The sequence below is a fragment of the Pseudoalteromonas phenolica genome (assembly GCF_005886345.1).
Classification (GTDB): Bacteria; Pseudomonadota; Gammaproteobacteria; order Enterobacterales; family Alteromonadaceae; genus Pseudoalteromonas; species Pseudoalteromonas phenolica_A.
On record NZ_PNEC01000003.1, the window covers coordinates 1 to 115343 of the forward strand.

The following is a 115343-nucleotide window of genomic DNA, read 5'->3' on the forward strand; positions in this document are numbered from 1 at the left end:
TACAGATCTGAGGTTAAGTAAGGTATTAAAATGAGAAAGGGCTGATAATCAGCCCTTTTTTTATAACTAAATCTTGATTAGATGTTTAAATACACCTCGCAGGTTTTGGTAGACCAGCTATTTTGGTCGCTTGTTTAGCTGGACCTTTTGGGAATAGTTTATATAAATACATGCTATTGCCTTTATCTTCACCAAGTGCTTTGGCCATGGCTTTCACGAGCATACGGATTGCAGGGCTGGTATTGTACTCTTCATAAAAGTCCCTGACAAAACGCACAACTTCCCAATGGGCTTCAGATAGCTCGATATTTTCTTCTGCAGCAATGATGGGAGCTAATGCTTCGCACCACTGTGTATGGTCAAGTAAGTAACCTTGTTTATCAGTTTCTATTTGGATGTTATTAAATTCGATCATATTACCAATTTACTGTGTTGTTGGTGGAGATTAGCTCGACCCAAGTTGAGTCGTCAACTAAGTTAACAGCGTCTGAAGTTTCAATATTTCGAAGCTCAACACATGTTTTTAATAAATATATATTCTTCACTTTCAGTGACGTAAACGCGCGCCAATCAAAGCATGCATCACCGGTTAATAAAACCTGGTTAGCGTCATTTTGGATCAACTCAATTGTTGTAGCGCTATAGTTACTGAGTGGCTTTGAGAAAATATGAACAGTACTCATGATAAAACCATCGTATGATCTTGCTTAGTTATTAGTGATTGCTGCTCTTCTAAAGAGAGTGGGGTGATCTCAATACTTAAATCATCAGAAGACAGGGCGTACTTTTTAAGGCTTTCAGCACACACATAGATTTGTTCAACATCATAAATTTCAAGCGTCTTAAGAGTTTTAAAAAAATCTTTTAAACCTGAATTTGAGAGGTTGTAGCCAGATTTTAAAGCTAAAACAGCATCATCTTTAAATAACCAACTGATGTTTTGCTCAATGGCTGCGAAAATTAAGCACGTATCCAATGATTCGCGAATATGCATTTTATCGAAAGGGGCTTTATTGCTGATGACTAAGATATTCTTCATTTGAATTGCACCCATTTATCAGCTTTTGCTGCCAACATTGAAAACTCAGCCAGACCTGCGACTTTAAAGATACCTGTGTTATCAATATCAATGCCACGTTTTTCTGCTGCTGTGACGCACAGTAAAATAGGAATGTTTAAAGCATGTAGCGATTGCCAAGTCTCTACGAGAGGGAACTCGTCACTAGCAAGTTGGATATTTTGGTTGGCGTGATACACACCATCTTGGTACAAGAAAATACAATCAATCTGATGACCCACTTGTAAAGCAGCATCAACAAACCGTTTTAAAAGGAATACATTGTGGTGATCATCAACACCAGAATGCAGTGACAAGACGAAATTGCGCAAATTTTTCTCATAAAAAAAGCCCCAGATGGGGCTTATTTTAACAAAACTTATGGCTTAGTCATCATTTGACATGCCAAGAAGTTGAAGTAGTGATACGAACAGGTTGTAGATGTTTAGGTAAAGACTTACCGTCGCCATTACATAGTTTGTTTCGCCACCGTTAATGATACGGCTAGTATCAAATAAAATCATACCTGACATCAGCAATACAACAGCAGCGTTAATAGCCATAAAAGCAATTGAACTACCAATGAAAAGGTTTACTAGGCTTGAGATTACAACCACGATTAAACCAACTGTTAAAAAACCGCCCATGAATGAGAAGTCTTTTTTAGTTGTTAACGCGTATGCTGAAAGACCGAAGAAAATCAGTGCTGTAGAACCTAGTGCTTGAGTAATAAGTAGGCCGCCATTCGGCATTGCTGCGTAGTGAGCAAGTAGAGGACCTAAACCAAAACCCATAATACCAGTGAAAAGGAACACTAGACCGATTGCTGATGATGAGTTGGCTTTTTTCTGAATTACGAAGATCAAACCAAAACCAATCAACGAGCAAACCAGGCCAGTGAAGCGTGGTAATGCCATTGTCATTGAAATAGCGGCAGTCACTGCACTAAATGCCAGTGTCATAGCCAGTAGGAAATAAGTATTTTTTAAAACCTTGTTCGTTTCAATTGTCGACATTACCGGTTTAGCGGCGCCGTACGAATGATTGAATGCCATGGTTAAACTCCTTAAATAAAACAAATGTTCCGATAAATGAACTACCTAAGAGTATCAAGTCTTATAAATGTGGGCAAATATAGTTAATCAAATACCCGATCGGTTTTTTTTGGGTAAAACACAATAAAAACCTGATTTCGATATGTTGAATGATCATTTTCGCTGAAATAACGAACGTTGTGTCCTTTTTTTGAACGGTTAAACAAAAAGTTGAAAAAAAAGCTTCACAACAGCCTCAGCTTTCCCTATTATTCGCCCCGCTGCGGAGAGATGGCTGAGTGGTTGAAAGCACCGGTCTTGAAAACCGGCATACGTTAATAGCGTATCTAGGGTTCAAATCCCTATCTCTCCGCCACCAATTTTGACTTTTTGAGTAATCAAAAAGTTCCGACTTCGGAGAGATGGCTGAGTGGTTGAAAGCACCGGTCTTGAAAACCGGCATACGTTAATAGCGTATCTAGGGTTCAAATCCCTATCTCTCCGCCACTTATTCTATGAATAAGTAAGCCGCTAGTAATCTAGCGGCTTTTTTTTTGCCTTTCATTCACTCACTTGGCTAGAGCTTCGACTAAAGTCCACTGGTTATTTGTACGTTTTCATACACTCTCTAATTCATACAATAAAAAGAAGGTGAGATTCAATGAAACAACAACTGGCTAAAAGTGTGGCAATGTCACTACTGGCTCCTGTAATTGTAGGGACAATTTTAGGGGTATACTACGCACTGAGTGTAGAAAGCGGTGGAGCAAAAATGTTTTTTTCTTTATTGATGAGTGCCATTGCGAATGCGCATATAGTCGGACTTTCAATGGCTTTACTCGTCATGCCTGGTTATATCCTGATGTATAAATATAATAAAGTTCAATATTCAGGTGTCTTGACTCTAGGGATGCTTGGCGGAGCCTTATTTAGTTTCTTGTTTTCAGCTTCAGCAGGTATGGTATTTTTAGTAAATACAGTGATGGCTGCACTTGCTTCGGGTCTGTTTTTATATGGCTTAAGGCGCTTTAATTAACGCGCAGCCTGAAAACTAACCAATTAATGCTCTGTTTTTCAGTTTATTAACAGTTTTTCTGCTGAAAAGGTTTTAATTCTTAACGCTAAAGAGTACCTTAAGCATTTGAACATTTTATTTTGATGAGTCGAATGCAAAAAACAGACTTCTATCAATCTTTGGCCAAGCAGGCCGAAGGTTTGATCAGCGACGAAAAAAACGCAATCGCAAACATGGCAAACCTCAGTGCTTTGCTTTTTACATCGTTAGATGACGTTAACTGGGCAGGTTTCTACTTAATTGATACGCCTGACGAGTTAGTGTTAGGGCCTTTCCAAGGTAACCCTGCATGCATCCGTATTCCGGTTGGAAAAGGGGTATGTGGTACTGCAGCACACTCGAAAAGTACACAACTTGTTGAAGATGTGCACGCTTTTGCAGGTCATATCGCCTGTGATGCAGCGTCAAACTCTGAAATTGTAGTACCTGTTTTCAAAAACGGTGAAGTATTTGGCGTATTAGATATTGATAGCCCACTGCATGCTCGCTTTGATTTAGATGACCAAGCTGGTCTTGAACAAATAGTGAAGATTTTTGAGGCCACACTTTAGTGAAAGACCTTTTAAATGTACAAGATTATCTTTTTGCCATTCATGATGTTGGTGATTGGGAAGGAGAAGAAGAGCAGGTAGCAGAAACCTTAAATGAATTAATTCATTTTGCATGGGATATGCTACCTGATGATTTAGATTGTGAAACAATCGACAACTTGATTAACGGCATCTGGGAACATCTTCGTGGTGATTTAGCGCTGATTGAGGCTGAATTTGAAGAGTTAGCAGATTGGGTTACTCACTATATTCATTCATCACTAGATGAACAGGTATAACAAATAGGTTAAACATGGAAACCACAAACAAGCTAAAAGACATTAATGAAGTACTGGAGTTCTTATTTAAAGAATTTCCTAACTGCTTCAAGAAAAAAGACGGTATTAAACCGTTAAAAGTTGGTATTTTTAAAGACGTTGCTGAACGTATTGAAGGTTCAGAAGTTGTAAGTAAAACGCAAGTTCGTCAAGCACTTCGCAAGTACACTTCAAATTGGCGTTATTTAGAAGCCGTCACTAAAAATGAATTCCGCGTAGACCTAGATGGTAATGATGCTGAAAAAGTGGAACAAGAGCACATTGAACACGCTCAAAAAGCACTTGAAGAAAGCCGTGCAAAAATGGCCAAGCGTAAAAAACCACAGCGTCCTCGTCAGCAAGACGGTGACACAAAATCTTACAAAAAGAAACCGCATGGTCAGTCACGTTCTAACGACAAAGGCGCTAGAGTTAACAAGAAGCCTGCAGCTCAACAAGTAAAACGTAGCTCAGGAAAAGTTGAACCTTTGCCAGCTTCTGAAGTCAAGGTTAATAACAAAGTAAAAGTTAAACTTGGTCAGGCCCTTGTTAATGCGACCATTACTGAAGTAAACAAAGATGAAGTTCATGTTGAACTAGTAACTGGTATGCAAGTTAAAACAAAAGCTGACAGCTTATTTATCGTTTAAGGAGTAGTGTATGAGTAAAAAGTTTTCGCTCATTCCCGTTGTCGCTGCACTCATCTCTAGTGCTTCTTTTGCTGCAGTTGATGCTGTTACAGCAAAAGATATTCCCGTATTAAAGCAAGAGGCCCAGCATACAACTGCAAGTAAAAGGGTGACTAACTTATTTACTCGTCAGCATTACAAACGATTTAGCTTCAATGACGCGCTGTCAGAGCAGATTTTTGAGAGATATATTGAATCTTTGGATTACAGTAAATCTCTCTTTCTTCAAGCTGATATAGCGCGTTTTGAAGTGAACAAAAAGCAATTCGACGATGCCCTTATGTCTGGCAAACTTGACTTCGCTTATGATTTATTCAACTTAAGCCTACAACGCCGCTTTGAACGTTTCCAATATGCAATCTCGCTTCTAGAAACAGAAATGACGTTTGATAAAGAAGATGCATTTTATTATGACAGAGAAGAAGCTGAATTTGCTAAAACGCAAGAAGAGTTGAATGAATATTGGCGTCAACGTGTTAAATCAGATGCGTTACGTTTAAAACTAACAGGTAAGAAATGGCCTGAAATTAAAGAATTACTGACGAAACGTTACAACAATGCGTTAAAACGTTTGAGTCAAACTGATAGTGAAGATGCCTTCCAAGTTGTAATGAATGCGTTTGCTCGCAGTATTGAAGCCCATACATCATACTTATCGCCGCGAAGAGCTGAACAGTTCAAGATGGATATGGATCTTGAATTAGAAGGTATTGGCGCTGTACTTGGTTACGACGAAGACTATACGGTGATCCGTTCATTAGTTCCTGGTGGCCCAGCTGATAAGTCAGAGAAAATTAAAGCTGATGATAAAATTGTTGGTGTTGCCCAAGAAGGCGAAGAGTTTGTCGATGTTATTGGTTGGCGATTAGATAACGTTGTAGACTTAATTAAAGGCCCTAAAGGAACAAAAGTTCGTCTTCAGTATTTAAAAGGCTCAGATACCCATGGCACGCCTAAGATTGTTGAAATTGTTCGCGATAAAATTAAATTAGAAGATAGAGCCGCAAAATCTGACGTTTTTGAAGCTAAATATTCTGATTTAACTTCAAAAATCGGTGTTATTGAGATCCCAAGCTTCTATAACAATTTATCTAAAGATGTCAAAGTTGAACTAACAAAGCTTAAAGAACAAAATGTTGATGGCATCGTCATTGACCTTCGCCAAAACGGTGGTGGTTCATTATACGAAGCAACTCAATTGACAGGTCTGTTTATAGATCAAGGCCCAGTTGTTCAAATTCATACAGCTTACAACCGAGTTGAAGCACAGAAAGACCGTGATGGCATCACATTCTACGACGGCCCAATTACAGTGTTAGTTGACAGATATAGTGCATCTGCATCAGAAATTTTCGCAGCAGCCATTCAAGATTATGGTCGTGGCGTTGTAATTGGTGAGCAAACTTTTGGCAAAGGTACAGTTCAACAGCATAGACCGTTAGCTAAAAATTATGATTTATTCAGTAACGCTTTAGGTAGTGTTACATACACAATTGCTAAATTTTATCGTATTAACGGCGGCAGCACGCAACATAAAGGCGTTGTGCCCGATATCCTACTTCCATCGGCAATCGAACCTGAAGAATGGGGTGAAAGCCAGGAAGACAATGCATTACCATGGGATAAAATTAAGCAAGCAAAATATAAAAGCTTGGATAACTTGAATCCGCTTGTATCTTATTTAAATGAAAAACACTCTACTCGAGTAGCCAAAGAGCCTGAGTTCAATTATGTGTTAGCTGATATTGCTAGATATAATGAAGAAAAAGACAAAAACTTTATCTCGTTAGTTGAATCTCAGCGTTTAAAAGATAGAGAAGAATCTGAACAGCGTTCATTAGTTCGCACCAATGAAAGGTTGAAACGTTTAGGTTTAGAGCCTGTTAAGGATTTAGACGATGTACCTGATGTGATCTCAGACCTTGACCCATATTTAGAAGAGGCAGCTTTGATTACACAAGATCTGATTCAATACGGGCGTTTGGCTAAAAACAGCATAAAGAAATAAGTCGATTTATATACAACAAAGGCGCTTAGGCGCCTTTTTTATTACTCTTAGCAATATGATTTGTTATTATTGGAATAAGTACGCAATTCTCAATATAGAGAAGTGCAGTAAATTAAATTAGCTTATAGTCAAAGTCTGTGAACTTTTGCTAAAACGCTGATACAAATTCAGTGCTTAAGCAAATTTTTAATAATTGATACGCTATAAAAATAAAAGTGGCATATAGCCAATAAAAAATTAATTAGAGTAAGGTCCACCTTGCCGGGAGAAATCTCTTGAAACAACAAAAGCCCGCATCATTTCTTGATGCATTTATACCAATTATTGTCTTAGTTTGTTTATTAGGGTCTGCAGTTTATCTTTATGGTGATAATTCTTCATCTGGCCCTAACCAAATAGCTTTATTGTTTGCAACATTTACAGCAGCTTTAGTCGGTTTGAAAAACGGTTATACATGGCGTTTGCTAGAAGAGGCAATGATTAAAGGGATCACCTTATCTTTGGGCGCTATTTTAATATTGCTTATGGTGGGGGCTCTAATTGGCACTTGGCTACTATCTGGAACTGTGCCAACTTTAATTTATTATGGTTTACAGATTATCAGCCCACAATGGTTTTATGCAGCTAGTTGTTTAATCTGTGGCATTGTTGCTATGAGTATTGGCTCGTCATGGACAACCGCAGCGACCATAGGTGTAGCGTTACTTGGTGTAGCAACTGGTTTAGGCTTAGATCAGGTTGTAACAGCTGGTGCAGTTATTTCAGGTGCTTACTTTGGCGATAAGCTTAGTCCATTATCTGAAACTACAAACTTGGCCCCGGCAGTTGCAGGCAGCGATTTATTTGACCATATTCAACATATGTTATGGACGACTGTCCCCAGCTTTGTAATTGCAATGATTATCTTTATTTTTATGGGATTCAGTGCAGATGTATCAAGTGATATTGGTCGAATTGATGACATAGTGTTTATTTTAAATGCTAACTTCAATATCAATCCTATGATGCTGGTTCCTTTAATTGTATTACTTATTTTGGCATATAAGAAAATGCCAGCCTTTCCTGCAATTTCTATTGGTGCAGTGATAGGCGCTGTTTGGGCACTTATTTTTCAATCAGATTTACTGGCTGCGCAAGTCGATGTATCTCAAGGTCAATTAGTTGGTTACTTTAAACTTGTTTGGGCGACATTCTATGATGGCTTTGCGATACAAACAGGTGATAGCACCATGGATGATTTATTAAGTGGTGGTGGCATGGCTGGTATGTTAACGACAACTTGGTTAGTAATGACTGCGCTTATGTTTGGCGCGATTATGGAAAAAACTGGTCTTTTAGAAATCTTTGTTCGTAGCATTTTAAAAATTGCACGTAGTACTGGCTCTTTGATAGCTTCAACGATAGCAACTTGTTTTGGTACGAATTTAATTGCCGCTGATCAATACATTGCCATTGTTGTGCCTGGGCGAATGTTTAAAGAAGAATATAAAAAGCGTGGACTTAAGAGTGTTAACTTATCAAGAACACTAGAAGATGGCGGCACGATCACAAGCCCATTGATACCTTGGAACACTTGCGGTGCTTATATGCAAAGTGTGCTTATGATCAACCCACTTGAATACGCGGTGTACGCTTTCTTCAATCTAATTAATCCTTTCTTAGCAATTATTTATGCTTATGTTGGTATTAAAATCTTAAAGATTGAACCTAAACATTTAGAAAAAGAACAAGCATAATTATTAGCCCTTTATAGGGCTAATCTTTTAAGGAACATATATGCAGACTAAGCCACAAGCCAAATACTTAAAGAATTATCAAACACCTTCTCATACTGTTAGTAACTTTGAACTAGATGTTGAGTTACATCCTACAGAGACAAAGGTAAAAGCTAAAGCAACATATCAATGTAATCGCGCAGAAGCGACGTTAAGATTAGATGGTGTTGATTTGCAACTCAATACAGTTAGAGTAAACGGCGAAGACTTTAAAGACTATGTTCAAGAACCTACAAGTTTAACCCTGTCGAATTTACCCGAAAAATTTACGCTAGAAATTGAAAATACTATTTCACCAAGCACCAACACATCTTTAGAGGGGCTGTATTTATCTGAAGGCGCCTATTGCACACAATGCGAAGCGGAAGGTTTTAGAAAAATCACCTATTTTCTTGATCGCCCCGATGTGCTTAGTGATTATTTAGTAACAATCACAGCAGAAAAAAATATTCCTTATTTATTATCTAACGGTAACAAAATCTCAGAGGGTGAACTACCTGATGGACGTCATTATACCAAGTGGCAAGATCCTCATAAAAAACCTAGTTATTTATTTGCACTCGTTGCCGGTGATTTTGATGTATTGAAAGATAAGTTTACGACTCGCAGTGGTCGAGAAGTTGATTTAGAAATTTTTGTGGACAAGGGCAATTTAAGTAAAGCTCCACACGCAATGAGATCATTAATCAATGCAATGAAGTGGGATGAAGCTCGCTTTAACCTTGAGTATGACCTTGATATTTATATGATAGTTGCTGTTGATTTCTTTAATATGGGCGCTATGGAGAATAAAGGCCTTAATGTATTTAATAGTGCCTGTGTCTTAGCAAATCAACAGACAGCAACTGACAGGGATTACCACACGATAGAATCTATTGTTGGTCATGAATACTTCCATAATTGGACTGGAAACCGTGTTACGTGTCGTGATTGGTTCCAGTTATCTTTGAAAGAGGGGTTAACTGTATTTAGAGATCAGGAGTTTAGCAGTGACTTGGGCTCAAGAGCACTGAATCGTATTGATGCAGTTATGGCGATGAGAACGCATCAGTTTGCCGAAGATTCTGGTCCAATGGCGCATCCAATTCGTCCTGAAAAAGTAATTGAGATGAATAACTTCTATACAGTTACGGTGTATAACAAAGGCGCAGAAGTTATTCGTATGATGCACACTCTATTAGGTGAAGAAAACTTCCAAAAGGGTATGCAGCTATATTTCCAGCGTCATGATGGACAAGCAGTAACCTGTGATGACTTTGTTTCAGCAATGAATGATGCAAGCGGTAAGTGTTTAAATCAATTTAAGCTTTGGTATAGCCAATTTGGCACACCGAAAATTAAAGTAAAGACTGAATATAAACAAAATGAACAAAAATTTGTTCTTAAACTAGAGCAAATACATGCAGCTTCTGATCCTGTTACTCAGCCTCTTCATATACCTTTCGCAATTGAACTACTCGATGAAGAGGGGAATAGTTTACCTTTATCTATAAATGGTCACAGTGTAGGTTCTGTTTTGGAGTTAACAGAACATACTGCCAGCTATGAATTTGAAAATATTTATAAGCGACCAATACCTGTACTGTTAGAAAATTTCTCAGCACCATGTATTGTTGAATATGATTATCAGCTTACTGATCTTCTACATATTTTGAAACATGCATCGAGTGACTACTCTCGTTGGGAAGCTGCACAGCGCGCATTTATCCTAGAAATTAAATCAGCTGTTTGTTCATTAGAACAACAAAAACAAGTTAATATCTCAGAAGAGCTATTGAATGTATTAGCCTCAGTTTTAAAAGAAGAAAATACGGATAAGGCTCTTATTTCAGAATTAATACGTTTGCCTAACTTTGATACGGTTAGTGCTGAGTTCGATTGTATTCCTGTTACTGAATTAGTTGCTATTTTTAAACAATTTGAGCAACAAATAGCAACTGAGTTGAATAGTGAACTTAAAGCGGCTTATGTTAATAGTATTGAAAATGGTGAGGTGAGTGCTGCCGCTGTAGCAGCTAGAAGTTTAAAATCTATAACGTTATATTATTTAGCACAAACGCCAGATAGTGATGTTAGCAGTTGGCTAGAATCAAATTGCACGCAAGAAAATATGACATTAAATCTGGCCGCTTTAAAAGCGGCAAAATCTGCGGATCACAGTTGTGCTGAACAATTAATTACCGAATTTGATGCAAATTGGCGACATGATCCTCTAGTTATGGATAAGTGGTTTGCACTACAAGCCTGTACAAATAATGATGGTGCGGTAGAGCTAGTTAAATCTTTATATGATCATCCTTGTTTTGATAAGAGTAATCCAAATCGTGTCAGGGCATTAGTAGGTCAATTTACAAGAAGTAATCCTGCGCAGTTCCACCGCCTTGATGGGAAAGGCTATGAATTATTAGCAGACTTACTCATCGAACTAAACGACATAAACCCTCAAAATGCATCAAGAATGGTAACGCCTTTTATGTCATGGCAACGTTATGATGAGCAACGTCAATCTTTAATTAAAACTCAACTTAAACGGATCGCCGCGATTGAAAACTTAAGCGATGATTTATTTGAGAAAGTTGATAAGGCTTTGAACGCTTAAATGGTGGAGTATTATTTCTATCTCAGTCTTACTTATGATGAATGTATGGCCTATTATAAAGGTGATTTTGAGTTTATTCAGGTAACAGAAGATAGTGGGAAAAGAATACGTTTTCCCGCTGCTCATATTAGACGTTTTGTTAGCTCTATAGGGGTAAGAGGGCGCTTTAAGCTCTCTTTAACTAGCCAAAATAGCTTTGTTTCTCTCGAGAAAATCGCATGAAACTTAAGCTTTAATAACTTCTTAGCTAACTAAACCCCCCAGTATTTACTTCTTGAAAGTAAGAATAAAATATTATTATCTTAATGTTCAAAGCATTAATTTGAGATAATTTTTAAGAATAGGATTTGTTATAAGACAGAATTACGTGTTATAAATTATCTGGTAAGACGTCTTACCATGAGTAAAGTCGTGTCCAGAACAAGAAAATAGTAACTTTCTTTGCAGTGAATTTGAGTTTTTTGATGTTCGCTTCTAATGTTACTTCAATATAAAAACAACAACTTGATTAAAATAACCCGAATAGGGGGAACGCATAATGATTAAAAGAGCGCTCTTTGTTCCAAACAAAATAATGCTCGGCCTTGCTGCCACTGTTGCTGTGACAAGTGCAAATGTTTCAGCTGCCAATTTTCAGGTCGGTGACTTTGATATCACATTTGATTCTACATTTTCATATGGTCAAAGCATCCGAGTTGAAGACAGAGATTTCCAATATATAGGTAAAAGTAACCATCCAAGATTTGATTGGAGTGGTTATAACGCAAGCTTTGGAAACACTAAATACAGTCCTGCCGAGGTTTGGGCGCATTCAGGTGCATATTCTAATAATGGTGATGCAGGTAATCTAAACTTTGATTCTGGTGATACTTTTTCTCAACTTATCAAAGGCACGCACGAGTTAGGTATTAACTCAGATAGTTGGGGTATCTTCTCTCGCTTCATGTACTTTAAAGACTTTGCGATGGAAGATGGAGAATTTGCTTATAGCAATCCTGTTTCAGGTCAGAAGGTTGACCCTTGTGCAGACAAAAGCACAAAAGAGCAAGTGTGTTCAGATTTCCGTTTACTAGATGCTTTCATTTGGGCGGATTTTGATATCAATGATGGCAAAAACCCTCTATCAGTGCGTATAGGCCAACAAGTAGTTAACTGGGGTGAAAGTACACTCATCTCTCACGGTATCAACGTAAACCCTGTTGATATCGACCGTTTAAGAGCGCCCGGTTCAGAGTTAAAAGAAGCGTTTATTCCGGTAGGTATGTTCTGGGCTTCATTAGGAATTACTGAAAATGTGACTTTAGAAGGTTTTTATCAGTATCAATGGCATGAAACTCGACTTCCAGCATCAGGTAGTTATTTCTCTACCAACGATTTTGCCTCTGAAAATGGTTATATGCAAAATGTTCAGCTAGGTTTCACTTCAAACCCTGATATTGATTTGCACTATTTAACAGAGTCTTTAAACAGCCTTTATACTGACGCAGCAGCAGCACTTGTTGCCCAAGGTATTGAGCCAACTGAAGAACTCGTTGCTCAGACTGCTGCTTCTATGTATATGGCATATCCAACCAAAGTTGCTTTAAAAGGTAAAGGTCTCAATGGTAAAAACGAGCCTAGTGATGCGGGGCAATTCGGTATTCGTCTAGGTATGTTCGCGCCAGAATTAAATGATACTGAATTTGCTCTGTATTATATTAATTACCATAGCCGCCGTCCTTTAATTTCAGGTAAAGCTTCAAACTTCCAGGCAGATGCACTTGCACAAGACCTTGCTTATATCAATGCTAATACGATTGATGAAAATAACGTTACAAACCTGAATGCCTTCACTCAAGCAACGATTACATATCCAGAAGATATCAAGTTATACGGTCTGAGTTTTAACACGGCAATTGGTGAGACAGCGTTCTCGGGTGAATTCTCTTATCGTCAAGATGAGCCATTGCAGATTGATGATGTTGAACTTCTTTATGCGGGTATGGCTGAACAGCTAGCTTATTCTGGTATTCGCACAGATTTTAGTAGCCTTTCACAATTAAGTGCAGCCGATGAAGTTAGCTATGTTGGACCAGGTGAAGTTGCACAGGGTTATATCTTAAAAGATTCAATGCAACTTCAATTTACCGCAACGCATTTATTTGGACCATCTCTAGGTGCAGATAGTTGGGCTGTTGTTGGTGAGATTGGCGGTGTAACAATCAAAGATATGCCTAGCTACGACGAACTTCGCTTGAATGTAGCCGGTACTGGTCGAAGTGGCACGATTGAGGGGTATCAACCATTTAAAGACAATGGTGCTGACTATGATTTACTTCATGTCGCTCTATCAAATGGTCCAGAGACTAACCCATTCCCAACAGCGTCATCTTGGGGTTATCGTTTAATTGCCAAGGGGGATTACAATAACCTTTTTGCTGGCGTGAACTTTTCACCTCGTATCGTGTTCTCACATGACGTAAATGGTACGACGCCTGATCCTATGTATCTATTTGTCGAAGACAGAAAGTCTTTAGGTATGACGATGAACTTCACTTATCAGAATGCTTGGTCATTTGACTTTAGCTACAACACATTCTGGGGTGGTGGTGCAACTAATACCTTTGCAGACCGCGACTTTGTCTCTTTCAATATTAAGTATTCAATTTAAGGGCTTGTTATATGTTTAAAAAACCAAGCATGATTGCAGCAACGATAATAACAATGATGGCTGCACCAATCGCATCGGCTAAAATGACAGCTGAGCAAACTGCACGCTTAGGTGCTGACTTAACGCCAATTGGCGCCGAAAAAGCAGGCAATGCAGACGGTTCAATTCCAGCATGGACTGGTGGTATTACTAAACCACCTGCAGGTTTTCAGCCTGGTATGCACCACATCGACCCTTATGCGGACGATAAAGTTATCTTAACTATCGATAAGAGTAATCTTGAAAAGCATAAAAACTTATTGAGTCCGGGCCAAATTGCGTTATTTGAAACGTACCCTGACACGTTTAAAATGAACATTTACCCAACTCGTCGTAGTGCTGCATACCCTCAGTTCGTTTATGATGCTACCAAGAAATATGCACAAACTGCAGAGCTAATTGAAGGTGGCAATGGTATTAAAAATACCGCTATTGGTATTCCATTCCCAGTACCTGCAAATGGTTTAGAAGCAATTTGGAACCATTTACTACGTTACCGTGGTCTATCAATAGCACGTTTTGGTGGGCAAGCAATGCCAACTGCGTCTGGTTCTTATAATATTATCGGTTTTGATGAAAAGCTGCTTGTAAAATATTCTGATCCTGCGGCAACACCTGAAGCACTGCAAGAGTCGAATGTACTATTTAAGTTCAAGCAAAAAGTAACTGAACCAGCAAGACTTGCTGGCACCGCGCTTCTTGTTCATGAAACAATGGACCAAATTTTAACACCTCGACAAGCTTGGACATATAACACAGGTCAACGCCGTGTTCGTCGTGCACCAAATGTTGCGTATGATGCACCTGGAACAGCGTCAGATAGTCTTCGTACAACAGATGACTTCGATATGTTCAATGGTTCACCAAACCGATATGAGTGGACTTTGAAGGGTAAGCAGGAAATGTATATCCCTTACAATAGCTACAAGCTTCACAGCGATAAGTTAAAATATGATGACATCTTACTTGCAGGTCATATCAACCCTGAGCATGTGCGCTATGAGAAGCACAGAGTATGGGTAGTTGAGGCAAACCTCAAAGACGGCACACGTCATATTTATAAGAAGCGCGTTTTCTATATTGACGAAGATAGCTGGCAGATCCATGTAACAGATATTTATGATAACCGTGATCAAATGTACCGCGTTGCAATGGCACATGGTCTGAATTACTACGATGTGCCTACTCATTGGAGTACTTTAGACGTATATCATGATTTAAATTCTCGTCGTTACTTAGCTATTGGTCTTGATAACGAAGAGTCAATGTATGATTTCACACAGTCATTCAATGACAATGAGTTTACGCAAAGTGCACTTCGTCGCGAAGGTAAGCGCTAATATTCTTTAATAAAAAAGTGGCTGTCACCCAGCCACTTTATTCAACATTCAAGACAATTTCCTTTGTCTTCGACAACAGATGTTCGAGTATTCAGCATGAAATTTAATCAGTACGCGTTTTGCTTAATGGCAGCTTTCTCTTCTTTTGAAGTATTATCAGCACCGCCAGTTTCACTTCAAGTTGCAAAACCACATACAACATTATTTGCAGACATTGATAGCACAGATAACCGAGTCATTGCCGTCGGTAAATTTGGCACTATTGTGACTTCAGCAGATGGACATACTTGGCAACAAGCTGAAGTGCCAGTTCAATCTCTTCTAACAGCTGTCACAATAAAGTCTGATAAATCAGCATGGGCTTGTGGCCATGATGCAACCATAGTACATAGCTCAGATAATGGTAAAACTTGGCAATTGCAGCAGTATTTACCTGAAAAAGGTAAACCGTGTTTAGATATTGAATTTATAGATGATAATACTGGGTTTGCTATTGGTGCTTACGGCATGTTTTATAAAACATCTAACGGCGGTCAAACTTGGCAATCTCAATTCATCAGTGATTTTGTGCACCCTGATGACAAAGAATATCTTAAAGAGCTAAAGCAAGATGATCCTGAAGCCTATCAAGATGAAATTAAATTTATTCTCCCGCACTTTAATCGCTTACTGATAAAAGATAATGTTTTTTATCTCGTTGGTGAAATGGGCTTAGTTGCTAAAAGTGAAGACAATGGCATGTCCTGGCAGAAATTCGAAGAGTTTTATTCAGGTTCATTCTTTAGTGTAAACGAAACAGCCGATGGACAGATTATGGTTGCAGGATTAAGAGGGAATGCTTTTATTAAGCCCCCAAATAGTATTGATTTTGCTGAAATTGAAATACCGCAAACGGCTTCAATTAATTCGATTTTACCATCTAATGATTCATCTCTACTTTTTGCAAACTCTGGGTTAATCCACTCTTTCGATGGTAATCAGGTAATTAGTGAGCAACTGCCTTCAGGTCATGCAATTTTGTCAGCGACTATATTTAACAATAAAGTAATTATGGCAACAGAAAAAGGGCTAATTACTTGGGGAGATATCAAGTAATGAAAGCTTTATTAAACAAACTCGAATATGTTGTATTTCGCCACAGGCTATTTATGGTGTTGGCGTTTTTATTCGCCACTGTTTTTCTTGGTTATAAAGCGACACAAATTCAGTTAGACGCAGCGTTTACAAAGAATATACCTCTGCAACATGATTACATGAAAGTGTATCTCAAACATGAAAAGCAATTTGGTGGTGCCAACAGTATCTTAATTTCTGTATGTGATGCCAATGGCAACATTTTTAATGAAACATTTTTTTCAACACTAAAATCTGTTCATGACCAACTTTATTTCATCCCTGGTGTTAATAGACCACTAGTTAATTCTATTTTTTCTCCAAGTGCGCGCTTTGTAGAAGTTGTAGAAGATGGCTTTGCTGGGGGACCTATTATTCCTGCTAATTTTGCACCAACAGAACAAGGTTTAGCAGTCGTAAAGCAAAACATTGAAAAGGCTAATGTAGTGGGGCGCATGATAGCGAGTGACTACAGCTGTGCCATGGTAACCGCGCAATTATTAGAGACTGATCCGCAAACGCAGGAGAAGTTAGACACGTTGGCGTTCGCTAAAAAGTTAGAAGATGAAATTCGCAAGCCGCTAGAGAGTGATAATGTGAGTATTCATATTATAGGCTTCGCTAAAATGGCTGGTGACATTGCAGATGGTGCGAAAGGTGTCCTGCTATTTTTTGTTATTGCAATTGTCTTCACCTTTATCATGGTGTGGTTATTTTGTAAGAGTTTCAAATTAACACTTCTGCCTATTTTATGTTCATTAATCGCTGTTATCTGGCAAATGGGTTTATTGTCTTCACTAGGGTTCGGTTTAGATCCTATGTCAATTCTTGTGCCATTCTTAGTTTTTGCAATTGGTGTGAGTCATGGTGTGCAGATGATAAATGCCATTGGTAAGAAAGTTTCTGAAGGGGTCACGAGTAAAGTTGCAGCGCAAGCCAGCTTCAAAGCACTACTTATTCCTGGTGGTATTGCACTACTATCAGATACGGTTGGCTTCTTAACTTTACTAGCAATTGATATTGGAATTATTCGAGAGCTGGCTATCACTGCAAGTTTAGGTGTTGCTGTTATTATCTTTACTAATCTACTGTTATTACCTGTACTAGCTTCTTATTTTAACTCTTCAAAGATCAAATGTGTTGATGATGGGGATACAGCCTCGCATAAGCTATTCACTGCGATGCGCGAAAGCTTAGTGTCAGCAACAGATCCAAAGAAAGCAAAAATGATTATTTTTGTGTCTCTTTTGTTGTTTGTTTTCGGTTATTGGCAATCAAACAATATGAAGATAGGTGATCTACATGCTGGTGCCCCAGCGCTCCATGAAACAGCAAGATACAACCAAGATACCTTTTTGATAAATGATAGATATACGATTTCATCAGATATCTTAAAGGTACTTGTAGAAGCTTATCCTGCGGCCTGTACTGAGTTTGATACCATGGAACGAGTCAGTCGTTTCCAATGGCGCATCGAGAACTTGGAAGGTGTTCAATCGGCAGTATCCTTAAGCTCTGTTGCGCAATCAGTGAATGCTGGATATAACGAAGGTAATTTAAAGTGGCAAACGCTTCCACGCAATAGTGCTTCTTTAGTTCAGGCTACTTCTCGAGTAGAAACGAGCTCTGGTTTACTAAATGGTGATTGCTCAGTTATGCCAATTGTGATCTTTATGCAAGATCACAAAGCTGAAACCATTGATCATGTAGTTGCTAAAATCAAAGAGTTTGCAGAGATAGAAAATACTGACAAGCTTCAATTCAAGTTAGCTTCGGGTCCAATAGGGGTGATGGCTGCTACCAATGAATCCGTTGCTGAAGCTCAAATCCCAATGATGATCTATGTGTATGGTGCTGTCATTATTCTATGCCTATTAAGCTTTAGAAGTGTTAAAGCGACCATTGCAGTTGTTTTACCTCTTTACATCGTATCAACTTTGGCGCAAGCGCTGATGGTGAAGCTTGAAATTGGTTTAACTGTTTCAACATTACCAGTGATTGCCCTAGGCGTGGGTATTGGTGTTGATTATGGTATTTATATTCTCTCGTCCATGATGTCACAGCTGAAGCAAAATGTGCCTTTATCGATTGCCTATCGTAATGCTCTGGCTGAACGAGGTAGTGCTGTACTATTCACTGGTATTACGCTCGCAATAGGCGTGAGTACTTGGATATTCTCTGCACTTAAGTTCCAAGTTGATATGGGTATTCTATTAACCTTCATGTTTTTAGTGAATATGTTAGGTGCAGTACTATTATTACCTGCAATCGGTACGTTATTATGGCCTGACCAGAAAAAAAATTGTGAATAAATGTGCTGTAAATTGGCAAGGTTTGTCACTTTATATCTATTATTTGTGAATAGATGAGCAAACAGCTGAAAAGCTTAAAATGTTTTCGTCGAAAAGGCTGTTTATTAGCGTCAGAAAGGTTAGAATTTACCTGACTCCACGCTAATAAATGGCTGTACAAATAATCTACCGTTCAAGGTGGTATAGATTAAGGAACACATATGACACAAAATGAAGGTCCAGCATCTGTTATCTTAGATAATGTATGTAAGTTGATCCAAAAGAAAGTTCATGCAGACAATGTGTCACTCGTTGAAACTTTTGCCAAAGCCTTGTACAGCAACATGTCTAAAGAGGATCTGGCAAAACGTAACGACAGTGACCTATACGGTGCAGCACTGAGCCTTTGGAATTCACTTGAAAAAAATACGTCTGATGAAGCCGTAATTAGAGTGTTTAACCCAGAGGTATCAAAAGATGGTTGGCAATCGTCTCATACGATTGTTGAGATCATCGCAAACGACATGCCGTTCTTAGTTGATTCAGTACGTATGGCAATGAATCGCCTGAACATCGTCTCTCATCTACTTCTTCACAGTCCGTTGAAAATCAAACGTGACGAAAACAGCCAAATCTCAGCAATTTCAAATTTAAAAGCCGAGCAAGAATCAAATTCTACTAAAACTGTTTTCTTTATCGAAATTGATCGTCAAACAGATACTCAAGCAATTGAAACTTTGACAAGTGAATTACAGTCAGTTCTAAAAGACATTTCGCTTGCAGTAGCAGACTGGTTGCCAATCAGAGACAAACTTGTTTCTGTGACAAATGAGCTTCCATCTCGTAACTTCGGTTGTTCTGAAGCTGAAGTAAAGGAAGCCGCTGAATTTTTAGAATGGCTAGTAAAAGATAACTTTACGTTTATGGGCTACCGCCAGTATGACTTGAACCCAGTGCAAGGGGACTACGAGTTAAAACCGGTTTCAGGTACTTCTTTGGGTCTTATGAAGAATACGTCTGATGAAAACAGCCGTTTACTTTCTGAGTTACCAGAAGTCGCCCGTAAAGAAGCACGTAGCAATAACTTATTAATTCTTACAAAAACAAATTCGTTATCACGTGTTCACAGACCAGCTTATGTTGACTACGTTGGTATCAAACGTTTTGATGATAAGGGTAATGTAGTTGGTGAAGACCGCTTCATTGGTTTATTCTCTTCAAGCTTTTACAACAACAGCGCAGCAGATGTGCCAATCTTAAAAAGCAAGATTAATCGCATCATGGAAGCATGTGACTTTGCAAAAGGCACGCACGCATACAAAGCGGTATTGAACATCCTTGAAACTTATCCTCGAGATGAATTAGTTCAAGCGCGTGAAGCTGAGCTTTTAGAAGTTGCAACCGGTGTTTTACAGGTTCAAGAGCGCAACATGTGCCGTCTATTCATCCGTAAAGATGTTTATGGCCGTTTCTTCTCTTGTATGGTGTATGTACCTCGAGAGAGATATAACACAGCGCTTCGTCGTGAAACTCAGCAACTCCTTGCCCGTTCATTTAATTCAACGGATAAAGTTGAATTTACCACTTTCTTCTCAGAATCTACGTTAGCGCGTACACATTATATTGTGCGTGTAGCTGACAACAATATTGAATATAACGTGAAAGATATCGAAAATAATTTAGTTGAAGCGGCCCGCACTTGGGAAGATAAGCTTCAAGCAGCGCTTTTAGAAAGCAATGGCGAGTCTCGTGGTAATGAGCTAAACCGTAAATATAGCAATGCGTTCCCATCGGCATATAAAGATCAAGTTTTACCTTCAGCTGCGGTTGTCGATATCGAAAAGCTTGAAACGCTAGATGAAGAGAACAAACTCGAAATGCTGTTCTATCGTCCTCAAGAAGAAGCAAACTCTAACATTGTTCGTTTAAGCTTATTCCACAAAGATGAGCCTATTCACTTGTCAGATGTAATGCCGATGCTTGAAAACTTTGGTTTACGTGTTATTGGTGAAACACCCTATGCAGTGAAAACCAGCGATGGTCAAGTAAACTGGATCATGGATTTCTCTATGCTACTTGATAGCAAAGAAATTTCTGATTTCCATCAAGTTTCAGCGCGTTTCCGTGCAGCACTAACAAATGTTTGGAACAACCGTTTAGAAAATGATGGTTTTAACCGTCTAGTGCTTATGGGTGGCTTAAAAGGTCGCGAAGCGTCAATTCTTCGTGCATACGCTAAGTATATGCGTCAAATCGGTGTGACTTTCTCTCAGTCATATATCGAAAATACTTTTGAGCATTATCCTCAGATCGCAAGCAAGATTGTTGAGCTATTCACCAAAAAGTTCTCTCCTGCAAAACCAGCAGCGCAGAAGACCTTAGACAAGCTAGTTGTAAGTATTCATGAAGACTTAGAACATGTAGCAAACCTGGATGATGACCGAATCATTCGCTTATATGTTGATATGATCAATGCAACGCTTCGTACTAACTTCTTCCAAAAAGAAGCTGATGGTACGAACAAATCATATGTATCATTCAAAGTACAGCCAAGTGCGATTCCAGAAATGCCATTACCGCTGCCAGCGTTTGAAATCTTCGTATACTCGCCTCGCGTAGAAGGTGTCCACTTACGAGGTGGTAAAGTTGCTCGTGGTGGTTTACGTTGGTCTGACCGTCGTGAAGATTTCCGTACCGAAGTACTGGGTCTTGTAAAAGCACAACAAGTTAAGAACACTGTGATTGTGCCTGTTGGTTCAAAAGGTGGCTTCGTTTGTAAGCAGCTTCCAACAGAAAGAGAAGCTTTCTTCAAAGAAGGTCAAGAATGTTACAAACTATTTATCCGTGGTCTATTAGACATCACTGATAACATCATTCATGGTGACATTGTACCACCTGTTGATGTTGTTCGTCACGATGAAGACGACCCTTACCTAGTGGTTGCAGCTGATAAAGGGACGGCAACATTCTCAGATATCGCAAATGGTATTGCCGAGGAATACAACTTCTGGTTAGGTGATGCGTTTGCTTCAGGTGGTTCTATCGGTTATGACCACAAGAAGATGGGTATTACAGCGAAAGGTGCTTGGGAGTCAGTTAAACGTCATTTCAGAGAAATGGGAATCGATTGTCAAACAACTGATTTCACTGCGGTAGCTATTGGTGATATGGCAGGTGACGTATTTGGTAACGGTATGCTTCTATCTAAGCATATTCGTTTACAAGCTGCATTTAACCACATGCACATTTTCATTGACCCGAGCCCTGTTGCGGCAAGCTCCTACCTAGAGCGCGAGAGATTATTTGCACTACCTCGCTCAAGCTGGGAAGACTACGACAAGTCACTAATTTCTGAAGGTGGTGGTATATTCTCTCGTGCTGCTAAGTCAATTACGCTTTCACCAGAAATTAAGAAAATGCTTGGCACTAAAAAAGCGAGCATGACACCAAATGAATTGATCAAAGCATTATTAATGATGCCTTCAGATCTTTTATGGAATGGTGGTATCGGTACTTACATTAAAGCTAAATCTGAGACAGATGCTGATGTAGGCGACCGCGCGAATGATGCACTGCGTATTAATGGTTCTGAGTTAGGTGCAAAAATCTTTGGTGAGGGTGGTAACTTAGGTGCGACCCAACTCGGTCGTATAGAGTTTGCTGCTAAAGGTGGCCGTATCAATACGGACTTCATCGATAACGTAGGTGGTGTTGCGTGTTCAGATAATGAAGTAAATATCAAAATCTTGCTTAATGGTTTAGTGGCAGAAGGTGACTTAACTAAGAAGCAACGTGATGAATTACTTTACGCAATGACAGATGAAGTATCTGAGCTGGTATTGGCTGATTGTTACCGTCAAACTCACACGCTTTCTATCACTAAGTCTAAGGGTCCTGCGACGCTTAAAGAGAAGATCCGCTTCATCCATGCTTTAGAAAAAGATGGCAAGTTAGACAGAGCTATCGAGTTCCTTCCGACAGATGAAGAATTAGCAGAACGCGCAGCTGCAGGTCAAGACTTAACGCGTCCTGAGCTTTCTGTTCTTGTTTCTTACTCTAAGATGGTACTAAAAGAGTCTTTAGTAACAGATGAAGTTTCTGAAAACCCTTATTACCGTCAGTTATTGGTGAATTCTTTCCCTGTACCGCTTCGTGACAAATTCAATGCAGCAATGGATAACCATCCACTGCGCAAAGAAATTATTGCGACTAAACTTGCGAATAATATTGTTAATGACATGGGTCTTAACTTTATGGTTCGTATGCATGAAGAAACAGGTTCGTCAGACAGCGAGATTGCACTGTGTTACTCAATTGCAAGTGCGATTTTTGAAATGACAGGCACTTGGAATGACATTGCTGATTTAGATAACCAAATCTCAGCAGATGTTCAAACTGAAATGCTATATCAACTTCGTCGTACAGTTCGCCGAGCAACACGTTGGTTCTTGCGTCACCGCAACAAGGCTATGACCATTGAACAAACAATTGCGTTCTTTGCTCCGACATTTAAAGATGTAAGTGCAAACCTAAACGGTTACTTAGTTGCTGACGAAGCTGAATCAATTGCTAGAAATGCAGATAAGTTGATTGAACAAGGCGTTCCTTCTGAAATTGCTGCAAGAATTGTTTCTCTATCTAGCTTGTTCTCAGTAATGGACTTAGCTGAAGTTGCAGATAACTCGTCTAAAGCAATTGATATGGTATCTAATACTTACTTCAAGTTAGGTGCGAAAATGGGTCTGCATTGGTTCTTAGACCAAATTACGGCTCAGCCAGTGACAAACCACTGGCAAGCACTAGCACGTGCTTCATATCGTGAAGAGCTAGATTGGCAACAACGTTCATTGTCTGAAGTTGTACTTAACAGCCTAGAGACTGACACAGCAGATGTGAATGAACTTGTAGAGTCTTGGATGGATACTCAATCTGTGTTGCTAACGCGATGGCAGCATATGCTTCAAGAGTTTAAGACGTCACAAAGTCACGACTTTGCGAAGATTTCAGTTGCGCTACGTGAATTAATGTTACTTAGCCACAACTGTGACACTTCCAAATAATTTATAAACCGCTAAAATACCTCAGCTTTGCTGGGGTATTTTTTTGCCCTGATTTTTTAACGTTTACTAAGGAGTTTTCATGTTTTATGAACTAGCGCGTCGCTATATGTTCGGTCGAGATGCCGAGTGGGCCCATGATTTTGCATTGGGTAACCTTCGTCGTTTTGCCAATACACCGCTCAGCATGGCTTGGTCGCAATCTGTCGCAGATAAACCTGTAAACTTTCTTGGTATAGATTTTAAAAACCCAGTCGGTCTCGCTGCCGGACTAGACAAAAATGCTGAATGTATCGATGCGTTTGGTCAAATGGGTTTTGGTTTTATTGAAGTTGGCACGGTAACACCGCGTCCTCAAGCTGGTAACGATAAACCACGAATTTTCAGGCTACCTGAAGCACATGCTGTTATCAACCGCATGGGTTTCAATAACAAAGGTGTTGATAATTTAGTAAACAATGTAAAAGCTTCAAAATACACAGGTGTTTTAGGTATCAACATTGGTAAAAACAAAGACACGCCAAACGAAAAGGGTAAAGATGATTACATTCACTGCATGCGAAAAGTATTTGAGCATGCTTCTTACATCACTGTGAATATTTCATCACCGAACACACCTGGGCTTAGAGATCTACAATATGGTGATGCTCTGGATGACTTACTACAGAGCCTGAAAAATGAGCAAGTCGATTTAATTGCAAAACACAATAAATCGGCACCAATGCTTGTGAAGATCGCACCTGATGTTGATGCGGTTCAAGTTCAACAAATTGCCGAGTCGCTTATGAAGAATCGTATTGACGGTGTAATTGCGACAAACACAACCCTTGAGCGTGAAGCCGTTAAGGGTTTACAGTACGCTGATGAAATGGGTGGATTGTCTGGTCGTCCAGTTCGCGAAAAATCGACCTTTGTTGTCAACGAATTGAAAAGGATCACTGAAGGCAAACTTCCGATCATTGGTGTAGGTGGGATCGACTCAGCAGATTCTGCGAAAGAAAAACTGAATGCGGGTGCAGATTTAGTTCAGGTATATACAGGGTTTATCTACGAAGGGCCGCAATTGGTTAAGCGTATTCTTGACGCTTTATAATGATCAGTTATATAACTAAACGATCCTTTTAAATTTGTTCTTATAAACATTTTTAACATTCGTTATTTTTCGCTATACTCCTGTCACTAACTAGATATGGCTAGTAGGCAGGAGATTTCACAGTGCAAGCTTCTAAAGAATGGCAGTGGTTACGTTGTAATGAACGCAATCGACTTCTCATTGACTTAGGCGATGAGCTTCAACTTTGCACCCCCTACAAGTTACACCAACTTACTGGTGACTCATTATCTAACCCGAATTTTTGCATCGATGATGCAGAATACTACCAAAACGTATACTTTTACCTGCAAAACTTTAAGGTCTGGACTGACGCCCAGTGTTGTCAAATAGCTTTAAACGCGACAGCTGCTAAGTTTCATTTAAAACCCATGCTTGCAAAAAGTTGGTTTTTTTGTGAATACACAGGGAATGCTGACAGAACTGAAGCCATCATTGCACTTACTTCATCTGAGCAAGCCGGTGAATTTTTCATCGTCGAGTGTGACGCTGAGAGTTCATTGTGTATTAGTTTAAACGCTGAGTTCAAACTAGATGAGCACCTTACTCTTGAACCATTTCAAGCAATACGAGTTTTGAATAATCGTATTCACCCTCTGATGTTAGCTGACAAAATTAACAAAACAGCTTAACTCTACAAGGCAAGCAACGAACAACCTGTGATATACTTTCGACCATTAAAGTATATAGGGTTAAAACATTGCAATTTATCGCACTTACTTCCATTGGTATTGAAAATTTATTAGTCGATGAAATCAAAGAGCAAGGCTTAGAAGTTATCAAACAGTCTGTTGGTTCAGTAAAGTTTGAGGCGGATAATAGCCAAGCACAACGATTTTGTTTAGTCACACGTTTTGCAACACGTGTCATGCTGCTTCTAGAAGAAAATGCAGAAATAAACACCAAAGAAGATTTATATAAATTTGCACGTTTTCAGCCTTGGCAAGAATTCTTTGGCCCAAAACAAACATTTGCTATTGAATTCAATGGTACAAATCAGGCTTTAAAAAATACTCAATTCTCAGGCTTGGTGATTAAAGATGCTGTCGTCGATTATTTCAACGACTTGTTTGAACAACGTCCAAACGTAGATAAAGCCGAACCAAATATTCGTATTGTGGCTAAATTAAATAAAAGCCATTGTATGCTTTATCTTGATTACTCAGGCCCACGATTATCAGATAGAGGTTACAGAACTCGTCAGGGTAAAGCGCCTATTCGTGAAAACTTAGCAGCCGCATTAGTTAAACGCAGTGGTTGGTTGAATGATGTAAGCCAGCCTCTATTTGATCCATGTTGTGGCTCGGGTACTTTACTCATTGAAGCAGTTGGAATGGCAAACAAGGTGCCTGCAAATATTAATCGCAAGTTTGCATTCCAAAACTTACCTAGCTTCAGACCGACAAAATTTGATGAAATCAAACAGGCTTTGAAAAGCGAAATAACAGAAAACAACGTATGGATCATGGGGTCAGATTTTGATGAGCGAGTGATCAATGTCGCACAACAAAATGCGCGCAGAGCTGGCGTTGAGAATCTCATCGATTTTAGTGTTAAAGATGCAAATAAATTGTCTCAAGTTGCCAAGCGTTCTGGTGTTGTATTAAGCAACTTACCTTATGGCGAACGTTTAGGTGCGATGGCTGAACTTATAAACCTATACAGAAATATGGGTTTAGGCTTTAAAAAGTACTTTCAAAATTGGCAACTTGCACTATTAGGCACAGATGAAAGCTTATTCAAATTACTTAAATTAGCTAAATCTAAAACCTATAAGTTTAAAAATGGTCCACTTGATGTTGCACTCTATCTTTACGATGTGAACGAAAAGCAGGTAAGTCAGAGTCAAGAGAAGACAGGTTTGAACTTTGAAGGTTCAACGGCTTTTGGCAACCGTTTAAAGAAAAATAAAAACGCACTTAAGTCATGGATTAAAAAAGAGGGAATTAATGCTTATCGTTTATATGATGCTGACATTCCTGAATACAATGTCGCTGTTGATCTTTATAACGATTCAGCGGTTATCTTTGAATATGCAGCCCCGAAAGAAATTGACGATACCGTAGCTCAAAAACGTCTACAAGACGTCATCACCTTAACGTCTGAACAACTTAATATTGCAGCTGAGAATATTGCAGTTAAGGTTCGTAAAAAGCAAAAAGGCGATGCGCAATACAACAGCTTTGACAAGCAAAATCGGGTTGATGTTGTTGAAGAGTTTGGTGCTAAATTTAAAGTAAACTTGTTCGATTATCTAGATACAGGTTTATTCTTAGATCACCGTTTGGCACGACGCTATATTCAGAAAAATGCAAAGGGTCAACGTGTATTGAACTTATTCTCTTACACCGGAAGTGCGTCTGTGCATGCAGCAGTAGGTGGCGCTAAGTCGGTTACAACCGTTGATATGTCAAAAACCTATTTAAAGTGGGCAGAAGAAAACTTTGCACTAAACAATCTCAAGAATCCTCGCTTTAGATTTGAGCAAGCAGATTGTTTAAAGTGGCTCGAACACGCACAAGGTCAATATGATTTGATCTTTTTAGATCCACCCACCTTCTCAAACTCAAAGCGTATGAAAGCAGAGTTTGATGTACAGCGAGATCACATCAAATTGATGGAGTGGGTGAAGAAAATCTTAAGCCCAAAGGGTACCTTATTGTTTTCTAATAACAAACGTGGATTCAAAATGGATGAGGTCGCATTAATGGGCTTAGGATTGAAAGCGGTGAATATCTCTGACAAGACACTCTCACCCGACTTTAAACGCAATAAACAGATCCATAATAGTTGGTTGATCACACATGGATAAGTTTACCCTATATCATACCGAGGGTTGTCATTTATGTGAGCAAGCCTTTGAGTTATTGAATGCTCAGTTACAGTCTGAGCAAATAATTTTAAGAGATATTGTCGAAGAGCCAGAGTTGATAGAAAAATATCAGTTCATCATTCCTGTTGTGGCAAATAAAAACAACCAAGAGCTAGGTTGGCCATTCGACGAGCAAACATTAAAAGAGTTTATAAACTAAGATGGATTTAATCAGAATTGCAAAAGCACAGTTAGCTTTTGGCACACACCCATTATTAGATAATGCTGATGCGGTGATTGAAGCCGGTGAACGCGTTTGTATTGTTGGACGTAACGGCGCAGGTAAATCAACTTTACTCAAAGTACTAGACGGACAAGTTCAACTCGACGATGGTGAAATCAACCAAGTTGGTGATTTAAAGGTATCACGATTAGAGCAAGATCCGCCAAAAGGTGCTGAAGGCTCAGTGTTTGATTATGTAGCGAGTGGCATTCCAGACATCGCAAATTTACTCATTGAGTACCATCATGTCAGCGAGCAAATGCAATCAGACTACTCTGAGTCTGTACTAAATAAATTTGAGAAATTGTCTTCTCGTATTGAAGCACAAGATGGTTGGCGCTTCGAAAGCCGTATTAAGTTGGTTTTAGCACAGTTAGAGCTGACTCCTGATATGCGATTAGAGAAATTATCTGGTGGCTGGTTAAGAAAAGTAGCCCTAGCAAAAGCACTTGTGAGTGAACCTGATTTACTGTTACTTGATGAACCAACAAACCACTTGGATATGAACAGTGTTATTTGGCTTGAACAGTTTTTAAAAGACTTTAAAGGCGGCATTGTATTCATTTCGCACGATAGGGCGTTCATCCGCAGTATTGCAACACGTATTCTAGATTTAGATCGTGGTAAATTAATTTCTTACCCAGGTAACTACGAAAAATACCTTGAGCAAAAAGCGCACGACTTGAAAGTAGAAGAAGCGCAAAATGCCTTGTTTGATAAAAAATTGGCTGAAGAAGAGGCCTGGATCAGACAAGGTATTAAAGCACGTCGTACTCGAAATGAAGGTCGTGTAAGAGCATTAAAAGCACTACGTGTAGAGCGAAAACAGCGAGTAGAGCAAGTTGGTAAAGCTGACTTTAACATCGAAACTGCAGATCGCTCTGGCAAGCTTGTGTTTGAAGCTAAAAATTTAAAGCATGCATTTAAAGACAAGCCTATCGTTAATGATTTCTCGACCCTTGTTATGCGTGGGGATAGGGTAGGACTAATAGGTCCAAACGGTGTTGGTAAGACAACCTTACTTAAATTGTTATTCGGTCAACTTGAAGCCTTATCCGGCAGTGTAAAGCAGGGCGTAAACCTAGAAGTCGCTTATTTTGATCAATACCGAGAGAAGTTAGACGAAGAAGCAACAGTTCAAGATAATGTTGCTGAAGGTAAGCAAGAAGTCATGATGGGTGGTCGCAGCCGACACGTTCTGGGCTATCTACAAGATTTCTTATTTCCGCCAGCTAGAGCAAGAACACCCGTTAAAGCATTGTCAGGTGGTGAGAAAAACCGCTTATTATTGGCCAAGCTTTTCCTGAAACCTTCAAATGTGCTTGTGCTAGATGAACCGACAAATGACTTGGACATTGAAACACTTGAGTTGTTAGAAGATATTATTAATCAGTATCAAGGCACAATACTAATCGTTAGTCACGACCGAGAGTTTATTGATAACACTTGTAATAGTGTCTGGGCGTTTTCAGGTGATGGTGAAGTGATTGATATTGTTGGTGGTTACACAGACTATCAGGTGTATAAAGCTGAGCTCGATGAAAAAAGAAAGCAATTAGAAAAACAGCAAGTTGTGCAAACTGCTAAAGAGATAAAAAAAGATAAGAACAATAACAAAAGTAATAAGCTAAGTTACAAATTAAAACTTGAATTAGAGCAACTGCCAAGTAAAGTAGAAGCCCTTGAACTAACCCTAGAAGAACAACAGGCACTGGTTAATGATCCTGAGTTCTTTAAAAAACCTCAGCAAGAAACGCAAGCAGCATTGAACCAATTGGCTCAAATAGAGTCTGAGCTTGAAACCGCTTTCGCCCGCTGGGAAGAGTTAGAAGAATTACAGAATCAGTAGTAAGGATCAAAATGAAAAAAACAATTTTAGCAGCAAGTATGTTGTCTGTACTAAGTAGTACGGCATTCGCTGCTACTTACCAGTTAACAGAATTACCACGTCATCAAAATAGTAAGAATACTTTTATCTCCGATGTGAACGAAGCTGGTGATGTAATTGGTGCAGCAAGTTATTTGTTTGATATCCCGATTGATGTTAGCTATATCGACTTTGAAGATTCTCTAATTACTTCAAGCTATGATCGCTATGTAGATGGTCTTGATATCATTGGTGAAAAACCCTCTTTCACTTTAGATGATATTAAGAATGGGGCTGCTGATACGAACTCTGATGCAAAAGGGTTTATGGTATCATTTTTGTCAGGCCAAGATGGAAATGCTGAATATCAAAAACTGAGTGACCGTATTGCATTAAACTTAACAGCCACTAGTGCAGATGAATTCATTTTATTTGATACAGTGACAGATTTTTCTGCATCTTATTCTCGCTCAGTAAGTAATTACCCGACTTCAATTACTGAAGATGGAGTTATTGCTGGTTGGGGTTCTGCACCTTATCGAAAAGAAGTATTTATTAAAGAAGGCGAAGACGATACCACTTATTTTGTTCGTGATTGGCCTTCAAGAGGGTTAGTGATCAGCCCTAATGGTGATAAAACAATTCTTGAGCCTGAAATTGACACCTATGGTGGCACTTCAATGGTTACAGACATTATCAAAATGGATAATGGCAATTATGTAGCAGTTGGAAGTAGCAGTGTTTCTATCCCAGTAAACCGTCAAGAAAATTATGATGATAATTGTGATGGTGTTGATGAGCCTGAAAATGTTTGTGCTTGGGGTTACTTGCGCGGGAGTTTCTATAATACAGAAGCATATCAATGGGAACTAGATGCTAACTACAATGTTTTGGCAAAAACTAAGCTAGGGTTAGGCATTATTCGTCAAGATGATGAAAAAGATGCCTTCGGTAGTGTAGCCATGGCTGTGAATAAAAATGGTATTGCAGTTGGTTATTCACACGCTCGAAACAAAGAAGACGATGGCAGGTATGCTTATGTTCAGGCGGGTTATTTTAAAGATGGTCAATTTACACGAATTCATGAACATGAAACGTATAGTCAAGGTGGTAAAGCGATAGATATCAATGATAACGATATTTTGATTGGTAACTACTTTGAACAATATGGCAACACGGTAATTGAGCAATCTAGTTTTTATTATGATGTTGCAAATAAAACATATACAACCATTCCGACTTTCTTTAGCGGCTCTCAAACAACTGTTAGAGATATCAATAATAATGGTTTGATTATAGGTCAAGCAGAAATAGAAAAAACCACATCAGTGCCAAAATATGAAGCTTTTCTATATCAGATAGGTGCTGAAACAGTCATTAATATTAATGACCTTCTTCCATGCAAAGCTGCAGATGGTAGTGATTTTCCTTATATAATTGCTGAGGCTACGAAAGTTACTGACTCTGCTGAAATTTATGCAATAGCAACAAAGACAGTAGAAAGAAGAGACCGCCTTGGTAAAGTAATGAAAGACAGTGAAGGTGAGATTGAATATGAAGCAGTAGCTGTACCAGTTTTACTGACTCCTGTCGCAGGTGGAACTCAAGAAGCGTGTCCTCCTCCAGAGGCGGAAGAGTACGAAAGGCAGTCTGCAAGCTTTGGTTTCCTTTCACTCTTAGCTTTACCTTTAATGTGGTTTAGAAGAAGAAAACTTTAATTACATAGACATAAAAAAAGCCCGTAAGGGCTTTTTTTATGTCTATACTTTACTGTTATTAGCTTATTGACCTCTTGAATTCCAAGCTTTATTCACAGAGTGACGCCAAAGCCAGTCAATGCCAAAGTAGCCAACAAGCGCTGCAATTGAAGCACAAATTAAAGAGCCAATCATAAACGCAGGGCCTATGGTAGAAAGGCTTTCTAAAAGCCATTCCCAGCTTGCTTCAAAGTGAAAAGGTTGTGTTTTCTGGCCCAATGCAAATGCACCAACTCTATAAGAGCAATAAAAAATAGGCGGCATGGTAAGCGGATTAGTTAACCAAACTAATGCCACAGATAAGGGTAAGTTGACCCTAAAAGGAATTGCACAAGCTGCAGCTAACACCATTTGAAAAGGAACAGGGATGAAAGCGAAAAATAGACCTACAGAAAAAGCACCACGTGCAGAGCGACGATTGAGATGCCAAAGGTTCGCATCGTGGAGTAAACTGCCAAAAATCTTTAAAGATTTTTGCTGTTTGACCTTATCGTGATCAGGTAAAAATTTTTGGATCGTTTTCTTTGGCATAACAAGCAACCATATACTTCAATGTTGATGTGCTGGGGATTTCTGTACGGCTGTGTTCAAGCGGTATTTTACTTTCACACTTGGCAGTTTTACAGCTCACTGATATTCCTCATCGTAATGAGTTGCTATTTTAAGCCCATTTTGAATCTATTGTTAGGGTTTATTTTTGCTATTTTTGTCGTAGGCATACAATCTGAACTTTTTTATAGCTATAAACCAGACAAAATGGGATTTATCGAAGTCAGTCAAATAAATGGCCTTGTCACAAAAGTAATATCACCACATACAAACTCACTCGTAGAATTAAAATTAATAGAGCTGAATAAGCAAAAAATACCTTTCTATAAAACGATTAAAGCTCAATTAGCGATAAAAGCAGGAGCTGTTGATTTTAAAGAAGGCGACTTTGTTAGTGCAAAGGTTAAGCTAAAAGTTTTTCGCTCACGAAAGAATAAATACAGTTTTGACTCTGAGCTTTATGCTTTTACACAACAAATCTACTTTAAAGGAACAATTGAAGAGCTAGAAAAGAGAACTTCAGCAGTCAAAACTATAAGGCAAAGCTATCGAGATAAAATATGGGACACGTTCAAAGGAAAAGAGTTAAATTGGCTCTTTTATGGATTGAGTACAGGTGATAAATCAAGAACACCCAAAGAAACAAAAGAGCATGTTATAAAACTTGGCATTGGCCATATGCTGGCAATTTCTGGGTTACATGTAGGGATACTGGTTTTCATTTGTTTTTATGTTGTAAAGGGCGCAGCTTGGATGATACTAAATGTGTGCCAGATTAGTTATCAGCGTTTTAATCTTAATAAACTCTACGTCGCTTTGAGTCTATTAATTTCATTTCAGTATATTTATCTGTGTTACTTTCCAGTCTCAGCGATAAGAGCTTGGTTAATGGTTGCGCTGTTTTCGTACATATACCTTTCTAAACGATCTGTTAATTTAGTTCAGATGTTAAGTTATGCTTTAACTTTGGTGTTATTTTTAAACCCGTTTTCATTACTCGAACCCGGTTTATATTTATCCTTTATTGGTTACGCAACCGTAATATGGATTTTAAATAAAACCAAATCTCATGGTTTTTTTTCAAATCCAATAATAAGGTTATTATTGATTCAGTCAGCTTTGTTAATTAGCTTAGCACCACTTAGCATTTACTATTTTAATGGAGTGAGTATTGTTGGTTTGCTTTTTAACTTATGTGTCATTCCATTACTAAGTCTCGTTATTTTTCCATACATCATTATATGTTTATTACTAAACAGTGTATCTATTAATATGGATTTCATGTTTGTTGATTATCTATTGTCACTAGGATTGGATATGACAACTGAATATCTAATCGACTATGCATGGCTAGCTTGGTCTCAGCTAACAATTGAAACTGTCATTTTATTTTACCTGATTGTGACGCTGCTACTAATCAAACATTTCAGGGTATTTTCACTTGTACCAGCATTTTCATTAATTTCTAGCTATTCAGTTTCAAAACCAATATGGCAGGTTGATGTGATGGATGTCGGCCATGGTACATCTGTACTAGTCGCGTCTGATAACCTAGCATTATTGTATGATCTAGGAGCCAAATACTTTAACTTTTATTCACTGTTTGAACGTGTCACTTTACCTGAAATAAAGGCGCGTGGATTAGAGTTAAGGCACACCATTATTAGCCATGATGATAAAGACCACAGTGGAGGCCTCGATGAGCTTTATGCGTTTGATAATTTTGCTTCATTAAGGACATTTCATAACGGAGAACCGCTAAATTTCTGTCATATTAAGAATATAGGAATGAAAAATATAAGTATTCAGACTATTTGGCCTATTGAAAACATGGACTCTGATAACAACAATTCATGTGTAGCTAAAGTGACAGGCCCTAGTGGAAGTATTTTATTAACAGGTGACATTGAATTTGAAGCAGAAAAGCAACTCGTTGAACGATATGGCCAAATATTAAGGTCAGATATCTTACTTGTGCCACACCATGGTAGTAAAACATCTTCAAGTGCTGAATTTCTAGAAACTGTAAAACCTGAGATCGGTTTAATTTCAAGAAATTATTTCTCTCCTTGGCATTTACCCCATAAAACGGTTAAAGAACGCTACTCTTCGCAAAATATAAAATTAATTGACACCGCACTTTCTGGTCAAATCACTATTAATTTCTTTGATGATTATTATGAAGTAGAACAGGCAAGAGAAAAAACTAACTTTTGGGTAAAGCATCGATATCGATTTTAATTAAGAGTTAAAATACTTAACTAGCTTAGAGATAAAGTGGAGCTTCACATAAATGTTCACCATTCGTTGTAACTTTACCCATCGGATTTAACACACTAAAGCGAGTGTAATAACTAGTTTTTTATATAGAGCTGAGGTTATTTGCAGTAGAGCATTTAGTTTTATGCATTTGAGAAGTACAATAACAAGGTTATTAAGTAGTTGAGAGCTTCTATGCAAACCAATGCAAAGCAAATTTATAAACGTCTTTTTTCATATACCTATGATTTCAAATTAGCAGCCATATTTTCAGTCATTGGTATGTTGGGGTATGCGGCGATGGATGCCCAGTTCATTCGCTTAATGCAGCCGTTTATTGATGATGGTTTAACATCAAGAAATACAGAAGTCTTAACTTGGGCCCCCGTGGTTGTTATTGTGCTTGTATTAGGGCGAGGCGTATTTAATTACATGGCTTCTTATTGCTTAAGTTATGTTGGTTCAAGGGTTGTGCAAAAACTAAGACAGCAATTGTTTGAGCATATGCTTTTCTTACCTGTTTCATTTCATGATCAGCACTCTAATGGTGAACTGATATCTAAAATCACATTTGACACTGAACAAGTTCAACAAGCGATTACTAGAGCCCTGCAAGTGATTATCAGAGAGGGTGCGTTTGTTGTTTTCTTACTGTACGTTATGTTCGAAGCGAATTGGAAGTTATCGTCAATATTCTTAACCGTTATTCCGATTGTTGCAGTAATTGTGAGTGTGGTGGCAAAACGCTTTAGAAAAATCTCGAAAAATATTCAAGACGCCATGGGTGGGGTAACTCGTGGCTCTGAACAAATGTTGGCAGGTCATAAAGTGATCCACGGTTATGGTTGTCAAGATAAAGAAATTGCCAATTTCGCCCAAGTAAATAACCAAAACCGTCAGCAACGAGTAAAAATGGATGCAACACGAGCTATCAGTGTGTCTGTTATTCAGTTTTTAGCTGCTGGGGCGATGGCATTAATTTTAGCCATTATCGCAATGCCAAATGTTATCGATACCATTACTTCAGGCACATTTGTGGTTCTTTTGTCATCAATGATGATGATGCTAAAGCCACTAAAACAATTAGCCAATGTCAATGTCGAGTTGCAACGTGGTATTACTGCAGCACAAAGTATCTTTGAAATTTTAGATTTAGACATTGAAAAAGATACGGGCTCACGCGAGCTAAAAAAAGCGCAGGGTGATATTGAAGTTAACAACATTACATTTACTTACCCTACGAAGGGTGAACCGGTTTTAAGTAACTTGTCATTAAAGGTCCGAGCCGGTGAAAGTATCGCGTTAGTTGGTCGCTCTGGCTCTGGTAAGTCAACATTGTCATCTCTGCTTCCTCGTTTCTACGATTTCAAAGAAGGCGAAATTTTATTAGATGGCCATAATATTTCAGATTACCCGCTTAAAGATCTTAGAGCTCAATTTGCCATCGTTTCTCAGCAAGTGGTGTTGTTTAACGATACGCTGGCAAACAATATCTGTTATGGTGCTGATAAGGTTTTATCTGAACAAGAAATTATCGAAATCGCCAAAAAAGCCCATGTTTGGGAGTTTGTAAAAGACTTACCAAAAGGTCTTAACACGGTAGTCGGAGAAAATGGTGTGATGTTGTCTGGTGGTCAAAGACAACGTATTGCAATTGCACGTGCAATCGTTAAAGATGCACCTATTCTAATTCTAGACGAAGCCACATCAGCACTTGATACTGAATCTGAACGTTTAATTCAAGCAGAGCTTGACGAGCTGGTGAAAGAAAAGACCTCTATTGTTATCGCACACAGATTATCGACGATAGAAAATGCCGACTGTATTTATGTGCTAGATAAAGGAAAAGTGATTGAACAGGGCGATCATAAATCGTTACTTGCGCAAAAAGGCACTTATGCTGCCCTTTGCCAAATGCAGTATGGCGAATAAGTATGAACTATATTGAATCATCTTGGTATAAAAAAAAGTCACTGATGACTTGGCTGCTTGCGCCATTAAGTGGTCTTTTTTTTATCCTATCAAGTTTTAGAAAACTCCTGTTTAGGCTCGGTATTGCAAAATCATTTAAGGCTGACATTCCAATCATAGTTGTAGGTAACATTGGTATTGGCGGAAATGGTAAAACTCCGTTTGTATTATGGTTAGTACCACATTTAGAGAGTATGGGGCTAAAAGTAGGTGTGATTAGTCGAGGGTATGGCGCTAAAGCGCCTGCATACCCATATGAATTATCAAGTGCCTCGAGTGTAAAAGAAGCCGGAGATGAACCTTTCTTAATTTACAATCGCTTGCAATGCCCTTTGGTGATAGGTGCAGATAGAGAAGCGAGTTATAAAATACTCAAAGAAAAATACAAAGTAGATGTCATTGTTTCTGATGATGGCATGCAGCATTATAAAATGCCAAGGGCCATTGAGTTTTGTATTATTGACTCAAAAAGGCGTTTCGGAAATGGTTTTTTAATTCCCGCGGGGCCATTACGAGAATTACCTTCGCGTATTAACAGTGTTGATTTAGCGATAGAAAATGGCGGTGATAGTCTCTTATCATATCAGTTAGCGACTTCAGGCTTTTATAGCGTGAAAAATAAAGAGTTTGCTGATAACACACCGAACGAGGGGATTGCTGTCAGTGCCATTGGCTCTCCGAAGCGATTTGAAAAAAGCCTTGAAGCACTTGGTAAAAAGTTGATTGAATGTAAGCATTTCCGTGATCATCATGCCTATACTGAACAAGACTTTATAGAAACAGAATCAAACGCTGTATTTATGACGGAAAAAGATGCCGTAAAATGTCGGCAATTTGCAAAAAATAATTGGTATTACTTAAAAGTAGACGCCACACCAACCAAAGAATTGATTGAAGAGATTAATCAATTATTAAAACAAAAGGGTATTACACATGGCATTTGATAGAAAATTACTTGAGATCATCGCGTGTCCGGTAACAAAAGGAAAGTTACAGTACGATGCAGAAAATAAAGAGTTGATCAGCACAGCGGCTAAGCTTGCATACCCTATAAATGATGATATTCCAGTATTATTAGAAAATGAAGCGCGTGAGCTTTCTGCTGATGAGGTAGAGCAGTGGAATTCGTAGTCGTTATTCCTGCACGTTACGCATCAACCCGTTTACCAGGCAAACCTTTGGCTGATATTTGTGGTAAGCCAATGATCCAAAGAGTTTATGAGCAAGCATGCAAATCAAAAGCTGCTGCGGTTTATATCGCTACAGATCATCAAGCTGTGTTTGAAAGCGCAAAAAACTTTACAGACAATGTATTGATGACCAGAGAAGATCATCAATCTGGTACCGAAAGGTTGTCAGAAGTGGTTGAAAAATTATCACTAGATAGAGACACCATCATTGTAAATGTTCAGGGTGATGAGCCGCTATTAGAATCTGAAAATATCGACCAAGTTGCAGAGCTGTTATTTAACTCTACAGCGCCAATGGCGACTTTAAGTGTGGATTTAGCAGACGAAGAAGAAGTCTATAATCCAAATGCAGTAAAGGTTGTTCAAGATGTGAATAACAACGCGTTATATTTTTCTCGCGCATCAATACCTTTTCAAAGAGACAGCATGTTAGCGAAAAAAGAAGCCATTCCTCTGCAGCATTTTCAAAGGCATGTTGGTATTTACGCTTACAAAGCGGGTTTTATCTCTGAGTATCTTAATCTTGCTGTCTCGCCATTAGAAGTTCAAGAGTCACTTGAACAGTTGCGCGTTTTGTATCACGGTTATCAAATAAAAATCACCAAAGCGTGTAAACCTGTTTATGCCGGTGTTGATACCCCTGACGACTTGATTAGAGTTAATAACATTCTGAGTGGCAATGCTTAAAGTTATTTCTGACGAAGTTGATTTTATCGTTGCAGTAAAACCTGCTGGACTTAGCTTTCACTCTGAGCAAGGCGCGGGTTTCGTTGCGCTTTTAGAAGCGCAGCAAGAATCCAAACTCTACCCGGTTCATAGGTTAGACAAGGTCACCTCTGGATTAATCGTCTTGGCTAAATCTAGCAAAGCAGCGGCTAGCCTAACTGAGTTATTTTCGAATCGATTAGTAGATAAGTTTTATCTAGCTATCACTGAAGGCAAGCCGAAGAAGAAACAAGGCTGGATAAAAGGTGATATGTCAGTGTCCAGGCGTGGTACCTATAAGCTCGAGAAAACATCGAAGAACCCCGCGGTTACACGGTTTTACTCAACAAGTCTCGGTGAAGGGTTACGAGGGGTAATGTTAAAGCCATTCTCTGGTAAAACACACCAGCTGCGAGTGGCAATGAAAAGTATCTCAAGCCCAATATTGGGCGATACTGCTTATACGGCCTCGTCTTCCGATAGGGTATATTTACATGCCTTTGCTTTGTCGTTTCAATGGCAAGGGCAATACAAGTATTTTTCTTATTTGCCTGATACGGGCAAAGAATTTAGTAAACTAGTAACAACAGATGTTTTTCAGCAATGGAAAGCACCTTTGAACTAAGATTGGTAACATGACAGAAGAGCAACAATTACGATTTGGTGGCATCGGCCGTTTATATGGTGCGCAAGCTTTAACCTGGCTAGGTGAAGCACATTTTTGTGTCATTGGAATTGGCGGTGTTGGTAGCTGGGTTGCAGAGTCTCTAGCGCGAACAGGTGTTGGTAAAATCACGCTGATCGATATGGATGATATTTGTGTGACCAATATCAACCGCCAGATCCATGCACTGACTGACTCTGTTGGTGAGCAAAAAATTGAAGCTATGGCCGCGCGTATTCAACAAATTAATCCAGAATGCGATGTTCAGCTAATTGATGATTTTTTAACGCTAGAGAACATTCGTGAATATATTACTGGCTTTGATTATGTTATTGACTGTATCGATGCGGTAAATGAAAAAGCGGCACTCATCGCGCATTGTAAAAGAAATAAAATCCCAGTTATCACAACGGGTGGTGCAGGTGGTCAAATCGATCCAAGTCAAATTTTATATGGTGATGTGGCAAAAACGACACAAGATCCGTTATTGGCTAAAGTTCGTTACTTATTGCGTAAGAAGTATAACTTCACCACGAATCCTAAGCGTAAATTTGCAGTGGACTGTGTATATTCAACTGAGCAATTGGCTTATCCGACAGCTGATGGTGAAGTTTGTCTTACAAAGCAGGGCACTCAGGGGGCAAAGAATATGGACTGCGCAACAGGGTTTGGTTCTGCCACTATGGTCACAGCTAGTTTTGGCTTTTTTGCTTCATCAAAAGCAATAAAAAAATATCTAGAGAAAAAGAAAAAACAGTAGCGGTTTAAAGCCACTGTTTTACTTGCTCATGAATGGTATCAGCAATGGCCTTGATGCCATTTCCTCTTGATGGACTTAAATGTTTGATCAAGCCCAACTGTTCAAACTCATGGTAAGTATTAATATCTAAACTTTGTTCTGGCGTTTTACTTTGGTGCATAAGCATAATTAGTCCCATCAGACCTTTGACAATGCGCGTGTCTGAATCACCAATCAAAACAAGTATTTGTTCATCGCTCAATTCAACTCTCAGCCAGACTTTACTTTCACAGCCTTTAATCAAAACATCGTCTGTTTTTAGCAGCTCAGGCATTTCTGGTAAGCTTTTGCCGAGTAACATGATCTCTCGATACATTAACTGCCAAGATTTTAAATTAGAGAGTTTTTCTTTAAATTCTTTATACGTCATTTTTTAGATTTCAAGTAAGTCAATGGACTCTTTTAATGCGTGAATAAATGCATCAATGTCGTCATGATTATTATAAAAAGCAAGGCTAACACGGATTGTGCCATCGATACCAAGTGACTTCATTAAGGGCTGTGTGCAGTGGTGACCACTGCGTATTGCGATCCCATAGCCATTCAAAAATGTTGCCAGGTCAAAGTGGTGCTCATTTTTATATCTAAAACTCACCGTGCCTATATTATTTTCAGTATCACCATAAATGATAATGCCATTAATACTGCGCAATTGAGTTAGCAAGTAGTCATAAAGCCCTTGTTCGTATTGTTGTAGTTCTTCGTGATCAATTGAATTTAAAAAATCGAGCGCAGCAGAAAAACCAATGACAGCTGAAATATTTGGGGTACCCGCCTCAAATTTGCTTGGTGCATCTTGAAATGATGTATGCTCAAAAGAGACTTCTTTTATCATTTCGCCACCAAACCTTAATGGATTAAGTGCATTTAATAGATCATATTTACCATATAAAACTCCCAATCCTGTCGGTCCTAATGCTTTATGTGCAGAAAACACATAAAAGTCACAGTCAAGTTTACGAAGATCAGGACGAAGATGCATAAAGGCTTGTGCGCCATCAACAACGGTAGTTGCTGCAGCTTTATGAGCAGCTTCAATGATTTTCTCTACAGGTTGAATATTTCCTAAGGCATTTGAAGCGTGGCTTATGGCAACAATTTTTGGTTTCTGTTCGCAAATTAGTTCAACAGATGATTTTATATCTAAAATCCCCGATTCTGTGATAGGTAAAACTTTAAGAATACAGCCTCTTTCTTTACATAATTCTTGCCAAGGTACGATGTTTGCGTGATGTTCCAAAGCAGATACGCATATCACGTCACCTTGGTTTAGCTGCGCTTTAATTCCATTAGCTATAATATTAATGCTATCTGTTGCACCTGATGTCCAAACGACTTCTTTACTATGAACATTTAAAAGATTAGCGACTTTTTCACGGGCTAGCTCAAATGCTGAGGTGGCTTGAGCGCTTAATGTGTGTAAACCTCTGTGTACATTTGCATTTTGCTCGCGATAAAAAGAATCTACAGCCTCGATAACTTGTCTTGGTTTTTGGCTCGTCGCACCTGAATCAAGATAGATAAAAAGTTCTTCATTGTTAGAAGTGTTAAAGATAGGGAACTGTTGTCTAAGTTCAGAGATAGGGCACATACTAAGGAAATTAAGTAAAATTTTGCAAATTATAACAATAAAAAAGGCCGCGAGTGCGGCCTTTTTCAAATCTTAAAGGATTATCTTTCAGATTTTGCTTTGTAGTCGCGCTGTGTGTAGCCAGTGTAAAGCTGACGAGGACGACCAATCTTGTGACCTGGTTGAGAAAGCATCTCATCCCAGTGTGAGATCCAACCAACTGTGCGAGACATTGCAAAAATTACAGTGAACATACTTGTTGGAATACCAATCGCTTTAAGAATGATACCTGAGTAGAAGTCTACGTTAGGGTATAGTTTCTTCTCGATGAAGTATGGGTCTTCAAGCGCAATTTGCTCTAAACGCATAGCAACGTCTAGTAGCGGATCTTGAATGTTAAGCTCTTCAAGTACTTGGTGACACGTTTCACGCATTACTGTTGCACGAGGATCGAAGTTTTTGTAAACACGGTGACCGAAGCCCATTAGACGGAATGGGTCGTTTTTGTCTTTCGCTTTAGCAACATACTCGTCAATACGATCAACTGAACCGATCTCTTCTAACATGTTTAAACATGCTTCGTTTGCACCACCATGAGCAGGGCCCCATAGTGAAGCGATACCAGCAGCGATACATGCATATGGGTTTGCACCAGAAGAACCAGCCAGACGAACAGTAGAAGTTGAAGCGTTTTGTTCGTGATCAGCGTGAAGCATGAAAATACGGTCCATTGCTTTAGCAAGAACAGGGCTTACTTCATACTTTTCAGCTGGTACTGAGAACATCATGTGTAGGAAGTTTTCAGCGTAGCTAAGGTCGTTGCGTGGGTATACAAATGGCTGACCGATGTTGTACTTGTAACACATAGCCGCGATAGTAGGCAGCTTAGCGATTAGTTTAACTGCACTGCGGTGACGCTGTTCAGCATCTGAGATGTCTAAGTCATCATGGTAGAATGAAGAAAGTGCACCAACAACACCGCATAGCATAGCCATTGGGTGTGAATCTACACGGAAACCTTGGAAGAAAGCAGCAATCTTCTCGTGCATCATAGTGTTGGTTGTGATTTCTTCAGCGAACTCAGCATGTTGTTCTTCTGTAGGAAGTTCACCATTAAGAAGTAAGTAGCATAACTCGATGTAGTTTGAGTTCTCAGCTAACTGCTCGATAGGGTAACCACGGTGAAGTAGTACACCTTTACCGCCATCGATGTAGGTAATAGATGACTCACAAGAGCCAGTAGACATAAAACCTGGGTCATATGTGAAGTGGCCGTGAGCGCCTAAGGTACGAACGTCAATTACGTCTTGACCAGCAGTGCCAGAGTAAATTGGAAGTTCGATTGGATCATGACCATCAATATGGACTGTGGCTTTTTTATCTGCCATCTATTTATCTCCTATGAAATAACAATGTCGATTGTTATGTTGTGATACTAATGTTAAGCAAATTCAGATCATTTTAACGTATAACAGGGGTATAAAGTCAATTTTTATAAGGATTATGCAAAAGTGGATAATAAATATTCTACTCGAGTTTAAATATTATACCATTGGCTAATTCGCAAGCTTCTCAATCTAAACAAGAATTGTAAAAGCACTCACGGCCTTATATACTGTATGAGGTTTAATACCATGTCGTCTGTGGGTAAACCTATTTTTACAACAAAAATCCGTTTCTGTTTCAAAAAAGGTTTACTTAGAGTGTGTCATTTATACATTCGGTATAAATGGTTTTATAAAAACAAGTAGATGAAGCTCCTTATGTGGGCAAGATGGGCAAGTAACTGTGAAAAAGCAAAGACCTGTAAATCTAGATCTTACGACTATATCTATGCCAGCAACTGCTAAAGCATCAATCCTTCACCGTATTTCGGGTGTAGCATTGTTCATTGCTTTAACTTTTGTTATCTGGGCTTGGTCTGAGTCTCTTTCTTCTCCTGAAGGGTTTGAATTTGTAAAAGAGCTATTCACTGGCTTTATTGCAAAATTCATTGCATGGGGCACCTTCGCGGCGCTTTCATATCACCTAATCGGTGGTATTCGCCACATGATCCAAGACATGGGTCACTGGGAAGAATTAGAATCGGGCAATAGCAGCGCTAAAATTGCGATTGCACTTTGGGTAATCGTTGCAATTCTAGCTGGAGTGTGGATATGGTCTTAAATCAAGCAACTCTGAAGCGTGATGGTGTACAAGATTATGTATCATTACGTGCTACCGCGTTAATCATTGCAGCATATGCATTATTTATCGTTGGTTATTTATTCATTACCCCTGAACTTACTTATGAAGCTTGGACGGGTTTATTCTCAAACCTTTTCGTTAAAGCAGCAACGTTTATCACCTTAGTGTGCATTATGGTTCACACTCGCATTGGTCTTTGGCAAGTGCTAACAGACTATGTGAAAGCTTCTGCGTTGCGTTCAGTTTTAGGTTTCGTATTAAACCTTATGGCCGTTGCTTACGTAGCAATTGGTCTATTCGTTTTATGGGGTGTTTAAGTGAAATATAATGTTCGTGAATTTGATGCAGTAGTAGTAGGCGCCGGCGGTGCTGGTATGCGTGCTGCTCTTGCGATTTCTGAATCAGGCAAAAGCTGTGCCCTGATCTCAAAAGTATTCCCAACTCGCTCGCATACAGTGTCTGCGCAAGGTGGTATTACAGTTGCTCTTGGTAATTCTCATGAAGATAACTGGGAATGGCACATGTACGATACGGTTAAAGGTTCTGATTACATCGGTGACCAAGACGCTATCGAATACATGACTAAGACAGGTCCAGAAGCTATCACAGAACTTGAGAACATGGGTTTACCATTCTCGCGTTTCGAGAACGGCCGTGTTTACCAACGTCCATTTGGTGGTCAATCTAAAAACTTCGGTGGCGAACAGGCTGCGCGTACTGCAGCAGCAGCTGACCGAACTGGTCACGCACTTCTTCACTGTCTTTACCAACAAAACGTTAAAAACAAAACAAACGTATTCTCTGAGTGGTATGCGTTAGACCTTGTTAAAAATGACAAAGGTGACGTTGTTGGTGTAACAGCAATCTGTATTGAAACAGGTGAAGTTGTTTACTTCAAATCAAAAGCTGTTGTGCTTGCAACAGGCGGTGCTGGTCGTATTTATGCGTCTACAACGAATGCACACATCAACACGGGTGACGGTGTTGGTATGGCAGTTCGTGCTGGTATTGCAATGCAAGACATGGAAATGTGGCAGTTCCACCCAACGGGTATTGCTGGCGCAGGTACACTTGTAACTGAAGGTTGTCGTGGTGAAGGTGGTTACCTTCTTAATAAAGACGGCGAACGCTTCATGGAACGTTATGCGCCTAACGCAAAAGATTTAGCAGGTCGTGACGTTGTTGCTCGTGCAATGATGACAGAGATCCGTGAAGGTCGTGGTTGTGAAGGTCCTTGGGGTCCACACATCAAACTTAAGCTTGATCACCTTGGTGCTGAAATGCTTAACCTACGTCTTCCTGGTGTTTGTGACCTGTCTAAGACATTCGCACACGTTGACCCTGCAGAAGAGCCAATTCCAGTAATCCCAACATGTCACTACATGATGGGTGGTGTACCGACTAACGTAAATGGCCAAGTACTTAACGTGAATGAAAACGGTGACGAGCGCATCGTTGAAGGTCTATTCGCTGTTGGTGAGATTGCATGTGTATCTGTACACGGTGCAAACCGCCTAGGTGGTAACTCACTACTTGACCTTGTTGTATTCGGTCGCGCGGCAGGTAACTTCTTAGGTACCTACTTGAAAGACTTCGAGTCTACAGGTGATGCGACGCAGGATAACATTGACGAAGCATTTGCTCGCTTTAATCGTTGGGAAAACTCTGAACCTGGTAAAGGTGAAGACCCAGCGCAAATCAAGAAAGACTTACAAGAGTGTATGCAGCTTAACTTCTCGGTATTCCGTGAAGGTGACTCAATGGCTGAAGGCCTTGAACAGCTTAAAGCAATTCGTGAGCGTCTTAAGCACGCACGTCTTGACGATAAGTCGTCAGACTTCAACACACAACGTATCGAATGTCTTGAGTTAGACAACCTTATGGAAACTGCATACTCTACAGCAGTAGCTGCAAACTTCCGTACTGAAAGCCGTGGTGCTCACTCTCGCTTTGACTTCCCAGAGCGTGACGATGCAAACTGGCTATGTCACTCATTACATCACCCAGAGTCAGATTCAATGACTAAACGTGATGTAAACTTTGCGCCGACTACGCGTGAAGCATTCCCACCTAAAGCACGTACTTACTAGGAGTTAACGATGGCAACATTAGAATTTTCTGTTTATCGTTATAACCCTGATGTGGACAACGCGCCACGTATGCAGGATTATAAACTCGAGGTAGAAGAAGGCCGTGATATGATGGTTTTGGATGCGCTTTTATTATTAAAAGAGCAAGATCCAACACTTTCTTTCCGTCGTTCTTGCCGTGAAGGTGTATGTGGCTCTGATGGTTTAAACATGAACGGCAAAAACGGCCTTGCATGTATTACTCCGTTATCTGCATTAAAGGGCAACAAAGTTATTTTACGTCCTTTACCAGGTTTACCAGTCATTCGTGACCTTGTTATCGACATGACTCAGTTCTACACTCAATATGAGAAGGTTAAGCCTTTCTTAATTAATGATAAGCCAACAGGTGGTATTGAGCGTCTTCAGAGTGTTGAAGATCGTGAAAAGCTTGATGGTCTTTATGAGTGTATTTTATGTGCTTGTTGTTCAACATCTTGTCCTTCATTCTGGTGGAATCCAGATAAGTTCATCGGTCCTGCAGGTCTATTACACGCTTACCGTTTCTTAGCGGATAGCCGTGATACTGCTACTGAAGAGCGTCTGAAAGATTTAGATGATGCATTTAGCGTATTCCGCTGTCACAGTATCATGAACTGTGTAAGCGTATGTCCAAAAGGCTTAAATCCAACTAAAGCCATTGGTCAGATTAAATCTATGTTGTTAAATCGTTCGGTTTAATCCATAGTTAAATCCACAAGATGGCATCTGCAGATGCCATCTTGTTTTTAGTTTAATTTCTGCGCGAATAAAAAGGGCTAATTAATGCACGAAGGTGTGATGAAGGCATGGCTAGAATCTTCGCATTTATATGGCGGAAACGTAGCTTATGTAGAAGAGCTTTATGAAGCGTATCTAGACGATGCGTCTTCAGTGCCAGAAGAATGGCGTGAGGTGTTTGATCAACTTCCTAAAGTTGATGGTGTGGATGTTGATGTAAAACATTCAGAAGTGAAAGCACAATTTGCTGAACTTGCGAAAAACAAACACAGAGAAGTAGTTGTTGCAGCAGCTGGTACCACAGATGCTAAACAAGTACGTGTACTACAGCTTATCAATGCGTTTAGATTCCGAGGCCATCAAAATGCAAACCTCGATCCGTTAGGTTTGTGGCAACGTGAACGTGTTAGAGATCTAGATTTGTCTTACCATGATCTAGACAATGCTGACTTAGACAAAGAATTTAACGTTGGCTCTTTTGCTTGTGGCAAAGAGACAATGAAACTAAAAGAATTGTATGCAGCCTTGAAAACCACATACTGTGGTTCTGTTGGTGCTGAATACATGCATATCACTTCTACAGAAGAAAAACGTTGGTTACAAAAACGTTTAGAATCAACCTTCTCACAGCCTCAATTTAGCAAAGAAACTAAACTTAGAATTCTTAAAGGTCTAATTGCAGCTGATGGTCTTGAAAAGTATTTAGGTGCAAAATTCCCTGGTGCAAAACGCTTCTCTTTAGAAGGTGGTGATGCATTAGTACCTATGCTTAAAGAGCTTATTCATCGTGCAGGTGAAAGCGGCCAAGAAGAAGCTGTAATTGGTATGGCACACCGTGGTCGCTTGAACGTTCTTGTAAACGTACTAGGTAAAAATCCACAGGTTCTTTTCGATGAGTTTGCTGGTAAATACGGTGAACTAGCAGGTTCCGGTGATGTTAAGTATCACATGGGTTATTCGTCTGACTTCGCTACCAATGGTGGTGATGTTCATATGGCGCTTGCATTCAACCCATCTCACCTTGAAATCGTTAATCCTGTAGTAATGGGGTCAGTAAGAGCACGTCTTGACCGTTTAGGATGTAAGAATGGTTCTAAAGCACTGCCTATTACTATTCACGGTGACTCTGCAATTGCTGGTCAAGGTGTTGTTCAGGAAACATTCAACTTATCACAAACACGCGCATTTGGTGTTGGAGGTACAGTTCGAATCGTTGTAAATAACCAGGTAGGCTTCACAACATCTAAGCAAGAAGATGTGCGTTCTACAGACTATTGTACTGACATCGCTAAGATGGTTCAGGCACCAATCTTCCATGTGAATTCTGATGACCCAGAAGCAGTTGCGTTTGTAACTCAGCTAGCGCTTGATTTCCGTAATCAGTTTAAACGCGATGTTGTTATTGACTTAGTTTGTTACCGTCGTCACGGTCACAACGAAGCTGATGAGCCGAATGCAACTCAGCCACTGATGTATCAAAAGATCAAAAAGCACCCAGTTCCTCGTCAGCTTTATGCAGACAAACTAGCTGCTGAAGGTGTGATTTCTGCTGATGAGTCAAAAGCGCTTGCGAATGAATACCGAAATGGCTTAGACAACGGTGTATGTGTTGTTGAAGAAGTTAAAGAAGAAACTAAGCACTCGTCTGATTGGTCTAAGTTTGTAGGTCATGATTGGGATGTAGCTTATGATCCGAAACTATCTGTTGAGAAGCTGAAAGAGCTTGGTAATGTGCTTGCTGCTTATCCAGAAAACCACAAAGCACAGTCTCGTGTTAAGAAAATTTATGACGACCGTAAAGCAATGGCGAGCGGTGATAAATTACTAGACTGGGGTATGGCTGAATCTTTAGCGTATGCAACTTTAGTTGATGAAGGCACAGATGTTCGTATGACTGGTCAGGATTCTGGCCGTGGTACTTTCTTCCACCGTCATGCTGTTGTTCACAACCAAGAAGATGCATCTGTTTACCTACCTCTACAGAATATCCGTGAAGGTCAGGGCGCATTTGAAGTTTACGACTCAGTTTTATCTGAAGAAGCTGTATTAGCGTTTGAATATGGTTATGCAACAGCAGAGCCTACTTCACTTGTTCTTTGGGAAGCTCAGTTTGGTGACTTCGCTAACGGTGCTCAGGTTGTATTTGACCAGTTCTTAAGTTCAGGTGAGCAAAAATGGGGTCGTTTATGCGGTTTAACTATGCTTCTACCTCATGGCTACGAAGGTCAAGGTCCAGAGCACAGTTCTGCACGTTTAGAGCGTTACCTACAACTATGTGCTGACCATAATATGCAGGTGTGTGTTCCTTCAACACCAGCGCAAGTTTATGCAATGCTTCGTCGTCAATCAGTTCGTCCTTTACGTCGTCCATTGATTGTAATGACACCTAAATCACTATTACGTCATCCTCTAGCTGTTTCTTCTCTAAAAGAGCTTTCGGAAGGTGTTTTCCACAATATGATTGATGAGATTGACGATATCAATCCTGAAAATGTTGAAAGAGTGGTTTTCTGTAGTGGTAAAGTTTATTACGAACTACTGCAAGAGCGTCGTAAGCTTGAATTAAACAATGTTGCTATTGTTCGTGTTGAACAGCTATATCCTTTCCCTCATCAGGAAATGGAAGACATCATGTCTCGCTATCAACATGTTAAAGATTTTGTATGGTGTCAAGAAGAGCCACAAAACCAAGGTGCTTGGTATTGTTCTCAACACCACTTCTGGGAAGCAATCCCAGCAGGTGCAAATCTTTCTTACGCAGGACGTAAGGCTTCAGCTGCTCCAGCATGTGGTTATATGTCTACTCATACTAAAGAACAAAACGCGTTAGTTGCTGACGCATTAACAATTAAGAAATAAGGGATAAGAGATGACAACCGAAATTAAGGTTCCAGTTCTTCCTGAGTCAGTAGCAGACGCTACTGTCGCGACTTGGCATGTTAAAGTTGGTGACGCTGTATCACGCGACCAAAACTTAGTTGACATCGAAACTGACAAAGTTGTTCTAGAGGTAGTTGCACCAGAAGATGGTGTAATTGTATCTATTTCAGAAGATGAAGGCGCAACTGTATTAGGCGAGCAAGTGATTGCTCAACTTGGTGCTGCTGGCGAAGCCGCTGCACCAGCTCAACAATCAAATGAACAAGCTGCACCAGTAGCTGCTGCAGCAACAGAAGGTAAAGACGTGGAAATTAAAGTACCTGTACTTCCAGAATCTGTAGCAGACGCTACAATTGCAACTTGGCATGTTCAACCTGGTGAAGCGGTAAGCCGTGACCAGAACCTTGTTGATATTGAAACAGACAAGGTTGTACTAGAAGTTGTTGCACCTGAAGACGGTGTGATGGGTGAGCAGACCCATGCTGAAGGTGAAACTGTACTTGGCGAACAAGTGATTGGTAATATCGTTGTTGGCGCTTCTGCTCCAGCGGCGGCACCTGCTGCTGAAGCTGCACCAGCTTCTGTTGAGTCTTCAGACGTATTAACACCTTCAGTTCGTCGTTTAATCGCTGAAAAAGGCCTTGACGCTTCACAGATCAAAGGTTCTGGTAAAGGCGGTCGTATCACTAAAGAAGATGTTGATGCATTCCTTAAAGCACCAGCGGCTAAGCCTACTGCAGCACCAGCCGCAGCATCTGCACCTTTAGGTGACCGTTCACAGAAACGTGTACCAATGACGCGTCTTCGTAAGACAATTGCTAACCGTCTTCTTGAAGCTAAGAACTCAACTGCAATGCTTACTACGTTCAACGAAGTTAACATGAAGCCAATCATGGACCTTCGTAAGCAATACAAAGACGTATTTGAAGAGCGTCACGGTATCCGTTTAGGTTTCATGTCTTTCTATGTGAAAGCAGTAACTGAAGCACTTAAGCGTTTCCCTGAAGTAAATGCGTCAATCGACGGTGATGACATTGTTTACCACAACTATTTTGATATCAGCATCGCTGTTTCTACTCCACGTGGTCTAGTTACACCAGTACTTCGTGACTGTGACAAGCTTTCAGTGGCTGAAATCGAGAAGGGTATTCGTGAATTAGCACTTAAAGGTCGTGACGGCAAACTAACTGTCGACGATATGACAGGCGGTAACTTCACTATCACAAATGGTGGTGTATTCGGTTCATTACTTTCTACACCTATCATCAACTTACCTCAGTCTTCAATTCTTGGTATGCACAAAATCCAAGAGCGTCCTATGGCTGTAAATGGTAAAGTTGAAATTTTACCTATGATGTACCTAGCGCTTTCTTACGACCATCGTCAAATCGATGGTAAAGAATCAGTAGGTTTCTTGGTAACAATTAAGGAACTTCTTGAAGATCCAACGCGTCTTCTACTAGACGTATAATCGTTATTGTTTAGATATTAAGCTGTATGACACATCATACAGCTTTTTTTTTGCGGCTTTGGTCTAACTAGGGTTTTCATACTTAGCCTTGGGATCTATACTAGGGTCGCAATTTGGGATAGCTATTTATTAAATGTAGATAGCTTTAATAGTATAAGAAATTGGATAAAGCATCATGAATTTGCATGAGTATCAGGCAAAACAACTTTTTGCCGACTATGGTTTACCTGTATCTGAAGGTTTTGCTTGTGATACACCACAAGAAGCAGTTGAAGCTGCTGGTAAAATCGGTGGTGACAAGTGGGTTGTTAAATGTCAAGTGCACGCAGGTGGACGTGGTAAAGCTGGCGGTGTAAAACTTGCTGACAGCAAAGACGAAATCCGCGCATTCGCAGAAAACTGGTTAGGTAAAAACTTAGTAACTTACCAAACAGACGAAAAAGGTCAGCCAGTTGCTAAAATCTTAGTAGAAAGCTGCACTGATATTGCAAATGAATTATACCTAGGTGCTGTTGTAGACCGTGCTTCACGTAAAATCGTGTTCATGGCTTCAACTGAAGGCGGTGTTGAAATCGAGCAAGTTGCTGAAGAAACACCAGAACTAATTCACAAAGCAGAAATCGATCCACTTGTAGGCCCTCAGGCATACCAAGGTCGTGAGCTAGGCTTCAAGCTAGGTCTAACTCCTGTACAAATCAAACAGTTCACTAATATCTTCCTAGGTCTTGCGAACATGTTCATCGATCACGATTTCGCACTTCTTGAAATCAACCCTCTAGTGATCACAGACGCTGGTAACCTTCACTGTCTAGACGGTAAGATCGGTGTAGACGGTAACGCATTATTCCGTCAGCCTAAGATTCGTGAATTCCACGATCCTTCACAAGAAGACGCGCGTGAAGCTCATGCAGCAAGCTTCGAGCTTAACTACGTTGCGCTAGACGGTAACGTTGGTTGTATGGTTAACGGTGCAGGCCTTGCAATGGGTACTATGGACATCGTAAACCTACACGGTGGTAAGCCAGCTAACTTCCTAGATGTTGGTGGCGGCGCTACTAAAGAACGTGTTGCTGAAGCATTCAAGATCATTCTTTCTGATGACAATGTTAAAGCAGTTCTAGTTAACATCTTCGGTGGTATCGTACGTTGTGACATGATCGCAGAAGGTATCATTGGTGCTGTTAAAGAAGTTGGTGTAAACGTACCAGTTGTTGTACGTCTTGAAGGTACTAACTCTGAACTAGGTCGTGAAGTTCTTGCTAACTCTGATCTTGACATCATTGCAGCTGAGTCTCTAACTGACGCTGCTGAGAAAGTAGTTGCTGCTGCGGAGGGCAAATAATGTCTGTTTTAATTAACAAAGATACTAAAGTAATCTGTCAAGGTTTCACTGGTGGTCAAGGTACTTTCCACTCAGAGCAAGCTATCCAGTACGGTACACAGATGGTAGGTGGTGTTTCACCAGGTAAAGGTGGTACAACTCACCTAGGTCTTCCTGTATTCAACACTGTACGTGAAGCTGTAGAAACTACTGGCGCAACTGCTTCAGTTATCTACGTTCCAGCTGCGTTCTGTAAAGATGCTATCTTAGAAGCAATCGATGCTGGTATCCAGCTGATCGTTTGTATCACAGAAGGTATCCCTACACTAGACATGGTTGACGTGAAAGAGAAGCTTGAGCAAACTGGCGTTCGTATGATCGGTCCTAACTGCCCAGGTGTTATCACTCCAGGTGAAACTAAAATCGGTATCATGCCTGGTCACATCCACAAGCCAGGTAAAGTAGGTATCGTATCACGTTCTGGTACGCTTACTTACGAAGCAGTTAAGCAGACAACTGACGCTGGTTTTGGTCAATCAACGTGTGTTGGTATCGGTGGTGACCCAATCCCAGGTACTAACTTCATCGACGTACTTGAGATGTTCGAGAAAGACGAGCAAACTGAAGCTATCGTAATGATCGGTGAGATTGGTGGTACAGCTGAAGAAGAAGCCGCTGAGTACATCAAGCACAACGTAACTAAGCCAGTTGTTTCTTACATCGCTGGTGTTACAGCTCCTCCAGGTAAGCGCATGGGCCACGCTGGTGCAATTATCTCTGGTGGTAAAGGTACAGCTGACGAGAAGTTCGCTGCACTAGAAGCTGCAGGTGTTAAGACTGTTCGTTCACTAGCTGACATCGGTGTTGCACTTAAAGAAAAAGCTGGTTGGTAATCTAACCTTGCTTGAAAAAGGCTCCTGAGGGAGCCTTTTTTGTATTTAAATTTCGATAGCTAGAAGCTAGAAGCTAGAAGCTAGGAATGTAAAATAAAGTTTAAATTTGTTCTTCTTCACGAAGTGTGAGTACTTCAAAGCCGTCTTTTGTGACAAGAATAGTGTGTTCAGCTTGTGCGGAAAGCTTTCTATCTTTGGTGACTACAGTCCAACCATCTTTCTTTGTTTTAACGCGAGCTGTGCCTTGGTTGATCATAGGTTCAATGGTGAAAGTCATGCCTTCTTTTAAAGTTAGGCCAGTGTTAGGGCTTCCATAGTGTAAAACATTTGGCTCTTCATGCATTTCTCGGCCTATACCGTGGCCGCAATACTCTTTTACAACCGTGTAGCCAAATTTACTCACATAACTTTGTATTGCAAATCCAATGTCACCGAGCTTTGCACCAGGTTTAACGGTTTGTATACCTAACCACATCGCTTCTGTTGTGACTTTGACTAATGCTCTAGCATCAGGTTTAGCATCTGGCATGACATACATTTTGCTTGAGTCTGTGATAAAACCATTTTTCTCTAAGGTAATGTCGATATTGACGATATCTGTGCTTTTTAAAATTTGGCTTGCACTAGGTACGCCGTGACAGACTACTTCGTTAACTGAGCTATTGAGACAATACTGATAGCCGTATTGGCCTTTTGAAGCAGGGCGCGCCTTTAATTTATTAACGATATAGCTTTCTACTTGCGAATCTATATCGAGCGTTGAAACACCGGGCTTGATGAAGTCATCGAGTATTTTGAACACTTGGGCGAGCAACTTGCCTGATTCTCGCATCAGTGCAATCTCATCTACCGATTTAATGGTAACTTCATTCATTCAGTGACGCCTCTTTTTGTCGTTGTAACACGAGCTCTTGTTGAATTAAATCGTTAAATGTTTTGTCAGGATGCATTTCGCATAAGCGACCGATTTTTATCCAAAATTCGGCTTGTGAGTTGATAGAGCGAGACATAACTGACGACGTTGTACGAATTTCTTCGTGTAGGTCATCTGATATTTTTACAATACCCATTATATATTCCATATATAAAACATATATGCATTGTATATCGTAAAATAAAAAAAGGAAGCGAATGCTTCCTTTGGTTTGCTTAACATTACATCTAAAATGCTTTTTTAACTTTTTGCTATTTTTCTAATCCAAATGGGTCATCAATACTATGACTTGGCTCAGTAAACCATTTAGGGCCGTTTTCCGTCATATAGAAATGATCTTCAAGGCGAATACCAAACTCATCTGGGATCACTAGCATAGGTTCGTTACTAAAACACATACCTGGGGCTAATAGTTGTGGGTTATTCTTTACAAGGTAAGGCCATTCATGAATATCTAAGCCAATACCATGGCCTGTTCTGTGTGGACACCCAGGTGTTTGATAATCAGGACCAAGATCAACTGACGCTAAATAATCTCTTGCCGCTTTATCTACATCGCCACATGTATTATCGATTTGTGCCGCTTCAAATGCAGCGGCTTGCGCATTCTTCTCATGTTGCCACATTGTTCTTTGGCGTTCAGTTACTTCGCCAAATACAAATGTGCGGGTGATATCCGATAGGTAATCATGTACTTTACAGCCAGTATCAATCAGAACCACATCACCTTCTTTTAATGTTTGCGGATCTTTCACACCATGAGGAAACGAGCTTGCTTTACCAAACAGTACTATGACGAAGTAGTTTCCTGATGGGGCGCCCACTTTTTTATGGGCTTCGTTGATGAAGGCTTCAACTTCTGTCGTGGTGATCCCTTCATGCAACATGCTCGCTGTTGCTTTATGTACTTCTAAAGTCATGTCCATAGCACGTTGAATAAGCTTTAATTCGTTTTCTGATTTGTGCATACGGCAATGTGCAGTGACTTCTTTACCGTTAATTAGCTTAAGAGAAGGAGCAAGGTTACGAATACCATCAAAAATGAAAAACGCCGCACTTTCATCAATGCCAACTTTAGCATCAGAGCCAATGCCATGCTGTTCAAGTACGTTTAAGAATAATTGGTAAGGGCTCTGTTCTTCTTGCCAGCCGTGAATTGGACCTTCAACGACTTGGTAGTCTAATAGTGTGCCAATTTCGAAATAAGGCGCGATGAATTGCACATCGCCTTTTGCTGGCAAAATAGCACCAACCATGCGTTCACTGGCATACCACTGCATACCTGTGAAGTATTTTAAATTCGTGCCTGCATTCAAATATAAAGCTGCAATATCGTTGTCTTGCATATAGCGCTGCGCTTTTTTAATACGCTGCTGGTATTCTTCGATGCTAATTGGCTTTAAGTCATGAGTCATATTTTGTAATGACTCTAAAGCTTCTTGTTTGGTTTTCGTACCAACGCCTAATGGCTTCATATTTTGCTCCTAGAATCTGTCTATTCTGTAAGGGGTTAAATCTATGCTAGTTTTCTCACCTAAGCAAAGTTGTGAGACAATTTGTGCTGTAATTGCCGCTTGGGTCAGACCTAAATGTTGATGACCAAAAGCAAATACAATATTTTTATTATTGGGTGCTGTATTTAATACAGGCAATGAATCAGGAAGAGAAGGGCGATGACCCATCCACGTGGTTTTAACGGTTTGTCTTTCGATACCGTTAACTAGCGATTTAGCGTGATCTAAAAGCATAGTCGCTCTTGTCATGTTTTCAGCGGCTTCCAGTCCTGCAAACTCTACGGTGCCAGCTAATCTAAGCCCTTGCTTCATCGGGGTTATAATAAATTGTCTATCGGCTGAAGCTACAGGGCGTTTCAAACAAGTCGAATTATCAACCATGGCATGGTAACCACGCTCGGTATCTATCGGTACTTTAAAACCAAGTTGTTTTGCTAAAGGTTTGCTCCAAGCACCGGTCGAAACTACGACTTTAGCAAACTGATGTTTGGAGCCTGATGCGAGCTCTATCATCACCCCATTATTGTTAGGAACAATTCGTGCCACTTTATCTTTTTTAAACACTAAGCCCTGAGCCTCTGACATTTTATATATTGCTTGGCATAAGTCATATGGGTCAACGCTGTGGCCAACCTCAGTAAAATATAAAGCTTGTTTAATGTTTTTAGTTAGACTTGGTTCTAGTACAAAAACCTCATCACCTTTTAAGTGTTTAACTGCGACGCCATTTGATCGAAATGATTCAGCCATAAACGCAGCCAGTTTAAAATCTTCATGTTCAAAGGTGAGTAGGCTGCCATCTTCATGGATCAATTTTTTGAAGTTTTCTGCACCTAATAAATTTTTATACGCAGGTAGTGATGCTTCGTTTAATTGCCTAAGTGCCTTGGTATGCGCACTAAATTTTGACTTAGACATGTTAATTAGGAAGCGAGTGAACCAAGGTAAGGCTTTTAATAGATATAACCAATCTATTCTTAAAGCGCCTTTTGGATTTAACAACATACTAGGAAGTTTTGGTAATAAACTCGCTTGTGCGAGTGGGAAAACTTGTTCAGTAGCAAAGTGACCGGCGTTACCTTTCGAACATTTTTCTGCTATACCGTGTTCATCAAATAATGTGACTGAAAAGCCAGCATCAGTCAGACTTTTCGCATTGCAAAGCCCAATGATCCCAGCGCCGATAACAGCAATATGTTGCTTTTCTTGCATTGATTGTCTCCAAAATACCTTGAAAGCCTAATTTCAAGATATTGCATGTATCTATTTTTTAGTTTGCATAGAAAACTTTTGTCGTCTTCAAACTGTAAGATTTATTAATACTTTCAGTTGCTTAATCTTTTAAATGTCAATAAGTGTTTAGAACGATAAAAACTTTTAAAGAAAAATACACAGCAGAATATTGAACATTGTATACAATATGCGTAGGATGTAAACCATAAAAGGTAAAGAGGAAAGACAATGAACATTAATTGCCAAGTTATGTATTCAGTAGTTGCTCCGCAATTAAATGAAAGTTTTATGAATCAACTCCAAAATGCTGTGAACACGAATACGGTTCTTAGCTTAGTTAAGCAGGGTTATTAATATGCGAAAAGGGACATTTTCTTGTATCGATGGCCACACTTGCGGCAACCCAGTACGCTTAATCACCAGTGGTCACCCATACCTTAAGGGTGAAACGATGAGCGAAAAACGTCAGCACTTTCTTGCCGAGTTTGATTGGATCCGTCAATCACTGATGTTTGAGCCGCGCGGGCACGATATGATGTCAGGTTCATTTATTTATCCACCGACAACTGATGATGGCGATGCAGCTATTTTATTTGTTGAAACCTCCGGTTGTTTACCTATGTGTGGTCACGGCACAATTGGCACCGTAACGTTTGCACTTGAAAACGCACAAATGTATCCAAAAGTACCTGGTAAATTAAAGCTAGATACGCCAGCAGGGCGTGTAAATGCAGAATACTCTATGGTTGATGGCAAAGTTGAATGGGTAAAAATATTCAATGTGCCAGCTTTCTTAGCTTATGAAAATATTGAAGTTGAAGTGCCAGAGCTAGGCAAGTTAACGGTTGATATCTCTTATGGTGGAAACTACTACATTATTGTTGAGCCACAGGAAAACTTCCCGGGTATCGAAAACTGGTCTGCTGCCGAAATTCTTAAATATAGTCCGCTTGTTCGCACAGCAATAAATCAGTTGCTTGAGTGTGTGCATCCAGAAGATCCCACCGTAAAAGGTGCGTCGCATCTTCTTTGGACTGGCAAACCAAAACACGCAGAATCTAGCGCTGCAAATGCGGTATTCTATGGCGATAAAGCAATAGACAGATCGCCATGTGGCACGGGCACAAGTGCAAGAATGGCGCAGTTATTTGCAAAAGGTAAATTACTGCCTGGTGAAGATTTTGTCCACGAAAGTTACATTGGCAGCCAGTTCGTTGGTTGCATCGAAGGCGTTACTGAAGTAGCGGGTAAAACAGCAATTCTACCAAGTATCAAAGGATGGTCGAAAGTAACGGGCACTAGCAACATTAGCGTGGATGATAGTGACCCGTATGCTTTTGGCTTTCAAGTTGTATAACAAATTTAAACTAGACTAAAACCAGCAATTAGTAGCTGGTTTTTTCATTGAGGAGAAAAAGATGGAAATTAGCGGTGCAAGTTTTATCGCGGGTGAATGGTTAAAGGATGCGGATGCATCAGTATTTCATGCCTTTTCACCAAAGCGCCATGAGCCAATCGATACTCAGTTTTTCGAAGCAAGCCAAGACATGCTTGCAACAGCGATCAATGAAGCTGAAAAAGCATTTAAAGTTTATAGAAAGACTTCTCTTATTGAGCGTGCAACATTCTTACATGCTATTGCAGATGAAATAGAAGCCCTAGGTGATCAACTGCTTGAAGTGACTCACGAAGAGACAAACTTGCCGTTTGCCCGTTTACAAGGCGAGCGCGGTCGTACTATGAATCAGTTACGTGCTTTTGCACAAGGTTTAGAGCAAAGCCAAAACGGCATTGTAAACCTTAGTGTATTAGACGAAGCAGACCCTGCACGTGCACCGTTAGCTAAGCCTCGTACCCAACTTGACTTTATTCCTGTCGGTGTTGTTGCTGTTTTTGGTGCTTCAAACTTCCCATATGCATTCTCGACGCTTGGTGGTGATACGGCATCGGCACTTGCTGCAGGTTGCCCAGTTGTTATGAAAAGCCATACTGCGCACCCAGCAACCAGCGAGTTAATGACCCGAGCTATTGAAAAAGCGATTGAGAAGTGTGATATGCCAAAAGGTGTATTCTCAATGATCCAAGCGAAGAAATACGACATGGCACATGCACTTGTTGCAGCAGACCCGATTAAAGCGATCGGTTTCACGGGCTCAATGTCTGTCGCGAGTAAATTAATCGAGACGATTAATTCTCGTGAAGAAGCTATTCCATTCTATGGCGAGTTAGGCAGTATTAATCCGCAGTTTGTGTTACCAGAAATGGCTGAACAAAATGGCGAAGAGCTTGGTGCGAATTTATGTAATTCAATGTTGATGGGCAATGGCCAATTTTGTACTAGCCCAGGTCTTTGGTTAGTACCAAATAGCTCAATTGCATTACTAGAAAGCGTTAAGAAAACTGTGGCTGCAAGCAGTTCAGATACTTTATTATCACCAAATATTCTGAATAGCTTCAAACAAGCCATGATTGAGCGCTCAGATATCGAGGGTGTAGAGCTTTTGGCAGTGGCAGAGTTATCTGAAGAGTTTCATGCAAATGCCCATATCTTTAAAACTGATATTGGCACTTACTTGAATACACCTTCATTAAATGAAGAAGTGTTTGGTCCAGCTGCTATGTTGGTGACCTACGATACTTTAGCTCAGCTAGAAAGCCTAGTTGATGGTCTAGAAGGTCAGTTAACAGCATCAATTCATGGCACGGGCAATGATTTAGCATCGGCATCTGATCTAAGTGAAGATCTACAGTACAAAGTAGGGCGTTTAATCGAGAATCAAATGCCTACTGGCGTTGAAGTTTGTGCATCAATGAACCATGGTGGTCCATTCCCATCTTCAACAGACGTACGTTCAACCTCAGTTGGCTTGAATGCGATTCAACGCTTTTTACGTCCAATTTGTCGTCAAAGTGCGGTTTAATCTAAGTATTGAATTTCTCTATTCGCATATTTAATGCAAAAAAAGACCCAGAGTACAGGTTACTCTGGGCTTAGGGGACGGCTCATTTGAGCCAATGCGTTAACTTAAAACACCTTTCTAACAATCAGGGAGAAGTAAGAAAGTAATTTAATTGTAGTTAACTCTTAACAAAAACTACAAATAAACAACATAAAATAAACCCTTTAATTATCAATAGTATATATTCTTATAAGAATTTAGTCTAAAAACTTAACCTGACTGCTTACACGGCCATTCAATAACTCTATTATTCATAACCAAATCTCTAGGTAATGAGTTTTTAATCTTATTTTTTTGCCATTTCCCTAAACCTATCGGTGCACCACAAAGGGTTAAAATAACCTCACCGCTATGATTAGAGACTGTTTCAAGTCGAATATCTTTACCTTGATAATAATCTGCAGCTTGTGATTGGGTAAGCGCATAGGTGTTATTTTCTGCAAGTTTGCCAAGTGCTGTTGCAAATTCATGTTCAAGCCGCACGCCATTTTTATGGGTTGTGCCTAACTTGATCCCGATACGAGAATATTTGATTTTGTTTTCAATTTCAGAGAATCTTTCAGGAAAAAGCCAGAGCTCTTTGTCACGAACTGTCAGCTCACCAGGTAGTGATTTAATTCCAAACTGTTTTTTGATTGCTGACATGAAGCTATTTGTTAACTTTGTTTCAGCCGATGAAAACGGGAAAGCGCCTTTTTTGGTTTTTAAATTCGGGTTATCAACTGATTTTAACTTTTTAAATTTAGCGATGAAAAAGCCTTCGCTGTCAAAAATCTGAGGCCATACATGCAAATAGCCTTCTGAAGTACAGGCTTTATCTGCATTTTCAAAAAGTGCATTTAATGGTTCGATTTCAACACAGTCACCAAATTGCTCAAGCAGATACAGACAAACCGCTTGGTTTTCAACAGGCGTGAGTGTACAGGTTGAGTAAATTAAAGAGCCACCGGGTTTCAGAGCAAAGAATGCGCTCTTGATAAGTTGTTTTTGTACATTGGCAATATCAATATTTGACTCAACAGACCAATTTTTTAAAGCGTCAGCATCTTTTCTGACTGTGCCTTCACCAGAACAAGGTGCATCAAGCTGAATGTTATCGAAACACTCAAACATATAATCGCCAAAGACAGCACCGTCAAAATGAGACAGTGCGCAGTTATGTACGCCCATACGCTTCATATTGGCAGCAAGTACTTTTAATCGTGAAGATGAAAGTTCGTTTGCAATAAGAATACCTTGGTTACCCATCATTGCCGCTATTTGTGACGTCTTAGAACCTGGTGCGGCAGCCATATCTAGGACTATGTCTTGTTCACCTAAACTTGTTTCAAGTGCCATTGGGGGTAACATTGAGCTGGCTTCTTGTACATAAATGCCACCACTCAAGTGAATATCTGTACAGCCTAGAGGCAGGGCCTCTTCCTCTTCAGCACTACGCTCTAGCCAAAAACCTGTGTCACACCAAGGAACAGCTTCAATTTCCCAGTTATGTTCTGAACAGTATTGTTTAAATTCAGTGACTGTCATCTTCAAAGTATTCACTCTGACAGAGCGCCTTAGAGGCTTTTGACAATACTCAATAAAAGACTCGATGCTTAAATTTTCTGGCAAATAAGTTTGCACATCGTCAATAAAGTTTTGCGGGATAAAAGTAGAATGATTCAAAATTTGGTCAACTGAGCTTACTATTTTTTGCAATTTTAACAGTTACAAAAAAAAATACTTTTAAATAAATCTGATGATTAGCTTTAAAATCTTACATTTAGTTAAAAATTCTTATTTTTATTGTTTTGCATTAGTACTAAAGTGTATTTAACACCCATAAGTAGGATCTAGAGCCATGCTTAAGAAAAATACCTTAATATTTTTTTTTGCAGTGATGCTGAGTGGTTGTGGAGGTGGAAGTTCAGAGAGTGCTGATACACAAAGCGTTCCAGAATCAAATTCAAGTGATGCTTCAGGCTCAAGCGATGACTCAGGCTCAAGCGATGACTCAGACTCAAACGATAATTCAGGCTCAAACGATAATTCAGGTTCAAATGATGATTCAGCTGAAGAAGAGCCAAGTCCACCCGATATTTCCACAAGTGTTAGCTCAGACACTTATCAAGCAGGAGAAAAAGTTAGCTTTTCAGTTAATCTCTCAGAGCAAGATGCTAAAACAAGTACCATAGAGTGGCAGCAGTTATCTGGCCCTACAATTGAAATTACAACTGATTTAACAGTTGAGTTTTCGATTGATGAAAATGTATCTGCCCTAGACGAGCATTACCATTTTATTGTAACTGTTACTAATGAAGCGGGCTTATCCTCTCAAGAAGAAATAAAATTTTCAGTAATTAAAGCCATGTCAGAACAGCAATCAGCTCGTCTCCTTCATCAAGCAACACTAGGTCCTACTTATGACGAAATTCAAACAGCTACAGGTAAAAGTTACGAGCAGTGGTTAGATGAGCAAATCCAGTTGCCAATTACATACCACAGTCCATTAGTCGAGAATTACCCTGATAGAGATGAGCCAAGTCAAATCAATCGTATTGATGCCTGGTGGAAGGCAAGTTTAAATGCCAATGATCAACTTCGCCAGCGTGTAGCGTTTGCTTTGAGTGAAATATTCGTTGTTTCTGATTTAAATACTTCACTCAGTGGAGAGCCTGAAGGCATGGCCGCATATTATGATTTATTGCTAGAGCATGCATTTGCAAACTATCGAGACCTTTTAGAGCAAGTCACTTTATCACCTATTATGGGTGTGTACTTAAGCCATTTAGGCAATGAAAAAGCCGACGTTGAGCGAAATATCAGACCAGATGAGAATTACGCCCGAGAAGTCATGCAATTATTCACGATTGGCTTAAATGAGTTAAATCTAAATGGTACGAATAAGCTGGACGAAAATGACGAAGTGATCGCTACATATGGCCAGCAAGAAATAGAGGGCTTTGCTCGTGTATTTACAGGCTGGACGTTTGCATATAGTGCAAGATGGAATAGACCAAGTAGAAATTATACTTTACCTATGCATGCGTTTGATGATTATCACTCTTCGGCTGAAAAAGTTTTACTTAATGGTGAAGTCATTCCTGAAAATACCAATGCAGAACAAAGTTTAGCTATTGCATTGGATAACTTATTTAATCATGACAATGTGGCACCATTTATTTCAAAGCAATTGATTCAAAGATTAATCACTTCAAATCCAAGTCCTGGTTATGTTGAGCGGGTTGCAGCAGTATTTAATGACAATGGTGATGGGATCAGAGGCGATTTAGCTGCCACAGTAAAAGCAATTTATCTAGATAATGAAGCTAGAGGTTTAGAAACGCCACTTGCACACTTTGGGAAAATTAAAGAACCATTGTTGAAAACTGTACAGTTTTGGCGAGTGTATAATACTAAGTCACTGACAAACAGGTATTTCACATGGAACTTACCAACGACTTACGGGCAAGGACCATTACAGTCTCCATCGGTTTTTAATTTTTTCAGACCCGACTTTCAGCCAGGAGAGCTAGTTGATACTGAATTGTTGGCACCAGAATTACAAATAGCGAATGATGCTGCATTAATAGGTATTGTGAACACACATTATGCAGATTTAGTTTGGCGCGTTGCAGAAAGACATGATGAGTTAAATGAAAATAGTCTTTATCTCTATATGCAAGACGATCATGAATTGATAAATATGAATGGTTTAAGTGCAGTATTAGACAAATACGATATCTTATTTTTTGCTGGCAACATGTCTGAAGAAATGCGCCAAGCACTTATTGATATGGACGAATTTTTTGCCACAAGAGACAGTTACCAACGTATTTCAAATCTTGTCTATTTAATTTCAATTTCACCAGAATTTACTTTACAGCAATAGGAGCGAGTCATGAATAGAAGAAAATTTTTATCTTATTGCTTAAAAGGTGGCGTCTCAATGGCCGCATTGACTCAATTACAATTACAAGCTTTTCAAGGTTCTTTGTCGTATGAGTTTGATGATCATAAAGCATTGGTCTGTGTATTTTTATATGGCGGTAATGATTCTCTGAATATGTTGGTTCCCATTGAAGGTGAAGCACGAGCCTTGTATGAAGCTAGCCGACAGAATCTGGCTGTTTCAAACCCACTTTCACTATCTCCAATCACAGCTATTGATGGCGGCGTAGGTCTTCACCCCTCAATGAGTGCCATTCAACCTGTTTTTGAATCTCAAAATCTAGCTTTTATTTCTGGTGTAGGTAGTTTAGTAGTACCTACAAGTAAAGCTGATTATGATAATGAAGCTGTGCCACTACCCAAGCATTTATTTTCACATAATGACCAGCAAGCTACTTGGATGCATGGCAGAGAGAAGATCTCTTTAAACAGTGGGTGGGGTGCCAGATTACTTGAAAGAATTGAACAAGGGGGAGCATTTGTGAATAATATCTCGCTAGCTGGTACAAACCCTTGGCAAACGAGTGCAAATTTAACTCCATTTTCTCTTCACCAAAGTGGTGTGAGTCGGATTAATCCAATCAATGGCACCTCAAACCGAGCAACTCATGTGCGTGATATTATGACCAGAGTACTATCACAATCCACTCACCCATTGGCGAGTACTTATGGCACCAAGGTACAAAGCGCTATAACTAATACTGAAGCAATGAATTCAGCAATAGAATCAAGTATTGACTTAAGTAGCTATTTTTCAGATAGCAGTTTATCGCAGCAACTCCATACCGTGGCTAAGTCTATTTCGGTTAGACAAACCCTTAATGCCAAAAGGCAAATATACTTTGTGAGTATGGGAGGGTTTGATACACATGATAATCAATTAACGACGCACCCCGCATTACTTGGTGCTTTGTCTCAATCTCTAGCTGAATTTAATACTGCCATGTCTGCAATTGAGGCAAGTAATGATGTGACATTATTCACCATGAGCGATTTTGGTCGCACGCTTACTTCTAACGGAGATGGTACAGATCATGGTTGGGCTGGTAATCAAATTGTCATGGGCGGCGCCGTGAATGGCGGAGAAATTTATGGCTCGTTGATGACACAACACCTGGATGGACCAAATGACACGCGAGGCGGTCGATTAATCCCACAAGTAGCAAATGAACAATACTTTTCGTCCATGGCGCAGTGGTTTGGTTTAGCAAATAGCGAATTAGTTGATCTTTTTCCAAACTTAACGAACTTTGATACCCATTCTTTATCTTTTATGAATATCTAGTTTCTAAAAACCCAAAAGGATATTGTATACAATAATGGTTTGAGTTATTTTATGCCTATGATTTGGTCATGAAATAACTGCAATGCTAACTAGATATATTCAGCGTCAGCAACACTTGCTTGATATTTTACAAGAGCAAGATATTGAAAATTTGTTGGTTTTTAATTACGAAAATATTCTTTATTTAACGGGCTATAGTGGTAATGCAGCCTACTTAATTGTTTCTTCGAAAGGTTTTTGGCTCATAACGGATTATAGATATTTTGAAAGAGCCAAGACTGAAAGTTTTGGTTGTGAATTGATTTGCAGGGATAGAGATACTGAGTCTTTAGGGGCATGCATCAAACGCCTTCTACCAAAAGGTAAAACGGCTTTTGAAAGTATTTCTATTAACGTCGCGCTTTGGTCATCCATAGAGAAACATCTAAACTTAGATAGTATTTCTCCATTAGATGGTAGTGTTGAAAAATTAAGAATGGTGAAAGATGAATACGAAATTGCCTCGATAAAAAAAGCGGCAGCTATCGCGGATCTTGCTTTAAGCGATTTACTTACCCAGATCTCAGTTGGCGTCACAGAATTGGATTTAGCGACTGAGCTAGATTATAAAATGAAGAAGTTAGGCTCAGATGGTGTTAGCTTCGATACGATATTATTATTTGCACAACGCAGTGCACTTCCACATGGAAAGCCGGGTGAAACCCAACTTAAATATGGTGATCTGCTACTAGTTGATTTTGGTGCAGTCATTAATGGCTATCGTTCTGATATGACTCGAACATATGTTTTTGGTGAAGCGAACTCTCGCCAACAAGATATGTATGATGCAGTGTTATCATGTCAAATTACATCTCTTAATAGTTTAAAAGCGGGCTTAGATTGCCAAGCATTAAACAATATATCCACTAAGATACTGACCGAAGCCGGGTATGGAGATTATGCGGGTAAAGGGTTAGGGCACGGGGTCGGTTTAGCCTTACATGAAGTCCCTTTTATAAATCCGAACACAAACTACAAATTAGAAGCTGGCAACATTATCACCATTGAGCCAGGCGTATATATTCCTCAAGTAGGTGGAGTACGAATAGAAGACGATGTACTTATAACTGAATCGGGCTTTGAATTTTTAACACATGCATCTAAATCGTTTGTAATCAATTAAGGTTAATTAATGAAAATCATATCAGAACAACAAGTACACCAATGCCTTAACTTTGATAAAGTGATTAACGCATTAAAAAAGGATTTGCAAAACCTGCTGGCACACCTACTAGGCAGGTCTTTGAATTATCTGAAAATGAAAGCAATCACGACGCCTTTGCAGTGCTTCCTGCATGGAATGACGAAGTGATAGGTGTAAAATCTTTTACTTATTTTCCATCTAATTCAGATCATGGCTATAAAAGCTTATATTCTAAAATCATGTTGTTTAATAGGTCGCATGGAGAACCTTTAGCATTAGTTGATGGTACGAGTGTCACCTTGTGGCGAACTGCTGCAGTTTCTGCATTGGCTAGTCAATATTTATCCAGGGTAAATAGTAAACACCTTATATTTTTTGGTACAGGTAATTTATCTACTTATATGATCGGTGCACATATCAGCGTGCGAAATATTGAAAAAGTAACGATCATTGCTCGTAATCATGATAAAGCTCAAAGCTTACAATCGAGCATGAAATCTAAATATCCAAATATTGAATTTTTAGTAGGTAAATCGGATGAAGCTACGATTCGTTCTGCAGACATTATAAGTTGCGGCACAGGTTCACATATCCCTCTATTTGATGGTAATTGGCTAAGTGAAGGAACTCACATTGATCTAATAGGCAATCATCATAAAAAATTCAGAGAATGTGATACCAAGAGCGTGATCCGTTCAAAAGTATTTGTTGATAGTAAAAAGAATGTATTGAACGAGGCAGGAGAGTTACTAATCCCCATCGCTGAGGGTGTGTTTTCTGAGCAAAAAGTAGTTGCTGAGTTAAGCCAATTTCATGAATTAGAAATGCGTCGTTCTGATGACATTACATTGTTTAAATCTGTTGGGACTGCATTAAGTGATTTACTGACAGCAAATCTAGTGTTTAAGTCACAATTATGATTTGGTTAAGTATATTGGCTGCTTTATTATTCTTCTTAGCTATTTATGTGATGTGGCAAAGTAAGAAAAAGCAGCTAAAAAAACGAGTATGGCGGCAAGTACAAGTAGACAACCTTGTTAAAGTAAAACAACATAAAGCGGGACCACTTGAAATGTTAAGTGAGTCTAGTTTGCTGGTGGAGTTTACGTTCAATGATGAAAGCTTTTGTTGTCAAACCTCATTCAGAACCGATATATATAATTCTTTTAAAGCTGAAGAAGCGACTTTTATATTGATAGATCCTGATAATCCAAAGCAGTGTTACCATAATGTTTGTCAACAAACAAAGTTTGCAAAGTTATGGGTTACGTTATCTCTAATGCTTCTGATTTGCTTGATTATGATTGCAATCACGCCAAAAGGATTGGTTAATTAACTTAAAGTTTTATTTTGACTTATTATAAATATAAAAAAACCGACTGAAGTCGGTTTTTTTATATTTGGTAAACAGCGTAATTAGCTATTTTCATCCGCGTATTTTTTACATGCGTCTGTATCAACACACTCACCATAAAGGTATAGAGAGTGGTTAGTAAGCTTAATGCCATTTTGCGTAGCAATCTCAACCTGGCGAGTTTCAATAACGTCATCTTCAAACTCGATTACACGACCGCATTTTAAGCAAACTAAATGATCGTGATGAGTACTGCCAGCTAATTCAAAAACAGATTTACCACCCTCAAAGTGATGGCGGGTGACAATGCCTGCATCATCAAACTGGTTTAAAACTCGGTATACAGTCGCAAGACCAATTTCTTCACCTTTGTCTAATAAAATTTTGTACACATCTTCAGCACTGATATGTTGATTGTCAGGTGACTGTAAGATTTCTAAAATTTTAATACGTGGCAAAGTAACTTTTAACCCTGCTTTCTTTAACTCTAAGTTATGATCAGTCATATCTGTCTCAGTAAATTATTTATTTTATTTTTCTCTAGTATTGAGCACGACATTCAGTACTAAAGGTAACGCGCATTTTGACTTAGTGCAAAATTTATTACTAGTCTACTAGTTCACTTAAACACATTTCATCAAATACTTGTGCACACCAAGCTTTCACACGTTGTTCTGTTAGCTCTGGTTGACGGTCTTCGTCGATACCTAAGCCGACGAAGTGATTGTCATCAGCCATCGCTTTAGATGCTTCAAAATCATAGCCTTCAGTTGACCAGTGACCTACTACAATCGCACCACGCTCAGTAACGATGTCATTGATCATGCCCATCGCGTCTAAGAAATACTCAGCGTAATCTTCTTGGTCACCACAGCCAAAGATTGCAACAAGTTTACCTTCGAAATCGACTTCTTCTAGTTCAGGGAAAAAATCATCCCAATCGCATTGGGCTTCACCATAGTACCAAGTTGGAATACCGAACAAGATTAAATCAAACTCAGCAATTTCTTCTTTACTACTTTTAGCGATGTCTTTTACATCAACAAGCTTTTTACCAAGCTCTTTTTGAATCATCTTAGCAACGTGCTCAGTGTTACCAGTATCGCTACCGAAAAAAATACCTACGCTTGCCATGTAATACTTACCTTCTATCTATTATTCGCTAATTTCTCTTGCAAGATGGTTTCTATCAGTGCACTTCGACTGATATTTTGCGCTTGAGCCATATCACTTAAAGCATCGTAAAGCTCTGATGATACTTTAAACTCAACACGTTTTAACCCTCTCGCTCTATCACGTTTGATCTGGTTTCTTTTATTAACCTTTAACTGCACTTCACGTGGCAGTGGGTTGGTTTTAGGTCGACCAGGACGTTTTTCATTTTCAAAAAGATCGATCGTTGTACGATCGGTTTCAGACTTGGCCATGTTTATCCTACGCCAGCGCCTTGCCAAAAAGCTTGAATTAGCCCTTTAGCGATAAAACCAGAGCAACCTAAAAATAATACGAGCCAAACAATATATCGACCAAATTTTGGCACATCACCTTTTTTAAGAACGTCATTTATTGCCATTCCAATAAAGAAGAAAATGCCAGCTAAACCGAAATACAGTCCCATGGTTTCAAACTGTTGAATATACTGATTGGCCATACTTGCTCTAACTAATATTTAAACGGCAGGTACTATACCATAACCGAGTATCATAATTTAATAGTGCTTTTTTAAAAACTCGTGAATTATTGAAGAAAATCAATAATTGAACGATTGACTGCAGCTGGTTTTTCAGCGTGTAACCAATGACCAGCACCATGAATGACTTTAGCCTTTGAATTTGGAAACAAAGACACGATCGCTTCACGATGTTCTGCTAATATATAATCAGAGTCATTACCCTTAATAAATAAGGTAGCACATGAGCAAGAATGAGTCTCATTAATATTTGAAATGATTTTTGAATAGTTATCAACAATCGTGTCTAGGTTAAACTTCCACTGATAGCCTGTTTCAACTTTAGTGAGACTTTTTAAAAGAAACTGTCTAACCCCCATTTCTTCGATATAATTTTTCATTAAAGTGTCAGCTTCAGCTCTAGATTTTACAGATGCATTATCAATAGTCTGCAGAGCTTGTATTATTTTATCATGACGAGGGTGATAATTTACTGGAGCAATGTCTAACACAACGAGCTTATCAACAATGTCGTTATTTAGCATTGCCAATTGCATGGCGACTTTACCGCCCATAGAATGACCAATGATATGCGCTTTCTCTATGTTTAAATCACTTAATAATGACAACACATCATTTGCCATTGCTGGATATGACATTTCAACGTCATGAAATGATGAGCCGTGATTTCTTAAGTCTACGTTTATAACAGTAAAAGACTCCGATAGCGCTTTTGCTATGATATTCAAATTTTCTAATGATCCAAACAGACCATGCATAATGACGACTACTGGTCCTTGACCTGTTTGTTTATAATTTAATTGCATTTTGCACTCCAAGACATTATGCGGTAATTTTGCCAGTGTAATCACGAATTGCAAAGGCATAGTCTATTGAAGCATTTCATTATATAATCCTCGTGATGCACCAAAATCAGTAATGACAGGAAAAGCATGAAAAAAATAGAAATAGATGACGAGCTTTATCAATATATTGCCAGTAATACGCAAAGCATTGGTGAAAGTGCCTCAGACATACTCCGTCGTTTATTAAAACTCTCTCCTAGTGAATCAGCTCAAAATAATGGCGTTGTTGAAGAAAAACAAGAACAGTCAGAGCAAGTTGTAGAGCAGAGCGTCACAAAACTGACCTCTAGAACTGCTAACGTATTTAATATTCTTAATAAAGAAGAGCTCGCTATGCAAAAAGGTGTAGTCGGCCGCTTCTTGTTTATTTTAAGTGCATTACATCGCACGCATAAAGAAAGCTTTGACTCAGTACTTGAGATCAAAGGTAGAGATAGAATTTATTTTGCTAAAAGCAAAGAAGCCTTATTAGAAAGTGGCAGCAGTATGAACCCGAAGAATATTGCAGAAAGTGAATATTGGGTCATGACCAACTCTAATACTACGCGTAAGAAAATGATGTTACACGAGGTTGCTCTGGGTTTAGGGTATAAAGAATCTGAAGCTGAAACCATTCGCGATTACCTATAAGGACGTACTATGTCAATTCATTCGGGTGCTGGCAAACCAGCGAAACACGACACATTAGTGAATATTCCAAAACTTGTCTCGGCTTATTATCTAAATGAACCAGATTTAGAACAAAACCCTGAGCAATGTGTTGCTTTTGGCACATCAGGTCACCGTGGATGTTCGTTGAATGTTAAGTTTAATGAATCTCATATTCTAGCTATTACTCAAGCAATTTGTGATTATCGAAAAGCGAATAATATCTTTGGCCCATTATTTTTAGGTAAAGATACTCATGCGCTATCAGAAGCAGCATTTAATTCTGCAATTGAAGTATTAGTTGCTAATGAAGTGCAAGTCATTACGCAAGAAAATGATGATTACACGCCAACACCTGTGATTAGCCATGCGGTGGTTTGCTATAACAAAGCACATCCTCATGAATTAAGTGATGGTATTGTTGTTACCCCTTCGCACAATCCACCTGAAGATGGTGGCTTTAAATATAATCCACCAAATGGTGGTCCTGCAGATACAGATATCACCAAATGGATTGAAGACAGAGCCAATCAGTTATTACTAGAAGATTTAGTTGAAGTAGAGTTATTTCCTTTTGCTAAAGCAAAACAATCAGGCTTTATTAAGTATGAAGATTTAATCACACCTTATGTTGATGATTTAATCAATATTGTTGATCTTGAAGCGATTTCAAAAGCAGACGTGAAAATCGGTATCGATCCGCTAGGTGGTTCTGGTATTAACTTCTGGCCAGTGATCAAAGAAAAGTACGGCCTAGATTTAACAGTTGTAAACCCTGAAGTTGATCCTCGCTTTGCATTTATGCCTCTAGATAAAGATGGCAAGATCCGCATGGATTGTTCGTCACCTTATGCGATGGCAAACTTAATTGCGTTAAAAGATGACTTCGATATTGGTATCGGTAACGATCCAGATTATGACCGCCATGGCATAGTAACCAAAGATGGTTTAATTAACCCAAATCATTTCCTAGCGGTTGCAATTGATTATTTGCTTACTCATCGTGATTGGGCGAAAGACATTAAAGTGGGTAAAACATTGGTGTCTTCAGCGATGATCGACAAAGTGGTTAAATCTTTAGATAAAGAAGTGTTTGAAGTACCAGTAGGCTTCAAATGGTTTGTAAAAGGTTTAAGTGAGCAGTGGCTCGCATTCGGTGGTGAAGAAAGTGCCGGTGCGTCATTCTTACGCCGTGATGGAACAGTTTGGAATACCGACAAAGATGGCTTTATATTAGGTCTACTTGCAGCCGAAATATTAGCTGTAACAGGTAAAACACCATCAGAACGGTACAAAGAGCTTGAAGCAGAGTTCGGTGCGCCAATTTACAAACGTATTGATGCCCCCGCTAATGCAGCGCAAAAAGCAAAATTAAAAGCGCTTAGTGCTGCAGATGTGACTGCAGATACACTAGCAGGTGACAAGATTGTTGAAAAGCTCACTGAAGCACCAGGTAACAAAGCTGGAATTGGTGGCTTAAAAGTAGTCACTGAGTCAGGCTGGTTTGCTGCTCGTCCATCAGGCACTGAAGATATTTACAAAATTTACCTTGAATCTTTCAAAGGTGAAGAACATCTAGCGTTACTAGAACAAGAGGCCAAAGCGCTTGTTGACTCTGTAATTAGCTAAACAGTTTATTCTATAAAAGCCATGCTCAAGCATGGCTTTTTTATTTATACACTCTCACAAAAGGGGACAGTATGTACCTTGAAACACTTAAAAAGTCAGGTGACTTTTTATCGATTACACGCGACAACGAATTTCATTTAGAACCGACTTCATTTGCCCTTGCAAATGGTACGCAAGTTGAAGTACTTGATACGGGCGTTATTAAATTCACACCTAGTGTAAAAACAACAAAAGATATCGTTTTATCAAGTGCGGTGCATGGTAATGAGACTGCACCCATTGAAATTTGTGATGAACTGATCCAACACATTATCTTAGGCAAGTTAGAACTTAAGCAACGCGTACTGTTTATTTTTGGTAATCCAAAGTCAATTAACATTGGTGAGCGATTTGTAGAAGAAAACCTAAACCGCTTGTTCAGTGGATCACATAGCAAAGGAGATGTGAAAAATGCAGAAAGAGACAGAGCGAAAAACTTAGAAGGTTATGTGACTGACTTTTTTAATGAGGCAGAAGCAGGGCGTTATCGTTGTCATTATGATTTACATACAGCGATCCGTGGTTCAAAAAATGAAAAATTTGCAGTTTATCCGTTTTTAAATGGTGAGCCTTGGAAAAAGTCACAGCTTCAATTCTTGTTATCGTGTGGCGTTAATACCGTATTAATGATGGCAGCACCGGCAACGACATTCAGTTATTTTTCTTCAAATGAATTTGGAGCAGATGCGTTTACCATAGAGCTTGGTCAGGTTAAGCATTTTGGTGAAAATGATATGGCGAGTTTTGAGAAAACCAAGCAAACACTGACTGCATTAATTAGCCAAGAAAGCGTCAAATATAAGAAATTTAATACTGAAGACTTTGAATTGTTTGAAGTGTATAGAACGATTAATAGAACACAAGAAGCATTTAGCTTTACTTTCCCAGACAGCGCAGTGAACTTCACAGGCTTTGCAAAGGGTGAGTTGTTAGCAAATGACGGCGAAAAGCAGTATTTTGCAGAAGTTGAAGGTGAAGCCATTATTTTCCCAAATGCTAAAGTTGCCTTAGGTCAACGTGCATTATTAACCGTTATTCCTATGCAAATTAATGAAAACTTCATATAAGTAACTGAATTAAAAGCTAATAGCATAGCGTATTCTTTTCTTTCCGGTAATATTTATGCAAATTAAGTGTTATTCATCTATGATCAGTTGAATAACACTTTACGTTAACGTAAAGTGTCGATAGGTTTAATTTAAACCAATTGCATAAATCGCACAGATTATTCATAAAACAACATAGCGAACGAATAAATACTTTTGAGTAGTTATTTGCATGCAAATGGATAATGACAACAAGAGAAGGTAGGTTATGATTAACCCGAATAACATATCTCTAAATATCAGCCATGCGCTGGAATTTATTGATGGCCATGCACTGAATATCCCCACCTTAAAAATTCTCGGTGACAATGGTGAAATCCTTGATGGTGCATCCGCACCAGAGCTAGACAAAGAAACAGCATTAAAAATTTATAGCACTATGCGCTTCATTCGTTTACTAGATGAACGTATGCAGGCTGCACAGCGTCAAGGTCGTGTTAGTTTTTACATGCAATGTCTTGGTGAAGAAGCTGCTGTGACAGCAAGTGCTGCAGCGCTTAAACATGATGACATGATCATGGCCCAATACCGCGAGCAAGCAGCGCTCGCTTATCGTGGTTTTAGCCTAGATAACTTTATGAATCAAATGTTCTCAAATGAACTTGATTTAGGTAAAGGTCGTCAGATGCCAATCCACTATGGCTCTAACGAACTTAATTATATGACGATTTCTTCACCGCTTGGTACGCAAATCCCGCAAGCGACAGGGTATGCGTATGGTCAAAAATTGAATCATATCGATGCTGCAACCGGTGAACTAGCTTCTGAAATTGATAACGTGACTATTTGTTATTTCGGTGAAGGTGCTGCATCTGAAGGTGACTTCCATGCGGGTTTAAACATGGCTGCTGTGCATAAAGCACCGGTTGTATTCTTCGCGCGTAATAATGGTTATGCGATTTCAACGCCAGCTGATGAACAATTTAAAGGCGATGGTATTGCCGCGCGCGGTGTCGGTTATGGTATTAAGACTATTCGTGTTGATGGTACTGACACACTGGCTGTGTATGCAGCAACACAAGCTGCACGTAAAATTGCAGCAGAGCAGGGCGAGCCTGTATTAGTTGAATCGATTGCTTATCGTCTAGGTGCTCACTCAACATCAGATGATCCATCTGGCTACCGTAGTAAAGATGAAGAAGCAGAATTCAGAGCGGCTTGTCCAATCGAGCGATTCAAAAGCTGGCTATTAAAGCAAGGCTGGTTAAACGAAGCAGAAGACGAAGCGGCAAAAGATAAAATCCGTGAAGAAATACTTGCTGCATTGAAGGTTGCTGAGAAAGTACAAAAACCAGCATTAGAAGAGCTAGTTTCTGACGTATACGATACGCCAATTCCAGCACTTCAAAAACAATATGAAGAATTAAAAGAACATATTAAGCAACATCCAGAAGCGTACCCAGTGACTGCAGGGAGAATTAAATAATGGCTAAAATGAACATGCTACACGCCATTAACTCGGCGCTAGACATCACTATGGCAGAGCATCCGCAAGCCTGTATCTTCGGTGAAGATGTGGGTTATTTCGGCGGTGTATTCCGTGCAACCTCAGGTTTACAAGAAAAATACGGTAAGCACCGTGTATTCAATACGCCACTGACAGAGCAAGGTATTCTTGGCTTTGCAAACGGTTTAGCGGCTTTTGGCGCACCGGCACTGGCTGAAATTCAGTTTGCTGATTATATCTTTCCGGCATTCGATCAAATCGTGAATGAATCTGCTAAGTTCCGTTACCGCAGTGGTAATGAATTCAATGTTGGCAATCTAACAATTCGTACGCCATACGGCGGTGGTATTGCGGGTGGTTTATACCATTCACAATCTCCAGAAGCTTACTTTGCGCATACGCCAGGTTTGAAACTAGTTGTACCTCGTAACCCTTACCAAGCTAAAGGCTTATTACGTGCATGTATTAAAGACGATAACCCGGTCATTTTCTTTGAGCCTAAGCGTTTATATCGTGCCTCAGTTGGTGAAGTACCTGAAGAAGATTATGAAATCGAATTGGGTAAAGCTGAAGTCGTTAAAGAAGGCTCAGATGTAACGCTACTTGCTTGGGGTGCGCAGATGGAAATCATCGAGCAAGCTGCTGAAAAAGCAGAGGAAGCGGGTATTAGCTGTGAGATTATTGACTTACGCAGTATTCTGCCATGGGATGTTGAAACGATTGCTAAATCTGTGACCAAAACAGGCCGATTGATCATTAGTCATGAAGCACCGATCACCAATGGTTTTGGTGCTGAGGTTGCTGCAACTATTCAGCAAGAATGTTTCTTACATTTAGAGTCGCCGATTTTACGAGTGTGTGGCTTAGATACTCCTTACCCACTTGCACTTGAAAAAGAGTATGTACCAGATGCACTTAAAGTGTTCTCTGCGATTAAAAAGTCGGTTGAGTTTTAAGGATTAGACATGTCAAAAGAATTTATCTTACCTGATATTGGCGAAGGCATTGTAGAGTGCGAAATTGTTGAATGGTTAGTTTCAGTTGGTGATGAAGTAAAAGAAGATCAACCTATATGTGATGTTATGACCGACAAAGCCTTGGTACAAATCCCTGCTGTACATGATGGTGTGATTACACAATTACACTATGAAAAAGGCGAAATTGCCAAAGTACATGAGCCGCTTTTTGCTATGGATGTAGCGGGCGCAGCACCTGTCGAAGTAGCTAATGACACTCAAGCATCATCAGATACTTCAGGTTCACATTTAGAAGACTTTATTCTGCCAGACATTGGTGAAGGTATTGTTGAGTGTGAAATCGTTGAGTGGTTAGTCAGCGAAGGTGACACTATTGTTGAAGACCAAGCAGTGTGTGACGTAATGACAGATAAAGCCTTGGTACAGATCCCAGCTAAATACGATGGTGTAGTTGAAAAGCTTTATTATCAAAAAGGCGAAATTGCGCAAGTTCATAGTCCGTTATTCCAAATGCTTTTAGCTGGTGGTAATGGCAATGTTCAAACTTCTTCGGTAGCTGAAAGTAACCCAGCTGCAAAAGCAGAAACACAAAATACTGCAGTGAAAACGCAATTACCAAAAAATGGTAAAGCAATCGCGTCTCCGGCTGTTCGTCGTTTAGCACGTGAGCAAGATATCGACATTAACTTGGTACCTGGCTCTGGCAAAAATGGCCGAGTGTATAAAGAAGATATTGCTAGGTTTGTAAGCGGTGAGACTAAGCATCATGCGGTTGTTGAAACTAAACCAGCTTCAACAAACAACAATGCGCCAGTTGTGCAGGCATCTCAAGCTGTTACTTCAGGTGGCACACGTGTAGAGCCTATTCGTGGCATGAAAGCAGCAATGGCAAAACAAATGGTTTCGTCGGTCTCGACTATTCCACACTTCACATTCAGCGATGAAATCGACTTAACTGACCTGATCGCGCTTCGCAAAGAGCTTAAAGAGCAATATGCGAAAGAGGGCATTAAGCTAACCATGATGCCATTCTTTATTAAGGCACTTTCGCTTGCGATTAAAGAGTTCCCAATCGTTAACTCACAAGTAAACGACGACTGCACTGAGATCACCTATTTTGATGACCACAATATTGGTATGGCCGTAGATTCGAAACTCGGTTTATTGGTGCCAAATATCAAAGGTTGTCAGGGTAAATCTATCGTTGATGTTGCCCAGGATGTTACGCGATTAACTGATGCAGCTCGAGAAGGGCGCGTTTCACCGGATGATTTGAAGGGCGGCACAATTTCAATTTCGAATATAGGTGCAATTGGTGGTACAACCGCAACACCAATTATCAATAAGCCGGAAGTAGCGATTGTTGCACTAGGTAAATTACAACACTTACCACGTTTTGATTCACAAGGTAATGTTGTATCTCGTGCAATTATGCAAGTCAGTTGGTCTGGCGACCACAGAGTTATTGACGGTGGCACAATTGCTCGATTCAATAACCTTTGGAAAGCTTACCTAGAAAACCCTGCGAAAATGATGATGGCGATGCGTTAAGTTATTTTCAAATTAAATTTGTAAAGCCCCGCCAAGTGCGGGGTTTTTTGTTAATGACCACTTCACGTTTTTATTCTAATCCTACCTTGTCGATATTTCTTTTTTGTACCTGTTAACTCTTAATTTATGAGCAAATGTATATTTTGTTACATATTCAAGTTAACAAAATGCCAAATAAAATATTGTATACAATATAAATTGTATGTATTGTGTTACGCGTCATTATGAAAAACGCAAAACTCACAGGAGTAGGACAACTCATGAAGTACAATAATAAAAAAGGTAACTATCTTAGAAAAAGCCTTGCAGCGACTGCAATCGCTGCTGCATTAAGTTGGCACGCGCCAACGTTAGCTGTAGACGGTAGCAGTATTGTTAAGGGTCATATCGAAGCAAGTACGGGCTCTGATATTATTGGTGCAACATTGACTTTCAAACACAAAACTAAAGGTTTGAAATATACAGTGACAACCAATGCTGAAGGTGAGTACTTGTTACGTAATGTACCTGTTGGTACTTACGACGTAACAATCGTCAAAGATGGTTATCAAAGTGTACTACAAGAAAATGTAAACGTTACCATTGGTCAATCTATGATCATTGATGCACAAATGTCGCAAGCTGGTCAAAATATTGAGCGCATCGCTGTAACAGGCGCTTCAATTCGTCGAGTTGATTTAAGTAACTCGACATCTGGTGTGACATTCAGTGATGAAGAGTTAAACATGATGCCAGTAAATACTGGTTTTGAAAGTATCGCATTATTAGCACCAGGAACAGCAGCACCTGGTGGTAGTAACTTTAAAGGTGCATCAAGCTTTGGTGGTGCATCTGCGGCAGAAAACGGTTATTACTTTAACGGTCTAAATGTTGCCTCAATAAGAACTGGCTTAGGTTCAATTCGCTTACCTTGGGAAGCTATCTCTCAAACTCAAGTTAAAACAGGCGGTGTAAGTCCTGAGTTTGGCGGTGCTATGGGTGGTATCGTAAATGCCGTGTCTAAAACTGGTGAAAATGACTTCGATTTCGGTGTTGAAATGCGCTGGGATCCTGCAAGCCTTGAATCAAACCACGATTCAATCTATCAGTCAAATGGTACCATTGATACGAATACGCAACGTGACAGCTACGACTTTAAAGAATTCCAAGTATGGGCTTCAGGCGCTTTAATTGAAGACAAGCTATTTGCATACGCACTATTTTCTCCACGTCGTGAACAGGAAGAATGGGCAACGCAAACAGTATTCTCAGATAAGTCTCGTGAAGAAGATCGCTGGTTTACTAAACTAGATTGGTTCATTAACGAAGATCATTCAATTGGTTTCTCTGCAATGAATAACAAGCGAACTTGGGACACAAGTAACTTTGTCTATGATTGGCAAACAAATGTTATTGGCGATCAAAAAGGGGTTGCTGCACCGGGTGAAGATGGCGGTAAAGTTTATAGCTTTAACTATAACGGTTATCTAACTGATACACTTTCTGTTACAGCTGTAATTGGTCAAGTAACAGAAAATGTTGAAAATGTAGTAGCATCAACCGATCCAGGTGTATGGGATTCACGTGATGGCTGGTCTACACTAAGTCAACATACAACATCAACAGTTTCTGAAGAAGAGTATGTTCGTGAACAAGCACGTGTTGACTTCACCTATGACTTAGATGAACACGCTTTACAGTTTGGTATTGACTATAACAAAGTAAAAGTAAAATTTAGCTCAGGTCAAAATGGTATCGGCGACGGTATGGGCTGGTGGGAAATCAAAAACGCAGGTGTTGATGATATCTCAGGTGCGGCAGAAGGTGACTCTTTCATTGAAAGACGTGTAAGAACACGTGACGTAGACTCTGATTCAACGTCATTGGCTTTCTACATCAATGATACTTGGCAAGCTACAGAGAACCTAGTTCTTAATTTAGGTGTTCGTTATAGCGAATTTGAAAATACAGTATCAGACGGTCGTGCCTACGTTGATATGAAAGATCAAATTTCACCTCGTCTTCAAGCAATTTATGACTTACACGGTGACGGTACAGCAAAAGTTTTTGCTACTTTCGGTCGATATTACCAGCCAGTTTCTGCAAACATGAACATCACTCAAGGTTCAGCTTCAGTTGAGTGGTTCGAATATCATGAAATGGGTGAAGTAGACGCAAATGGTGCGCCTGTATTATTAGCTGATGGCTCTCCAAGCCGTGGTGATATGTTACGAGATCGACGCTGGCGTCAACGTGGTATCACAGAGCCAGGTCTTATCGCATCCTCAAGTTTGAAACCTATGTACTCAGATGAGATCACAATTGGTTATCAACAAGAGGTTTTCGATACTATGTCTGCAGGTGTTCGCTTTGTTCACCGTGATTTAGGACGCAGTGTAGAAGATACCGATGTGGGCCCAGTATTAGCCAAGAAGCTTGCAGAATTGGGTATCACGGATAACGTAGGTCAAGGTTCATATTATGTATTGAACAACCCAGGTGAAGCAATTCAAATGTCGTACGATTTCGATGGTGATGGTACGGTAGATGTGGTTAATTTGAGTGCTGCTGAGCTTGCATTACCAGCAGCTATTCGTAAGTACACCGCAGTTGAATTTACGTTAGATGGTAACGTGACTGAAGACTTTAGAATTAATGCTTCATACACATGGTCTAAGAACTATGGTAACACTGAAGGTCTAGTTAAAACTGATAATAACCAGGCTGATCCGGGTTGGACAACATCATATGACTACGGTGACTTAATGGACCATGGCTACGGTAATCTTCCAAACGATCACCGCCATGCGATTAAATTTTCAGGTTCTTACAATGTAACTGACAATCTAGTGGCTGGTTTAGTGGCACGTACTACTTCAGGTCGTCCACAAAGCTATTTCTCTGTACACCCTAAAGATGTTGACAGCTGTGCGGCAGGCAACCCTTGGGATGCATGTATCAGCCGTTACTACGACCACGCTTCTCACTATGATGAGAACGGTAACCCTGCACCACGTGGTAGTGCAGGCACATTACCTTGGGTAACGAATATAGATGTATCAATGGCTTATTACACAGAGTTAATGGGTAATGATGTAACACTTAAAGCATCAATCTATAACTTACTTAACTCTGATTCAGCAATGAACATTAATGAAGAACGTACAATATACGGCGATAACGGTATTGAGCTAAACCCAGATTATGGTTTGGTAACGAGTCGTCAATCTGCACGTTCAGTGTCATTTACAGCACGAATGGTATTTTAATCTCCCTGAAATTCCCGTGCGCACCGAGCTTAGTTTTAGTTCGGTATCCACTTAATGCCAAGCTTGCTTGGCATTTTTCGTTTGAGGCATAAAGATGACTAATTTTATTAAGAAATTGAAAAACCTAGATGTCAGTTGTAACTCAACTATTGACTGTATTGATATGCATACTGGTGGAGAACCTTTAAGAATAATACAAAGTGGCTTTGCACCTTTAAAAGGTAAACGAATTGTAGATAAGCGTTTAGATTGTTTAAAACATCAAGACCATTTGCGAACTGCGGTAATGGGAGAGCCACGAGGTCACTCGGATATGTATGGTGCACTTATTTGTGATCCTGAAAGAATCGAAAGTGAATTTGGCGTATTGTTTTTGCATAATGAGGGCTACAGTACAATGTGTGGTCATGCGATTATCGCGCTGTCGACTTTGGCTGCAAAAATGGGTCATTTTAAAGAGAAAGACGATCTAAAAATTGACTCTCCAGCAGGGCAGGTAACTGCCTACTATAAAAATGGGCAGGCGTATTTTGATAATGTCGCCAGTTTTGTAGTGAAACTCGATCATCAAATTAATCATCCTGCTCTCGGTTCTTTTACAGCTGATGTTGCTTTTGGTGGCGCTTATTATGCATACGTAGATGCAGACAAGCTTGATATCTCGTTGTCCAAAGCAAATGCCGCTAAATTATCTGAACTTGGAGAAGAAATTAAAGCGTTAGTTAACGACTCTTTAGCGTTTTCACACCCAGAAGACGAAAGTTTGAGTTTTTTATATGGTGTGATTTTTTACTCGTCGTCTCAAATTAAAGACAAAGAAAGCCATAGTAAACACGTGTGTATATTTGCTGATGGTGAGCTTGATAGAAGCCCAACAGGAACTGGGGTAAGTGCAAGAGCCGCAATACTTCATGCTAGAGAGCAAATAAAAGTAGGTGACAAAGTTACTATTGAAAGTATCGTAGATAGTAGTTTTGATATAACAATCCAAAAAGAATCACAATTTCATGGTTACAACGCCGTAATACCACGAGTATTTGGCACTGCATATATCACCGCATTTTCTAACTTCGTTTTAGAAGACTCAGATCCATTCAAACATGGCTTTTTCCTAAAATAGCCCGCTTTATAAACCAGAACGAAAATTAAACTTGAATATATGGAAAATCAAATATATGATTTTCCATATATTTTGAGGTTAACAGTTTTTTCTTCAAAACTAGGAATCACATTTTCAAGAAAGTTGACCATAATCGATGTGTCTTCGTTTAATTTCTGGGAGTAAACATGAGTATAAAAGTTGGAATAAATGGCTTTGGCCGTATGGGTCGCCTAACTATGCGTGCCTTATATGATACTGCTGGTATTGAGATCATTCAGATCAATGACCCAGCAGGCAATGCAGAAACACTAGCACACCTGATGAATTTTGACTCGGTACATGGTCGCTGGAACCATGAAGTGGATTTTGCAGGCGATACTATGCAAATCAATGGTCATACTATTTTAGTTACTCAGAATAAAGCGATTGAAGCGTCAGATTGGTCAAACTGTGATTTGGTGATTGAAGCCTCAGGTGTGATGAAAACTAAAGCCAAACTACAAGCTTATTTTGATCAAGGTGTGAAACAGGTAGTCGTGACTGCACCAGTAAAAGAAGAGGGTGTATTAAACGTAGTTTATGGCATCAACCATGATTTATTTGATGTTGAAAAGCACAATATAGTGACCGCAGCATCGTGTACAACGAACTGTTTAGCGCCACCTATTAAAGTATTACAAGATAAAATAGGTATTGTGCACGGTTCAATGACCACAATTCACGATATAACCAATACTCAAACTATCCTTGATGCACCGCACAAAGACCTTCGTCGTGCAAGAGCATGTGGTATGAGTTTGATCCCAACCACAACGGGGTCAGCTACTGCAATTACACATATTTTTCCTGAATTGAAAGGTAAACTAAACGGCCATGCTGTTCGCGTACCGCTGGCGAATGCATCAATCACAGATTGTGTATTTGAAGTAAGCCGTGCGACCACTGCTGAAGAAATCAATGATTGGATGAAAGAAGCGGCAGAAGGAGAGCTAAAAGACATTCTAGGTTTTGAAACTCGTCCACTTGTGTCAATTGATTATAAGACAGATCCAAGAAGCAGTGTTGTTGATGCCCAATCAACCATGGTCGTAAATGGTACGCAAGTAAAAATGTATCTGTGGTACGACAATGAATGGGGTTATGCAAATAGAACTGCAGATCTAGTTCGTTATGTTATTGATCAAAAGTGGGGATAATCTAAATGTTGTCCAAACTCTCGGATGACATAAAACAATATTTACTCATCACCAGTAATTATTGGGCGTTCACATTGACAGATGGAGCGATCAGAATGCTGGTGGTGTTGTATTTCCACCAACTTGGCTACAGCGCACTTGAAGTCGCCATGTTGTTTTTGTTTTATGAATTCTTTGGTGTTGTTACTAACCTAGTGGGTGGCTGGCTAGGTGCTCGACTTGGTTTGAACAAAACCATGAATCTGGGTTTGTCCATTCAAATTTTTGCACTGGTCATGCTTGCTATTAACCCTGAGTGGTTGAGTGTTGTTTATGTCATGTGCGCGCAGGCATTATCTGGCATTGCAAAAGATCTCAATAAAATGAGTGCTAAAAGTGCCATAAAAAAACTGGTGCCTGAAGACGCTGATGGTGTTTTGTACAAGTGGGTGGCTATTTTAACTGGCTCTAAAAATGCGCTAAAAGGTGTCGGCTTCTTTTTAGGTGGTTTGCTGCTGACCTTGTTTGGGTTTCAAGGCGCTTTATGGTTAATGGCTGGTATGTTGATGTTAGTCTGGTTATTAAGTCTGTGGCGTTTGAAAACAGATTTAGGTAAGAAAAAAGCAAAACCTAAATTCACTGAAATGTTTTCAAAAAGCCCGCAAATCAATCGGCTTTCAGCTGCGAGATTATTTTTATTTGCAGCCAGAGACGTATGGTTTGTGGTTGCATTGCCGGTTTATTTTGTCAGTGAATTGGGCTGGCAAAGTAGTACTGTAGGCACGTTTATGGCTGTGTGGGTCATTCTATATGGCTTAGTACAGGCAAACGCGCCCAAAGTTACTGGCCAAAATATGGCGTTAAGCCAAAGTAAGCAATCAGCAGCGTCATGGGTAACAACTCTTGCGATAATTCCGGCAATGATAGTATTAGGTTTAGATTCAAGTTTCTCACCAGAGCTTATCCTTGTTGGTGGTTTGCTAATTTTTGGTGCTGTATTTGCCATTAACTCATCGTTACACAGCTATCTTATTGTGAGGTGTGCAGACAGTGACGGCGTATCAATGGATGTGGGTTTTTATTATATGGCCAACGCAGCAGGGCGCTTAACCGGTACTGTATTGTCTGGTGTTATGTATCAATATTATGGCTTAAGCGCCTGCTTATTGGTTTCGTCAGTTATGTTAGGCATTGCCATAGTGTTAACTAAACGACTTTAATCTCTTTTTCTAAAACCCAGAAACTTAGATTCTGGGTTTTACTTCCACTTTTATCCATAATTATCAAATACAGTTAATGTAGGTTTGATAATGATTGGTGTCACGTTGAAACAGTTTAAATACATCTTTTTTGTTCTCTTACTATCCTTATTTTCAAATTTTAATGCTTTAGCAAAGCAATTAACTTTGTCTGTAGGAGAGTGGCCGCCTTATGTGGGGAGCGATCTACTGAATAACGGTGCCATTGCAGAAGTAATAGCTGAGGCATTTGCAGATATAGGGTATCAAGTGTCTTTTGAATTTTACCCGTGGGCGAGAGCGATGGAGCAAGCGCAACTCGGAAGAGTTGATGGTACCGGCTTATGGCTTAAAACTGACTCTAGAGAAAGTGAATTCTATTTTTCTGAGCCAGTATTAGAAGAAAAGCATGTATTTTTTTACAACAGAACAGATAAGCCGATACTAGATAGCTTTGAAGCATTAAAGTCATATAGTTATGTTGGCCATGAAGATTTCTGTTATGGCATAGATCTAGATAACATTATTCGAGCGAAACAAATCAACATGCACAGAGTGTCTAATGATGAACAAGCATTTGGCATGTTATTAAAAAACAGAGTATCGATTTACCTTCAGGAGATGGCGGTGGGGTATTATCTGTTACGTCAGCATTTTTCAGAGCAAGACATGAATAAAATAGCTCATATTGAACAGCCGTTCATGCGCAAAAACAGCCACATCATCTTATCGAAAGTAGATAAGAATAATTCTGAAATTCTGAAGATGTTTGATGAAGCTTTACATAGAATGAAACAATCAGGTCGTTATGATCAACTTTTAGCAAAAGTGATTAAATTTTAAATCTGAGCTGTGTTTAATACACAGCTCATAGAAGGTTCTAAATCAAAGCAGTGATAGTTTTGATTTGATCATCAAGTTTTGAGTTAGTTAACTGACCAGTTTCTAAATCGAAATTATCATAGAAGCTCGGCACAGAAAGTGAGCCTTTTACATCCATCGCAAAAAACTGAGATGAACCAACTGCAGAAGCGAGTACGCTTTGCGCACCACCAGGACCCGGTGAAGTCGCTAACAAAATAACTGGTTTACCTTGATACACTTTCATATCAATTCTAGATGTCCAATCAAAAATGTTTTTGTAAGCAGCCGTATAAGAGCCATTGTGCTCAGCAAATGAAATAACAACAGCATCTGCTTCGCCGATTTTTTTGAAGAAAGTTTGAGCTTGTTCTGGAATACCTGATTCATTTTCACGATCTGAGCTGTAGATTGGCATTTCAAAATCGTTTAAATCTAATAATTCAACGTCTGCGTTTTCAATTTGGTTTGCCGTGTACTGAGCCAACTGTTTGTTTATTGATTGACGGCTGCTACTTGCTGCAAATGCTAATACTTTCATAATTTATTCCTCATTAATTAAGTGATGAGTCTTCAATTCATTGCTCGACTCGATGAAACTTAGTCTATATTATCTTTATCTAGTTATTAATCCCTCGATTGGGTTTTCACTATTTCCATATGACTATGAATAAGCTGTTTGAGGGTATAGAAGTTTTTGTTGAAGTGGTTAAGAGAGGCAGCTTTGCAAGTGCAGCGCAACAACTAGACCATTCTAACTCTCATATTTCTAAAGAAATGAATAAGCTTGAAGCAAGGCTAGGTGTGAGATTGTTAAATAGAACAACACGCTCTTTAGCGCTCACGCCAGAAGGTGAGGCTTATTACCAGCAATGCATACAACTAATAAGTGATGCACAAGATGCCTTTAACCTTGTCACACAAGGAGACGATACGCCAAAAGGCAACTTAAAGTTAAGTTGTCCTATAGGGCTGTATCGTTCCCATATCCAGTCTATTTTGGTGAAGTTTTTAAAGCTTTATCCAAACGTGACGCTTGACTTAGATTTGAGTGATAAACGGGTCGATTTGGTTGCAGATGGTTTTGATCTTGTGATCCGAGCAACGCCAGCATTAGATGAATCTAGTCTCATCTGTAAAAAGGTTTATGCCTGTCCAACCTATGTTGTTGCATCAAAATCTTATATTGAAAAATATGGTCAACCCTATCATCCCAAAGAGCTAAATAACCACCACTGTATAGGCTACAGCAACCACAAGAACCCAGGCAAATGGACATTTACGCCAGTTGATGGCGAGCAATTTACCGTTGATGTAAAACTCAAAGCACTTTGTAATAATGGAGAAGCTGAAACCGCGCTGGTCGAGGCAGGTATAGGGATCACGCGTTTACCTGAGTTTTATCTATCGGGTGGTATTGCGTCTGGCAACTTACAGATCCTTTTCGAAGAATATCAACAACCAACAGTGAATGTTTACGCGGTTTACCCAAGTAGAAAGCACCTGTCTTCTAAAGTCAGGCGCTTTATTGATATGTTGAGTAATGAGCTTAAGTAATGTTTTAGACCTTTGTTTAAGACTGATGTTAGAAATTAACGCCAACAAAAATTGCGAAGTTGCTTACATCATAGTCTAAATTTACCTTTTCTGTATATTGACCCTCTTTTTCTGTTTTGTCCGATGCCATATTAGTAATAGAGTATTCTAAACCAAGATAGATATTTTCAGACGCTAAGTATTTAAGCCCGAAACCATAGTAAAGGTCATTGCCATCTTCGCTATCTTCTTCAACAACACCAGGATAATAACTATCTGTACTTCTTGCTTTTAAATCCCACGCAGCAATACCTAGTCGGCCATTGATAAACAAATTATCGTTGATTGGCCATTGAGCATTTACCCCCAGTGTGGTTGATGAACTTTTGATTTTATCGTTAATGGTGTCATTAAATTCGTCAACATAGGTATGATCAGTTTCGCCGAATTGATTGTGACCAATTTCAACACTAAAGCTGTTAGTAAATTGATAGCCTAGTCTTACGCCAAAAGAGGTTGTGTTTTGACTCGGTTGCTTATAATACTCTTTACCAGAATCATAAGGGCTTGAATATTCGAAACTTGATTCGAATTCTTGTTTTGCTTTACCAAGAAGAATGTCTGTGTAAATGTTATTATTTGCAAAAACTGATGGTGATAAAAAAAGAGCAGAAGTAAGAGCTATAACTGTTTTACGCATTGTAGTCCTTTTTATGTTTAATTCTTATGTTAAAGGTTGGTCCCAATAAGGGTGCGGGAATTATAGTTAAAATTAATAAAATGTACACCGAAAATGATGAGACTAAAGCGAGCTTACCCTTTCTAATGCGTGTTTAGCGCGAGTTGATTCTGGGTTGAGATCAACATTTAGCTTTAACAATGCAATAGCAGCTTGTTGTTCGTTAGCATCAACAAGCTCATATGCAAATCTGATTAATTGACGCTCACTAAAACCTTCGTCGTGCGCTATCAATGTTTCATACCAAGCGATTGATGCAGAAGTTCCTTGCTCTATGATCATTTTATAGAGTTTTTGTGAAAGCCTTAATTCAGGCTGTTCATACGCTTTGTCATAGATAATACTCAGTACTTTTTCGGTGATTGGTGTCATTGGCGCACCGCCCGTATTATCAAGCAATACAACTAAAATGTCGTCTTCTAACACACGACTGATATTGGCATTAAAACCAGGGATCATACCACCATGATGTACTCGAGTGAGTGGTTTACCAAATCGCGTTTCTGGGTAGTTGTCGACCAACCAACCCGCTGCATAGTTTCTATGCTCAGTGACTTGATATAATACCTCTGTAAACGGTTTAGATAAGATTTTGTATTCGGCTAAACCTCGATCCCATCGATACAAATCAATGGCCGTTGAATACATACTGCCAGCAGAAAAGGGCACTGACATGTCTATAAAACTTGGGTGTTCTAAACGATTTAATAGTCGTTTATAACCAGTTACTCGATTGTTTAGGATAGAATGTTGTTGGTTAAACCCAGAGTTATTCATATTGAGCGGCTTAAGGATTTGCTGTGTTAAAACTTCGCTGTAAGGTTTACCCGTTACGTGTTCGATGACTTTACCCAAAATGGTATAACCCGCATTGCTATATCTGAATTGGGTGCCAGGCTCGAAGTTTAAATCCTCGCTACAAAACTTTGAGATAAACTCATCAAGCGTGTAAGGGTTTCTTGCTTCAACAGCTTTGTAACCATCCAGATGAAAGAAATTGCCAAGGCCCGATGTGTGATTTAGTAACTGTCTAATTGTAATTTTCGAGCCAGTATCTGCTCTGTAGCTTGGATAGTATTCGATTAACTTTTCATCCAGCTTTAGCTTTTTTTGTTCAACAAGTTGCAGTATCAACATGGCTGTAAATTGTTTAGTAATCGAGGCAATTTTGAATTTGCCTTCGATAGTATGATTAATGTCCCATTCAAAGTTGGCTTTACCATAACCTTTCTTAAAGAGCACTTTCCCTTTATGACTGATTAACGCTACGCCATTAAATTGCGCTAGTTGGTGATATCGAGTCAGTAGCTTATCAATTTCTGAAACCTTATTTTCACTTGCAACGCTTAAAAATGAAGTAATAAATATAAGTAAAAAAAGAACCTTTATACGCATCATGCTTTTCCATAAATTAATAACGCATTTAATCTAACGACTTCTAAACAAATTGAAGAGTGAATTAAAGTGAGTTAGGGTGACGCATAGTGACAAGGTAACTTATCTAATAATAAGAATAAGTTAAGTATATTTAAGGAATGGGATGTCAGTTTATAAAGTCGGAGAAAACCTAACTTTAAACCTTGATGAACGAAAGTTATTTAATGGTTCTACAGAGCTTATTTTGCCTGAGTTATCTTATCGATTATTAGTGTGTTTGGTTGAAAGCGCACCGAATGTCGTTTCTCATGACATACTCTTGAACTATGTATGGCAGGGGAAAATCGTCTCAGAAGATACCATTAAAAAACGAGTATCTCGCCTTAGGGAAGTTTTGGCAGTCGAAGAAAAACTCGAACCTATTATTGCAGAACGAGGCCTAGGTTATCGTTTAAATTTATCAGTCAAGCGCGACGAGCGAACAGTTAGCCTACAAGAAGAACAACAAAAGCTATCAAAACTTGTAAGTCCACAATTTAACTTTTTTATTAGGCATCGAGTCATACTTGGTGGATTAGTTATCTTTGGGATCATTACTTTAGGTGTTTTGCAACAAACAGAACTAAGCAAGATACAGCAACTAGAACAAGTAAGTATAAGCCTATCATCTCACGATGCATCGAGTGAGCTAGATGTGTCTCGATTTATGGCGTTACAAGACAGCTTAAAAATAGATAGTGCGATTAGCGAGCTAGAAAACTCAATCAAACACGCCAGCAATAAAGTCGCTATTTTCTCAATATTAAGCGAATTGTATTTAACTAAACATAAGTTACATGGCGCAAATCAGGCTGATTTAATACAAGCCTATCAATTTGCATTAAAAGCAGTAAACGCTTCGAACAGCCAACCTTGGCCTTATGTTGTGCTAGGGAATGTGCAAATTGAACAGGGAAAATATAAAAACGCCATTGAAAGTGCAAATAAAGCCATTTCACTTTCGCCTAAATGGGTGAACGCGCATGCCGTCAAATCTAGCGCATTGAATCACCGTGGTGATATTTCAGGAGCGTGGCAAGCGATCCAAATTGCGCATAAATTACAACCAGACAATCCGCTTGTTCAAAAGATACGGGTTCAGGTTTTATTAAATAAAAATATGTTTAGTTGGAGTGAACGCCATTTAGAATCATTGATAGCGTCTTATCCGAATGATGCATTTTATTTAATGGCTCAGGCAGAACATTTCTTGTTGACCAGACAATATGAAAAAGCAGAGAAAACCTTAACTGATTTACTGACCTTAAAGCCAAACTATATTGAAGCCCATCTACTCATGGCAAGCGCTTTAGATTTACAAGGAAAAGTAGATAAGTCACTTGTCCATTTAGAGAGAGTTTCTATTAGCCAAAGTTCATCTGCGCAGCTAGCGTTGCTACTTGCAAATTTAGTTGACGGTAAAGATAGGAAAGTGAAGGGAGAAGCTTCAAAGGAAATTAAAGGCCCAAATCATTTTATCGCTTCCCTCATAGCGTTAAATAACAAAGACCCTGAGCAATTTATACAGCTAGCAGAAAAAGCTGTACAAAATGGGTTTTCTAAAGAGTATTTATTAGAATCCAATATTATTTACACTTCGTTAAAGCAACAAGTACAAAGTGATAAGCTACTTAAAGATTACCTAGCGCTGAAAACAAACTTATTTAATATCAAGCAGGCACGGCGAGTAAAGCGGGTGCCTATCCTGTAGCTGAAATAATCATTAGCATTTTACGACAAAACCTTCACAAACGTTTTGCTAATTTCATGGTTTGGCATACTACAAAGTTAGCAAAGCGATGTTCAAACTGTTTTAAAAACCAATTAATAAATTATTGTTAATGGCGTAAGTGCTTCTAGAGCACCATCAGCATATGAAGTTGCAAATGAAATAGAACAAGCTTGCCAAGCATTTAAACTAGATTTTCTTAATGATGAACCTATTACACCGATAGAGAATAAAATAAATAGTTACAAATAGACTACATGGTTAGAGGAACAAAATGCTTGCTTAAAATCTAAACTCGATCTAATGTGATATCAACTTGATATCACATTGATGGAGTTTTCAATGAAAGAAACAAAAGGATTCTCAGTAAACGGGTATGTTGCAACCGTGATTTTTATTGCAATTGCAATAGCTTGTTTGAGTCAATTTAACCCCGTAAATGGCGATGGTATTTTATTTGTCGCTTTAGCAGTAATTAGCCTAGCGTGTTTGGCTGGTTTATTTATGGTTCAGCCAAACCAAGGTCGCGTACTCACTTTGTTTGGCAGTTACGTAGGCACAGTAAAAGAAAATGGGTTACGTTGGACTGTCCCTTTCTTTATTCGCAGAAATATTTCTTTAAGATTAAGAAATTTTGAAAGTAATAAAATCAAAGTAAATGATGCGCACGGTAATCCGATTGAGATTGCCACTGTGGTTGTGTGGTCAGTGAATGACACTGCAGAAGCCGTATTTGAAGTAGATGACTACGAAAGCTTTGTAAACATTCAAAGTGAAGCGGCGCTAAGAAATATGTCGAGTGCTTATCCATACGATCAACATGACGGTGATGAAATTGCATTGCGCAGTCACCCAATTCAAGTCTCTGAAGCACTAAAAACAGAAATTCAAGACAGATTGGCAAAAGCAGGTGTAAAAGTACATGAAGCTAGAATTTCACACCTTGCCTATGCCTCTGAAATTGCCAGTGCCATGTTACAACGTCAACAAGCTTCAGCCATTATTGCTGCAAGACAAAAAATTGTAGATGGTGCTGTTGGCATGGTGGAGCTTGCGCTAAGCCGATTGTCAGAACGAGAAATCGTAGATCTAGACGAAGAGCGCAAAGCAGCTATGGTTAGCAACTTGCTGGTGGTATTATGCGCCGAGCAAAATACGCAACCTGTGGTCAATGCAGGTAGCCTTTACTGATACTAGATTTTCAAATTGAGTTGAAGTGTAAGCTTCAACTCAGCAATTTAAAGAGGCTTATTTTGTCCAGTAAGAAAAGTTACCCACTGAGAATAAACCCTGATGTATTAGCCGCAGTACAGCGCTGGGCCGACGATGACTTACGCAGTGTAAACGCGCAAATAGAGTATATTTTGCGAGATGCATTGGTAAAATCGGGTAGGGTGAAAATCGTACAAAAAGTGGTAACCGAAGTACATCCACAAGACCCAGAAGAATAAAGCTTATTTTAAGCTTCAAGGAGTAAAAATGGTTCAGGAAGAGATTGTATTTAAGTCACAAACGCTAAACTTAAAAGGTACATTGTCATTCCCTAAAAGTAAGGGGAAATTTCCTTGTGTTGTTATGGTTCACGGTAGTGGCCAGCAAGACAGGGATGGCAATATCAATGGCTTTGACACCTATATTTTTAAACAACTTTCAGAGCAGTTAATTGAAGCTGGTTACGCCACTTTTTGTTATGACAAGCGTGGTGCAGGTAAAAGTGAAGGCGATTTTAAAACAGCTGGGTTAGAAGAAGTTGTGTTAGATGCTCATGAAGCGATTAACCATATTTCAACCCATAAACAAGTAAATACTGATGCCATTTATGTGTTAGGGCATAGTGAAGGGGCTTGTTTAGCACCAGAAATAGCAAACGAAAATAAACTTATTTCAGGGTTAATTATGCTTTGCGCTAGCCTTCGTAGCTTTGAAGAAGATGGCATTAAAAATGCCGAAGTAATGAATCGAGACCTCGATGCTCTTAAGGGCTTAAAAGGCAAGATCTTAAGACTTTTTTTGTACACCAAAGACCCAGCTAAAACTATGCGAGATTTGCGGCAAAAAGTTGAAAGTACCGATAAGCCAACAGTGAGAGTTGGCTTTCACAAAGTAAGCACCAAGTTCTACAGAGAAACATTTAATTATGATGTGAAGTCGCACCTGGTTAATACGATAAAACCGATATTAGCCATTGGAGGTGAGAAAGACTTTCAATGTCACCCTGATGACACCAAGCTCATCGCTCAGGTTACAAGAGCATCAACAAGTACACATATCATCAAAAATATGGACCATACTTTGCGATTGCAAACAGGATTGCCGTCACTTGCCAGCTACAAACACGCTTGTAAAAATGACATAATACCTGAGGTCGCAATTCAGTTAATTAATTGGTTATCAGGGCAAATCAATTTAATTGAAAAACATGCAACCGATGAGAAACCAAAACCAACAGCCATTACTTAAGCGAATGACAGTTAACTTACTTAATAATATTCCTACTGACTTATCAAATGAGGTCTTTGAAGATCTAATTAATACTGGTTCTGTTCGGGTTGAGCGAATTATTTCTAAAGGACATAGCTCACCTGCAACGGGTTGGTATGACCAAGACGAGCATGAATGGGTGATGGTCTTAGAAGGGTTTGGCGTACTTGAATTTGAAAATGGCAAATGTGTGAGGCTAGAGAAAGGAGATTCATTGAATATACCTGCTCATACTAAGCACAAAGTGAAACAAACTTCAGAACAACAGCCAACGATTTGGTTGGCTGTTTTTTATAAATAATCGCCATGGCAAAACCCAATAAGAAAGGGCCGGTGAAAACGGTTGATATTTTTTGCGCAAAATGTCGAACTCAGCTTTTTAAATATCGAAAGGGCGGTAAAGGCGCACTAGTCAAATGTTTTGAAGAGCGAATTGTTGAAGATTACACAAACGATAAAATTCACTGCCCTCAATGTAATATTGAGTTTTCAAGAAAAACCATGATAAGAGGCACGCCTGCTTTAAAGATCATTGGTGGTAAAGTGCATTTCAAATAATTTATTAAGACAACCTAATCCTGTTAGTGGTTAAGTTGTTTAACCCCTAACTACATTTCTTATGACCACGTTTACACTCAGTAACAACCTTTCAAACGCTTAACAAATATACTTTCTTCATCGGCAAATGAGGGAGAAAGAATATGAAACTAATCAAAAGCATTTTGTTATCTACTGTACTTGCAACAGCACTAACAGCATGTAGTGATGAAGAAACATATACCGCAGATGTAATGGCAGTCAATCTGATTGAAGACGAAATCGATGTGATTTGGCAATATGAAGACGAAAGAGAAGAATGGTCACTTACAGATGATAAGGGTTTACTTTTTGGCGAAGCATCAAGTGAAAAACTATTAGTACAAGATGAAACAGATAGAGATGTATTTGGTTTTTATGCCATTGATGGTAATACCAAGGAAGTAGAAATAGATCAAACATACTACAGGTTTGACGAACATGCTGATTACCTAGTGTATACCTATGGGCTATTAGGTAATGACGGTAGAGATCAAAAAGCACGCATTGGTGCAGTCAAAGTCACTGATGAAGGCTTAAATGAAGATAAATATCGCATTATTGTTTTTCATACTTATGTAAGCGATATGGGTGATGTAGATATATTTATTGGCGAGAAAAAAATAGGTGAAGCGATTGAATATGGTGAAGCGACAAAGTTTTGGGATTTATCGCCAGATGAAAATGTGATTACTGTAAAAAAAGCTGATCGCCCTAAAACAATTGCACAGTTTACAATTAGCCCAGAAGCAGGTGATGCACATGTTGCATTTGTAGTGAATACGCCTGCAAACGATGAAAATATTTTGGCTTATAAAGTAAACATCGAAAAGTAACAGTTCAACGGTAACAATAGGGGGGAGCTTGATGGTTCCCCGCTATTTTTTATTTTTAACTAAAAAAATAATTGTAGAGCACAGCAGCCCAAACCAAACCCAAAATTACTATAGCTATAGTTACGCAGGCAGAGCCCAAGTCTTTAGCTAATCCAGATAAATCATGCAACTCTAAGCCAATCCTATCAACTACAGCCTCTATTGCCGTATTTACAATCTCAGCAAACATGACAAAAAGCGTGGCACATAAAATAACGACACTGTCTGAAAAACTCAAAGAAAGTAAAGGAAGGGCGATGATAGTCGCGAGTAACAAAATCAGTTCTTGACGAAAAGCAGCTTCATTTTTAGCTAACCACTTAAAAGCTCTTAATGAATGTCTAAGTGCTAAGAATAGACGGGTTACCCCTTTGGGTTTGTTTTTATTGTCAAACTTCATGATTTATACAGATACAATGTTGGAGAAAGGTCTTGAGTTACAGCTTCAGCAGTTTCAAGTAACTTAACTCAAATTTTAAGAAAGGTAATATACTAAAAACATCTCATAAAATCAGCAGTATATTCAGAGAAATATGTTTGCTATCTGATTTTATCGTTCAAGTTATCTTGGGCAGTTTTTATATGATAGTAAATTCTCCTTTTTAAAGGTTTATATCTTAATTTGAGAGCGGAGTTTAAACAAAAAAGCGAGGTTAGAAATGAGTCCAACTTTATGGGGTCACTTCAGAAGTAACCTCGCTTTTTTACCTAATTAAAATACTTTAAAACGATAAATTATTTAAGATATCATCTTCGACATTGTTTGAAAGTGTCACTTTAAGCTTAGGTGTACGTTCCATTTCACGTTTAATGGCGAAATTTGCTTCTTCGTTACGCGCCCAGCTACGGCGTGCAATACCATTGTTTACATCAAATAGTAGCATAGACTTAAGGCGACGCTCTGCATCGCTTGAGCCGTCAAGTAGCATACCGAAACCGCCGTTGATCACTTCACCCCAACCAACGCCACCGCCGTTGTGGATAGACACCCATGTTGCACCACGGAAACCGTCACCGATCACATTGTGAATCGCCATGTCTGCTGTGAAGCGGCTGCCATCATAGATGTTAGATGTTTCGCGGAATGGTGAATCTGTACCAGATACATCGTGGTGGTCACGACCAAGTACCACAGGACCAATCTCACCGCGCTCAATGGCATCGTTAAATGCTTTAGCAATTTTAATTCGGCCTTCAGAGTCAGCATAAAGAATACGTGCTTGTGAACCAACCACTAGCTTGTTTTCTTTCGCGTCTTTGATCCACGTGATGTTGTCTTGCATCTGCTGTTGAATTTCTTCTGGCGAATTCGCCATGATCTCTTCAAGCACTTGCGCGGCAATCGCATCTGTTTTGTCTAAATCTGCAGGGTTACCAGAAGTACATACCCAACGGAATGGACCAAAGCCATAGTCAAAACACATAGGACCTAGAATATCTTGCACGTATGACGGATATTTAAAGTCGATGCCGTTTTCAGCCATAACATCACCGCCCGCACGCGATGACTCTAGTAAGAACGCATTACCGTAATCGAAGAAATATGTGCCTTTCGCTGTGTGCTTGTTTACCGCTTCAGCGTGGCGCTTAAGGGTTGATTGCACTTTTTCTTTGAATAGTTCTGGTTCTTCACGGATTAAACGGTTTGATTCTTCGTAGCTAATATCAGCTGGGTAGTAGCCGCCTGACCAAGGGTTATGAAGAGACGTTTGGTCTGAACCTAGGTGAATAAAGATGTCTTCTTCTAAGAAGCTTTCCCACACATTAACAATGTTTCCAATGAACGCAATAGACACTACTTCTTCGTTTTCTTGTGCTTTACGCACGCGTGCAACTAAGTCATCGATGTTATCAACGAGTTCATCTACCCAACCTTGCTCATGACGTTTAATCGCGGCTTTTGGATTAACTTCGGCACATACTGTAATACAGTTAGCAATGTTACCCGCTTTTGGTTGAGCACCACTCATACCGCCAAGACCCGCAGTTAAGAAGATCTTACCTTTCGGACTTTCGCCTTTGTTAAGGACTTTACGGAATGCATTCATTACCGTGATAGTTGTACCGTGAACGATACCTTGTGGGCCAATGTACATGAATGAACCCGCAGTCATTTGACCGTACTGAGTGACACCTAATGCATTGAATTTTTCCCAGTCATCAGGCTGAGAGTAGTTCGGGATCATCATGCCGTTTGTAACCACAACGCGCGGCGCGTCTTTTGAAGATGGGAATAAGCCCATAGGGTGACCAGAGTACATGTGAAGCGTTTGGTCTTCTTCCATCTCGCTTAGGTACTTCATAGCCAGTAGGTATTGCGCCCAGTTTTGGAATACTGCACCGTTACCACCGTAAGTGATTAGCTCTTCTGGGTGTTGTGCGACAGCCGGATCAAGGTTGTTGTCGATCATCAGCATGATCGCAGCAGCTTGCTCACATTTTGCTGGATAGTCAGAGATCGAACGTGCTTTTAGCTCATAGTTAGGCTTAAAGCGGTACATATAAATACGGCCAAAATCTTTCAATTCTTGAGCAAATTCCTCTGCAAGTTCAGCATGCCATTCTTTTGGAAAATAACGAAGTGCATTGCGAACAGCGAGTTGTTTTTCTTCTTCGCTTAAAATATCTTTACGTTTTGGTGCTCGGTTGGCACCAGCCGGATACGCTTTTGGCTCTGGCAAAACGCTTGGAATACCTTGTTTGATGATATCTTGGAAATTCATGTCGGTTTTCCTTAGTTTACTGAAACTGTGAAAGCTTGAGAGTTAACAAATTCAACCATGGCATCGATGTCTGGTTTAAGTAGTCTGTCTTCTTCAAGCTTGGCGACCTTAGTACGGATCAACGCGTGATTTTGTTCAATAATATCTGAACACGTATTTGGGCGTCTGAAATCAACGGCTTGCGCAGCATACATTAATTCGATAGCAAAGATCTTTTCTAGGTTACCAAGAATTTGGTTGAATTTACGGCCAGAAATACTACCCATAGATACATGGTCTTCTTGACCCATTGACGTTGGTACGCTGTCAGCAGATGGTGGGAAACACAGAGACTTGTTTTCAGTTACCAATGCCGCTGTGGTGTACTGCGGGATCATCATGCCAGAGTTTAAGCCACCCGATGTCGTTAATAGACGCGGCAGACCGTGCAGGCCTTCAAGTAATAAGTAACAACGACGGTCTGAAATATTACCCAGTTCAGCAGCTGCAATTGACGCGTAGTCAAGTACCATAGCCAAAGGCTGACCATGGAAGCTACCACCCGAGATGGCTTCTTCTTCACTGATAACGATTGGGTTGTCTGTAACAGAGTTCATTTCAGTCTCTGCTAATTCTTTTAAATGGTTGTACGCGTTACGTGATGCGCCGTGCACCTGTGGAATACAACGTAAAGAGTACGGATCTTGTACGCGGTCACACTCTTCATGATCAGCCATGTTTTGTGAGTCTTTAAATAAGCGGCGCATACGTTTAGCCACTTCAATGTTGCCTTCAAACGCACGAATTGCGTGTAGTTCTTTTCTGAATGGTTGCTCACTACCTTGCATGCCTTCAATACTCATCGCACCTGCAATGTCTGCAAGGTCGAGTAAGTAACGCATTTTAGTTAGGCCAGTGATGGCATGTGACAGAATAAACTGAGTACCATTGATAAGTGCTAGACCTTCTTTGGCATGTAAGTCCATTGCTTCAAGGTTGTTGTCTGCCAGTACTTTTGCTGCTGGTTGAATTTCGTCTCCTACCCAAAATTCACCTTCACCAAGTAGTGGTAAGAATAAATGAGAAAGTGGCGCAAGATCACCTGAAGCACCAACAGAGCCTTGCTCAGGTACAACTGGGATAATATCAAGTTCAACGAACTTAAGCATGCGCTCAACCACTGCTAAGCGAATACCAGAGAAACCTTGGCTTAATGCATGTACTTTGGTGATAAGCATTAGCTTAGAGATTGACTTTGCAATTGGGTTACCTACACCAACAGCGTGAGTGATAAGTAGGTTTTTTTGTAAAAGGTGCGTTTCTTCAGGTGTGATTTGAGTATCACATAAAGGACCAAAACCTGTGTTAATGCCATAAACTGCTTTATCAGAGGCAGCCATTTTGTCTACACGTTGGCGGCTAACATTGATTTTTTCAATCGCTTCGGCGGTTAGTTCTGCTTTTACACTGCCATCAGCAATGCCATTCACAATATCAAGATTTAGACGATCAACACCATATCTAAACGTCATCTTCTTTCTCCTACTTTACGAGTTGCGAGCGTGTTTTTTAATGATTTTTTCAAACACTCAAGGTACTTATCGTACGATTATGGCAGGGATCTTAGCTTGCTATTTATGTTTTATAAATAAATAATAATCAATGCTTATTCCGAATTTATCAAACTAATAATAAATACAGTTTGAGCGCTTAAAATTCGTTCTGTTTTTCTGTTTATTAAGGGTTAAATTTAAACAAAACAGATATTTGAAGAATAATGATTATTTAGTAGGAAATGTTGATGCAAATACATGATGTTGATTTAAGGTTATTGCGAATTTTCGTTGCGATTGTCGAGTGTGGTGGGCTTTCAGCCGCTGAGTCTAGGCTAAATATTGGCCGCTCTACTATAAGTTCACATTTATCAGATTTAGAAGTTCGCTTAGGGCTCACACTCTGTAAACGTGGTCGTAGTGGGTTTGAGCTTACCGAGCCGGGTAGGGTGACATACCAAGCTTCTTTAGAACTTCTACAACAATGTGAAGCCTTTGCAAATATGATTGCTAGTTCAAAAGATGAATTGTCTGGACGAGTCAGTATTGCCGTCATAGATACGATGGTGAGTGATCCTCGTTGTGGTTTATCCCGCACAATCTCTGCATTACGTAAGAAGAGTAAAAGTATACAGTTTGATATTAATGTATGTGAAGCTAGAGAAGTTGAAACGTCAGTCATAAATGGCCGCTCAATCGTTGGTTTAGGGGTAAGTCGTCACCATATTCGTGGCCTCGATTATCACGCATTGCATAATGAAAATAATTTTTTATATTGTGGACAGGGTCATCCTTTATTTGATTGCGAAGAAAATAAAATCAATAAGTTGCTGAAAGGCGCTGAGGTGATTTCATCCAATTATATGCGCGACAAAGAAGTTCGTAATGATGGGTTAAACTACCAAAATACAGCAACAGCGTATCACGATGAAGGTATCGTACATTTAATTTTATCTGGAGAGTTTATAGGTTACTTACCAGAGCATTATGCAAGTTATTGGTTAAATAAGGGGCAGCTTAAAGTGATAAAACCTGAAAAGTATGCCTATCAAATACCGGTCTCGTTGATTATATCAAAAAAGAATCAAACCAATCCATTGGCAAAAGCACTGATAGAAGAATTAAAACGCTCACATTTGAAATAGTCATAATGTAATTAAGCACATTCTAATAACCTGATTATACTTATTTAGACAATAACAATAGAGACCGTTAGTGACTTTCATAAGTATTAAACACTCGTTTAAAGCAGCATTACATAGTCGACTTTTACTCTCTCTAAGAGAAGCTTTTATTGCGCTCATTCCTTATTTTGTGAGTAGTGCATTAGCTATTTTACTTCTCAATAGTGCAATAAAGCTCAATGTTGTGACGCCTTCTGATGATCTTTATAAAGTGGTACTAGATGGCGCTTCTCTTGTGCTCGTGCTATTTCCTGTGATTGTTGCTATTTCTATTGGCTTCTTTATCAGTAAAAATTATGGTCAAAGTGGCATAGTAGGGGCTATGCTGGCATTGCTATGCTTTTCTCTGCATGGGCAATATATATTATTTCATGGTGATGTTTTTCAATTAAACCCAACAGGCTCAACACCATATGCTGTTATTGTGCCCTGTTTAAGTAGCTTGATCTTAAAGTTTTTTGTAAAAGCACAACCGAATTTCGATAAATATTTTCATCATGTTAGTAATTTTTTGGGTGAAAAATTACTGATTATTTTGCCATTTACGCTGACATTCTTTAGTTTTTATTTTTTTATGCCATTTCTTAATGGTATCGGAAATAGTCTTGCTGCATTAATTACCCCAGATATTTCAACAACCAGTATTGCAGCACTCACTTTTCAGAGAATGGTCATTACTCATGGCTTTTGGTTTTTCGGTATTCATGGTGATAATACTTTTAGCATGATGTTTGATGCTGACTATTTACTTCAGCCAATCATTCAAAATTTACCTGCGAAAACGTTTTACGATACATTTGTTTTGATAGGTGGAACAGGTTGTTTTGCCGGGCTTATTATTGCTGCGATGTTTTTAAAAACGGGCTCTCATGAAAAAAATATCGCAAAGTTATCAATTCCGCTAACCGCATTTAATTTTTGTGAAATTATTTTATTTGCCTTACCTATTTTCTTAAATCCGATCATGTTGGTGCCGTTTATTTTGGCTCCAATGATCAACTTTTTTATATCATATTTTTTTATTGCCGAAGGTTATGTTGTGGTGAGCAATGTGACAGTAAGTTGGATGACACCCACTTTAATCAATGGTTACTTAGTCTCTGATGGCTTCTCGGGGGTTGCATTACAACTCTTATTATTACTGTTGAATGCATTACTGTACTTTCCTTTTCTAAGATGGCACAGCCAGCAAGTGAATTTTGATAAAGCAATAAGCAAATTAAGCGATCAACTTAATATCTCTGAACAGCTAAGAAACAAAGGAGAGGCAGGTTTTATCGCACATCAACACGATATTGATGAATCAAATAAAGCGTTAAAAAAAGCATTAACTGATATTAGCGAAGGGCAACTTAAACTGTTTTATCAACCTCAGGTTTGCCAATTAACGAATTCAATTTGTGGTTTTGAAGCACTACTTAGGCTAAAACAGAAGTCGGGTAAGCTTGTAGGGCCCTATTTCTTAGATACATTAGTTAAACATGATGAAACAGAAATAATAGATAACTGGGTTATAGAGCAAGCAAAGCGTGATTTGGAATATTTTAAACACAAAAATATAAAGCCTATAATTAGTATCAACGTGGATCCTAAAGTTATGAGCAATGACGAAGTGATTGCTTATATCTGTGAGTGCTTTAAGGGCTTTCCAAATCAACTTAAGATTGAAATAGTAGAATCCAGCTATTTGCTAGATAAAAATAAAGTCTTAAACAACATTGAGAAACTAAAAGCGTCAAATATCCAAACAGTCATAGATGACTTTGGGACAGGTTACTCTAGTCTGTCAATGCTTAGTGATTTACCTTTAGACTTTATTAAACTTGATAAATCTCTATTAGATAAAGCTGAAAAAGAGAAAGGTAAAGTTTTTTATCAGCATATTGTAGAGCTACTTCACAAAATGGATAAAACATTAGTTGCTGAGGGAGTAGAAAACGACATGCAACTGAAATTTGTAAATCAACTTGGTATTGCTGTAGTGCAAGGCTGGGTGTATCAAAAAGCAATTCCTAAACATGAAATAGCAGATTATTTAAATAAGTTTAGAAATAAGATAGGTAGCTAAAATAATATCTGTGTAATCTGAGTATAAAAAAACGCGATAAGTAAACTTATCGCGTTTTTAATAAAAATGCGTTTATAAATTAAGCATCAACAACTTTTACTGGCACCGCTTGCTCAGAACCAAACTTAGTTGTTAGTTCTTCTTCAGCAGGAGTAAATGCTGTTAGGTCGATGCCCTCAACTGCCGCAGAATATTCTTCGATAGTTGGGAAGCGCCCTAGTACGGTTGAAAGCACTACTAGTGGTGTTGAACCAAGTAGAGATTCACCTTTCTTCTCAGCTGTATCAGCTACAACACGGCCTTGGAAAAGACGCGTTGATGTTGCGATTACAGTGTCACCAGGTTCAGCTTTTTCTTGGTTACCCATACAAAGGTTACAACCAGGGCGTTCTAGATAAAGGATGTTTTCGTACTTAGTACGTGCAGCCGTTTTCGGTTGTTCATCGTCAAACTGGAAGCCAGCGTACTTAGCTAGGATATCCCAATCGCCTTCAGCTTTAAGCTCATCAACGATGTTGTATGTTGGTGGAGCTACAACTAGCGGAGCTTTGAATTCGATAGAACCATTTAGTTTTTCAAGGTTACGTAGCATCTGAGCGATGATTTGCATGTCACCTTTGTGAACCATACAAGAACCAACGAAACCTAGGTCTACAGGCTTGTCATTGTAGAATGAAACAGGGCGAATAACGTCGTGCGTGTAACGCTTAGATACGTCTTCGTTGTTTACATCTGGGTCAGCAATCATTGGCTCAACGATTTCGTCAAGGTCAACAACAACTTCAGCGTAGTACTTAGCGTTGTCATCTGGTGCTAGGGCTGGTTGCTCGCCAGATTGAACACCTGCAATACGCTCGTCAGCTAGGTCGATAAGGCCTTGTAGCGTCTTAGCTTCGTTTTCCATACCCTTGTTGATCATAATCTGGATACGGCTCTTAGCTAGCTCGATAGACTTAACAAGTGTTTCATTGTTTGAAATACAGATAGACGCTTTCGCTTTCATTTCTGCAGTCCAGTCAGTGAATGTGAACGCTTGGTCAGCCATTAGTGTACCAATGTGAACTTCGATGATACGACCTTGGAACACATTCTCACCGCCAAATTGCTTAAGCATTTGCGCTTGAGTTGCGTGAACAACGTCACGGAAGTCCATGTGCTTAGCCATATTGCCTTTGAAAGTTACTTTCACAGACTCTGGAATTGGCATTGCAGACTCACCCGTTGCTAGTGCTAGTGCAACAGTACCTGAGTCAGCACCAAACGCCACACCTTTAGACATACGCGTGTGCGAGTCACCACCGATGATGATTGCACGGTCGTCAACAGTAATATCGTTAAGTACTTTGTGGATTACGTCAGTCATTGAGTGATAAACACCCTTAGGGTCACGTGCAGTGATAAGACCAAACTTGTTCATGAATGCCATTAGCTTAGGAATGTTTGCTTGCGCTTTTTTATCCCATACTGAAGCCGTGTGACAACCTGATTGGTATGCACCGTCAACAAGAGGTGAAATCGTTGAAGCAGCCATCGCTTCAAGTTCCTGACAAGTCATAGGACCTGTTGTATCTTGAGAACCAACGATGTTTACTTTAACACGTACGTTAGAACCTGCGTGTAGTGGCGTTTCAGACTGAACACCTACTGCGTTACGGTTAAAGATTTTCTCAACAGCTGTTAGACCTTGGCCTTCATGTGAGATTTCTTTAGATGGTGCGTATACTGCAGGTGCTGCAACACCTAGTGTTTCAGCTGCTAGTGTTTGAAGTTTCTTACCGAATACAACCGCGTAAGAACCACCCGCTTTCATGAATTCAACTTTTTGTGGTGTGAACGCAGATGAGATGTCTGCTAGCTCTTCTTCGCCGTTGAATAGCTTTTTAGCTTTAGTATCGATAGTAAGCACAGTACCCGTTGCTACTGAGTATGCTTCTTCTAATACTGGGTCGCCGTTTTCATCAGTCACTGTGTTACCATCAGCGTCTACTTTCTTAACCCAGTTTTTAAGGTCAAGGCCGATACCACCGGTTACATCAACCGTAGTAAGGAAGATAGGTGCAATACCGTTAGTACCCGCAACAACAGGTGCAATGTTTATGAATGGAACATATGGGCTTGCTTGCTCACCTGCCCAAAGTGCTACGTTGTTCACACCAGACATACGTGAAGAACCTACACCCATGGTACCTTTCTCTGCGATAAGCATCACTTTCGCGTTAGGGTGCTTTTCTTTAAGAGCAACAATTTCTTGCTGTGCTTCAGGGGTGATCATACATTGGCCGTGTAGTTCACGGTCAGCACGTGAGTGCGCTTGGTGACCAGGAGAAAGTAAATCTGTTGAGATATCACCTTCACCAGCAATGTAAGTTACAACTTCAATTTTTTCTGCAACGTCAGGCAACTTAGTGAAGAACTCAGCTTTTGCGTAGCTTTCTAAGATGTCTTTAGCAACGGCATTGCCAGCTTTGAATGCGTCTTGTAGACGAGTTGTATCTGCATCGTATAAGAAAACTTGTGTTTTAAGTACGTCAGCAGCTTTTGAGGCGGTTGCAGAATCTTCACCTAAAGCAAGGTCTAGTAGAGCAGCGATTGATGGACCACCTTTCATGTGTGAAAGAAGTTCAAATGCAAAATCAGCTGTGATTTCAGCTACAGACTCTTCACCAAGAATGATCTCTTTTAAAAATTGTGCCTTAACACCTGCTGCAGATGTAGTACCTGGCAATGTGTTGTAGATGAAGAAGTTTAAAGAATCTTCACGATGCTCATTTGTTGTATCTTTAATTTGAGCAATGATTTCAGACAGAAGCTCTGCGTTGTCGATTGGTTTTGGGCTAAGTCCAAGTTCCGCTTTACGCGTTTGGATCTCTTCCATGTATTCTGTATACAAACTCATAGAAAACTCTCGGTGTTTTTTTACTTGATACGAAGTGAGCAACTTAGTGCTAAATTAAATTGCCCAACGAAAATGCTCATTAAAGCCGACTCATATTATAGCTGACTTTATGTATGATATTTTGAATCTATCAATTACTTGCATTGCGATTCTATCGCAAATACATAATAATTTACATCAATACCAAAAATAGTTGCTATTAATATAATTGATGTCAAAGCGCGCCATCAGGCTCAAATCCATCTTCACCGCTGATCTGCTCAGGTATACCGCAAATGGCTCTTGATGTTTGCATACCAGCCATTACTGCGGCTTCAACACACCCAGCATTCACACCAGTTTTGATCCAGTCTCCCGTGATGAATAAATTGCTGAAAATAGTGCCATCGGTTTCTAATCTAAATTGGCTACTATTTGTGACAGATAACACATAACGTTCTGAGGGGTCGACGTTTACGCGCCAATATTGTTCATCAAAACGTGATTCCCCCGGTAGATTACTTGCAGAGTAAAGAATGTCCCAATTAAATTGATCACCGTGATAGGCTTCAGGCCATAATGGTTGCATTTCTCTATTCAATTTCTCTAGCGCGTTTTGTTTTACAATGGCTTTTTGTTGAGCAGGGAAGTCATGTGTATCTTTACTTGGGTAATCATCACACGTAAAGGCACTACAAAAATAAGCGAGATTTTTGGGATGATTGTTCAGTGGCCAATCTTCTTTGTCTAATAAGTTAGACATAGCAGCCCAGGTATCAAAAGGCTGTGAAAAACTACTGAGAATAGGACGCTCTTGGCTTTCAGGAATGTAGTTAAAACCAAGCTGCTCATCCGTTTTATTCATCCACAACTGAAATGCTTGGGTAGCGACAGCTTTGACTTCAGTTGCTTGTTGTCTAAATTTGCGGTCTAGTGCGATTAATTCTGGACATAAGTGAGCAATAGAGGCGACTGAAATACCAAAAATCACTTTGTCGAAATCTTGCCCTTGCTTCAGAGTCTTGGTTGGTAAAGCGTGTCCAAATTTTGCCTCATAAACTTCAGGCCAATCACTCCAAAACGATTCCAAATTAATATTTTTGTCTTGTAATAAATCAGCTTGCGCATCTTCAATTTGATCATAAAGCGGGTAGGAGGGCCAGCAAGGTAAGCCTTTCACATCTACAAGTGGATCATAGCTATTTGACTTCAATGAGACCTGTTCAGTCATCACAATCTCACTAATGAGATTATCAGTTTGGCTATTAGTTGCGGGCTTTAAAGCTTCAACCTGGTGGAAAAATTCAAATTTTACACCGCGGTGTTTTAGTAATTCGTAAATAGGTGAAAATATTACATCACCCATGCCTGCTTGCATTTTCCACATAACGCCACCGTGGTAACAGAGCATAAGTCTGAGCATGGCTAAACTTGCAACGCCAGCTTCAACATCTCCTTTACTAAAATCACCATCGACATAACCGAATACTAAATCGTAAAAACCAATAACAGGCGCTGATTCAACACTGTACTTTTCGTTCGCGCCATTCTTTTTGAGCCAATCTTTAAAATCGATATTGTTAATTGCTCCAAAGCCTTTAGAGAAAACTTTATCTTTTATTAGTCCTGTCGCCATTGCGATGGCTAAATCAGCGCAGATATAAGCGCGTCTAATCGTTGGATTATCATCGAGTAATTCAATGGCCTCACTATTTAACCAGCGTTTCAATTTACGAACTATGTACCAAACAACAAGTCTGTCTTTTGGGTTTTGTAAATTTTTATCATTCGATCTGAGGGATAAAAGGTGTTTGAGCTGGGTGGCAAGGATCTTAGGCGAAGACCAAATTTCTTTCAGTTCATCATGCGCGGAGTCAAAAAAATCACTCACTTCGTCTTCAATGTCATCGAAGGCATCAGTTATTTCTGTAGCCAAGTGTCTTAACAAGTTTCTATCTCTAGGCTTTTTGGTTTGTAACTTAGTTACCTTGTTTGCCTGTTCAATTTCGTCTTCTAATGAGTCTATGAATTTATGAAGCCATGCAATAAGTACTTCGAGCAATTGCCAAAAATGCAGATCGAGAGTGCCATCAGCTGGGTTCCCCTCAATTGTTGGAAAGTCTACTGGCCAAGTTTGCCACTCATTTTCAATGAACTCTTGTAACACCACAAAGCTATGCGGCTTAAATGCTTCTTGCCAGGTACTCAAGGGCATATTGTCAGGTCTGTTCAATTGGTTATATACAGTTTCAATAGCACGAAATGAATTAACATAAGCACCAAACCAAACATGTAGACCATGCTCTTCAATTCTTTGTCCTAAATAAGAGTTTCTACCACTGGCGCCTTTACCGCCTAAACGCCAACCTAGCTGGTAAACTGTAATGTCATATTTATCTTGCCAGTTTTCATCTTCTGTTAAGTAAACAGCTGATGTCATTGCGGCAACGCCGCCACCTAAAACAACGATTTTTTCCTTAGCCATAGTCAGCTCCTTTAGCTGTTACTTGAAACTATTTCATAAGCACCATCCTGGTCAAAATCCATACATACATAATAGGGAAGTAGGGCTTTTTGCTGCCCAATTTTAATGCCAAACATCTGATCAAACGGGAAAGCATCGAGTTTATTGATGTTGACGTGATACTCGTCTTTGAGCATCGCTATCTTATGGACTTTTCTCACCGTTGAAGGTGAGTGAACCACTGCACTGTATACCGCATTATGGGCAAACCCGTCAGGTATTTGTTTAAACAGAATTTGATCCATTTGCGGGTTTTTAATCCCACTCATAAATTGCTTTATAAGTTCAGCGCTTATTTGGACCTCCTCAATACTCGCATGGATAAGTTCGGCCACTTCTTGACCAACTTCTATGATCTCTTCAAATAGCGAATCACCGTCAGAGAAACGTTTAATGGTGAGCAATTCGTGCCAGTCCATTTTGGTAGTGGGGTTAAACGGCTGAAAGGTTTCTAGGCTTAAAGTAAAGTTGTCAGCTTGTTTATAGTCACTTGGCATAGAGTAGCGGCACAAATACTTGTTATAACCCCAAGTTTCGCGACCATTCACTAAGGCGTTAATATTATTTACGGTGATAAACGCCGGATACCAATAAATATGTAAAGCTTTCTTTGTGCTCTTATCTACCTTAGCAATAGGCAACCAAACAATAATATCTGTTTCTTGCATCCAACCGTATTGACTAAAGGGTTCAACTTTTGAAGCGATGTCTTCAATATCAGTAAAAGTAAGTAAACAATATTGAGAGAGTGGCTTAAAATACACCTCATTTGTTGAAACTGAATTTAGCGTTGAATCGACAAAATTGGTGATCGTGTCGTATTTACCTTCAATAAAAAAACCGTACATTCTTGCATTGAGCATTCGACAGGGTGGCTTTGCAATAGGGTTTCCTAAAAAGTGCTGGTAACTTCCAGAGTTATTCTCTGACATAGCAATTTCCTTCTTCGATAGCGTGATTGCTCTATCTGTTTTAGCAGAGGAAATTTGAATTATCGAGTAAATGATAAGAAATAGCAGAGCGCTAACTCTACTATTTATAAATTAAGCCGCTGATGTATCGGCTTTCTTATTTTTAGCCATTTTTTTAGCTCTCTTGATTGCAAACTTTTTTGATGCTTTCTTTTGGGCAATTTTCATGACTTTGGCATCTTTTAGCTGTTTTGTTGCATGCTTCAGTTTCTTTGAGGCTTTCTCGGCTGCACTTTCTGCTTCTTTGGCTTGTTTTACTGCCAATTCAGCCTTTTGAGAAGCGTGTCTTGCAATCGCCGTTGTCCGCTCAACTTCAAGTTGACTATTTTTGATTATCTTTTCTAGTTTTGTCAGCCTATCTTCAAAATCCAGATCAATATCTACTGTTAATTCTTCCATTTTGGCTCCTTATTTATGTTCAAAAGAGCTAGGCTCACCAACAATCAATGGGTCTACTTGATTAACCACGTCTTCGTCTTTACCAGGGTAGTCTAAACAGCTCAAAAAGTGTCTCATACAGTTAATACGGCCACGTTTTTTGTCGTCAGAGCGGATCTGTGTCCATGGTGCATCTTTGGTATGAGTGTGAAACATCATGGCATCTTTCGCTTCGCTGTAATTATGCCATTTTGAAAGCGAGGCCATATCAACTGGACTGAGCTTCCATTGCTTTAATGGGTCGTTTTGGCGAGACTTAAAGCGTCTAAATTGTTCTTCACGACTAACAGAGAACCAATATTTAAATAATTTAATACCGCTATTGACCAGCATACGTTCGAGATCGGGTGTTTGGCGCATAAATTCGAGATATTCATTATCGTCACAAAAGCCCATGACTTTTTCTACACCAGCACGGTTATACCAAGAGCGGTCGAATAGAATGATTTCACCTTTTGTTGGTAAATGCTGAATATAACGTTGAAAATACCACTGATTACGCTCTCTGGCATTGGGTTTTTCTAGGGCGATGACGTGCGCGCCACGGGGGTTGAGGTGTTCCATAAAACGCTTAATTGTGCCGCCTTTACCTGCTGCATCTCGGCCTTCAAATAAAATCACAATACGTTGATTGGTTTGCTTGACCCAACCTTGCATTTTTAAAAGCTCAATTTGTAATTCGTGTTTATGCCTTTCGTAATCAACAACATCCATCTTAGATGAATAGGGGTACTTACCATCAGCGTTCCACTTCATTGGTGGGTTTTTAGCATGTAGATCAAATACAAGCTCATCACCTGAATTATTGACCGAATTGGGTCGAACCGGCTCAACATTGTTTGATTGCATAAGCACTCCTTAGATTAAGTAAGGGTAAAAGGTAAGGGGATATTTTAACTATAATCGCTTTGTTTAGATAAGCATTGATCTGAATCTAAAGAATGGAGATTCACCTCTAAAAGAGGGTTGCGTTTCACGAGCACATCGATTTTGTTATTCTCCAAGTGCTTTAAGTGAGATCAGACGAAAAAGAAAGTTTTCAATAAATATAGACATAAAAAAAGTAACGCCTGATTATAATCATCAGGCGTTACTTTAATAGACATAGGCTATTGATTAATATTTATTACTTCAATGCATTAATACGTTGCTCAAGTGGTGGGTGAGAAGCAAACATATCAGCAATACTCTTACCTGAAGCAATACCAAAAGCCATCATAGAGCCCTCAAGCTGTGATTCATGGTTGGTACGCAGGCGCTCAAGTGCTGCTCGCATTTTATGTGCACCAACTAATTGCGCAGCACCGCTGTCAGCAGCGAATTCTCGCTTACGGCTAAAGTAGGCAACGACAACCGACGCTAAAATGCCGAAAATCACTTGGAAGATCATATCAAAGATGAAATAAGTCCAACTGCCACCACTGTTTTCACCTTCTTCATCACTGTTTAAGAAGTTATCAACGATGCCTGCAAGTACTTTAGAGATGAAGATAACAAAGGTATTTACAACGCCCTGGATCAAAGTCAGGGTTACCATGTCACCATTTGCAACGTGAGAAACCTCATGTGCCAGGACGGCTTCAGCTTCGTCACGAGTCATGTTGTGCATGAGCCCTGTGCTTACAGCAACAAGACTATTATTCTTACTCGGGCCAGTTGCGAACGCATTCATTTCTTGGCTGTCGTAAATTGCCACTTCTGGCATTTTAATTCCTACTTGCTCCGCTTGACGTGAAACCGTTGTCATTAACCAATGTTCAGTTTCATTTCTTGGTTGCTCAATGACATAAGCACCAGTCGATTTCTTGGCCATCCATTTCGACATAAATAGTGAAATAAACGCGCCACCAAAACCAAACACAGTTGATATCATTAAAATACCACCTAGGCTTCGGTTGCTAATACCAAAGACACTCATTAGGATGGATAAGACAACACCTAAAACGATCATCACCGCTAGGTTTGTAATCAAAAACAACACGACTCGTTTCATAAGACCCCTCAAAAATAAAGCCAATCAGTAATTTGTGCGATTATTTGTTTAAAAGTTCAATATTCATCAATATATGGGCGAAATGTTTCGTTTAAATAGTTTCAAACAAAAATTTGGATTTGTTGATAATTAAATACGTTAATTTTGTGGTTTGGGTTTGAAATAGTGCTGCGTTGAAGCAGCTAGGATCAAATCCTAGCTGCTTGTGGTGAGGTGAAGGGTAGTTACAGTCGTTTCATAAGTTGATTTACTTTTGCGATAACAGGCCAAGCTGATGACTCATAATTACCCAACACAACTAAGATATAGCCTTTTTCTTGATACATATTTAAACGAGCGGTCATACCGAGGTGCTGACCGTTATGACCAATAATGGTATTTTCTTCGTCGCCTCTTATTGAAAAGCCATACCCCCAGTTATTTGCATTAAGCTCTGGTTTTGCACTTAGTGCTTGTTGAGCGAGGGATTTGCTTATTAATTTGCCATTTTGCATTGCAATCGCAAATTTATGGAGATCTGACACTGTAGAGTAGCCCCCGCCAGCAGGGCCACCTTTTACAGATTGAAACATTAAATTCTCGGTGATTTGGCCGGTTTCTACTGAAAACCAATAGTTCCTTGCCGTGTTCTTGACGGGGACGTCTAAGTCAAAACTACCGCTATTGCGCATGTCTGCTTTGGCATAAACGTGTTTGTTAATGAAGTCGAAATAACTTTCACCGCTCACATTTTCGATGATTTTCCCAAGCAGCATCATACCGTTATTGCTGTACCTCCATCTTGAACCTGGTTCAAAGGTTGTATCGATGGAAGCAAGTAGGGGGGTTATATCTTTTAATGATCGGACTTTATTTTGAATTGCATTAAAGCCTTCTCCATTTCCAATACCCGATGTATGACTCAGCAAATGTTTAATTTTAATTTTTGAAAAATCTCCCTCACCTAAAAGGTTTGGGTCAATATACTTTGTCATTGGGTCATCTAGTGACATTTTACCTTGTTCAACTAGCTGCAAAATAGCAGTACTGGTAAACATCTTATTCATCGAACCAATTTGGAATTTCGTATTTAAATTATTAGGCACATCGTAACGTCTTGAAGCTAATCCGTGTGCAGCAGAGAAGAGCACTTTGTCACCTTTAGCGAGTAAAATAGCGCCAGAAAACGCGCCGTTATTCGCCAATCTGGTACTGTAGCTTTTTACTTCTTCGACAAATCTATCATCCGATAATTTAGAAAGATGAGAGGTGTCTTTTGGGTTTTCCCCAATATACCAACCTGTTATAGCGCGCTGTTGCTCATTATTGAAATAGATTACCATGCGGTATTGCATATCAATGTTTTTAGAATAAAGCGTACTAATATGTTGTAAGCCGTTGTCTGTTGTTTCCAATTTAGAATCTAAGACTTCTAAATTGCCAAGGTAAAGTGCTTTGTTCATTGAGTAGCCAACATATCTGTCTTTGCCCGTACCTTCCCAACGTGAAAGCGCATCTTTTGAGAAATGAGAAACAACAAAGTTTTCTATGTTAGACAGGTTTTGACTATTCAGTGCGGTTAAAAAAGTATCAGCCACTTTATTGTGATTAAGGGTTTTTTCAGCAGCAACTGAGGCGCTGCTAACAACTGCTAATAGAGAAAGTGCAATAAAAGTTCGATTCATGTTGTATTCCTTTTGTATTTAATTGATTAATATGGCTGTCTGCCTTGGTGACTGTTTTACTTTTTTATTTGCAAGCAGGCGATGATGAAGCCATTAAGAACAGATTAAAAAAGGCTTAAGGAAAATATAACTCATAATTACAAAGAGATAAGATTGGATTCGTCATATAAAAATTTACCAGAAAAAATTTCTATCAATGAATTTAGAGTTGATTTTGGAACCGGACAGATTTCGACAGATACAAAAATAGAAGTAATAGAGCCAAAAGTAATGGATTTACTAAGGGTACTTTGTGGTGCACCTAAACAGGTTCATAGCGCTGAAGTTCTATTTGAAAAAGTTTGGCCCAAATCTATTTACAGCCCCAACTCAGTTAGAAGAAATATAGCTTTGCTGAGACAAGCATTATCTGATGAAGATAAAACGCTAATTAAAACCCACCCAAAAAGAGGATACAGTTTAGAAGCGTCAATAAACTTGCTTGATAGTACGAATGAAAAAGCACAGCAGCAAGGCTCAAGTTTAGATACTGAAAAGTCTGCATTACTCAAGATAAAGTCATCGCACTTAGCTTTGATTTTCTTAATCGTATGTATTGTTTCGGTTTCTAGTGTGGTTTTATTCAATGCTCAAAAGTCAGAAATTAAGCTTTCTAATCTGAGTCCGATAACGTCTAGTAATGAGAAAGAGCGTTATATGCAGGTTAGTCCGGATGGTCGATATATGGCTTATATTCAAAGCGGACCTAGTCAACGCAGACTATTATTGAAAGACCTTGTAACGCAAAAGGAGTGGCCTTTAAGTCAAAAGGGTAAAGCTTATACATATCTTGCATGGGACATGCATTTAAATAGTATTGTTTATTCCTCAAAAGAACAAAATAGCATCTCTTTTAATCGTATTTTACTGGATGCACAAAGAAAGCCAGTTTCGGAGCAAATATTATTTCAGCGCCAAGATATCACTTGGAATAGTGTGTTTTTTATTGATGAGAAACAGAACCTTTATTATCTAGCTAATAAAAACAGTTCTGAGCACAGCCGCAATGCAAGTTTGTATCGCCATAACCTTGCAACAGGTTTATCTGAAGCACTTCTTGAGCCAAATGATGAATTTAAGCCTTATAAAATTGCATTATCACCAACTCAAAACGACTTAGCATTAATTGGCTTTAATCATTCAGGTATTTCAGAGATTAAAATATTAAACTTTAATTCTAAAAAGATAAGTTTAGTTGGTGAGATTGATCATAATTGGCATTTCTTGACTTGGTTTGAAGATGAGCGCGCTATTTTGCTTAGTAATGGTAGCCAACTTAATAAAATAGACTTAAATGGTAAACTCAGCCCATTGAATTATAAGAGTTTTAATTTTCTTGTTTATCCACAAATCGTGAAAGATATCTTGTACTTTGTAGAAGCAAAAACTGACCAAGACATTTTGCTAGCACAATTAAACAAGTCAGCAAAACCGGTCACGATTATAGATTCCAATACAGTTGATATGTTTCCTGCAATTTCTAATGACAAAAAGACAATTGCTTATGTCTCTCTTAGAAATGGTTTGCCGCAATTGTTTATAAAAGATTTGCAGAGCAAACAGAACCGCTTAATATTTGAAAATGAAGATAAAGAATATGCCCTGAGTGAACCTATTTGGGATAGAACCAATAAACGATTAGTAAGTAGTATTAATAATAAACCCTTTATTGTTCATCTCGAAGAGACTCATCAAAGAATAGAATGGTTAGAAAGTGTTATTGGAGTACCAAAAGCATGGTATCAAGAAACAGATGCCATTTTGTTTGTAGATAAAAGAACCCATAATGATGAACTTATTCGTCTTAAAGTATCGACACGCCAGGTAAAGCCCTTAAACTTTGTACTTGGCAAACAAAAAGTGTTCTTAAATAACGCAGACAGTTTGATTGTCTTCAATGGTGAAAAGGTTGCGGATGCTCAGTCAGGTTTAAACCTACTTACTGATATTGAAACAATACAAGAAGTGTACCCTCAAAATAATGGGTTTTATTTTACGACAAGTGATAAAATCAAAACGGATTTGCATTTTTATCAATATGAAAGCAGAGAAGTTATCAAAGTTAAAAGACAGTACGGCACCTTTGATCTGATCTGTTCAAATCACTGTGACCAAATTCTTTCTATATCCGGTGACATTGTCTTGCTTAAGGAGCGAGAGGGTTTTGCTGATATTCTAAAGGTACAACTCTCTACTGAATAGGTCTTTTGATGTTAAAACCTCATCTGTAGTATGTAAGTAAATTCATATAATGAAAGTAAAATCAAAGTAATTTGGTTCTACTTTCATTTTTACAGGATGAGACATGGTTTTCTTTTATTAGGTCTTCAAGCGTGCTTGCAGAGTTATAACCTTGGGTATAAAAGGTCAGCTTTCCGTATTTATTAAAAACTAAAGCCATTGGAACTGGAGGTTTACCTCCTAGAGCCTTAACTATTTCAGGGTGACTAACAAACGCCGGAAAATGATTCCGCTTCTTTCTTAAAGCGCGCTTCAAATCTCTGTTATTACCATTGATCCCCAACATTATACTTCTGACTTCGGGGCATTGAGTCTTGAGCAATTTTAAAGCCTTGTGTTGTTTTTCGCACCAACTACAGTTTGGCATAAAAAAAGAAGCAATGATGGGTTGGTTTTTAAATTGAGATAATGTTTCTTGCTTACCGTATGCTGCGTCATTCAGACGCAGCATAGCCAGTTCATAAAACTCAAATGCATGAGCTTTATGAACAAAAATGAGTAAAAACAGTACAGTGGCTGTTTTAAAATTCATAGGTTAAACCAGCGTATACCATTCTTCCACGAAGTGGGCCGTGAATGTAAACAACATCGTAGCCTCCTTCGGCGTCAAACATAAGCGGGCTGCCCATATCCTCTGCTTGGTTATAATCAAATAAATTACTGGCACCAAAATATAATGTGAATGTTTCAGACATTGCTTTTGATACTTTCATGTCTACAGTGATGTAACTTTCAGCCGTAGTTGGTTTTGCAAGCTGCGCTTGTGTGTCGTTAAAACCCTCATAGCCGTACTCAGTGAGATCTCTACTCGCTACCCAGGTTGCACTTGAGATAATCTCCCAACCTTTAAAGTGTAGGTCAGAACTAATAGTCGCTCTTTTCTCTATGGGTGCAATACCGAATGATGCTTTAAATGTATCGTCATAGTGATATTGCTCTGCAATTGCGTAAATAGTCAGATCATCATTTACCTGATAATTAGCAGAGATATCTATTGCAGTGACAGCCGCTGTTTCTGCTAGCTGAGTAAGAAGCGGCGTACCTTCTTCATTCTCAGAGAGTGTTGCTAGATGATCGA

General features: G+C 39.3%; 96 protein-coding genes, 2 tRNA genes and 1 pseudogene (1 of these 99 running past the window's edge). 65 read left to right on the forward strand and 34 right to left on the reverse strand.

The window, feature by feature from the left end:
- Positions 1-85: 85 nt before the first annotated feature.
- The 5 genes from CWB72_RS01465 to CWB72_RS01485 are packed head-to-tail and all read right to left on the reverse strand — an operon-like array spanning position 86 to position 2112.
- A complete protein-coding gene (locus tag CWB72_RS01465; RefSeq protein WP_138628714.1) occupies positions 86-415 on the reverse strand; it encodes a TusE/DsrC/DsvC family sulfur relay protein in 330 nt (109 codons plus the stop codon).
- A 1-nt stretch (position 416) separates the two neighbouring features.
- The gene (locus CWB72_RS01470) at positions 417-683 is read right to left on the reverse strand and encodes a hypothetical protein (protein ID WP_138628716.1); all 267 of its coding nucleotides are present in this window, start codon (positions 681-683) and stop codon (positions 417-419) included.
- Positions 680-1039 carry a sulfurtransferase complex subunit TusC gene (gene tusC, locus CWB72_RS01475; protein WP_138628718.1) on the reverse strand — a complete coding sequence of 120 codons (360 nt, stop codon included), beginning with the start codon at positions 1037-1039 and terminating at the stop codon, positions 680-682. Before tusC ends, CWB72_RS01470 begins: the two co-directional genes overlap by 4 nt.
- A complete protein-coding gene (tusD, locus tag CWB72_RS01480) occupies positions 1036-1389 on the reverse strand; it encodes a sulfurtransferase complex subunit TusD (protein WP_138628720.1) in 354 nt (117 codons plus the stop codon). Before tusD ends, tusC begins: the two co-directional genes overlap by 4 nt.
- A 54-nt stretch (positions 1390-1443) precedes the next feature.
- On the reverse strand, positions 1444-2112 hold the full coding sequence (locus CWB72_RS01485) for a Bax inhibitor-1/YccA family protein (protein ID WP_138628722.1): 669 nt from the start codon (positions 2110-2112) through the stop codon (positions 1444-1446).
- Between the two features lie 264 nt (positions 2113-2376).
- On the opposite strand from CWB72_RS01485, the gene CWB72_RS01490 reads away from it, so the two are divergent.
- The 21 genes from CWB72_RS01490 to CWB72_RS01590 all read left to right on the forward strand — a co-directional run bounded on the left by CWB72_RS01490 (position 2377) and on the right by CWB72_RS01590 (position 31365).
- Positions 2377-2467: transfer RNA gene (locus CWB72_RS01490), tRNA-Ser, on the forward strand.
- 40 nt (positions 2468-2507) lie between these two features.
- Positions 2508-2598 (forward strand) — tRNA-Ser (locus tag CWB72_RS01495).
- A 154-nt stretch (positions 2599-2752) separates the two neighbouring features.
- Positions 2753-3127 carry a hypothetical protein gene (locus CWB72_RS01500; protein WP_138628724.1) on the forward strand — a complete coding sequence of 125 codons (375 nt, stop codon included), beginning with the start codon at positions 2753-2755 and terminating at the stop codon, positions 3125-3127.
- A 131-nt stretch (positions 3128-3258) separates the two neighbouring features.
- Entirely contained in the window at positions 3259-3717 is a 459-nt protein-coding gene (locus tag CWB72_RS01505) for a GAF domain-containing protein (RefSeq protein WP_138568362.1), read from the forward strand.
- Positions 3717-3995, forward strand: coding sequence for a hypothetical protein (locus CWB72_RS01510; RefSeq protein ID WP_138568363.1), 279 nt, complete (start codon positions 3717-3719; stop codon positions 3993-3995). Before CWB72_RS01505 ends, CWB72_RS01510 begins: the two co-directional genes overlap by 1 nt.
- A 14-nt stretch (positions 3996-4009) precedes the next feature.
- Positions 4010-4663: an RNA chaperone ProQ gene (proQ, locus tag CWB72_RS01515; protein WP_138568364.1), complete on the forward strand. Its 654-nt coding sequence runs from the start codon at positions 4010-4012 to the stop codon at positions 4661-4663.
- 10 nt (positions 4664-4673) lie between these two features.
- Positions 4674-6710, forward strand: a complete 2037-nt coding sequence (gene prc, locus CWB72_RS01520; RefSeq protein ID WP_138628726.1) for a carboxy terminal-processing peptidase — start codon at positions 4674-4676, stop codon at positions 6708-6710.
- A 275-nt stretch (positions 6711-6985) separates the two neighbouring features.
- Positions 6986-8446 (forward strand): Na+/H+ antiporter NhaC, encoded by a 1461-nt coding sequence (gene nhaC, locus CWB72_RS01525; protein WP_138628728.1) that lies wholly within the window; start codon positions 6986-6988, stop codon positions 8444-8446.
- Between the two features lie 40 nt (positions 8447-8486).
- Complete coding sequence (gene pepN, locus CWB72_RS01530) at positions 8487-11084, forward strand: aminopeptidase N (protein ID WP_138628730.1); 2598 nt, start codon at positions 8487-8489, stop codon at positions 11082-11084.
- Positions 11085-11306, forward strand: a complete 222-nt coding sequence (locus tag CWB72_RS01535) for a DUF2835 domain-containing protein (protein ID WP_138568368.1) — start codon at positions 11085-11087, stop codon at positions 11304-11306.
- A gap of 316 nt (positions 11307-11622) precedes the next feature.
- Positions 11623-13734 (forward strand): DUF1302 domain-containing protein, encoded by a 2112-nt coding sequence (locus CWB72_RS01540; RefSeq protein WP_138628732.1) that lies wholly within the window; start codon positions 11623-11625, stop codon positions 13732-13734.
- Between the two features lie 11 nt (positions 13735-13745).
- Positions 13746-15113, forward strand: a complete 1368-nt coding sequence (locus tag CWB72_RS01545) for a DUF1329 domain-containing protein (RefSeq protein WP_138628734.1) — start codon at positions 13746-13748, stop codon at positions 15111-15113.
- A gap of 96 nt (positions 15114-15209) precedes the next feature.
- Positions 15210-16208, forward strand: a complete 999-nt coding sequence (locus tag CWB72_RS01550) for a WD40/YVTN/BNR-like repeat-containing protein (protein ID WP_252371471.1) — start codon at positions 15210-15212, stop codon at positions 16206-16208.
- Positions 16208-18538, forward strand: a complete 2331-nt coding sequence (locus CWB72_RS01555; protein WP_138628736.1) for an efflux RND transporter permease subunit — start codon at positions 16208-16210, stop codon at positions 18536-18538. The genes CWB72_RS01550 and CWB72_RS01555 overlap by 1 nt, the downstream gene beginning before the upstream one ends.
- A gap of 200 nt (positions 18539-18738) precedes the next feature.
- Positions 18739-23577 (forward strand): NAD-glutamate dehydrogenase, encoded by a 4839-nt coding sequence (locus CWB72_RS01560; RefSeq protein ID WP_138628738.1) that lies wholly within the window; start codon positions 18739-18741, stop codon positions 23575-23577.
- A gap of 79 nt (positions 23578-23656) precedes the next feature.
- Positions 23657-24667 carry a quinone-dependent dihydroorotate dehydrogenase gene (gene pyrD / locus CWB72_RS01565; protein ID WP_138628740.1) on the forward strand — a complete coding sequence of 337 codons (1011 nt, stop codon included), beginning with the start codon at positions 23657-23659 and terminating at the stop codon, positions 24665-24667.
- A 122-nt stretch (positions 24668-24789) separates the two neighbouring features.
- A complete protein-coding gene (locus CWB72_RS01570) occupies positions 24790-25317 on the forward strand; it encodes a cell division protein ZapC domain-containing protein (protein ID WP_138628742.1) in 528 nt (175 codons plus the stop codon).
- Between the two features lie 68 nt (positions 25318-25385).
- Positions 25386-27497, forward strand: a complete 2112-nt coding sequence (gene rlmKL / locus CWB72_RS01575) for a bifunctional 23S rRNA (guanine(2069)-N(7))-methyltransferase RlmK/23S rRNA (guanine(2445)-N(2))-methyltransferase RlmL (protein WP_138628744.1) — start codon at positions 25386-25388, stop codon at positions 27495-27497.
- Positions 27490-27717 (forward strand): glutaredoxin family protein, encoded by a 228-nt coding sequence (locus CWB72_RS01580; RefSeq protein ID WP_138628746.1) that lies wholly within the window; start codon positions 27490-27492, stop codon positions 27715-27717. Before rlmKL ends, CWB72_RS01580 begins: the two co-directional genes overlap by 8 nt.
- Position 27718: 1 nt before the next feature.
- Complete coding sequence (uup, locus tag CWB72_RS01585) at positions 27719-29629, forward strand: ATP-binding cassette ATPase Uup (RefSeq protein WP_138628748.1); 1911 nt, start codon at positions 27719-27721, stop codon at positions 29627-29629.
- 11 nt (positions 29630-29640) lie between these two features.
- Positions 29641-31365: a DUF3466 family protein gene (locus CWB72_RS01590; protein ID WP_138628750.1), complete on the forward strand. Its 1725-nt coding sequence runs from the start codon at positions 29641-29643 to the stop codon at positions 31363-31365.
- Between the two features lie 63 nt (positions 31366-31428).
- On the opposite strand, the gene CWB72_RS01595 is transcribed toward CWB72_RS01590, so the two are convergent.
- Positions 31429-31935 (reverse strand): DUF2062 domain-containing protein, encoded by a 507-nt coding sequence (locus CWB72_RS01595; RefSeq protein WP_138628752.1) that lies wholly within the window; start codon positions 31933-31935, stop codon positions 31429-31431.
- 27 nt (positions 31936-31962) lie between these two features.
- On the opposite strand from CWB72_RS01595, the gene CWB72_RS01600 reads away from it, so the two are divergent.
- The 7 genes from CWB72_RS01600 to tcdA all read left to right on the forward strand — a co-directional run bounded on the left by CWB72_RS01600 (position 31963) and on the right by tcdA (position 39502).
- Positions 31963-34194 carry a DNA internalization-related competence protein ComEC/Rec2 gene (locus CWB72_RS01600; protein ID WP_289508435.1) on the forward strand — a complete coding sequence of 744 codons (2232 nt, stop codon included), beginning with the start codon at positions 31963-31965 and terminating at the stop codon, positions 34192-34194.
- A 213-nt stretch (positions 34195-34407) separates the two neighbouring features.
- Positions 34408-36144: a lipid A export permease/ATP-binding protein MsbA gene (gene msbA, locus CWB72_RS01605; protein ID WP_138628756.1), complete on the forward strand. Its 1737-nt coding sequence runs from the start codon at positions 34408-34410 to the stop codon at positions 36142-36144.
- 2 nt (positions 36145-36146) lie between these two features.
- Positions 36147-37127 (forward strand): tetraacyldisaccharide 4'-kinase, encoded by a 981-nt coding sequence (lpxK, locus tag CWB72_RS01610; RefSeq protein ID WP_138628758.1) that lies wholly within the window; start codon positions 36147-36149, stop codon positions 37125-37127.
- The gene (locus CWB72_RS01615; RefSeq protein ID WP_130253800.1) at positions 37117-37314 is read left to right on the forward strand and encodes a Trm112 family protein; all 198 of its coding nucleotides are present in this window, start codon (positions 37117-37119) and stop codon (positions 37312-37314) included. Before lpxK ends, CWB72_RS01615 begins: the two co-directional genes overlap by 11 nt.
- Positions 37302-38060, forward strand: a complete 759-nt coding sequence (gene kdsB / locus CWB72_RS01620) for a 3-deoxy-manno-octulosonate cytidylyltransferase (protein ID WP_138628760.1) — start codon at positions 37302-37304, stop codon at positions 38058-38060. Before CWB72_RS01615 ends, kdsB begins: the two co-directional genes overlap by 13 nt.
- Positions 38053-38703, forward strand: coding sequence for a pseudouridine synthase (locus CWB72_RS01625; RefSeq protein ID WP_171037197.1), 651 nt, complete (start codon positions 38053-38055; stop codon positions 38701-38703). Before kdsB ends, CWB72_RS01625 begins: the two co-directional genes overlap by 8 nt.
- A gap of 10 nt (positions 38704-38713) precedes the next feature.
- Positions 38714-39502, forward strand: coding sequence for a tRNA cyclic N6-threonylcarbamoyladenosine(37) synthase TcdA (tcdA, locus tag CWB72_RS01630; RefSeq protein WP_138628764.1), 789 nt, complete (start codon positions 38714-38716; stop codon positions 39500-39502).
- A gap of 4 nt (positions 39503-39506) precedes the next feature.
- Here the strand turns inward: tcdA and CWB72_RS01635 are convergent, their stop codons facing one another.
- From CWB72_RS01635 to CWB72_RS01645, 3 genes are all read right to left on the reverse strand, one after another.
- Positions 39507-39911 carry a SufE family protein gene (locus tag CWB72_RS01635; RefSeq protein WP_138628766.1) on the reverse strand — a complete coding sequence of 135 codons (405 nt, stop codon included), beginning with the start codon at positions 39909-39911 and terminating at the stop codon, positions 39507-39509.
- A 3-nt stretch (positions 39912-39914) separates the two neighbouring features.
- Positions 39915-41132, reverse strand: a complete 1218-nt coding sequence (locus CWB72_RS01640; protein WP_138628768.1) for an aminotransferase class V-fold PLP-dependent enzyme — start codon at positions 41130-41132, stop codon at positions 39915-39917.
- A gap of 80 nt (positions 41133-41212) precedes the next feature.
- On the reverse strand, positions 41213-42499 hold the full coding sequence (locus CWB72_RS01645; protein ID WP_130253794.1) for a citrate synthase: 1287 nt from the start codon (positions 42497-42499) through the stop codon (positions 41213-41215).
- A 400-nt stretch (positions 42500-42899) separates the two neighbouring features.
- On the opposite strand from CWB72_RS01645, the gene sdhC reads away from it, so the two are divergent.
- From sdhC to sucD, 8 genes are all read left to right on the forward strand, one after another.
- Positions 42900-43277: a succinate dehydrogenase, cytochrome b556 subunit gene (sdhC, locus tag CWB72_RS01650; RefSeq protein ID WP_058029933.1), complete on the forward strand. Its 378-nt coding sequence runs from the start codon at positions 42900-42902 to the stop codon at positions 43275-43277.
- Positions 43268-43615 carry a succinate dehydrogenase, hydrophobic membrane anchor protein gene (gene sdhD / locus CWB72_RS01655; RefSeq protein WP_138568388.1) on the forward strand — a complete coding sequence of 116 codons (348 nt, stop codon included), beginning with the start codon at positions 43268-43270 and terminating at the stop codon, positions 43613-43615. The genes sdhC and sdhD overlap by 10 nt, the downstream gene beginning before the upstream one ends.
- The gene (sdhA, locus tag CWB72_RS01660; protein ID WP_138568389.1) at positions 43616-45388 is read left to right on the forward strand and encodes a succinate dehydrogenase flavoprotein subunit; all 1773 of its coding nucleotides are present in this window, start codon (positions 43616-43618) and stop codon (positions 45386-45388) included.
- A gap of 9 nt (positions 45389-45397) precedes the next feature.
- Entirely contained in the window at positions 45398-46108 is a 711-nt protein-coding gene (locus tag CWB72_RS01665) for a succinate dehydrogenase iron-sulfur subunit (RefSeq protein WP_058029930.1), read from the forward strand.
- Positions 46109-46192: 84 nt separating this feature from the next.
- Positions 46193-49006, forward strand: coding sequence for a 2-oxoglutarate dehydrogenase E1 component (locus CWB72_RS01670; RefSeq protein ID WP_138628770.1), 2814 nt, complete (start codon positions 46193-46195; stop codon positions 49004-49006).
- 10 nt (positions 49007-49016) lie between these two features.
- On the forward strand, positions 49017-50498 hold the full coding sequence (gene odhB, locus CWB72_RS01675; protein ID WP_138628771.1) for a 2-oxoglutarate dehydrogenase complex dihydrolipoyllysine-residue succinyltransferase: 1482 nt from the start codon (positions 49017-49019) through the stop codon (positions 50496-50498).
- Between the two features lie 175 nt (positions 50499-50673).
- Positions 50674-51840, forward strand: coding sequence for an ADP-forming succinate--CoA ligase subunit beta (sucC, locus tag CWB72_RS01680; protein ID WP_130253789.1), 1167 nt, complete (start codon positions 50674-50676; stop codon positions 51838-51840).
- A complete protein-coding gene (sucD, locus tag CWB72_RS01685; RefSeq protein ID WP_058029926.1) occupies positions 51840-52712 on the forward strand; it encodes a succinate--CoA ligase subunit alpha in 873 nt (290 codons plus the stop codon). The genes sucC and sucD overlap by 1 nt, the downstream gene beginning before the upstream one ends.
- Before the next feature lie 100 nt (positions 52713-52812).
- Here sucD and map read toward each other — a convergent pair whose 3' ends face one another.
- From map to CWB72_RS01705, 4 genes are all read right to left on the reverse strand, one after another.
- On the reverse strand, positions 52813-53586 hold the full coding sequence (gene map, locus CWB72_RS01690) for a type I methionyl aminopeptidase (protein WP_138628773.1): 774 nt from the start codon (positions 53584-53586) through the stop codon (positions 52813-52815).
- A complete protein-coding gene (locus tag CWB72_RS01695; RefSeq protein WP_138628775.1) occupies positions 53579-53782 on the reverse strand; it encodes a ParD-like family protein in 204 nt (67 codons plus the stop codon). Before CWB72_RS01695 ends, map begins: the two co-directional genes overlap by 8 nt.
- Positions 53783-53897: 115 nt before the next feature.
- A complete protein-coding gene (locus CWB72_RS01700) occupies positions 53898-55121 on the reverse strand; it encodes a M24 family metallopeptidase (protein WP_138628777.1) in 1224 nt (407 codons plus the stop codon).
- A gap of 9 nt (positions 55122-55130) precedes the next feature.
- Positions 55131-56372, reverse strand: coding sequence for an NAD(P)/FAD-dependent oxidoreductase (locus CWB72_RS01705; protein ID WP_138628779.1), 1242 nt, complete (start codon positions 56370-56372; stop codon positions 55131-55133).
- Positions 56373-56748: 376 nt separating this feature from the next.
- On the opposite strand from CWB72_RS01705, the gene CWB72_RS01710 reads away from it, so the two are divergent.
- Together CWB72_RS01710 and CWB72_RS01715 are read left to right on the forward strand one after the other, a co-directional pair.
- Positions 56749-57750 carry a 4-hydroxyproline epimerase gene (locus CWB72_RS01710; RefSeq protein WP_130253783.1) on the forward strand — a complete coding sequence of 334 codons (1002 nt, stop codon included), beginning with the start codon at positions 56749-56751 and terminating at the stop codon, positions 57748-57750.
- A 61-nt stretch (positions 57751-57811) separates the two neighbouring features.
- Positions 57812-59314: an aldehyde dehydrogenase (NADP(+)) gene (locus CWB72_RS01715; protein WP_138628781.1), complete on the forward strand. Its 1503-nt coding sequence runs from the start codon at positions 57812-57814 to the stop codon at positions 59312-59314.
- A 249-nt stretch (positions 59315-59563) separates the two neighbouring features.
- On the opposite strand, the gene rsmF is transcribed toward CWB72_RS01715, so the two are convergent.
- A complete protein-coding gene (rsmF, locus tag CWB72_RS01720) occupies positions 59564-61018 on the reverse strand; it encodes a 16S rRNA (cytosine(1407)-C(5))-methyltransferase RsmF (RefSeq protein WP_138628783.1) in 1455 nt (484 codons plus the stop codon).
- Between the two features lie 175 nt (positions 61019-61193).
- Between rsmF and CWB72_RS01725 the strand changes: the two genes are divergently transcribed.
- The 5 genes and pseudogenes from CWB72_RS01725 to CWB72_RS01745 all read left to right on the forward strand — a co-directional run bounded on the left by CWB72_RS01725 (position 61194) and on the right by CWB72_RS01745 (position 67087).
- Entirely contained in the window at positions 61194-63224 is a 2031-nt protein-coding gene (locus CWB72_RS01725) for a DUF1800 domain-containing protein (protein WP_252371472.1), read from the forward strand.
- A gap of 9 nt (positions 63225-63233) precedes the next feature.
- Positions 63234-64568, forward strand: a complete 1335-nt coding sequence (locus CWB72_RS01730; protein ID WP_138628785.1) for a DUF1501 domain-containing protein — start codon at positions 63234-63236, stop codon at positions 64566-64568.
- An 82-nt stretch (positions 64569-64650) separates the two neighbouring features.
- Complete coding sequence (locus CWB72_RS01735; protein WP_138628787.1) at positions 64651-65730, forward strand: M24 family metallopeptidase; 1080 nt, start codon at positions 64651-64653, stop codon at positions 65728-65730.
- A gap of 9 nt (positions 65731-65739) precedes the next feature.
- A pseudogene (locus tag CWB72_RS01740) lies at positions 65740-66671 on the forward strand (ornithine cyclodeaminase family protein).
- Positions 66668-67087: a hypothetical protein gene (locus tag CWB72_RS01745; protein ID WP_138628789.1), complete on the forward strand. Its 420-nt coding sequence runs from the start codon at positions 66668-66670 to the stop codon at positions 67085-67087. The pseudogene CWB72_RS01740 and the gene CWB72_RS01745 overlap by 4 nt, the downstream one beginning before the upstream one ends.
- Before the next feature lie 80 nt (positions 67088-67167).
- On the opposite strand, the gene fur is transcribed toward CWB72_RS01745, so the two are convergent.
- The 5 genes from fur to CWB72_RS01770 form a co-directional block, all read right to left on the reverse strand.
- A complete protein-coding gene (gene fur / locus CWB72_RS01750) occupies positions 67168-67611 on the reverse strand; it encodes a ferric iron uptake transcriptional regulator (protein WP_130253776.1) in 444 nt (147 codons plus the stop codon).
- A 100-nt stretch (positions 67612-67711) separates the two neighbouring features.
- Entirely contained in the window at positions 67712-68239 is a 528-nt protein-coding gene (gene fldA / locus CWB72_RS01755; RefSeq protein WP_058029914.1) for a flavodoxin FldA, read from the reverse strand.
- A 14-nt stretch (positions 68240-68253) separates the two neighbouring features.
- Entirely contained in the window at positions 68254-68532 is a 279-nt protein-coding gene (gene ybfE, locus CWB72_RS01760) for a LexA regulated protein (protein ID WP_130253775.1), read from the reverse strand.
- Positions 68533-68534: 2 nt separating this feature from the next.
- On the reverse strand, positions 68535-68756 hold the full coding sequence (locus CWB72_RS01765; RefSeq protein WP_058029912.1) for a DUF2788 domain-containing protein: 222 nt from the start codon (positions 68754-68756) through the stop codon (positions 68535-68537).
- A gap of 86 nt (positions 68757-68842) precedes the next feature.
- A complete protein-coding gene (locus tag CWB72_RS01770) occupies positions 68843-69601 on the reverse strand; it encodes an alpha/beta fold hydrolase (protein ID WP_138628791.1) in 759 nt (252 codons plus the stop codon).
- A gap of 126 nt (positions 69602-69727) precedes the next feature.
- Between CWB72_RS01770 and seqA the strand changes: the two genes are divergently transcribed.
- The 11 genes from seqA (at position 69728) to CWB72_RS01825 (ending at position 84643) form a co-directional block, all read left to right on the forward strand.
- The gene (seqA, locus tag CWB72_RS01775) at positions 69728-70270 is read left to right on the forward strand and encodes a replication initiation negative regulator SeqA (protein WP_138628793.1); all 543 of its coding nucleotides are present in this window, start codon (positions 69728-69730) and stop codon (positions 70268-70270) included.
- A 9-nt stretch (positions 70271-70279) separates the two neighbouring features.
- Positions 70280-71917 (forward strand): phosphoglucomutase (alpha-D-glucose-1,6-bisphosphate-dependent), encoded by a 1638-nt coding sequence (gene pgm, locus CWB72_RS01780; RefSeq protein ID WP_138628795.1) that lies wholly within the window; start codon positions 70280-70282, stop codon positions 71915-71917.
- A 71-nt stretch (positions 71918-71988) separates the two neighbouring features.
- Positions 71989-73023 carry a succinylglutamate desuccinylase gene (gene astE / locus CWB72_RS01785; RefSeq protein ID WP_138628796.1) on the forward strand — a complete coding sequence of 345 codons (1035 nt, stop codon included), beginning with the start codon at positions 71989-71991 and terminating at the stop codon, positions 73021-73023.
- A 247-nt stretch (positions 73024-73270) separates the two neighbouring features.
- Entirely contained in the window at positions 73271-74488 is a 1218-nt protein-coding gene (locus CWB72_RS01790) for a thiamine pyrophosphate-dependent dehydrogenase E1 component subunit alpha (protein ID WP_138628798.1), read from the forward strand.
- Positions 74488-75465, forward strand: coding sequence for a transketolase C-terminal domain-containing protein (locus tag CWB72_RS01795; RefSeq protein ID WP_058029906.1), 978 nt, complete (start codon positions 74488-74490; stop codon positions 75463-75465). The genes CWB72_RS01790 and CWB72_RS01795 overlap by 1 nt, the downstream gene beginning before the upstream one ends.
- A 9-nt stretch (positions 75466-75474) precedes the next feature.
- Positions 75475-77037, forward strand: a complete 1563-nt coding sequence (locus tag CWB72_RS01800) for a dihydrolipoyllysine-residue acetyltransferase (RefSeq protein WP_138628800.1) — start codon at positions 75475-75477, stop codon at positions 77035-77037.
- 260 nt (positions 77038-77297) lie between these two features.
- On the forward strand, positions 77298-80285 hold the full coding sequence (locus tag CWB72_RS01805; RefSeq protein WP_138628802.1) for a TonB-dependent receptor: 2988 nt from the start codon (positions 77298-77300) through the stop codon (positions 80283-80285).
- A gap of 94 nt (positions 80286-80379) precedes the next feature.
- Positions 80380-81405, forward strand: a complete 1026-nt coding sequence (locus CWB72_RS01810) for a proline racemase family protein (protein WP_138628804.1) — start codon at positions 80380-80382, stop codon at positions 81403-81405.
- Positions 81406-81572: 167 nt separating this feature from the next.
- Positions 81573-82583: an ArsJ-associated glyceraldehyde-3-phosphate dehydrogenase gene (locus tag CWB72_RS01815; RefSeq protein ID WP_138628806.1), complete on the forward strand. Its 1011-nt coding sequence runs from the start codon at positions 81573-81575 to the stop codon at positions 82581-82583.
- 5 nt (positions 82584-82588) lie between these two features.
- Positions 82589-83782, forward strand: a complete 1194-nt coding sequence (gene arsJ / locus CWB72_RS01820) for an organoarsenical effux MFS transporter ArsJ (RefSeq protein ID WP_138628807.1) — start codon at positions 82589-82591, stop codon at positions 83780-83782.
- Between the two features lie 186 nt (positions 83783-83968).
- Entirely contained in the window at positions 83969-84643 is a 675-nt protein-coding gene (locus CWB72_RS01825; protein WP_171037198.1) for a substrate-binding periplasmic protein, read from the forward strand.
- A 37-nt stretch (positions 84644-84680) separates the two neighbouring features.
- Here CWB72_RS01825 and CWB72_RS01830 read toward each other — a convergent pair whose 3' ends face one another.
- On the reverse strand, positions 84681-85202 hold the full coding sequence (locus CWB72_RS01830; RefSeq protein ID WP_138628809.1) for an NADPH-dependent FMN reductase: 522 nt from the start codon (positions 85200-85202) through the stop codon (positions 84681-84683).
- Between the two features lie 125 nt (positions 85203-85327).
- On the opposite strand from CWB72_RS01830, the gene CWB72_RS01835 reads away from it, so the two are divergent.
- Positions 85328-86218, forward strand: a complete 891-nt coding sequence (locus CWB72_RS01835; RefSeq protein WP_354384651.1) for a LysR family transcriptional regulator — start codon at positions 85328-85330, stop codon at positions 86216-86218.
- Positions 86219-86246: 28 nt separating this feature from the next.
- Here CWB72_RS01835 and CWB72_RS01840 read toward each other — a convergent pair whose 3' ends face one another.
- Positions 86247-86897, reverse strand: coding sequence for an outer membrane protein (locus CWB72_RS01840; protein WP_138628811.1), 651 nt, complete (start codon positions 86895-86897; stop codon positions 86247-86249).
- Between the two features lie 102 nt (positions 86898-86999).
- Positions 87000-88334: a serine hydrolase domain-containing protein gene (locus CWB72_RS01845; protein WP_138628813.1), complete on the reverse strand. Its 1335-nt coding sequence runs from the start codon at positions 88332-88334 to the stop codon at positions 87000-87002.
- Positions 88335-88476: 142 nt separating this feature from the next.
- On the opposite strand from CWB72_RS01845, the gene CWB72_RS01850 reads away from it, so the two are divergent.
- The 7 genes from CWB72_RS01850 (at position 88477) to CWB72_RS01880 (ending at position 93974) form a co-directional block, all read left to right on the forward strand.
- On the forward strand, positions 88477-90063 hold the full coding sequence (locus CWB72_RS01850) for a winged helix-turn-helix transcriptional regulator (protein WP_138628815.1): 1587 nt from the start codon (positions 88477-88479) through the stop codon (positions 90061-90063).
- 360 nt (positions 90064-90423) lie between these two features.
- On the forward strand, positions 90424-91272 hold the full coding sequence (locus CWB72_RS01855; RefSeq protein WP_138628817.1) for an SPFH domain-containing protein: 849 nt from the start codon (positions 90424-90426) through the stop codon (positions 91270-91272).
- Between the two features lie 62 nt (positions 91273-91334).
- Positions 91335-91532 (forward strand): Arc family DNA-binding protein, encoded by a 198-nt coding sequence (locus CWB72_RS01860; protein WP_138628819.1) that lies wholly within the window; start codon positions 91335-91337, stop codon positions 91530-91532.
- A gap of 28 nt (positions 91533-91560) precedes the next feature.
- The gene (locus CWB72_RS01865; protein ID WP_138628821.1) at positions 91561-92541 is read left to right on the forward strand and encodes an alpha/beta hydrolase; all 981 of its coding nucleotides are present in this window, start codon (positions 91561-91563) and stop codon (positions 92539-92541) included.
- Entirely contained in the window at positions 92510-92863 is a 354-nt protein-coding gene (locus CWB72_RS01870) for a cupin domain-containing protein (protein WP_249349211.1), read from the forward strand. The genes CWB72_RS01865 and CWB72_RS01870 overlap by 32 nt, the downstream gene beginning before the upstream one ends.
- 5 nt (positions 92864-92868) lie before the next feature.
- Positions 92869-93120: a hypothetical protein gene (locus tag CWB72_RS01875; protein WP_130253755.1), complete on the forward strand. Its 252-nt coding sequence runs from the start codon at positions 92869-92871 to the stop codon at positions 93118-93120.
- Positions 93121-93263: 143 nt separating this feature from the next.
- Positions 93264-93974 (forward strand): DUF4397 domain-containing protein, encoded by a 711-nt coding sequence (locus CWB72_RS01880; protein WP_138568489.1) that lies wholly within the window; start codon positions 93264-93266, stop codon positions 93972-93974.
- Positions 93975-94029: 55 nt separating this feature from the next.
- On the opposite strand, the gene CWB72_RS01885 is transcribed toward CWB72_RS01880, so the two are convergent.
- The 3 genes from CWB72_RS01885 to hutH form a co-directional block, all read right to left on the reverse strand.
- Positions 94030-94413, reverse strand: coding sequence for a diacylglycerol kinase (locus tag CWB72_RS01885; RefSeq protein ID WP_138628823.1), 384 nt, complete (start codon positions 94411-94413; stop codon positions 94030-94032).
- A gap of 322 nt (positions 94414-94735) precedes the next feature.
- Positions 94736-96736 (reverse strand): urocanate hydratase, encoded by a 2001-nt coding sequence (locus tag CWB72_RS01890; protein WP_138568487.1) that lies wholly within the window; start codon positions 96734-96736, stop codon positions 94736-94738.
- 11 nt (positions 96737-96747) lie between these two features.
- A complete protein-coding gene (gene hutH, locus CWB72_RS01895; RefSeq protein WP_138568486.1) occupies positions 96748-98247 on the reverse strand; it encodes a histidine ammonia-lyase in 1500 nt (499 codons plus the stop codon).
- 269 nt (positions 98248-98516) lie between these two features.
- Here hutH and CWB72_RS01900 point away from each other — a divergent pair, with 269 nt between their 5' ends.
- Both CWB72_RS01900 and CWB72_RS01905 read left to right on the forward strand, forming a co-directional pair.
- Positions 98517-99413 carry a LysR family transcriptional regulator gene (locus CWB72_RS01900; RefSeq protein WP_138628824.1) on the forward strand — a complete coding sequence of 299 codons (897 nt, stop codon included), beginning with the start codon at positions 98517-98519 and terminating at the stop codon, positions 99411-99413.
- A gap of 70 nt (positions 99414-99483) precedes the next feature.
- Positions 99484-101520 carry an EAL domain-containing protein gene (locus CWB72_RS01905; protein ID WP_138628826.1) on the forward strand — a complete coding sequence of 679 codons (2037 nt, stop codon included), beginning with the start codon at positions 99484-99486 and terminating at the stop codon, positions 101518-101520.
- A 79-nt stretch (positions 101521-101599) separates the two neighbouring features.
- Here CWB72_RS01905 and CWB72_RS01910 read toward each other — a convergent pair whose 3' ends face one another.
- From CWB72_RS01910 to CWB72_RS01940, 7 genes are all read right to left on the reverse strand, one after another.
- Positions 101600-104416: a bifunctional aconitate hydratase 2/2-methylisocitrate dehydratase gene (locus tag CWB72_RS01910; RefSeq protein WP_138628828.1), complete on the reverse strand. Its 2817-nt coding sequence runs from the start codon at positions 104414-104416 to the stop codon at positions 101600-101602.
- Between the two features lie 214 nt (positions 104417-104630).
- Entirely contained in the window at positions 104631-106880 is a 2250-nt protein-coding gene (locus CWB72_RS01915) for an NAD(P)-binding protein (protein WP_138628830.1), read from the reverse strand.
- A gap of 11 nt (positions 106881-106891) precedes the next feature.
- The gene (locus CWB72_RS01920; RefSeq protein ID WP_138628832.1) at positions 106892-107851 is read right to left on the reverse strand and encodes an acetoacetate decarboxylase; all 960 of its coding nucleotides are present in this window, start codon (positions 107849-107851) and stop codon (positions 106892-106894) included.
- A 111-nt stretch (positions 107852-107962) separates the two neighbouring features.
- Positions 107963-108289, reverse strand: a complete 327-nt coding sequence (locus CWB72_RS01925) for a hypothetical protein (RefSeq protein WP_138628834.1) — start codon at positions 108287-108289, stop codon at positions 107963-107965.
- Between the two features lie 9 nt (positions 108290-108298).
- A complete protein-coding gene (ppk2, locus tag CWB72_RS01930; RefSeq protein ID WP_138628836.1) occupies positions 108299-109177 on the reverse strand; it encodes a polyphosphate kinase 2 in 879 nt (292 codons plus the stop codon).
- Positions 109178-109454: 277 nt separating this feature from the next.
- Entirely contained in the window at positions 109455-110321 is an 867-nt protein-coding gene (htpX, locus tag CWB72_RS01935; protein ID WP_138628838.1) for a protease HtpX, read from the reverse strand.
- Positions 110322-110545: 224 nt separating this feature from the next.
- Positions 110546-111985: a serine hydrolase domain-containing protein gene (locus tag CWB72_RS01940; protein WP_138628840.1), complete on the reverse strand. Its 1440-nt coding sequence runs from the start codon at positions 111983-111985 to the stop codon at positions 110546-110548.
- A 153-nt stretch (positions 111986-112138) separates the two neighbouring features.
- Here CWB72_RS01940 and CWB72_RS01945 point away from each other — a divergent pair, with 153 nt between their 5' ends.
- Positions 112139-114226: a winged helix-turn-helix domain-containing protein gene (locus CWB72_RS01945; protein WP_138628842.1), complete on the forward strand. Its 2088-nt coding sequence runs from the start codon at positions 112139-112141 to the stop codon at positions 114224-114226.
- A gap of 61 nt (positions 114227-114287) precedes the next feature.
- On the opposite strand, the gene CWB72_RS01950 is transcribed toward CWB72_RS01945, so the two are convergent.
- Positions 114288-114797, reverse strand: a complete 510-nt coding sequence (locus tag CWB72_RS01950; RefSeq protein WP_138628844.1) for a peroxiredoxin family protein — start codon at positions 114795-114797, stop codon at positions 114288-114290.
- A protein-coding gene (locus CWB72_RS01955; RefSeq protein ID WP_138628845.1) for a TonB-dependent receptor plug domain-containing protein crosses the window boundary here: on the reverse strand, positions 114787-115343 show its 3' end. It continues 1546 nt past the right edge of the window; 557 of the gene's 2103 nt are visible here — the last part of the coding sequence; the start codon falls outside the window, past its right edge; the stop codon is at positions 114787-114789. The genes CWB72_RS01950 and CWB72_RS01955 overlap by 11 nt, the downstream gene beginning before the upstream one ends.

Excerpts from the sequence above, each read along its gene's own strand:
- CWB72_RS01635 (WP_138628766.1), bottom strand. The coding sequence starts at position 39,911 with ATGACGTATAAAGAATTTAAAGAAAAACTCTCTAATTTAAAATCTTGG.
- arsJ (WP_138628807.1), top strand. The coding sequence starts at position 82,589 with ATGTTGTCCAAACTCTCGGATGACATAAAACAATATTTACTCATCACC.
- CWB72_RS01555 (WP_138628736.1), top strand. The coding sequence starts at position 16,208 with ATGAAAGCTTTATTAAACAAACTCGAATATGTTGTATTTCGCCACAGG.
- lpxK (WP_138628758.1), top strand. The coding sequence starts at position 36,147 with ATGAACTATATTGAATCATCTTGGTATAAAAAAAAGTCACTGATGACT.
- CWB72_RS01840 (WP_138628811.1), bottom strand. The coding sequence starts at position 86,897 with ATGCGTAAAACAGTTATAGCTCTTACTTCTGCTCTTTTTTTATCACCA.
- CWB72_RS01885 (WP_138628823.1), bottom strand. The coding sequence starts at position 94,413 with ATGAAGTTTGACAATAAAAACAAACCCAAAGGGGTAACCCGTCTATTC.
- CWB72_RS01800 (WP_138628800.1), top strand. The coding sequence starts at position 75,475 with ATGTCAAAAGAATTTATCTTACCTGATATTGGCGAAGGCATTGTAGAG.
- CWB72_RS01855 (WP_138628817.1), top strand. The coding sequence starts at position 90,424 with ATGAAAGAAACAAAAGGATTCTCAGTAAACGGGTATGTTGCAACCGTG.
- CWB72_RS01595 (WP_138628752.1), bottom strand. The coding sequence starts at position 31,935 with ATGCCAAAGAAAACGATCCAAAAATTTTTACCTGATCACGATAAGGTC.
- CWB72_RS01925 (WP_138628834.1), bottom strand. The coding sequence starts at position 108,289 with ATGGAAGAATTAACAGTAGATATTGATCTGGATTTTGAAGATAGGCTG.
- fldA (WP_058029914.1), bottom strand. The coding sequence starts at position 68,239 with ATGGCAAGCGTAGGTATTTTTTTCGGTAGCGATACTGGTAACACTGAG.
- astE (WP_138628796.1), top strand. The coding sequence starts at position 71,989 with ATGTACCTTGAAACACTTAAAAAGTCAGGTGACTTTTTATCGATTACA.
- CWB72_RS01625 (WP_171037197.1), top strand. The coding sequence starts at position 38,053 with ATGCTTAAAGTTATTTCTGACGAAGTTGATTTTATCGTTGCAGTAAAA.
- map (WP_138628773.1), bottom strand. The coding sequence starts at position 53,586 with ATGAATGAAGTTACCATTAAATCGGTAGATGAGATTGCACTGATGCGA.
- fur (WP_130253776.1), bottom strand. The coding sequence starts at position 67,611 with ATGACTGATCATAACTTAGAGTTAAAGAAAGCAGGGTTAAAAGTTACT.
- CWB72_RS01590 (WP_138628750.1), top strand. The coding sequence starts at position 29,641 with ATGAAAAAAACAATTTTAGCAGCAAGTATGTTGTCTGTACTAAGTAGT.
- pgm (WP_138628795.1), top strand. The coding sequence starts at position 70,280 with ATGTCAATTCATTCGGGTGCTGGCAAACCAGCGAAACACGACACATTA.
- CWB72_RS01940 (WP_138628840.1), bottom strand. The coding sequence starts at position 111,985 with ATGAATCGAACTTTTATTGCACTTTCTCTATTAGCAGTTGTTAGCAGC.
- CWB72_RS01465 (WP_138628714.1), bottom strand. The coding sequence starts at position 415 with ATGATCGAATTTAATAACATCCAAATAGAAACTGATAAACAAGGTTAC.
- CWB72_RS01700 (WP_138628777.1), bottom strand. The coding sequence starts at position 55,121 with ATGAAGCCATTAGGCGTTGGTACGAAAACCAAACAAGAAGCTTTAGAG.
- ybfE (WP_130253775.1), bottom strand. The coding sequence starts at position 68,532 with ATGGCCAAGTCTGAAACCGATCGTACAACGATCGATCTTTTTGAAAAT.
- CWB72_RS01795 (WP_058029906.1), top strand. The coding sequence starts at position 74,488 with ATGGCTAAAATGAACATGCTACACGCCATTAACTCGGCGCTAGACATC.
- CWB72_RS01725 (WP_252371472.1), top strand. The coding sequence starts at position 61,194 with ATGCTTAAGAAAAATACCTTAATATTTTTTTTTGCAGTGATGCTGAGT.
- sucC (WP_130253789.1), top strand. The coding sequence starts at position 50,674 with ATGAATTTGCATGAGTATCAGGCAAAACAACTTTTTGCCGACTATGGT.
- CWB72_RS01705 (WP_138628779.1), bottom strand. The coding sequence starts at position 56,372 with ATGCAAGAAAAGCAACATATTGCTGTTATCGGCGCTGGGATCATTGGG.
- CWB72_RS01915 (WP_138628830.1), bottom strand. The coding sequence starts at position 106,880 with ATGGCTAAGGAAAAAATCGTTGTTTTAGGTGGCGGCGTTGCCGCAATG.
- CWB72_RS01670 (WP_138628770.1), top strand. The coding sequence starts at position 46,193 with ATGCACGAAGGTGTGATGAAGGCATGGCTAGAATCTTCGCATTTATAT.
- CWB72_RS01535 (WP_138568368.1), top strand. The coding sequence starts at position 11,085 with ATGGTGGAGTATTATTTCTATCTCAGTCTTACTTATGATGAATGTATG.
- CWB72_RS01920 (WP_138628832.1), bottom strand. The coding sequence starts at position 107,851 with ATGTCAGAGAATAACTCTGGAAGTTACCAGCACTTTTTAGGAAACCCT.
- CWB72_RS01715 (WP_138628781.1), top strand. The coding sequence starts at position 57,812 with ATGGAAATTAGCGGTGCAAGTTTTATCGCGGGTGAATGGTTAAAGGAT.
- CWB72_RS01560 (WP_138628738.1), top strand. The coding sequence starts at position 18,739 with ATGACACAAAATGAAGGTCCAGCATCTGTTATCTTAGATAATGTATGT.
- CWB72_RS01850 (WP_138628815.1), top strand. The coding sequence starts at position 88,477 with ATGTCAGTTTATAAAGTCGGAGAAAACCTAACTTTAAACCTTGATGAA.
- CWB72_RS01835 (WP_354384651.1), top strand. The coding sequence starts at position 85,328 with ATGAATAAGCTGTTTGAGGGTATAGAAGTTTTTGTTGAAGTGGTTAAG.
- CWB72_RS01545 (WP_138628734.1), top strand. The coding sequence starts at position 13,746 with ATGTTTAAAAAACCAAGCATGATTGCAGCAACGATAATAACAATGATG.
- CWB72_RS01880 (WP_138568489.1), top strand. The coding sequence starts at position 93,264 with ATGAAACTAATCAAAAGCATTTTGTTATCTACTGTACTTGCAACAGCA.
- CWB72_RS01485 (WP_138628722.1), bottom strand. The coding sequence starts at position 2,112 with ATGGCATTCAATCATTCGTACGGCGCCGCTAAACCGGTAATGTCGACA.
- tcdA (WP_138628764.1), top strand. The coding sequence starts at position 38,714 with ATGACAGAAGAGCAACAATTACGATTTGGTGGCATCGGCCGTTTATAT.
- CWB72_RS01640 (WP_138628768.1), bottom strand. The coding sequence starts at position 41,132 with ATGTGCCCTATCTCTGAACTTAGACAACAGTTCCCTATCTTTAACACT.
- CWB72_RS01505 (WP_138568362.1), top strand. The coding sequence starts at position 3,259 with ATGCAAAAAACAGACTTCTATCAATCTTTGGCCAAGCAGGCCGAAGGT.
- CWB72_RS01875 (WP_130253755.1), top strand. The coding sequence starts at position 92,869 with ATGGCAAAACCCAATAAGAAAGGGCCGGTGAAAACGGTTGATATTTTT.
- CWB72_RS01900 (WP_138628824.1), top strand. The coding sequence starts at position 98,517 with ATGCAAATACATGATGTTGATTTAAGGTTATTGCGAATTTTCGTTGCG.
- CWB72_RS01730 (WP_138628785.1), top strand. The coding sequence starts at position 63,234 with ATGAATAGAAGAAAATTTTTATCTTATTGCTTAAAAGGTGGCGTCTCA.
- CWB72_RS01805 (WP_138628802.1), top strand. The coding sequence starts at position 77,298 with ATGAAGTACAATAATAAAAAAGGTAACTATCTTAGAAAAAGCCTTGCA.
- ppk2 (WP_138628836.1), bottom strand. The coding sequence starts at position 109,177 with ATGCAATCAAACAATGTTGAGCCGGTTCGACCCAATTCGGTCAATAAT.
- CWB72_RS01580 (WP_138628746.1), top strand. The coding sequence starts at position 27,490 with ATGGATAAGTTTACCCTATATCATACCGAGGGTTGTCATTTATGTGAG.
- proQ (WP_138568364.1), top strand. The coding sequence starts at position 4,010 with ATGGAAACCACAAACAAGCTAAAAGACATTAATGAAGTACTGGAGTTC.
- htpX (WP_138628838.1), bottom strand. The coding sequence starts at position 110,321 with ATGAAACGAGTCGTGTTGTTTTTGATTACAAACCTAGCGGTGATGATC.
- CWB72_RS01765 (WP_058029912.1), bottom strand. The coding sequence starts at position 68,756 with ATGGCCAATCAGTATATTCAACAGTTTGAAACCATGGGACTGTATTTC.
- CWB72_RS01870 (WP_249349211.1), top strand. The coding sequence starts at position 92,510 with ATGAGAAACCAAAACCAACAGCCATTACTTAAGCGAATGACAGTTAAC.
- CWB72_RS01845 (WP_138628813.1), bottom strand. The coding sequence starts at position 88,334 with ATGATGCGTATAAAGGTTCTTTTTTTACTTATATTTATTACTTCATTT.
- CWB72_RS01735 (WP_138628787.1), top strand. The coding sequence starts at position 64,651 with ATGCTAACTAGATATATTCAGCGTCAGCAACACTTGCTTGATATTTTA.
- CWB72_RS01645 (WP_130253794.1), bottom strand. The coding sequence starts at position 42,499 with ATGGCAGATAAAAAAGCCACAGTCCATATTGATGGTCATGATCCAATC.
- CWB72_RS01540 (WP_138628732.1), top strand. The coding sequence starts at position 11,623 with ATGATTAAAAGAGCGCTCTTTGTTCCAAACAAAATAATGCTCGGCCTT.
- CWB72_RS01665 (WP_058029930.1), top strand. The coding sequence starts at position 45,398 with ATGGCAACATTAGAATTTTCTGTTTATCGTTATAACCCTGATGTGGAC.
- pepN (WP_138628730.1), top strand. The coding sequence starts at position 8,487 with ATGCAGACTAAGCCACAAGCCAAATACTTAAAGAATTATCAAACACCT.
- CWB72_RS01500 (WP_138628724.1), top strand. The coding sequence starts at position 2,753 with ATGAAACAACAACTGGCTAAAAGTGTGGCAATGTCACTACTGGCTCCT.
- CWB72_RS01695 (WP_138628775.1), bottom strand. The coding sequence starts at position 53,782 with ATGGGTATTGTAAAAATATCAGATGACCTACACGAAGAAATTCGTACA.
- CWB72_RS01770 (WP_138628791.1), bottom strand. The coding sequence starts at position 69,601 with ATGCAATTAAATTATAAACAAACAGGTCAAGGACCAGTAGTCGTCATT.
- hutH (WP_138568486.1), bottom strand. The coding sequence starts at position 98,247 with ATGACGTTTAGATATGGTGTTGATCGTCTAAATCTTGATATTGTGAAT.
- CWB72_RS01890 (WP_138568487.1), bottom strand. The coding sequence starts at position 96,736 with ATGAATTTCCAAGATATCATCAAACAAGGTATTCCAAGCGTTTTGCCA.
- seqA (WP_138628793.1), top strand. The coding sequence starts at position 69,728 with ATGAAAAAAATAGAAATAGATGACGAGCTTTATCAATATATTGCCAGT.
- sucD (WP_058029926.1), top strand. The coding sequence starts at position 51,840 with ATGTCTGTTTTAATTAACAAAGATACTAAAGTAATCTGTCAAGGTTTC.
- CWB72_RS01470 (WP_138628716.1), bottom strand. The coding sequence starts at position 683 with ATGAGTACTGTTCATATTTTCTCAAAGCCACTCAGTAACTATAGCGCT.
- tusC (WP_138628718.1), bottom strand. The coding sequence starts at position 1,039 with ATGAAGAATATCTTAGTCATCAGCAATAAAGCCCCTTTCGATAAAATG.
- odhB (WP_138628771.1), top strand. The coding sequence starts at position 49,017 with ATGACAACCGAAATTAAGGTTCCAGTTCTTCCTGAGTCAGTAGCAGAC.
- prc (WP_138628726.1), top strand. The coding sequence starts at position 4,674 with ATGAGTAAAAAGTTTTCGCTCATTCCCGTTGTCGCTGCACTCATCTCT.
- msbA (WP_138628756.1), top strand. The coding sequence starts at position 34,408 with ATGCAAACCAATGCAAAGCAAATTTATAAACGTCTTTTTTCATATACC.
- CWB72_RS01745 (WP_138628789.1), top strand. The coding sequence starts at position 66,668 with ATGATTTGGTTAAGTATATTGGCTGCTTTATTATTCTTCTTAGCTATT.
- sdhD (WP_138568388.1), top strand. The coding sequence starts at position 43,268 with ATGGTCTTAAATCAAGCAACTCTGAAGCGTGATGGTGTACAAGATTAT.
- CWB72_RS01810 (WP_138628804.1), top strand. The coding sequence starts at position 80,380 with ATGACTAATTTTATTAAGAAATTGAAAAACCTAGATGTCAGTTGTAAC.
- CWB72_RS01830 (WP_138628809.1), bottom strand. The coding sequence starts at position 85,202 with ATGAAAGTATTAGCATTTGCAGCAAGTAGCAGCCGTCAATCAATAAAC.
- CWB72_RS01790 (WP_138628798.1), top strand. The coding sequence starts at position 73,271 with ATGATTAACCCGAATAACATATCTCTAAATATCAGCCATGCGCTGGAA.
- CWB72_RS01950 (WP_138628844.1), bottom strand. The coding sequence starts at position 114,797 with ATGAATTTTAAAACAGCCACTGTACTGTTTTTACTCATTTTTGTTCAT.
- CWB72_RS01815 (WP_138628806.1), top strand. The coding sequence starts at position 81,573 with ATGAGTATAAAAGTTGGAATAAATGGCTTTGGCCGTATGGGTCGCCTA.
- CWB72_RS01710 (WP_130253783.1), top strand. The coding sequence starts at position 56,749 with ATGCGAAAAGGGACATTTTCTTGTATCGATGGCCACACTTGCGGCAAC.
- pyrD (WP_138628740.1), top strand. The coding sequence starts at position 23,657 with ATGTTTTATGAACTAGCGCGTCGCTATATGTTCGGTCGAGATGCCGAG.
- CWB72_RS01600 (WP_289508435.1), top strand. The coding sequence starts at position 31,963 with ATGTGCTGGGGATTTCTGTACGGCTGTGTTCAAGCGGTATTTTACTTT.
- CWB72_RS01910 (WP_138628828.1), bottom strand. The coding sequence starts at position 104,416 with ATGAGTTTGTATACAGAATACATGGAAGAGATCCAAACGCGTAAAGCG.
- CWB72_RS01865 (WP_138628821.1), top strand. The coding sequence starts at position 91,561 with ATGGTTCAGGAAGAGATTGTATTTAAGTCACAAACGCTAAACTTAAAA.
- uup (WP_138628748.1), top strand. The coding sequence starts at position 27,719 with ATGGATTTAATCAGAATTGCAAAAGCACAGTTAGCTTTTGGCACACAC.
- CWB72_RS01550 (WP_252371471.1), top strand. The coding sequence starts at position 15,210 with ATGAAATTTAATCAGTACGCGTTTTGCTTAATGGCAGCTTTCTCTTCT.
- CWB72_RS01615 (WP_130253800.1), top strand. The coding sequence starts at position 37,117 with ATGGCATTTGATAGAAAATTACTTGAGATCATCGCGTGTCCGGTAACA.